We start from the raw sequence: 112,055 nt of genomic DNA, 5'->3' as shown, positions 1-112,055 counted from the left end.
CCTATCCGCTGACAGGCACCTCGAGCCCACAGCGCGAGAGCCCCTCCGGCAGGTTCAGCTGCCGGAGGGGCTCTACCTGTCGTTGGGCCGATGGCCGTGACCCTGCGCCCCTGGTAGCCCGTCCTGCGTCCGCTGAGAGCCGTTGGCCGGACGCCGACCTTTGGCAGGACTTCGAGGACAGCGCGCCGGACAGCGAGGCAGACGCCCTGATTACCCCGCCGACCGCCGAAGACATGCGCGCAACGCTGGCCGCTCTCGCTGCCCGGCATGGCCGACCCGTGACCGGTCGCATGGTGGCCGGCCGCCGAAGTTCGACAAGGCCGACTACAAAGAGCGCCACGCGGTGGAGTGCGGAATCACCTGGGCCAGCCGCTCCACCTCGCCCACCGCCTCCGCCATGAACTCGGACAGCAGCACCTCGTCCGGTACCGGCCGGCGCCGCCGGACGGCGAACCGCGCCGGGGACCCGGAGGCCGCGCCCTCCTCGTAGGCCAGCCTCGTCCACTGCTGTACCGCGGGCTGCCCGAAGTCGTTGCTCAGCCCCTGGAAGGCGCCTCCCCAGAGGAAGGTGTTCATGCCCTCCATGGTGTTCCAGAGGTAGAACGGCGCGTACTGGTTGACCGGTGAGCCGTGCACACCGCGCTCACGCAGCAGATACGTCTTGAAGCCGAGGCCCTCCCAGTCGTCCAGCAGGTGGCCGATACGGGACACGCGCGCGCGGATGACGTCCGTGTCGTAGTCGGCGGGCAGGGTGAGCTCGTACTGCATGGCATGCATCGGATGCCTCCTCAGGCGGGGTAGTCCTGCCGGCCGACATGGGCGTCCCATTCGATGGTCGTGCCGTCCTCGGCGGCCTCGACGACCGCGAGATGTGTCATGAAGGTGCGCGGTCCGGCACCGTTCCAGTGCCGTTCGCCCGGCTCGATCCACACCGTGTCGCCCGCCCGGATCGGCTCCGCGGCACCGCCCTCGCGCTGCACCAGCCCTCGCCCTCCAGTACCTGCAGGACCTGGCCGCGCGGGTGGCGGTGCCATGCGGTGTGCGCGCCGGGCGCGAAGTGGACGTTGAACATCCGCAGCCTCGACGGGGATTCGGGGGCGGCTATCTCGTCCAGCCAGACCGTGCCCGTGAAGTTCTCCGCCGGGCCCTGCTGAGTGTCGGGACGCTTCTTGATGATCTGCACGTGGATGAACTCCTTTACGGCGCAAGAAGAGACAGCAGTCCCCGGACACCCGCGTCGAAGGCGGCAGGCGAACCGGACGCGCGGGCCAGCACATAGCCGCCCTGGACGGTCGCGACAACCGTCGCCGCGATCGCCTCGCCGTCGAGCGAGGGCGCGAACTGGCCTTGCTCCTGGCCCTCTTCGACGATTCGGGCGATCCGTTCCCGGATCCAGTCGAGCGTCTCGTCGACGGGGGCGCGCAGCTCGTCGCTGGCGATGACGTCCGGATCCATCGTGAGCCGGCCGATCGGGCAGCCGCGCAGCACATCGCGCTCACGCAGCAGATACGCCTCGATGCGCTCGTACGGAGTTCCCGGCCCGCCGAGTACTCCCTCGGCGGTGGCCCGCAACTCCTCGGCCGTCCGCCGGATCGCCGCCAGGGCGAGGTCCGGCTTGCCCTTGAAATGGTGGTACATGCTGCCCTGCCCGGCGCCCGCGCGCTCCAGGATCGCCTTGGGGCTGGTCCCCACGTAGCCGCGCTCCCAGAGCAGGTCCCGGGTGGACTCGATCAGTCGCTCCGAGGTGCTCATGGCCCCACTGTACATACTAGTAGTTACAGACGTTCAAGGGGATAGGGGAGCAGCGGGGGACGGCCCGCGTACTCCCGGTGGGGTACGCGCACTGCCGCTGGCCGTACGACGACCCGGACCCCCTTCCGGCGCGAGTCTCGAGACATCACCAAGAGGTCCTGCCGAAGGCCTGACTGAAGGCCTCGCAGAGGGCCTCACAGAAGATTCCCACCGAGGAGATGACCCGAGATGAACACTCTGGCGAACTGGGACGGCGGCCCCGGCCCGTGGATCCTTTTCTTCCCGCTGATCTGGGCGGCCGTCGTGATCGGCGTCGTCACCGTCCTGCGCCGTACCGTCTGGCGCGGCCGCCGTGGACCGTGGAGCGCGGTCGGCGACCCCCGCCCCTCCGGCGACTCGCCCGTCGCGATCCTCGGCCGCCGCTTCGCCTCTGGCGAGATCGACGAGGACGAGTACTGGCGCCGACTGTCCGTCCTCGACGAGCAGTTCGGCCGCACGGGCAAGGGCGGTGCGGCGTGACCACGACCACCGCCACGCGGACGGCCGCCCGGGTCGTCGACGCCGTGAAGGTCTACGGCACCGGAGACACGGCGGTGAGGGCCCTGGACGGGGTGAACGTCGGCTTCCCGGCCGGCCGTTTCACCGCGATCATGGGGCCCTCGGGCTCCGGCAAGTCCACGCTGATGCACTGCGCGGCCGGACTCGACACGCTCAGCTCGGGAGCCGCCTACATCGGCGACATCGAGCTGGGCTCGCTGGACGACCGCCGACTGACCCTGCTGCGTCGCGATCGGATCGGCTTCGTGTTCCAGGCGTTCAACCTGGTCCCGACGCTGACCGTTGCCGAGAACATCACGCTGCCGCTGGACCTCGCCGGCGCCGGCCACGACACGGAGTGGATCGACGCGCTCGCCGACGTCGTCGGCCTGCGCGACCGGCTGCACCACCGGCCGTCCGAGCTCTCCGGCGGCCAGCAGCAACGCGTCGCCGTGGCCCGGGCGTTCGCCGGCCGGACGTTGTCTTCGCCGACGAGCCGACCGGCAACCTCGACTCCCGCTCCGGCGGGGAGGGCAGACCCGCGACGAGTACGCGCAGTCCTCGGCGGGCGGAATCGACATGATGCTCACCCTGGTCTACGCGCTGCTCGCGCTCGCGGTCCTCATCGCGTTGCTCGGCATCGCCAACACGCTGACGCCGGCGATCCACGAACGTACCCGCGAACTGGGCCTGCTGCGGGCCGTCGGACAGACCCGCTCCCAACTGCGCGCCATGGTCCGCTGGGAGTCGGTCCTGGTCGCCGCCTTCGGCACCGCGGGCGGACTCGGCTTCGGCGCCTTCCTCGGCTGGGTGCTGGTGAAGGCATCCGACGGCACGAGTGACAGCGCCTTCACCTTCGCGATGCCTCCCGTGCAGCTCATGGTGGTGGCGCTGGTGGGCCTCGCGGCCGGATCCCTGGCGGGCCTGCGCCCGGCCCGGCGCGCGGCACGACTGGACGTACTGCGGGCGATCGTCACCGAGTGGCGTATTGCGTCACGGTTGGGCGTGCTGCGGGCGTTCGTCATCGAGCGACGTACCGCGGCACGAGGTACTGCGGGCGATCGTCACCGAGTGACCTACCGCGTCACCTCCGACGTCATTGCACGCCGGTCACCGCCCGGTCAGCCGGCAACGGCCGACCGGGCGGGAGTGTGTGCCGGCCTGAGGTCGTCGGCGGTGACCTCGACCTCCGCGAACCGGTGCGCGGGCTTCTCCGCGACCGTACGGCGCAACGGGCGGGCCGGCGCGGACACCGGCGTCGGGAGCGTGAACCACACGACCTTGCCGGACTCGCCGTCCGGTCGCGCGCCCCAGCTCTCACTCACCGCGGCCACCATGGCGAGCCCGCGTCCGCAGGTGGCCAGGGGTTCCGCGTCGTCGACCACCGGGAGGCGGGGGTCGTGGTCGTGTACCGAGACCGTGAGCCGGTCGACCACCAGCTCCATCTCCACGGTGCACGTCTTGTCGGGCTGGGCATGCCGGTGGACGTTCGTCAAAAGCTCGGTCACGCCGAGCGCGGCCCGGTCTATGAGGGGATCCAGATGCCAGTAGCGCAACTGCGCCGATACGATTCTGCGGACCTGGCCGATCCGCGACGGCAGGGCTTGGAGCTCCACCGTGCAGTGCCTGCTTGGGTGACTGATCACGGCTGCGACTCCCCGACGTGAGGTCCGGAAGAACACGGAGTTCGGATCCAGCGGGACGACTGTGTCAACGGCCGTCTGCTGTCGTGTCCGGCGGGCTGTCTCGCAGCGTTATCGCCGGTAAACCCAGAGTGACGTGAGATCAGCGTGGCTCAGGGGGTCCGGTACCGCAACTCGCGGTGGCTCAGTCGCCACGCCCCGCAGCCCTGCGCACGGCCTCGATGAACCGGCGCGCCGCGGGCGGCCCGGGCTCGCCCGGAGCGGGGTCGTGATCGCCCAGGGTCAGCAGGTATCGCTTGCCGTTGATGTCCGCCAGGGCGCGGTCCTCCGGCGCGAACCAGGGCTTCGACGCCCGCACCGCCTGCACCGGCGCGCTGTCGATCTCGCTGCCGTAACTCGTGAGCAACTCCAGCCTGCCGCCGCTGATCCGGACCTGCCCGGCCCGGGTGAGCGAACGCAGTCTCTTCCCGATCCGCACGCCCGTCGCCGTGAACTCCGGCTCCGCCATGCCGCCCGCCCCCTTGTGCGCGTGGTTCCGCCGGACCGCGCTCCTGCGTGGGTGGTCCGACCGTGCCGTGATCCAACCCGTGCCGTGATCCAGCCTGCTCCGTGATCCAGTGTGCGCCCCCGTTCGGGACGTTCGTCCCGCCCGCTGAAGTCTGCCCGGGTACAACGTCGAGCACCAGTACGTACGACACCCGCGCGACGCTCACCCGGAGCACTCGCGTGAATGCGCCCCCCGGTATCCGCCACCGTGGCTCGTACGCCCGTGCCCCAGGCGTCCTTTGGGCTGCTCAAAGGTGTGTTTATGCAGGTGAGAAGTGGTGCGGAAGGTGCCTATGATCGAGGCGTCGGCCGCGCGACGCGCCGTCGGCGCGAAGCGTAAGGAGCACCGCCGTGAGCACCACCCAGCAGAGCCGGACCGGCGAGACCCTCGACGTCGACCGTAGCGACGCGGCCTACCGTGACTGGCTGAAAGAGGCCGTCCGCAAGGTCCAGGCGGACGCCAACCGCTCGGCCGACACCCACCTGCTGCGCTTCCCGCTGCCGGAGCAGTGGGGCATCGACCTCTACCTCAAGGACGAGTCGACCCACCCGACCGGCAGCCTCAAGCACCGGCTCGCCCGCTCGCTCTTTCTCTACGGTCTGTGCAACGGCTGGATCCGGCCGGGCCGCCCGGTGATCGAGGCGTCCAGTGGCTCGACGGCCGTCTCCGAGGCGTACTTCGCCAAGCTGATCGGCGTGCCGTTCATCGCCGTCATGCCGCGCACGACGAGCGCCGAGAAGTGCCGCCTCATCGAGTTCCACGGCGGGCAGTGCCACTTCGTCGACGACTCGCGCAGGATGTACGAGGAGTCCGCCCGCCTCGCGGTGGAGACCGGCGGCCACTACATGGACCAGTTCACCTACGCCGAACGGGCCACGGACTGGCGCGGCAACAACAACATCGCCGAATCGATCTTCCGCCAGCTGGAGTTGGAGCGGTTCCCGGAGCCCGCGTGGATCGTCGCCACGGCCGGCACCGGCGGCACCTCGGCGACCCTCGCGCGCTACGTCCACTACATGCAGTACGACACTCGCATCTGTGTCGCCGACCCGGAGAACTCTTGCTTCTTCGAGGGCTGGACCACCGGCGATCCGGACGTCACCTGCGACTGCGGCTCCCGCATCGAGGGCATCGGCCGCCCCCGTATGGAACCGAGCTTCGTGCCCGGTGCCGTCGACCGCATGATGAAGGTCCCCGACGCGGCCAGCGTCGCCGCCGTACGGGCTCTGGAGCGGGCCATCGGCCGCAAGGCGGGCGGCTCCACGGGGACGGGGCTGTGGAGCGCCCTGAAGATCGTCGCCGAGATGGTGGCCCAGGGGCGCCGGGGGAGCGTGGTGACGCTGCTGTGCGACCCGGGGGACCGTTACCTCGACAAGTACTACTCGGACGGGTGGCTGGCCGAGCAGGGCCTGGACATCGCGCCGTACGGGGCGGCGATCGAGTCGCTGCTGGCGACGGGCGTGTGGCCGGACTGAGCCCGCGGCTCTTCACCGCGACGGCCGCTTACTGCGGCCTCCGCCTACTGTGCCAGCCGCAGGTCCAGCGAAGTGACCGCGTCCCGGAAGGCCCGCCCGAGACCAGGCCGGGCCAGCCGCATAATGAACCGGAACGCTGCCGTCCCGTCGGCGGTGAAGGTCCACTGCACGCGCGTACCGGTGCCCGCCGACGTCAGCCGCCACTCCTCGACCAGCGCCCGTGCGCCCGGCGCGTTGATCACGTCCACGCGGTAGGCGTACACCTCGGGGCTCTTCGCCGCGAGGATCGTTTCCTCGGCGCGGATGCCGCCCCGGAGCCGGATCTCGCGTCCCACCCCGTCGTCGGTCGGCCGGGCGAGCGTCACCGCCGAGAACCACGCGGTCCAGCCAGGCACGTCCTCGGCGAGCGCCCGGAAGACCGGCTCGGGAGCAGCGGCGATCTCGCGCGCGAAGACCAGACGGATGGGCGCGGTCTCGACGAAGTCGAGCCCCACCGGGCGCAGACGGCGAGCCATTGACCAGCCCTCCTTGTCAACGGGCAGGAGACAGCGGGTGGTTGAGCGGGAAGCCACCCTAGCTGGCGTCCCGTCAGATGTCTGCACCCTCGCCGGGCTCGCCCGCCACCACCAGCCGCCGTACATGCTCCGCGATCTCCGTGCGGATCCGGGCCGGCAGCCCGGCGTCGGTCACCCAGGTGTCGACCTGCTCCAGCGCCGCGAACGAACTCAGGCCCACGGTGCCCCACTTGGTGTGGTCGGCGACCACGACGACCCGCCGCGCCGACTGCACCAGGCGTCGGTTGGTCTCGGCCTCCGCCAGGTTCGGCGTCGACAGGCCCGCCTCGACCGATATCCCGTGCACTCCGAGGAACAGCACGTCGAAATGGAGCGCCGCGATCGCCTGGTCGGCCACCGGCCCCACGAGCGAATCGGACGGGGTGCGCACCCCGCCGGTCAGTACCACCGTCGCAGCGCCCTGCCGCTGGCCCGAGGTGCGCTGCGCCACGTGGAAGACGTCCGCCACCCGCACCGAGTTGGTGACCACGGTGAGGTCCGGCACGTCCACCAGTTGGTGTGCCAGCGCGTACGTCGTCGTACCGCCCGAGAGCGCGATCGCCGAACCGGGTGCCACCAACCGGGCCGCCGCCCGCGCGATGTCCTCCTTGGCGCTCAGCTCCAGACCGGACTTGGCCTCGAAGCCCGGCTCGTGCGTGCTCGCCTCGACCACCGGGACCGCGCCGCCGTGCACCTTCTCCACGACGCCCTGCCGGGCGAGCGCGTCCAGGTCACGGCGCACCGTCATGTCCGACACGCCGAGCTTGCGGGTCAGCTCGTTGACCCGGACCCCGCCACGGCGCCGGACCTCGTCCAGGATCAGGGCGCGCCGCTGCTCCGCGAGGAGGTTCTGATTCTCACTCACGTACGCTCCGGTTCCTTTCGCCTCAGCCGTCCAACAGGCCCGCATACCTGCTCCGACGAGGACATTTTCCCCCAGTTCACGGTGCGCGGGCGTCCCATCCTCGCACGTGGTGGCGCGGGTCGTGCCACTGCCCATCCCGACGCGCGCATGTCATCAAAGTGCGTGGGCCCGTCCCGGTTGTCACACGTATCGGGAAGATTCCGTGACAGGAGGTGTACGCCACGCCCGGAGCGGACATCCTTGTGCCCGCACAGACAGCTGCCGACGGTGTGCCACGGGGGATGTGCGAACAGTGGAACGTGCGCAGGAACGTGCCTCTGCCGGCGGGGCGACCGCCTCCGCCGCACAGCCCGCAGCGGCGGGCGCCGCCGTGGAGCTCCTGGTTCACGGCGTGGGCGGCGCCACGCCCGAGAAGATGCTGAACGATCCGCGCACGGTGCGGATCGCCGGTGACGACACGGCCGCCGTGTACCGGCGCGCCGACGACGTCGACGCGGAGACCGGGCCTGGCGACCACCGGGGCGGGCCGGTGCCCGAGGCCTACGTCTGGTCCAACCTCACCTCCGGCAACGGCACGCGCGCGCTGTGGCTGTTGCTGCTGCCGTTCATGGTGGTCAACCTCGCCCATTGGATGCGCCCCGGCGCGCGGGGCCGCACGCGCACGGTGCGTCTGTACGGTCTGCTGGTCCGGCTCGCGGGGCTGACCTTGACCGTGCTGCTGGTCGCGGCCGCCTGCGAGGTCGCTCTGGACCTCGCGGCCTGGCAGTGCGCGGGCACGCACGCGTGCGCCGAGCGGCACTCCTGGCTGGGCTTCCTGGCGCCGACCGTGTCGGACGGCGGCTGGTGGAGCCGCCCCGGCCGTAGACTCGCCCTCGCCTCCGTGCTGCCCGCCGCCCTCACCGGCCTGCTGTGGTACCTCTCCCACCGCACCTGGAGCGCGTACGAGTCCCAGCAGCCCCTCTTCCACGACCCCGAACCCGAGGAGGAGACCGGCCGCACCGCACTGGGCCGACCCGGCTTCTGGTACGGGCGCCGTCTGGGGGCCCGGCTGCGTGCCGCGCACACCGCCGCCGGTCTGCTCACGGTCGCCGCGGCGGCAGGCACTCCGGCCGCTCGCTTCGACCGCGGTCCGGGCGGGCCGGCCGCCCTGGACGCGCTCGGCCGGCTCCTGGACGGCGCGCTGGTGACCGGAGCGGTCGCCGTGGTGTGGGTGGTCTGCCGGCGGGGCCGCAGCGAGCGGCGCCTCGACCGGGAGCTCGACGAGCGCCTTGTGCGCCGTCTGCCGCTGGCCGCCCTCACCCTGCTCGCCCTCGCCCTGGTGTACGCCGGCTGGGAGCGCCCGCACTGGCGGTCGCACGGGCGGCTGCCCGGTGACGCGACCTTCGGCGGCATCGCCCTGGTCCAGGGCCTCCTCGTCATCGCGCTCGCCGTGGTCGCCCATCTCCTGCACCGCGCCAGACCCGCCCCGCGTGCCGCGATGCGCGGGCTCGGCGGACCCGCCGTGGCCATGCTGGCCTGCGCCCTCGGCGGCGTGATGTCCGGCGGTGTGTCCCAGCGCGTCGCCGACTGGCTGGACGGCACCGCAGCCTCGATCGCCGGCCCGCCGGCCCTGCTGACCTGGCAGGCGTCCGCCATCCCGCCGCTGCTCGTCGTCCTGCTCGTGCTGTGCGTCGGCCTGGGGTGGAGTACCTGGCGGCTGCGCCACGCCGAAGTGGCCGCGGTCGACCGCGACTACCCGGGGGAGGCCAAGGACCCCGCACGCACCGGCCGGATCGCGAACGTCCGCGCGATGGCCGCCCTCACCGACCGAGCGCCCCTCGTCGTCGCCGTCACCGCCACCATGATGCTGCTCCTGGGCGCCGCCGCGCTGGTCGGCGCCCTGACCACCGAGAAGACACCGGCCGGCGCGGCGCACAGTGCACTCCCTTTCGTGCACGGCGCCGCCGAGACCGCGCAAGCACTCGGCTCCTGGCTGATCGGACTCGGCTTCGCACTCTTCGTCACCTGGGGTCGGCGCGCCTACAAGGACGCCTCCGCGCGGCGCACCATCGGCATCCTGTGGGACGTCGGCACCTTCTGGCCGCGCGCCGCCCACCCCTTCGCCCCGCCCTGCTACGCCGAGCGCGCCGTGCCCGACCTGACCTGGCGGATGGCCACCTGGACCCGCGACACGGGTGGCCGCCTGGTGATCTCCGGGCACTCCCAGGGCAGTGTGCTCGCGGCCGCCGCGGTCTGGCAGCTGAAGCCGTCCGAGCGCAAGCGGGTGGCGCTGCTGACCTACGGCTCCCCGCTGGAGCGCCTCTACGGCCGCTGGTTCCCGGCCCACTTCGGACCGGCCGCGCTCAGCTCACTGCACCGGCAGGTCGCCTGCTGGCGCAACCTCCACCGCCTCACCGACCCCATCGGCGGCCCGGTCCGCCTGCCCGACGGCTGCGGCCCCGAGGTGGACCGCGAGCCCCTCAAGGACCCCATGGCGTACGGCCGCACCGACCGGCACCCGCTCCCGGCCCCGATCCTCGGACACTCCGACTACCAGGCGGACCCGGTGTTCGCGGAGGAGCGGGAGCGGCTGCTGGCCCGGTTGCGGCCGGAGGTGCCGACGCCGCGCCACCCGGGTGGCGAGCCTCAGGACAGTTCGGGCAGGTCCTCGGCGTAGAGCAGGGTCAGGTCGTCCGTGCTCGGCTCCGCGACCTGGGCGACCCGGCCCGCGTGCCGTTCCACCATCGCCTCGAAGGTCTGGCGGGCGGTGCGGCCGTTGCCGAAGGCGGGGCCCTTCGGGATCGCCGTGAAGTACTTCAGCAGGGCCTCCGCCGTGCCGGGCGCCAGCCGGTACTCGTGCTCCTCGGCCTGCTGCTCCACGATCCGCAGCAGCTCCTCGGGGCCGTAGTCACTGAAGGTGATGGTCCGGGAGAAGCGGGACGCGACGCCGGGGTTGACGTAAAGGAACCGTTCCATCTCGACCGTGTAGCCCGCGACGATCACCACCACCGCGTCCCGTTGGTCCTCCATCAGTTTCACGAGCGTGTCGATGGCCTCCTTGCCGAAGTCCCGGCCGGAGTCCTCCGGGGAGAGCGCGTAGGCCTCGTCGATGAACAGCACACCACCGCGCGCCCGTTCGAAGGCCTCCTGGGTGCGGATCGCCGTGGAACCGATGTGCTCGCCGACCAGGTCGACGCGGGACACCTCGACCAGGTGGCCCTTCTCCAGCACGCCGAGGGAGGCGAGGATCTCGCCGTAGAGGCGGGCGACCGTCGTCTTGCCGGTGCCGGGGGAGCCCGTGAACACCAGGTGGCGCTTGACGGAGGCCGCCTTCAGCCCCGCCTGCTGCCGGCGTCGGCCCACCTCGATCATGTCGGTGAGGGCCCGCACCTCGCGCTTGACGCTGTCCAGGCCCACCAGCGCGTCGAGTTCACCGAGGACCGCCTTCGAGGCGCGTGCCTCCTTCTCCGGCTCCGCGGCGGGGACGAGCGGCTCCTGCTCGGTGACGCGCTGTCCCGGAATCGAGCCGAGCAGCCCCGGGGACCGGTCCGCTGTCTGCGCGACCGGCTCTCGCGCCGCTGGTGTCCGCAGGCTCGCGCTCTCGTCGCTCGTGCAGTCCTCGACCACGGGGCCCGAGCCGGACGCGGAGTCCGGGCCGCCCTCCGCGAACTCGTAACCGCCGCGTGCGCAGCGCTCCGTACGGCACTTCTTCAGCGTCGTACGGCAGCCGTCGAGGACATGGAAGCCGTAGCCGGCGCTGCCCGTGACCCGGCAGCCCAGGAAGCTGCCGCGGCCGCCGGCCGAGACGTAGAAGCCGGCTTCCGCGGGGGAGCCGACGGTGCACCGCTCGACGGTGGGGTCGGCGCCCTTGGTGACGATCACACCGGTCTGCGTGCCGTCCAGTGTGCAGTTGCTGAGGGTGCCGCCGCTGCCGTGGTCACGGAACCAGGCCCCGGTCGCGGCGTCCCGGATGCGGCAGTCGTCGAGCTGCGCGGTGGCGCCGTCACTCACCGACACGGCGGTGTTGCGGACCTGGGAGAGGTCGCTGTCGACGACGTCCACGCGCGAGCCGCGGTCGAGGACGAACAGGGCGTCCGGCACGTCGTGCACCCGGCAGGAGTCGAGGACCGCGGTGGCGCCGTCACTGACCCATACGGCCGGGTAGTCGCCGGTACTGTCGAAGATCTCGCACTGGTTGGCGTCCACGCGTGTGCCCGGGTCCCACACGGACAGTCCGTTGCGCCCGAACTGACGCACTGTCGTCCGGGTCAGCGTCAGCACGGAACGGGAGCGCAGATCGACCGCGTTCTCGGGGATGTCGTGGATACGGCAGTCGGCGAGCGTCAGTACGGCGTCGGTGTCCAGGGTGACGCCGTCGGCCGCGGTGCGGTGCACATCGCAGTCCGTGAGGTGGGCGGTGGCCCGGGCGGTGATCTGCACGCCGCTGCCCCGCACCTCGTACACCTCGCACCCCACCGCCTCCAGCGCGGAGTTGTCGCCGGTCGCGCTCAGTCCCGCGCCCGAGGTGTGGTGGACCCGGCAGCGCTCCAGCCGTGGATGGCCGCCCCCACGCACCGACACACCCGACTGGCCGGCCGCGACGACCTCACAGTCCTCGAACACCCCACCGCCGCCGTCGACCACGGCGATGCCGACGCCCGCCGGGTTGTCGACGGTGCAGCGCCGCACGGTCGGCCGGGCGCCCCCGCGCACCTCGATACCGGCCGCGGACCGCGTGACGATACGGACGTCCCTCAGCTCGGGGGTGCCGTCCTCGACCAGCAGCGCCGGCGAGGCCGCGTCCTGGCCCTCCACGTGCAGGTCCTGGACCACCGCCGAGGCGCGCACGGTCAGCGGCACTCCGTCCGGCGGCGCGATCCGCACCGAGCCGGGCGAACCCTCCGGACCGCGCAGGGTCACCGCCCGATCGACGACGAGGTTCTCTCGGTAGGTGCCCGGGGCGATGGTGAGGACGTCACCCTCGGCCGCGGCCTCCAGGGCGGCGGCGAGCGACGCGTACTCACCCGTGCGGCGCCGCCACCTCGATGTGCCGGTGTGCGTCACCTGGACCGTGCCCTGTGCCATGGCGTTGCTCTGCCCCCACCTCGTCGTACGCGGGTTGATGCCGAAGACCCGGCCGGTCCACCGTAGCGTGCGCGCGGACGGTGGGTTGACCAGAGGTGGAAGGCCGCCAGCTGGACGAAGGGCCGTCAGCTGCCGGTGCCGGTCCGGCCCCAGTCCGGGCCCGCACGGTCCCAGGCCTGGTCCCAACGGGCATACCGGCGGCGGACCATGCGCCAGACGATCAGCCGTCTGCCGCTCTCGACGAGACCCGCGGTGAGCATGGCCGCGCCGAACCCGGCGAGGACGGCGTGCGTCGTCGCCGTCGCGGAGTCCAGCGGGCGGGCCACGAGGCTGCCGTGCGCGTCCGTCCATATCGTGAAGTGGTCCCCGCTGTGCGGGGTGTTGAGGCTCGTCATGACCGGGCCGTGGTGCGCGGTGCCGTCCGGCGCCTGCCAGTCGGCGACCACGCGACGGCGGGCGTCCCGGGCGCCGGAGGCGTCGGGATCGACCTCCAGCGAGGAGCGGGCCAACTCGCGGACCACGGTGGCCGTCACCTCGTGCCGCGCCGCGCGCTGGTCACGGACCGACTGCTGAAGGGCGTCCTGGGCCACGCCGCCGACCAGGGAGCCGATCACGGGCGCGACGACCAGGATGAACAGCAGGGCCACGAGAGCCACCCAGGCCTCGACCAGGTCGGTTCCGCGGCGCAGCGGATTGTGCCGCCAACGCCAGAGTCCGCCGATTGCTCGCACCGTCCCGCACCCCCTTCCCGCTCCGTGATAACCCCGTGCGGAGCCCTTCACCCGCGCGCCCGGCCAAAGAGAGAGCGAAATCACCTCTGACCGGGACCTCTCATGAACTCCTTACGAAATCCCAACGAGCGGATCCCGGCGGAGGGTTCCCGAGCGCGCCCGAAGATCGGCCGGGCGTAGCAGACTGGTGGCGTGACAGATGAGTCGACCCGTCAACTGCTCGACCGGTTCCTCGAGGCCGTCGTGCCCATGCCGTCGCTGGTCTGTGTGTGGGCGCACGGCTCGTTGGCGGGAGGTGACTACCAGCCAGGGCGCAGCGACCTCGACCTGATCGCGGTCGTCGAACGCCGTTCTCCGCCCGCGGAGGAGGCGCGGCTCGTCGAGGCGCACGAGAACCTGGCGGCCACCCACCCCTTGGCGTCGAAGCTGCACTGCAGCTATGTCGCGGCCGACGAGTGGGACGACCTCGCCGGCATGCACCTCACTTGGGCACACGAGGAGTTGATCCACCGTCCCGTCACCCCGGTGACCCGCCGCGAACTGCACGACTTCGGGAAGGTCCTGCACGGCCCACCGCCGACGGACCTCCTGCCGCCGGTCACCGACCGGCAGCTCGCCGACTTCGTCGTCGCGGACCTGGCGCACTTCTGGCGGCCGGCCCTGGACCACCCGGAGCGATGGCTGCGCGACATCTGGGTCGACCTCGGCCTGCTCACGCTCGCGCGGGCGAGCGTGACACTGCGGACCGGCGAGCTGATCACCAAGGCGGAGGCCCTGGACGTACTGACCGGCCTGAGCGCCCCCTCGGACGTGGTGCACGACATCCGGCAACGCCGCTACGGCAGCCCCGAGCCCGCGTCCGAGCAGTGGCAGGTCCGCCGAGCCGAGCTGACGCGTGCTTTCCTCGCTTCCGCGATCGAGCGCGTGCTGACGGGCGGCAGCCCCTGACGAGGGCGGTGCGGAACCGGGCTGAGCAGCCTTGACGAAGTCCGGTGCGGTATCGCGCCCCGCAAGGGGCGCGGGGCTGTGTCGATTTGCGGCTCCGCCGCGTGGGCGCGACCAGCCCCCACCGGCCCGCGGGTTCGTCACCGCGCTTCCAGCGGAGCGCTCAGTCGAGGATCCTTACCGGGTCGCCGACCCGGATCGTGCCGCGGGACTGAGGCACGAGGTTCTGACCGAAGACCAGTTTGCCGTTGATGCGGCGGTGGCGGCCGAGGGTGTACAGGGGCTCCTTGCCACGCCCGGCGGTGGTCTGGTCGGTCGTGGTCACGACGCAGCGGCCGCACATCTTGGCGACGCGGAAGGTGACCTCTCCGATGGCGATGCGCGACCAGTCGTCCTCGGCCCACGCGGTGGCGCCCGACACCACCGCGTTCGGCCGGAAGCGGTTCATGGGCAGCGGACCCTCGGCCGCGTGCCGGCCCTGCGCGATCAGCGAGTTGAGGGCGTCGAGGGAGGCCGTCGTGGTGACCAGCAGCGGGTAGCCGTCAGCGAAGGAGACGGTCTCCCCGGGCAGCGCGAAGTCGGGGTCGACGGGGCGGCGCGTGGCGGGTTCGTCCATGTGCACGAGACGCACGTCGGCGCCGAGGTAGGCGCTGCACCAGGCGTGCGCGGCGGTGTCCGCGAGGACCCCCTCGACCTTGTCGCCGAAGATCTCCACCGTCACCGTGCCGACCGGCTCCGGGACCGGCACGGTCAGCGGGTCGAGGCCGGGCGCGGACAGCCGAACGCCGCCGGGCACGAGCTCGGCGGCGGCCAGCGCGAGGCGCGGCTGCTGGCGTTGCGTGACGACCTTTCCCCCGTCGTCGATCAGCACCCAGCGTCGGTCTCCGGCCAGCCCCCAGGGCTCCACGACGGCTTCCCGAAGCGACAGGCTCCGGAACGCCTTGACCGGATGAACGTGGATCGACTGCAGCTCCGTATTCCCCATGGGTTCCATCGTGCCAGGCGGCACGGACACCCCGCGGACGGATCAGTAGCCGCCCCGGTACTGCTGCTGGTTGTTGTACGGATCCTGGTAGGGAGCCGGGGCGGGCCGGGGAGCCGCGGGGCGCATCGCCTCGTAGCCCATGCCGGGCTGGGCCGGCCGGGGCTGCTGCTGTGCCTGCGGACCGGGGTAGCCGCGCGGCGCGGCGGCCTGCTGCGGGATGTACGCCGTGGGCGCCTGCTGCAGCGGGGAGGGCTGCTGTGCCTGCGGGTAGCCGTAGGAGGGCTGGGACGGGGCGGCCGGGAGGGCGGGCAGCGCCGACGGGAGCGCGGGCAGGTGGCTGCCCGTGTCGTACGCGGCGGGGACCCGGATCGGGGCGATCTGCGGGGTGCCCCGCTCGGCCACGAGGGAGTCGTAGATCGGGGTGTCCGGGAAGGAGGCGGAGTAGTAGCCGCCGCCATAGGTGGAGCGGGGGGAGGTCATGGCACATAAGTTAAGCCCACGATGTGCTGGTTGGGGAGACCGATAAGAGGGTTGTTTTCCGTGTCCGGAGTGACCGGGGATCCCCAATGCGAGCGAACTTGGGAAAAAGGGGCGCCGATCATAGTTCTGATCCTGTAAAGGCCGAGTTCCGGGCGGGTTACCGGCGGTTGACCTCGCGGGTTCATGTGCTGCTCATGGGACTTCGCTGTAGGTCGGAATAGGTTGACCCTGTAGGCAACCCAATGGAGTGCCGGGACGCGGCCTGGCGCGGTGACAGGTGATGGGGGCGGACATGTCAATGGCGAAAGGATCGAATGCGCCGGTGCCGACTACGACGCTGCGCGTCGAATTTGGCTGGCGTGCCGGCACCGGCGTGCCCGACGCGGACGCCTCGGCGCTGCTGCTGGTGGGCGGAAAGGTCCGTTCGGACGGGGACTTCGTCTTCTACAACCAGCCGGTTCACTCGTCCGGCGCTGTCCGGCACGAGGGCAAGCGGGACGGCGGCGGCCGAGTGACCGACACCCTGGTCGTCGACCTCGCGCGCGTGGAGCCCGCCGTCGAGACCGTGGTCCTCGCCGCCTCCGCGGACGGCGGAACATTCGGGCAGGTCCCGGACCTGTACATCGAGGTCCGGGACGTGGCGCAGGGCAGGGTCGTCGCCCGCTTCGACAGCACGGGCGCGACCGTTGAAACGGCGTTCGTGCTGGGGGAGTTCTACCGCCGCCAGGGTGCCTGGAAGTTCCGTGCCGTCGGTCAGGGCTACGACAGCGGACTGGAGGGCCTGGCGACGGACTTCGGAATCGCCGTGGACGAGCCGCAGCACACATCACCGGCACCGAACCCGGTCGCCGCGCCGCCGGTCGCCCCTCCGGTGACGGTGCGGCCACCGGTCCACCACGCCCCGCCGCCCCAGGCGCCGCCGGCCCAACCCGTCCGCCTCACCAAGGTCACGCTCACGAAGGCCGCCCCGTCGGTCTCGCTGGCCAAGCAGGGCGGCACCTCGGGTGCGATGCGCGTGAACCTCAACTGGGAGGTGCGCAAGCAGTTCTCGGGCTGGGGCAGCAAGCTCGGCCGGGCGGTCGCCCTGCACGCGGACCTCGACCTCGACCTGTGCGCCCTGTTCGAACTCGCCGACGGCCGCAAGGGGGTCGTACAGGCCCTCGGCAACGCGTTCGGAGCCCTGCACCAGCCGCCGTACATCCACCTCGACGGCGACGACCGCACCGGGGCCACGGCGAGCGGCGAGAACCTCACGATCAATCTCGACCACACGCAGGACTTCCGGCGCATCCTCGTCTTCGTGACGATCTACGAGGGCGCCCGCTCCTTCGCGGACCTGCACGCCACGGTCACCCTCACGCCCCAGTACGGGGCCCCGATCGATTTCTCCCTCGACGAGTGCACGGTTCCGTCCACGGTGTGCGCGCTCGCGCTCATCACCAACAAGGGCGGTGACCTCGTCGTCCAGCGCGAGGCCCGCTACCTGGTGCCCGAGCGCGGGGTGAGCCCGCAGCGGACCGTCGATCACACCTACGGATGGGGTATGAACTGGACTCCGGGCCGGAAGTAGGCAGCGGGGTCAGCCCTCGTCGGGAACGGCGTCCGGACGTGTGTAGGTGCGGCCCTTCCAAGCCGCACCACGCCCCCTGTAGTGCTGCACCGCGGAATCGACCGTCATCAGGAGGTACAGGAACGCGGTGAACGGCAGCAGGGGAGCGAGCCACAGCGGCTGACGGTAGTAGCGGAGCATCGGTACATACGTCCCCGCCATCACCAGCCAAGCCGCGGCGCCGAGACCGGCGGCCGGAGCGCTGCCCGTGGCGGCACCCGCGAACAGCGCCACGGACGGCACCAGGTACACCAGTGCCAGCCCGGCGACCGTTCCGGCCAGGAGGAGGGGGTTGTGGCGCAGCTGTGCGTACGCGCTGCGCGAGACCATCCGCCACAGGTCGTGCAGTCGCGGATAGGGGCGCACGCTGTCCACGGCGTCGGCCAGCCCGAGCCAGACCCGGCCGCCGGCTCTCTTGACGGCCCGCGCGAGCGCGACGTCGTCGATGACGGCGTGCCGGATGGCGTCCGGGATCCGGGCCCGCTCCGCCGCGTCGGCGCGCAGCAGGATGCAGCCGCCCGCCGCGGCCGCCGTCCGTGTCCCCTTCTTCTTGTTCTCCTTGTTCTTCTTGCTGATCCGGCGGAACGGGTACAGCTGAGCGAAGAAATAGACGAAGGCGGGCACCACGAGCCGCTCCCACGGGCTCTCCACCCGCAGCCGGGCCATCTGCGAGACGACGTCGAACTCTCCGGTGCGGGCCGCGGCCACGAGTCGGCGCAGACTGTCCGGGGCGTGGGCGATGTCGGCATCCGTCAGGAGCAGGTACTCGGGGTCACGCGCGTGTGCCAGGCCGATACCGTGGCGCACCGCCCAGAGTTTGCCGGTCCAGCCCGCGGGCGGTTCGCCCGGCGAGCCCACGGTGAGCGGCAGCCCGCCGTGCTGCTCCGCCAGCTCGCGCGCCAGCGCCCCGGTGCCGTCGGAACTGCCGTCGTCGACGAGGAAGACCTCCGCCCGGCCCGGGTAGTCCTGGGCGAGCAGTGACGGCAGGCTCGCCGACAGGACGGCGGCCTCGTCGCGGGCCGGTACGACGACACAGACGGACGGCCACGCCTGCGGATCCTCCCGCGGTGGCAGCCTGATGTCCGTGCGCCAGAAGAAGCCCTGGAAGAGCAGCAGCCACAGCCAGGCGGCGAGGGAAGCGGCGGCGGTCCACACGATGGCGCTCACCCGCGCAGTCTGCCCCACCGCACCGGTGCGCGGGGGCCCATCGTCTATCGTGGCCGGGTGAAGATCGCGCTCATGGACTCCGGAATCGGCCTGCTGGCTGCCACCGCCGCGGTACGGCGCCTTCGACCCGACGCGGATCTGGTCCTCTCCCTGGACCCCGATGGCATGCCCTGGGGACCACGCACTACACAGGACCTCACCGGGCGCGCCGTGGCCGTCGCGGACGCTGCCGCCGCCCACCGGCCGGACGCCCTCATCGTCGGTTGCAACACCGCCACCGTGCACGCCCTGGACACACTGCGCGCCCGCCTCGAACCCGGTGTGCCGGTCGTCGGAACGGTCCCCGCGATCAAGCCGGCCGCGGCCGGCGGCGGGCCCGTCGCGATCTGGGCCACGCCCGCCACCACCGGCAGCCCCTACCAGCGGGGGCTCATCCGGGACTTCGCCGACGGCGTGACCGTCACCGAGGTGCCGTGCTGGGGACTCGCCGAGGCCGTGGAACACGCGGACGAGGCGGCCATCGACGCCGCGGTCACCGCGGCCGCCGCGCTGACCCCCACGGAAGTAACGACCGTAGTCCTGGGCTGCACCCATTACGAGCTGGTCGCGGACCGCATCCGGGCCGCCGTGCAGCGCCCCGGCCACCCCCCGCTGGTCCTGCACGGCTCCGCCGGTGCCGTGGCCGCGCAGGCGCTGCGCCGCATCGGTGAGCTCCCCGCCCCCGAGGCCCCGGCGGTCGGCTCCCTGACCGTGCTGCTCAGTGGGCGCGAGGGCACGCTGCCGACGCCCGCTCTGGCGTACGCCGAAGGGCGGCTGTTGCAGGTGGTCAGCCCCGCCTCGTGACGGACGGTCACCGGCCGGACGCCTTCGGTCCGCCGCACCCCCAGGTGGCGCAGTCACCCTGCGCGACACGGTACCCGCGCAGCGAAAGCTGAGTAATCTCATAGACATGAGGGACCTCCCCCACGACGAGAACGCCCCGCGCCCGGATATCTGGACCGGGCGCGCCACCAACCGCTTCCAGTGGCTGCTGGCGCTCGGCGGGGCCGCCTGCATGGCGCTCGGCATCGAACTGGCGTTTGACTCCGCGTGGACGTCCCATTCCGTCCCGCTCCTCATGGCGGTCGTCGGCTGCATCGCGGCAGGCCTGCTCGTCCTCTTCGGCACCCTGGCCTTCGTGCACGTCGACCTGAAGCTGGACAAGGAGTCCCTCGAGGTGCGCTGCGGCCACATCGGCCTGCCGCGCCGCCGCATCCCTTTGTCGCATGTCGCCGGCGCCGACTTCGCCCCCATCGTCACCCCGCGCCACTGGGGCGGCTGGGGCTACCGCTGGCGGCCCGAGAAGGGCACCGCCGTCGTCGTGCGGCGCGGCGAGGGCGTGGTGCTGCGCCTGTGGGACGGGCACACGTTCACGATCACCGTGGACGACGCGGAAGCGGCCGTACGGGTCATCCGGGACCGGCTGCGGTCCAACGCGCACGGCCCGGTGCACTGACGGCACGCGGCTCCCGTCACGGGGTCAACCGGTCATCACGCGCGCGTACGTCCGCCACGCTCGGCGCGGGCTCGGCGGTGAGCGGCCGTGCCGTGGCCAGGCCGGCCAGCAGCCCCGCGCCCACGGACACCGCGGTGAAGCTCAGCGCGTTGCCCACCGCGGCGATGGCCGCCAGTGCCGTCAGCGCCGCGCCCGCGGTCAGTGCGACGGGTGTGGGACGCGGGGAGCGCCACAGCGCGAACAGCACCCAGCAGAAGGCGGCCGCCAGCAGGACGACGCCGACCATGCCCTGCTCGGCCGCCAGCTGCAACGGCGCCGAGTGCGGTTTTCCGTCGGGCGGTGTCGACTGGGCCGCCGTCGTGCTGAGGTCCCCGAAACGGCCCGGGCCCACGCCCAGCGCGGTGCCCCGGTGTGCCAGGTGCAGGGCGTCGTGCCACAGCTCGACCCGGTGCGACGTGAGCTGATTCTCCAGGGACGCGGCGAGCCCGTCCGGCAGCGCGCTTCCGGCGACCGCCCAGGTGAGGCCGGTCACCAGGGCCGCGGCCAGGGCCAGTCCCGCGATGCCCCGGCCGCGGTGGCGCATACGGCCCGCGGCGAGCGAGCACAGCAGTACCGCGGTGCAGGTGACGACACCGGTGGTCGAACCGAGGACGGCCGCGGTCACGGTGATCGCGGCAGCCAGCAGGCGCAGGGTGAGCCGCAGGGCCGGTGCGGGTGCCGCCCAGGCGGCGCAGCACGCGGCCCCGGCCGAGAGGGTCAGCAGGGCGGCGGTCGCCCCCAGGTGCCCCAGCGGCGCGATGATCTGCGGACCCGGGGAAAGGCGCGGAACGGCCACCGTCAGGCTCACCCCGGCCAGTGCCCCGGCGCAGGGCGCGGCCACCGGAAGCAGTGCCCCGAAGATCCGTCCCGCGGCGTAGCCGGCGGCCACGGCCAGCACCGCGAGCAGCATCCCCTCCGGGCGGCCGTCGTGCGCGGCCGCCGTGGTCAGGGACCAGGCGGCGCAGGCCCCGAGCACCACCATGCCCGCCGCGTCAGAAACGTTTCGTCTTTCGCCGTCCGCTGCCGGACCGGCCGCAGACGTCCTCCCCGTGGACTCCACCCCGTCCCCCCGAACCCGGTCGCCCCCGACCTGTGACGGACCCCGGCCGTTGCGGCCACAACCGGCCGCTCACTGAGGCTCCGCACACCGTAACGGCTGATGGACAGTTTGTGGATGAGTTGCGCCGAGTTATGCAGGAACGATGCGGCAGGAGTGCACGCGGCGGCCGCTGTCGCCCCGAGCGGCGGGGACGGGGCACGGTGCCGCACTTCGGCCCGTGTTGTCGGCGTCAAGGCCACCCGCCGTACACTCCCGGGGTGACCGTCACCGCAACCTCCGTGGGCCAGTCGGACCAGCTGGAGCCCCCGATCGCGCCCGCCGCACGCGGCCCGCGGCTCGTGCGGCTCGTCCCGGCCATCGCCGCCGTGCTCTCCGGAGTGCTGCTCTACGTCAGCTTCCCGCCGCGCACCCTGTGGTGGCTGGCCCTGCCGGCCTTCGCCGTCTTCGGCTGGGTGCTGCGCGGTCGCAGCTGGAAGGCGGGCCTGGGCCTCGGCTACCTCTTCGGCCTCGGCTTCCTGCTGCCGCTGCTGGTGTGGACCGGCGTGGAAGTCGGTCCCGGACCCTGGATCGCCCTCGTCGTGATCGAGGCGGTCTTCGTCGCGCTGGTCGGCGTGGGCGTCGCCGCGGTGTCCAGACTGCCCGCCTGGCCGGTGTGGGCCGCCGCGGTGTGGATCGCCGGCGAGGCGGCACGCGCGCGTGTGCCCTTCCGCGGCTTCCCCTGGGGCAAGATCGCATTCGGTCAGGCGGACGGCGTCTTCCTGCCGCTCGCCGCGGTCGGCGGCACGCCCGTGCTCGGCTTCGCGGTGGTCCTGTGCGGCTTCGGCCTGTACGAGGTCGTCCGACTGGCCGTCGAGACGCGGCGTACGCGTGCGGTGCGGCGGTCGGCCGCGGCCGTCGCCCTGCTGAGTGTGGCCGTACCGGTGGTGGCGGCCGTCGCCGCTCGCCCGCTGGTGAGCGTCAAGGCCGAGGACGGCACGGCGACCGTCGCCGTCATCCAGGGCAACGTCCCCCGCCTCGGGCTGGAGTTCAACGCGCAGCGGCGGGCCGTGCTCGACTACCACGCCCGAGAGACGGAGCGCCTGGCCGCCGAGGTCAAGGCGGGGAAGGTGCCCCAGCCCGACTTCGTGCTGTGGCCGGAGAACTCCTCCGACGTCGACCCCTTCGCCAACGCCGACGCGGCCGCCGTCATCGACGAGGCGGCCAGGGCGATCGGCGTGCCCATCTCGGTCGGCGGCGTCGTCGAGCGGGACGGCAAGCTCCTCAACGAGCAGATCCTGTGGGACCCGGACAAGGGCGCCGTCGACACGTACGACAAACGGCAGGTCCAGCCGTTCGGCGAGTACCTCCCGATGCGCTCGCTCCTCGGTGCGATCAACAAGGACTGGACGACGATGGTCCGCCAGGACTTCAGCCGGGGCAGCAAGCCAGGTGTGTTCGACATCGACGGCTCCAAGGTCGGCCTCGCGACCTGCTACGAGGCGGCCTTCGACTGGGCCGTGCGCGACACGGTCACCCACGGCGCGCAGATAATCTCGGTGCCGAGCAACAACGCCACCTTCGACCGCAGCGAGATGACCTACCAGCAACTCGCCATGTCCCGCGTCCGCGCCGTCGAGCACAGCCGGACCGTCACCGTCCCGGTGACCAGCGGCGTCAGCGCGATCATCATGCCGGACGGGAAGATCACCCAGAAGACCGGCATGTTCGTGGCCGACTCGCTCGTGCAGAAGGTGCCGCTGCGCTCCTCCGAGACGCCCGCCACCCGGCTGGGCATCCTGCCGGAGATCGCCCTCGTACTCGTGGCCGTCGGCGGACTCGGCTGGGCCGGCGCCGCCGGTGTGCGCGGACGGCGCGCCGACGGCGTGTAGTCGTACACCCGTCGTACGCGTTTGTGGATCACAGGGGCAACGGGGCCGACCCGTTAGGGTCGGCCCATGGCTACTCCTGACTTCATCCGCACGCTCCGGGCCTCCGCCGGCCACCAGTTGCTCTGGCTGCCCGGAGTCACCGCCATCGTCCTCGACGACGAGGGCAGAGTGCTGCTGGGCCGTCGCTCCGACACCCGCAAGTGGTCCGTCATCGGCGGCATCCCGGAGCCCGGGGAGCAGCCCGCGGCGTGCGCCGTACGGGAGGTCGAGGAGGAGACCGCGGTGCGCTGCGTCGTCGAGCGGGTCGTCCTGGTCCAGGCGCTGCAGCCGGTCACGTATGCCAACGGGGACACCTGCCAGTACATGGACATCACCTTCCGCTGCCGCGCCGTCGGCGGGGAGGCACGGGTGAACGACGACGAGTCGCTCGAGGTGGGCTGGTTCGAGGTGGACGCCCTGCCGGAGCTGAACGAGTTCGGGCTGTTGCGTATCAAGCAGGCGCTGTCGGACGGACCGACGTGGTTCGACCCCACGAGTCCGGTCTGAAGCATGGGCAGCGGCCCCACGAGTTCGCTCTGAAGTATGGGTCGTGAGCACATGGGGTGGGGTAGGTGGGCTGTTTAGAGTCGAGACATGACCGCGCCCAGTGCCCTCCCCGCTCCCCACGCCCTCTCGCTCGACCTCGGCGGCCGCACCGCCCTCGTCACCGGTGCCGCCGGTGGCATCGGCAGCGCCTGCGTACTGCGGCTGGCCGCCGCCGGGGCCAAGGTGAGAGCGGTCGACCGGGACGCCCGGGGCCTGGAGGCGCTCGCCGAGCGGGCCGCGGACCTGCCGGGCAGCGTCGAGCCGCAGGCCCTCGACCTCACCGACCTGGACACCGCCGAACTCGCCGCCGCCGGCACCGACGTCCTCGTCAACAACGCCGGGCTGCAACTGGTCCGCCCCATCGAGGAGTTCCCGCCGGACGTCTTCCACACGGTGCTCACCGTGATGCTGGAGGCACCGTTCCGGCTCATCCGCGGTGCCTTGCCCCACATGTACGGGCAGGGGTGGGGCCGCATCGTCAACGTGTCCTCGGTGCACGGGCTGCGCGCCTCGGCCTACAAGTCCGCGTACGTGGCCGCCAAACACGGCCTGGAGGGACTGTCCAAGACGGCCGCGCTCGAAGGCGCGGCGCACGGCGTCACCTCGAACTGCGTGAACCCCGCCTACGTACGCACCCCCCTGGTCGAGAAACAGCTCACCGACCAGGCGAGGGCGCACGGGATCCCCGAGGAACGCGTGCTGTCCGAGGTGCTCCTCCAGGACAGCGCGATCAAGCGGCTCATCGAACCGGAGGAGGTCGCCGAGGCCGTGGCATATCTGTGCAGCCCGCAGGCGTCGTTCGTGACCGGCACCTCGCTGGCGCTGGACGGTGGCTGGACCGCGCACTGAACGAGCCCGCGCCCCTCGGCGTGGAAGTTATCCACAGGGCTGACGCCGCGGCCGGGTGATGGGGAATCCTGTGAACATGTCCCGCGATCACGTGCAGTCAGCCGAGCGCTCCGGCAGCAACGCCGAGCCGTCGCCCCACGGCGCCGACGCGCCGTTCCTGGAGCTGCTGGCCAGGGGCGCGGCCATCGACGCCTACGAGCAGCCGGTGCTGCTCGCCCGCGCCGCCGGAGCGCCGGCCGAACGGATCGCCGCACTCGAACACGCCAAGCTGCTCGCCCTGCGGGTACGCTCGGAGCTGGAAGGACGGCGCCGGCGCGAGGCCGAGCTGTCCGCGCTCTTCGAGACCGCGCACGACCTGGCCGGCCTCAGGGATCTCGACGCGGTGCTCCAGGCGATCGTCCAGCGCGCCCGGTCGCTGCTCGGCACGGACGTCGCCTACCTCAGCCTGAACGACCCCGGCAGGGGCGACACGTACATGCGGGTCACCGAGGGCTCGGTCGCGGCCCGCTTCCAGCAGCTGCGCCTGGGCATGGGCGAAGGGCTCGGCGGGCTCGTCGCCCAGACGGCCCGCCCCTACGTCACCGACGACTACTTCCGGGACGGCCGCTTCCAGCACACCTCAACCATCGACGCGGGCGTACGGGACGAGGGCCTGGTCGCCATCCTGGGGGTGCCCCTGATGCTGGGACCGCACGTCATCGGGGTGCTCTTCGCCGCGAACCGCCGGGCCCGCGTCTTCGAGCGGGAGCAGATCGCGCTGCTCGGCTCCTTCGCCGCCCTCGCCGCAGCCGCCATCGACACCGCCAACCTGCTCACCGAGACCCGCTCCGCCCTGGCCGACCTGGAACGGGCCAACGAGATCATTCAGGACCGCAGCGGGGTCATCGAGCGTGCCTCCGACATCCACGACCGGCTCGCCGAACTCGTCCTGCGCGGCGGCGGAGTGCACGACGTGGCCGCCGCGGTCTCCCAGGTCCTTGACGGCACAGTCGAATTCACCGAGTCCGCCGACGCGTCGGCCCAGGCCCTGGAGGCGTCCCGCGCCGAAGGGCGCGCGGTACGGCACGGGGAGGACTGGGTCGCCGCCGTGACCGCCGGCGGCGAACTGCTCGGCGCGCTGGTGCTGCGCGGCCACCCGGGCCTCGACCCGGTCGACCAACGCACCCTGGAGCGTGCGGCGATGGTCACCTCGCTCCTGCTGCTGGCCAGACGCTCCGCCGCCGAGGCCGAACAGCGAGTGCGCGGCGAACTCCTCGACGACCTGCTGGACGCCCGCGACCGCGACCCGCGCCTGCTGCGCGAACGTGCGTCCCGGCTGCGCGCCGACCTCGACGCCACCCACGTCGTGCTCGCCGCCCGCCTCGACGGCATCGCGGCCGACGCCGACCAGGAGGCGGCCGCCCGCCGGCGCCTGTGGTCGGCGGCATCCCACCTCGCCGCGACCCGCCACGGGCTGGCCGCAGCCCGCGATGGCGGCACCGTCCTGCTGCTGCCCCTCGTCCCCGGTGACACCGTCACCGACCTCGCCCGACGCACCGCACGGCACCTGGGCACAGCGGTCCACGAAGCGGTCACCGTCGGCGCCTCCGCTCCGGTGGACGACCTCGCCGCGCACCCGGACGCCGTGGCCGCGGCGTACGCGGAAGGCCGACGCTGCCTCGACGCCCTCCGGCTCCTCGGCCGCACCGGGGACGGCGCAGCCGCCGACGACTTCGGGTTTCTCGGGCTGCTCCTGGCCGGAGACCGGGACATAGCCGGTTTCGTCGACCGCACCATCGGCCAGGTGGTCACCTACGACGAGCGACGCGGCACCGATCTGCTGCACACCCTCGACGCGTACTTCGCCTGCGGCATGAGCCCGGCCCGCACCAAGGACGAGCTGCACGTCCACGTGAACACGGTCGCCCAGCGCCTGGAACGCGTCGGCCGCCTGCTCGGCGACGACTGGCAGAGCCCGGCCCGGGTCCTGGAGATCCAACTCGCCCTGCGCCTGCACCGGTTGTCGGGCGGGAGACGACCCTGACCCCCGCACAGGGTGTGCGGGGGTCGGACCGGCCCGGTAAGGGGCCGGGACGTCAGACGCTGCGCGCGTCCGCCGGCCGAGCCGCCGCGGGCTCGGCCTCGGCGGAGGGCTCGACGTCCGTGAGGTCGCGCAGCCGGGTCTCCTTGGCCGCCGCCACGGCAACGACCGTCAGGACGGCCGCGGCGATCACGTACAGGGCGATCGGTGTGGAGCTGTCGTAGTCGGACAGCAGCGCGGTGGCGATGAGCGGCGCGGGCGCGCCCGCGGCGACGGAGGCGAACTGGGCGCCGATGGAGGCGCCGGAGTAGCGCATCCGCGTTGCGAACATCTCGGAGAAGAAGGCGGCCTGGGGTGCGTACATCGCTCCGTGCAGCACGAGTCCCACGGTCACGGCGAGGACGAGACTGCCGAAGCCGCCTGTGTCGATGAGTGAGAAGAAGGGGAACATCCACAGCCCGACACCGACCGCGCCCAGCAGATACACGGGGCGACGGCCCACGCGGTCCGACAGCGCGCCCCACGCCGGAATGACCGCGAAGTGCACGGCCGAAGCGATCAGCACCGCGTTGAGCGCGGTCTGCTTGGAGACGCCGGCCGAGGTGGTGGCGTAGACGAGGATGAAGGCCGTGATGACGTAGTAGCTGATGTTCTCCGCCATGCGCGCACCCATCGCCACCAGGACGTCGCGCCAGTGGTACCGCAGCACGGACACGAGCGGCAGCCGCTCCGCGTCCTCGGGACGCGCGGTCTTGCGGGCCTCGGCCTGCGCCAACGCCTCCTGGAACACGGGGGATTCATCGACGGACAGACGAATCCACAAACCGACGACCACCAGCACGCCGGACAGCAGGAACGGGATTCGCCAGCCCCAGCTGCCGAAGGCGTCGTCCGACAGCACGGCGGTCAACAAGGACAGCACGCCTGTCGCGAGGAGCTGCCCCGCGGGCGCCCCGGTCTGCGGCCACGAGGCCCAGAATCCGCGCCGCCGCGCGTCCCCGTGCTCGGACACCAGCAGCACGGCCCCGCCCCACTCACCGCCGAGCGCGAACCCCTGCACCAGGCGCAGCGTGGTCAGCAGCACCGGGGCGGCCGCCCCGACGGTCGCATGTGTCGGCAGCAGTCCGATCGCGAAGGTCGCCCCGCCCATCAGCAGCAGGCTCAGCACCAGCAGCTTCTTACGGCCGAGCCGGTCGCCGTAGTGCCCGAACACCAGCGCGCCCAGCGGTCGCGCGGCAAACCCGACGGCGTACGTCAGGAACGACAGCAGCGTGCCGACCAGCGGGTCGGAGTCCGGGAAGAACAGCTTGTTGAAGACGAGCGCGGCGGCAGAGCCGTAGAGGAAGAAGTCGTACCACTCGATGGTGGTGCCGATGAGGCTGGCGGCGACGATGCGTTTGAGGCTGGCGGGGGGTGGGGGAGCGGTCGCGGGGGAGGACATCGGCACCACTTCCAAGCGGTTGGCGGGGACGTTTACGTGTCGCCATACCGTAGGAATCCGCAGGTCAGGCGCACATGTGGCGGGGCAACATAGTTCGAGGGGCGGCTATGCGTGTGGCCACCATGCCGACGCACGGAAAGGCGGTTCAAGCCGTCACGGCCGACCAAATCCTCGCCGGAATCGCTGCCCGGGCCGAAGGTGCCCGCCCGGCGCCCGACCAACTCACCGAATTCGCGGACTCCGAACGCCAGACCAGCCGGCCCATGGACGACATCGACGCTCTCCTCGACGTCGCTCGCCACCTGCCCCGCCAGTCCGCACGAGCCCCCCACCTTGAGCGAGTCTCCGCATGAGGACCGACCTCACCCGCCAGCCCGCACACGTCCAGCTCTAGGCGCTGGATCGTCGCGAGATCTCCAGCCGAGCTGCGCGACCTCCACCTCGCCCGGATCGACGCCAGCCACGTCAACGCCGTCATCACCCGCGACGACAGCCCGACCGGCCGGCTCCGGCCTCGCGCTGAACGGTCACCGCCCGGCTCCGGGCGGACGCGTACGCCCTTCTTCTTACCTTCTGATGAGGAGGGCGTACCACTGTGCGGCCAGTGCTGCGGTCGCCGCCGGTTGGCGGGGGTGGCTTCGGCCGGTCGGCGGGGCCGTCGGAAAACGACGCTCACCGCCGCCGCGGGCGCCTTGGTCCTGCCGCACGTCCTGTATGCGATCAAGTGTGAACAGGTCGGTGCCCGGGCCGAGTTCATGACATGGGCCTTGGAACCTCGACCCGCGGCGGGTAAGGACGTCGCGTACGGGGACGTCGCGGCTGGTGTCCCAGTCGGCGGCGAGCCGGCCGCACTGGTCGGCGGTGAACTGAGCCGTCGACGTCCCCGAACTCGCGACCACCCTGTCGAAGGCCGGGGTTCGTCCTGGATGCGAATCTCCTCGGCGAGCGTGACCTGCCGTTAGTGCGCGACGATATCGGCAGGGGCGGAGTCGGGGAGGCCCTGCAGGCCCTCGAAGGACGCATCAGTGATCTGCCGCTGATTCGCCAGCCTCGTCCGATAGGCGGTGGGGTCGGCGAGGGCGGCCGCGCTCAGCTGCCGCTCCGCCTGCAAGTTGTAGAAGATGGCGACTACCGGGAGTGCGACGTGTGTCCCTGCGGTCTTGCGGTTGTTGACGTAGTGTCAATTACGTTAAAGCTGGGCCGAGTTCATGGTTCACAGGGCGACCAGGGCGATGCTGGATACAAGAGCAAACGGGGCCCCGCGCACGCTCGGAACCACCCTGCCCATGGCTCCTCAACTGGAGCTTGCAGTCGGGGCCGCAGGACGCTGATCCACCCAGGGACATCAGCCCGTGCAGTAGGAGGCTCTGCCCCCGCTGCTGTCGAAGTCGCTGATGGGGGCCCCTGGCCCATTGGTGGAACACCGCCGTGGCGAGCAGCCCTGGCCCATGGCCCACGGAGCAGAGCTCCTTTGCTCTCGCCACGGCGGTGGGTTCAGAGGTCGAGGACAAGGCGGAGGGAGCGGGACCGGGAGACACAGATGAACATGACGTCTCCGGAAGCGCGTTCCTTCTCGCTGAGCAGTGAGTCCCGGTGGTCGGGATTGCCCGCGAGGACCGCGGTCTCGCAGCTGCCGCAGGTGCCTTCCTGACAGGACGAGAGCACGGGTACCCCGGCCTCCTCGACGACCTCCAGGATGGAGCGGTCAGGCGGTACGGTCAGCGTCTTCCCGGAGAGCGACAGTTCTACCTCGAATGAGGTCGACGGGGCGTCGTCGCTACGCGCTTTGGGTACGAAGCGCTCGATGTGCAGTGCCCCGTCCGGCCAGGATGCGCACCGCTGCTCCACAGCGTTGAGCAGGGGCTCGGGGCCGCAGCAGTACACCGCCGTGTCCTGCCGCGGCGTCCCGAGCACCGCCCCCAGGTCGATGAGGCCACTCTCGTCCTGGGGGCAGATCTCCACCCGGTCGGGGTGATCCGTGGCCAGCTGCTGCGCGAAGGCCATGGAACCGCGAGTGCGGCCGCCGTACACGAGGCGCCAGTCCGCCTGCCGCCGCCTGGCGGCGGCGATCATCGGGAGGATCGGGGTGATGCCGATGCCGCCGGCGATGAAGAGATAGCGCGGCGCATCGACCAGTGCGAAGTGGTTGCGTGGGCCTCGGACCCGAACCGTGTCGCCCTCGGCCAGCTTGTCGTGCACGTGGAGGGAGCCGCCGCGCCCGGCGGCCTCGCGCAGCACCGCCACCTGCAGGACGGACGTGTCGTCGGGGTCGCCGCACAGGGAGTACTGCCGTACGAGGTCGGGGCCGAGCACGAGGTCGATATGGGCGCCGGGCTCCCAGCCGGGCAGCTGGAGGCCCGAGGGGTGCGCGAAGGTCAGCCGGAGGACGCTGTCGGCGAGGATCTCCTTGCGCATCAGGGTCAGGTCGAGCTCGACCTCGGCACGCTGGGGTGTCGTGGTGGTCATGATCGTTCTCTTTCTGGACCGGGGCCGTCAGGCGAAAGCCCTGTCGAGATGTCGGGCACCGGGCGCAGGCGTGTCGGCCGGAGCCGGTCCGGGCAGATGTCCGTCGGGGTGACCGAGCAGCCAGTTCCACAGGAGCACCGGGTCTTCGAACTCCTGCTCGGCGCCGCAATGGCAGACGGCGAGCAGCCGATCAGTGCCGAGCACCCAGTGGATGCGATACACGGTGTCGCCGGTGAGCACCGGGGGATGGAGCGGTTTCATCGGACGGCTGCCACTGGTTGTCCGGCGCCCTGCTCCGCCAGGCGGGCGAGGATCCGGCGGGCGGCGAGACCGCCGGTGTCGATGTTGATGCTGAGTTCCTGGTACCCGTCGGGCTCGGTGTCCAGGGTCTTCTGCAGCAGGTTGAGTGCGTTGACGTCTTGCATCACCACGGTGTGGTTGAAGTCCCGCATGAAGGTGGTTACTTCGTCGTCCTCCAAGGCGAAGTCCCGCGAGACGGCCCAGAAGTCGTAGACCTTGCCCTCCGAGGAGGGGGTGATCGCGTATGTGATCTCGGTGTGGAAAGCGTGGCTGGCCTCACCGCCCGGGCCCGGGCCAGGGGCGCCGACCGGAGCGATCCGGCTGTGCAGCAGATACAGGCACGGGGCGTGGTATTCGATGTCCTGCCAGCGGCTGATCCGGCCCTCTATGCCGGTGGAGCGGGCGTAGAACGGCGGGCACTCGGCGTCGTCCATGTGCCGGTTGACGCGGACCACGCCCGCTTCCTCGTCCACCTCGGTGGTGATCGGCGTTTCCGCGACCTCAGGCGTGCCGATGTACCCGCCGTGCAGATACGTCTCGTGCGAAAGGTCCATCAGGTTGTCCACCAGCAGGCCGTAGTCCCCGTCGATCGGCTCCATGCCGCTGACGGTGGTCCACGTCGGATCGACCATGTGGCGTGCCCGTGGAATCGCGGTCGGGTCGGCGAGATCGGGTTCGCCGATCCAGATCCAGACGAAGGAGTCCTGCTCGACCACCTTGTACGAGCTCACCCGCGCGGTGCGCGGAATGCGCTTCTGACCGGGGACGTAGACGCAGGTGCCTGTGGTGTCGTAGGTGAAGCCGTGATATCCGCACACGACCCGGTCGCCGTCGAGGTGGCTCTCCGACAGCGGGAAGCGGCGGTGCACACAGCGGTCCGCGAGGGCGACGACCTCGCCCGACTCCTCCGTGCGGTACAAGACGATGGGTTCGCCCAGGATGGTACGGCCGAGGAGCGCGCGCCCGACTTCACGGCCGTAGGCGGCGACGTACCACTGGTTACGTACGTAAGCGGTCATCTTCAGCGCTCCCTGGTCTCAACGGTTCGTGCAGCGGTGGGCCGGTCCCAGGCGACCTGAAGGCTGCGGCGGATGGGCAGCATCGCCAGGGGGAGGAAGTCCTGGGGCTGTTCCGGCACGGCGTGCAGCCCAGCCAGGCGTTCGTACGCCACGCGCAGCCCGATGGCGCCCTGAGTGCGGCCGAGCGGTGCGCCCAGGCAGGTGTGCCGGCCCTTGGTGAAGGAGTAGTGCTCGTCGAGGCCGTCGCGGTGAATGTCGAACCGCATGGGATCAGTGACACCCGCCGGGTCGGTGTTGGCGCTCGCCAGCGCCAGCCAGACCATCTCGCCCTCGCGGACCGTGACGCCGGCGATCTCCACATCGGTGGTGGCGACCCGGGAGGCGAACGGGGCCGAAGGGCGACGGCGAACGGTCTCCTCGAAGACTCGCGGCCACAGCGCGGGATCGGCCTGGGCTTCGGCGAGTTGTTCCGGTTCCGACGTCAGGAACAGGATCGCGTTGGCCATGGCCTGCGCGGTCGTGTCCGTCCCGGCCGCGGCGAACTCGGTGAGATGCATAGCGATGCGCTCCACCGTCAGAGCGGGATTTCCCTCCCTGTCCCTGGCGGCGGCCATCAGAGTGATGACGTCGCTGCCGGTGCCGTCGCGGCGTTCCTGCGCGAGCTGCCGCAGGCGCAGTTGCGCCGTGGTGTACCGGTCCCAGACCTCGCTGTGCTGTGGCTCCTCCATCGGCTCATGGCCGCTGGCGAGCACCCTGAAGTGGTCATCGCGCAGCTGGCGCATCAGGGGCTCGTCCTCGGCCGGGAGGTCGAGCAGAGCCATCAGCGTCTGTGTGGTCAGCTCCAGACAGTAGGTCTCCATCAGTTCCGAGGCGCCGAGATGGGCGAAGCGGTCGATGATGCGATGGGCCCGGGCTTCGATCTCGGGCGCGAGCGCCTCGATGACCGGCTTCAGAAAGCCACGCTGGGCCACCTTGCGAGCCGCCGTGTGCTTCGGCGGATCCATGCTGATCATGATCTCCGCGATCAGCTCGGGCGGAACCACGTCGGCGTATTTCTCAGGTACGGGAAGGCGGCCGCCGTTGGCCTGGCAGGACCACGTCTCCCAGTCCATGAGGACGGCGTCGATGTCGGCTCGGCGGGTGACGATCCAGGTCCCCAACGGTTCGTACCAGAATACTGGCGTCTCCTCGCGAGCCCGTCGGAAGACCGAGGCGGGGTCGCGAAGATACGTGTCGCTGTACGGGTCGAACTCCGGAGGAGGAGCGGGACGGTTCACGGTTTGAGTCATCTCTTGAATCCCGGTTGTTGAGGCGACGGGTCCGTCCATGCGGCGTCGAGCAGGACGAGTCCGGTCGTGGGGAGTGAGGGGAGTGGGCGGCCCCGGGACGACAGGGGCGGCCGAATGCGCTCAGAGCGCGGCGGCGGCAGCCAGCGTCGACAGGCGCTGGAAGCGGAGCACGTTTTCGCTCTCCTCCATGACTCCCGACGTGAGACAGGCGAAGGTCATGTCACGCTCCGGATCGACCCAGAACAGGGTGGTGCCGGCCCCGTAGTTGCCGTGGGTGCGAGGGCTCGTGGTCGGTCCGAAGAACGATGCGTGGGTGCCCGAGCCGGACAGTGCGAACCCGAGGCCGAAATTGCCGGGGGGCACGTCCCAGCCACGTGCCTCGGCGAGGCCCCGATAGAGGTCGTTGGGCAGGTCCCCGGTCTGGTTGGTGGTGGCCAGGTCGAGGATGGCCGGGGAGAGGATGCGGCTGTTGTCGATCTCGCCACGGCAGCGCAGCATCTCCGCGAAGGTGTGGATGTCCTCGACCGTGGAGACGGCGCCCACCCAGGGCATCTCGGCATCCTCGGTGATGATCTCTTCCATCACTTCGATGTCTGCCGTGGACAGCCAGCCGCCGTCGGGGAAGCTGGCCCGGATCGGCACGTAGTGCTTGCCCCACTCCTTGGGGGCGCCCAGCGCGGTGCGGGCCATGCCGAGCGGCTCGAAGATCTCACGCCGCATCAGATTCCGTACGGAGTCGGAGCCCGTGGCCCGGCGCACCATCTCGGCCATCAGCGCGTGGTTGAGCGCGGGGGAGTAGTTCAGGGTGGTGCCCGGCTCGCCGACGACGTCGAGCTGACAGATCGCGTCGATGACCTTGTCCAGGTTGCCGAGTTCCGAGTACGGCAGCGGGGTGGGGGTGGTCACCAACCCCGCGCGGTGGGTGAGGAGATGGGCGAGGTTGATGCGTCCCTTGCGTGCAGTACGGAAGCGGTCGCGGCCGAAGAACTCCGGTATGACGTCCACGACGCGGGTGGTCAGGGCGAGTTGGCCGCGGTCGATGGCCTGTAGGGCGAGGACGTTGGTGAACGCCTTCGTCATCGAGAAGATGCGGTAGATGTCCGTGGTGGTGGTGTGGCGGCCAGCCTTGCGGTCCGCGTAGCCGATGGAGGCGTGCAACCCGATTTCGCCGTGGCGGGAGACGATGATGTTCGCGCCGTCGTACAGCCCCGCTTCGACGTCGGCCTCAATGGCTTTCTGCAGCCGACGCAGTGCTGCAGCGTCCAGGGCGGTGTGGTCTTCGTTGATCACAGTGGTGCCTCTTCGTGGGATGGTCTTCTGGGGGGCGTGGGCGCCTGTTCACATGTGCAGGCCGCCGGAGGGCGACAGGGTCTGGCCGGTGTAGTAGGCGCCGTCGTCGCAGGCCAGAAACAGGAGAGTGCGGGCGAGTTCGTCCGGCGTGGCGGCACGGGCGATCGGCTGCATGGCCACGAGCTGGGCCACGATCTCCGGCGGCTGGGCGTTGAGCAGCGGAGTGTCGACGGAGCCAGGGGCGATGGCGTTGACCCTGATGTTGTGCGGCGCCAGTTCGCCTGCGGCGGCCCGGGTCATGCCGAGCACGCCCGCCTTGGATGCCGGGTAGTACAGCGGCATCGGAGCGCCGATGAGCGCGGCCACGCTGGAGATGTTGACGATCGAGCCGCCGCCGGACCTACGCATCAACGGCACGGCCGCACGCAGACAGTAGAACGGACCGGTCAAGTTGACGGCGATGACCCGGGCGAAGTCCTCGTCGGTCGTGTCGCTGAGGAAGTCGGGGTGGAAGGCCTCGCCCCGCTTCCCGGCCTCGAAGGCCTTGACGTTGGCCTCCACCAACTGGTCGTTGGCCGCCTTCGTTGGGGCGTTGATGCCGGCGGCGTTGATCAGGACGTCGAGTCGTCCGTGCTCGCGCTCCACCTCGTCGAAGGCGGCGTTGACCGCTGCGCTGTCGCTGACATCAAGAGCGATGCCCTTCGACCGGGCGACGCCCGACAGGGACTCCTTGATCTTGTCGGCGGAGAGATCCGCCCCGATGACCGTCGCGCCCTCTGCGGCGAACAGCCTTGCTGTGGCGGCTCCGATCCCTGACGCCGCCCCGGTGATGAAGGCGACTTTCCCGTCCAGCTTCATGCGTATCCTCCTGCGTTCGGCTCTGCCGACCAGCGGCGGAGCCGGTGTGGTGGGCGCAACCATGCCACTTCGTTAGATACGTGTCTAGCAACAAGACAGCAATCCAGTGGTAATTTCGGTAGCATGATCCGAACGCTGGGAAGCACCCCAATGAGCCGCTACCGCAGGGGTGTGACGCCCAGCTTCAGGGGGTCGTGGGCTGTTGGTGGGCGAGGGGAATGACGGAGCCTGTGGGGGTACGTAACTCCGAGTCGTCGCCTGCTGGCGAGTCGCTCAGGGAGGCGCAGAAGCGGCTGACGCGAGAGCGCCTCATCGAGGCTGCATTCACCGCGTTCCGTGAGCGCGGATACGCGACGGCCACGGCCGCGCACATCGCGGCGGAGGCAGGGGCGAGCCGGGCCACCTTCTACTTGTACTTTCCCAGCAAGGCTGAAGTGGTCATCGAACTGCTGGAGCGCATTGAACCCGCGGTCCTGGAGGCCTATCAGCGTCTGGATTCCCTGCCCGATCCCTCGCTCGACGCCGTGAGCGGATGGGTCGAAGATGTCGTGGCGTGGTGGGAGCGCGACAGGTTGCGCTTCGAAGCGATGGAACAGGCTCTGGCCGTGGAGCCCAAAGTCTCTGAGCGCTGGTACGAAAGCCTGCGGCGGGCTGCTGACGCGATGCCCCATCATCTGGAGACGTTCCTGGAAGGCGAAGAGCGCGACAAGGAGCGGCTGCGGCTGGTAACGCTCATGGCGCAGCTGGACAGGACCATGTACTTCACCGTGGTCCGCGGTGTTCTGCATGATCGTGAGCAGCTGGTGCGTGTCCTCGCCGAGCAGTGGTGGGCCGTTCTGGGGCACAAGCACCCGTAACGTTGCTTGGGTATGCGGCCTGACGACGTGGCAGTCAGTGGGCGTGCGCAATCTAGGTGCGCGCCTTACCTCTTTTGATGGAGTGTCAGTTCTTTTTGACGACCGGTTTGGTCCGTGCTCCTGCAGCACGCATTGCTGCCGAACTGCGCAGGTTGCCGCTCACTCTGCCTCGGCCTGCGTAGTAGTCGGCTGCGTGTGCCCGTGCGAGCGTCGGTGAAATCTGAACACTCACTGTTTATGTTGTCTTCGCGAGCCGGTCGGAGTGCTTGCCCTGTGGCCCTTTGATTCCAACGTGAGTCCCGGTACACGAAGCCGGAGAACGTCTGCCGCTACTTCAAGCCGCTCACGAGCGTGGCCCTGCCTCCACGCGATCCTGCTCGCCGAGCTGCACCGACACGGCCTACTGGAGATGGACGACTGCGCCATCGAGGCCTCGCACATCCGGGCGCTCAAAGGGGGGCTCGCACCGGACCTTCGCCGGTCTACCGGGCACGTCCCGGCAGCAAGCACCATGTGATCGTCGACCGCCACGGCACCCCGCTCGCCGTGTCGCTAACCGTCGGGAACCGGCACGACGTCACCCAGCTCATCCCACTCCATGACGCCGTGCCCCGCGTCCGCGGCCGCGGCGCGGCCGTCCCCGCCACAAGCCGAAGCGGCTGTACGTCGACCGCGGCTACGACTTCCGCAGCACCGCCGGCTCCTGCGTGCCCGCGGCATCATGGCGAAGATCGCCCGCCGCGGCGCCCCGCACGGCTCCGGACTGGGCAAGACGCGTTGGGTGGTGAAGCGGACGTTCGCCTGGCTGCACCAGTTCAAACGCCTGCGCATCCGCTACGAGATACGCGCCGACCTCCACCAGGGCCTCCTCCAACTTGCCTGCTCCATCATCTGCTCGAGACGACTACGCACCGCATTCTGAAGCGATCAGTAAGTGACTGATGGTGTCCGACCGACCTACGATCTTCGTCTTTCTACTGGTCACAGGCCCTTCGGTAGAGTGGACACACGTCCGATCGGAAGGGTCTCCAGTGCCGGAGAAGACTGCCCGAGTGTCGCGCGCCGAGCAGAAGCGTCGCACGCGCGCCGCGCTGGTCTATGCCGCGCGCGGCCTGTTTGTTGCGCAGGGTTACACGGCGACCACGGCAGACGCCATCGCGCGCGCGGCCGATGTTTCGCGGGCGACCTTCTACCTGCACTTCCGCTCCAAGGGAGAGATCGTCGTCGAGATCATGCGTGGAGTCGAGCCGGACGTGGTGGCCGCGTACGAACATCTGGCGACACTGGAGCCCACGCCTGCCGTAACGGGTGAATGGCTGCGGGAGCACGCTGCCTTGTGGCGTCGGTACCGCATGGAATTCACCTCTATGGAACAGGCGCTGGCAAACGAAGAGGCTGTGGCCGAGGAGTGGTTCGCCCTCTACGGCCGCCTCGCGGACGCGATGCCCGCAGCAGTTGGCCGGCTCACCGAACACGGGGTGGCGACGGAGCGGGCTCGGGCGCGCATCATCGCACTCATCATGGCAATCGAGCGTGCGTTCTACTTCGCTGTGGTGCGCGATCGCCCGGCGTTCTTCGACGTCATCGTGCTGGAACTCGCCGATGCCCTCGCCCATGCCCTGAGCGGGCAGTCAGGCCACTCCGACTGATCTCAGTGGATTGACGGCCGTCTAGTCAATATGCACCTCCTGTGCGATGGTGCACAGGGGCGCGGTCGACGCGTGCCGCCACGTCCGCGCCAGGGGCGCGGGGATGCTCCATGGCCTCCCGCGGGCGATCCGGCTGCTGTTGTGCAGTGGAATTCGGCACCGCCTCCCGCGCCATGCAGTTACCGCCCAGGGGCACAAGACCGGCCCTTCCAGCAGTAACCCTTCTGTGGCGTGGTACGCCGACGCCGCCTCGGGAGCCGACGGCCTCCGTGGCGGCACTTCACCCCTTGCCTGGCCGGCCGCCGCGGTTTTGCTGCGGGGCTCAGCGCCGCACCACTCGTAGTGATGCGCCTCACGTCGGAGGGGTGGTCGCTGCAGCAAAAAGGCAATCCACTTTCACTAGACAGATGTCAAGCAAATGTGCGAGCCTCCGTTGTGACGATCCCCGGTGTCAGGTGACCTGGGAAGTTGCAGGAGGAACAATGAAGTTCGCTGATCACGTCGTTTTCGTCACTGGAGCGGCGTCCGGCATGGGTCTCGCGGTGGCCCGTGCCTTCCATGCGGAAGGTGCCGTCGTCTACGGTGCCGACATCTCCGCTGAATCTCTGGGCGAAGCGTTCAAGGGCATGGAACGCGCGATCCCGCTTGCCTTCGACATCGCCGACAGCACGGCCGTGGGCGAGGCACTGGCACGGGTGGAAGCGGATCATGGCCGCCTGAACACCCTTGTCAACGCCGCCGGTGTCAACGCGCCGAACCGCGCCGCTCTCGAAGCCCTCAACGAGGAGAACTACAAGGGATTCCTCGCGGCGAAGGAGGGGCGCCGCCACAGCCCGGAGTTCATCGAGCACATCACGGACGAGGACTTCGACCGTGTGCTGAGGATCAACCTCTACGGCACCTTCTACACGATGCGGGCCGCCACGCCACTGCTCAAGAGGAACGGTGGCGGCGCCATCGTCAACTTCTCCTCGGCCGCGGCGCTGATGGGTGTGGCCATGCCGTCCTACTACCCGGCTTCCAAGGCGGCCGTCCTCGGCCTCACGCGCGAGGGTGCGGTGGAACTCGCTCCGTTCGGCATCCGTGTCAACGCGCTCGCCCCGGGCGCCATCGACACGCCCCTCTTCCGTCAGAGCGACGACGAGTTCATCGACTTCCTCGTCGGCATGCAGCCCATTCGCCGTACCGCCGCACCGGAGGAGATCGCCAGGACCGTCCTGTTCCTCGCCGGTGACGAGGGCTCCTACTACACCGGCCAGACGATCTCGCCCTCGGGCGGGCTCGTGATGCAGTGAAGGGTCTGGCGATCATGACCTCTGACACCACCACCGTCCCCGTCGCCCAAGCCGCCGGACCCGGTGTCGTCGCCCGGGACGACGTCGACCCCCGCGCGCTGGCCCGGCTCGTCGCCGAGGTCACGAGCGACATCGCCGACGGCACCTACGACGGCGCGCACATGATCCTCGCCCGGGGCGGCGACATCGTCGCGGACACCGTACTCGGCTGGCACGAGCGTGCCACCGGTCGTGAGCTCGCAAGGGACGCCGTGTTCCGTGTGCTGTCACTGACCAAGGCTTTCACCAACGCGATGGCTCTGCGTGCGATCGGCGAGGGGAAACTGGCTCTGTCCACACGCGTCGTGGACCTGATCCCGGAGTTCCTGGGAACCGATCCGTTCCACATGCTGCGCAAGGACAAGATCAACCTCATCCATCTGCTCACCCACCGCTCCGGCATGCCGCCGACGCCCAACCCAGGACTCGGGCCGGACCGCTTCGGGGCGCTCGCGGACGTCGTCCAGGCGCTGGCCACGGTAGACGTGCTGTTCGACCCCGGCACCAACCTCAACTACGCCCCCGCGATCAACCACGCGCTCATGGGCGAGATGGTGCGGCGGGCGTACGGCGCTGCGTCGTTCCGGGACCTGGCGCGAGAGCTGATCTTCGATCCGCTGGGCATGGACGAGACCTCGTTCGGTCTGCCGGCGACGCTGAAGGACCGGGCCGTGCCGCTCAAGGCGTACCTGCCCCAGGGCGGATTCCTACAGCCGAGCGACATCGAGTGTCTCAACGAGCACATCACCGAGGACGCGGAGATGCCGTGGGTGGGCTCCGTGTCCACCGCCCGTGACGTCTTCACGTTCGCCGAGATGATCCGCCGCCGTGGCCTGCACGACGGGCAGTGGGTGCTGGCCCCGGCGGTCGTCGACCAGGCCACCACCCTGCAGACCGGTGACATGCCGAACGACCTCTATGCCCAGATGGCGGTAGCCCGCGGCTGGGAGGTCCCCCAAGGCAACTTCGGTCTGGGCTTCTCCCTGTCGGGTACGGGCACCGCGCCCAGCTTCTTCGGCCCGTTCACCTCGCCGCGCACGCACGGCAACTACGGCGCTGGATCGTCGCTGTTCTGGATCGACCCGGACCGCGACCTCACCTTCGTCTTCCTGTCCGCCGGAGTCATGGAGGAGAGCGAGAACGTCGCACGTTTTCAGAAGCTCTCCACCATGGCCGTGGCTGCGGCCCTGTGAGAACCCGGAGTCGGCGATGATCGAAACAGCAATACCGCCCGCCACCGGCCGTTGCCCCGTAGCGCACGGGTTCGACGCGATGAGCGACGACTACTACCACGACCCCTCGATGCACTTCGCCGAGGTGCGCGACGAGCACCCGGTGTTCTGGTACGAGTGGCTCAACGCCTGGGTCGTCACCAAACGCCAGGACGTGCTCCGTGTGCTGGCCGACTGGAAGGAGTTCTCCTCCTCCGGCAACACCGCGACGATCGACGTCCCGCCCAAGTACCGGGACGTCGTCCCCCAGGGCCTGATGTCCCAGATGATCGTAGGCATGGACCCCGACCTGCACACGGTTCACCGCAACGCGGCTCTGCGCGGGTTCAGCAAGGACCGCATGGAGGCGCTGCGCCCGCAGATCGAGGAACGCGCGCACCGCATTTTGGACAAGATCGAAAACCAGGGCTCTGCCGACCTGATGGAGGAGTACTGCCTGGAGCTGACGACCCAGACCCTTCTCGCCCACCTGGGCCTGGGCTGGGAACACGACGCCATGATGCGCCGGCTGCGCGGTGACATGGGCCGGGTTCTGTCCTCGGCGCAGGAACAGATGCCGCCGGAGATCGTCGACGAGGTGTGGGAGCGGTTCGCCTCCTCCTTCGCCCAGCTGCAGCAGATCGTCACCGAGCGTCGTGAAAGCCCTGGTGACGACTTCATCAGCGACATGGCGACGCAGCGGACCAGCGACGGTCAGTACGTCCTGACCGTGCCCCAGGTGGCCTTGCACGTCTGCGAGTTCGCACTCGCCGGAGCCGACACCACCGCCCAGGCGATGGCGAACGCCGTGTTGTTCCTCGGCCCCAGGCGCGACTTCGTCGACGAGGCGCTCAAAGATCCCGCGCTGTGGGCGAACGTCTTCGAGGAGACCGTCCGCCGCCGTCCGTCGTCGCCCTTCGCCTCCCGCAGGGCGATGCGCGACATGGAGATCTCTGGTGTGAAGATCTCTCGGGGCGACATGATCTGGGTCTCCCTCGCGAGCGCGAACACGGACCCGGCCCACGTCGAGCGGCCCTTCGAATTCGACATCCACCGCGAGGATCCGGCCGGCCATCTGGCCTTCACCGCCGGCCGGCACACCTGCCTGGGGCAAGCGCTCGCCCGCGTGCAGGGCGCGACGGGGCTCCAGGTCCTCTTCGAACGGTTGCCTTCCCTGCGCCCTGCCGACGAGGTCCCGCTCGACTTCGCCAGGATGGCGCTGCTGCCGGTCCGCCTGTCTCTGCCCGTGGTCTGGGACCCAGCTGACGTCGAGCGTCAGAAGAAGCGGGTCAAGCGCGAGATGGAGCTCGTCCTGGTCGGGAAGGAAGCGGTGGCGGACGGTGTCGTCGCACTGCGCTTCGCCCACCCGGACGGCGAGGCCCTGCCGGAATGGGGTCCTGGCGCGCACGTCGACATCCGCGTGCCGGTCAACGGAGGCGTCGTCGTGCGGCAGTACTCACTGTCGTCGTCGCCGTCCCAGCCGGACGAATGGCGGCTGGGCGTGCTGCGGGAGGCCAACGGCCGCGGCGGATCGCAGGCAATTCACGACACGTGCGAGGTCGGTACCCGACTCCGCCTGGGCTGGCCACGCAACAACTTCCAGTTCGTGTCCTCACCGCGCTACGTCTTCGTCGCGGGCGGCATCGGCATCACCCCGATCCTCCCGATGATCGAACAGGCCGAGGCAGCGGGCGCCGACTGGGAGCTGCACTACGGCGGTCGCACCCGCGCGTCGATGGCCTTCCTCGACGAGTTGGAGAAGTACGGCGACAGAGTGAAACCGGTACCTCAGGACGAGTTCGGCCACCCGGACTTGCCGGGCATCTTCGCCACCGTCCAGGCCGAGACGCTCGTCTACGCATGCGGCCCGGAGCCACTGCTCCACGCACTTGAGGGCGCGCTGGCTCACTGGCCGGCAGGGAGCCTGCACACCGAGCGGTTCGCACCCAAGAAGGCATTGCGCGACCTACCCGACGCAGCGTTCGAGGTGGAGTTCGCCCAGACCGGCGTGCGGGCGGAAGTACCCGCGGGCCGATCCGTCCTCCAAGTTGCAGAGGCCCATGGCATCACCGTGCTGTCCTCTTGCAAGGAGGGGACGTGCGGCACCTGCGAGACACGCATTCTGTACGGAGCCGCCGACCACCGGGACTCGATCCTCACCGCGGAGGAGCAGGCAGCCAACGACACGATGATGATCTGTGTGTCACGTGCTACCGAGGGCTGCCCCCGTCTGGTCCTGGACCTCTGACACCTTCGAAGCAACACACATGACGACGTGGCGGGGCATCTCAACAGCGGATGCCCCGCCAGGTCGTGGGCAGGGTGGCGGCCTCCCGGCAGGTCTTCCGCTCGAGTGCTGGAGGTTGCGCCTGCGGACCGCCCGCCCTGCCCAGTGCCTCGCATGCTGTTCGAAGGTCGCGTCGACGGCGGCCGCCGTGGGCTGACCGGCGTCCAGCCGGGTACGGACGGCGATCGGCAGCGACGGGTCACGAGCCATCAACGCGGTGGCCAGGAGGACTTCCGCCGCCTGCCCTCCGGCCAGTCCGCCCCGTTCTTCCAGACCTTGGGCCACCGTCTCCAGGGCTTCGACGACGCGGTGCGTCTCCGCGTCGATGTCCGCTGCGGGCTGCTCGTCCGCCGGGGGACGTGGCGGGCGTCCCAGGTGCGCTACGGGACCGGCCGCGGTCCCCGGTGGCACACACGGTGCAGCCGGTCGCCGCCGTGCAGAGCGAGTACTCCATCTGGGCCCGCGACCCGGAGGACGAAGTGCTCCCCGCCTGCGAGGAACTCGGCATCGGCTTCGTACCGTGGAGCCCGCTGGGCCAGGGCTTCCTCACCGGCAAGGTGAACGCCAACCAGTCGTTCTCGTCCGAGGACATCAGGAGCAGGTTTCCCCGCTTCACGCAGGAGGCTCTCCAGGCCAACCAGCTGGTGGTGGACCTGGTGCAGGAGATCGCGACGAAGAAGGACGTCACCTCGGCCCAGGTCGCACTGGCCTGGCTGCTGGCGAAGAAGCCGTGGATCGTCCCCATCCCCGGCACGCGCAAGCTGCACCGCCTGGAGGAGAACCTTGCCGCAGCGGACCTCACGCTGACCCCCTCGGAGGTCGAGGTGCCGTGAGCGGCGGTGTGTATCCGTAGTTACGGACGGCGATTTGGCGGATGAGAGTGTTCAGCGACGGCCCGGTGCGGACGGACTGTTCGTCGGGGTGCCGCACGCCGGTGAAGCCGCCGCCGATGTTGAAGACGAACCGCCCGCCCGGGCGCAGGATGTGGGCGACGGCCGCGAACACCGCCGCAGTGTCGGTCTTCCAGATCGCCGAGTTGCACACCACGGCGTCGGCATTGCCGACGGGAACGTGATCGGCGAGCTGCTCGGCCGGTGCGGTGATCCAGCTCAGGCGATGGTCGGTCAGGGTGCCGCGGCCGACGCGCTGCATTGCGGCGGCATTGTCCACGGAGACGACCCGGGCTCGGGCGGGGATCACGTCGAGGATCGCGCGGGCGGTCGCGCCGGCACCGCCGCACAGGTCGATCACCAGCCCGAAGAACGAAGTCATTGGACGACGTACTCAGCCTCAAGGCCCAGCTCATCCTGCCCCTCCAGTTCGAAGCGCTGCAGGAGACCGCAACTCCCTGCTGAGAGCGGGCCACATGCCACGTGGCGAGGTCCCGCTGATCGAGGGCACCTCGCTCGGTCCGGTGAACAACGGCTGCTGTCGCCGAGAGGTAGAACGGCGGCACGTTGGACATGTCAAAGGAGCAGGCTGGCTGTATAGGTGACCACCGCCTTGTGAGCACAGTCCGTAATCAATGGCGGAGGCTGGCGGGAGCGTCACACGGCCCGTCTCGCAAGGCCCGGTGGTGGCCTACCAGCAAGGGGAGATCCCCGTGCTGATTCGGTGCTGACTCGAACGGTCGTTCCTGGTTAAAACCGCAGGTCGTAGCTCTGCCCGAGTAAGTGGTCGTACCGCTCGATGGTGGTGCCGATGAGGCTGGCGGCGACGATGCGCTTGAGGTTGGCGGGTGGTGGGGGAGCGGTTGCTGCGGAGGCCATGTGCGCCACTTCCTCGTGTGCGGTGGGGACGGGTACGTGTTGGCACACCGTAGGAAGGGGCAGGTCAGCGGCACATGTGGTGGGACACCATAGTTCTGCGACGGGGGGTGCGTGCGGCCCCTATGCCTCAATTCCGGAGCTCGGATCAGGCGTTCGATCGACGGTAGAACAGGCGGTGTCCGGGATGTGTCATTCGGCACGAATCTGCGACCTGCGGTCGTGACCGAATGAGCGAGAGGAGCGTGTCTTACGCGGAGTCGGCCACCCGGCATGCCCCTGGCCGCTCCGGGACCCCAGGTACCTTGACGGTCGTGCGAAGGGATGGCGATCGATGAGCGATGTGCAGGATCCGATGCCGGGTGATCAGACGCCCGATGGCCCGGCGGCCCGTGAGGTCGACCAACCGGCTCCACTGGAAGGGGAGCTGGAGCGGCTGATCGCCGTGCAGGTGCGCGAGTACCGGACGGTGGCCGGACTGACGGTGGGAGAGCTGGCGGTCCGGGCGGGGATTTCCAAGGCGATGCTGTCGAAGATCGAGAACGCCCGGATCTCGTGCAGCCTCACCACGCTCGCCCGGCTCGCCGCCGCGCTCGACGTGCCGGTGACCGCCCTCTTCCGGGGTGCCGACACGGGACGTGAGGCGGTTTTCACGCCGGACGGCGAAGGGCCGCGGATCGTGCAGCGCGGTTCCCGCGTCGGCCACGACTATCGCCTCCTCGGTGCGCTGCGCGGGCCGCACAAACGGATGGAGGCGCACCTGGTCACCCTGACCGAGCAGAGCGAGGTCTTTCCGCTCTTTCAGCACCCGGGCACCGAGCTCCTGTACATGCTCGAGGGCGCGATGGTCTACGGCCACGGCGACGCCGAGTACCGCATGCGCCCCGGTGACGCCCTGCAGCTGGACGGGGAGGGCGTGCACGGCCCGAAAGAACTCCTGAAACTCCCCATTCGCTTCCTGTCCGTAGTCGCCTACGGCGATGCGGTGGGCTGAGGACGGCAAGCACTGGGCAACGGGCAGCGGGCAACAGGGAGTTCATCCACGGCAGAGCCTTCCGTAACACGCACCGTTGACTCTCTAGAGACATTGATTCTTCTAGAGATACGCGGACTGTGCTCCGCACGTGCTGGAGGTCGAAGTCATGGACGCAGCAAGTACCGCATGGCTCCTCGCCGCCTTCATGGGGGTGAGTCTGATGGTGCCCGGTCTCGCGCTGTTCTACGGCGGGATGACCGGGGTCCGCAGCATGCTCAACGTCATCATGATGGTGCTCGGGGCCTGCGCCGTCGTGGCCGTCGTGTGGACCGTCGTCGGCTACTCCGCGGTCTTCGGTGACTCGTACGGGCACCTCGGTCTGCTGGGGGACGTCACCGAGCACGCCGGCCTGGCGGACGTGCTGCGCGAGGACAAGGACGCCGCGATCCCGCCGGCGCTGTTCGCCGCCTTTCAGGCCCTGTTCGCGGTGATCACGGTGGCGATCATCGCCGGGGCGGTGGTGGACCGGGTGCGGTTCGGGCCCTGGCTGGTGTTCTCGGGTGTGTGGGCGCTCCTGGTCTATCTGCCCGTCGCGCACTGGGTGTTCGCGCTGAGCGCGGAGGACGGTTCGACCGTCGGCGGCTGGATCCTCAACCGCCTCGGTGCGATCGACTACGCCGGCGGCACCGCCGTCCACATCAACTCCGGTGTGGCCGGACTCGCGGCCGTGGTCGCGCTCGGCGCCCGGCTCGGCTGGCCGAGCCAGCCGCGGCCCACCAGCATCCCGTTCACCGTGCTCGGCGGAGGCATGCTGTTCTTCGGCTGGTTCGGCTTCAACGGCGGCTCGGCGCTCGCGGCCGGGAACAGCGCGTCGGTCGTGGTCCTGACCACGATGAACGCGTCCTTCGCGAGCCTGCTGGCGTGGCTGCTCGTGGAGCGTGTGATGGACCGTCACGCAACCGCGCTGGGAGCGGTCTCCGGCCTGATCGCCGGCCTGGTCGCGATCACCCCGGCCTGCGGTGCGGTCAGCCCGATGGGGGCGCTGGTGGTCGGTGCGGTGGCCGGTGCGGTCTGCCCGCTGGCCATCCGGCTCAAGTACAAGCTGGGCTACGACGATGCGCTCGACGTGGTCGGGGTGCACCTGGTCGGCGGTGTGCTCGGCACTCTGATGGTGGGGCTCCTCGCGACCCCCGACGCCCCGAACGCCGCGACGGGTCTCCTCTACGGCGGCGGGCTGCGCCTCCTTGGCGTCCAGACCGTGGCGGTCCTCGCCGTTCTGGCGTACTCCTTCGCCGTCACCTGGCTGATCGTCAAAGCGATCGACAGGACGATGGGCATGCGGCTCGACGCCGAGACGGAGCGGGCGGGCGTCGACATCACTGTGCACGGCGAGGCCGCCTGGAACCTGGACGGTGCTCTTCACCGGCTGGCCGCCTCGCCGGCCGAGCGCGCTCGTGAAGTAGTGCGGTCCGCCGAGGAGTTGGCGTCGGCGGCCACGCGGCGTTCCGATGCGCGGGACGACGGAACTGAGTGACCTGGTCCGGGCGCGCGTGGAGCCGGGGCTCTCGAAGTCCGAACCCCGGCTCTTCAGCTGCTCAGGCGCCGAACCCGAGCAGCTTGCGTTCCGTCCCGATCGTGGTGTCCGCACCGTGGCCGGTGTGTACGACCGTGTCCTCGGGCAGCGCGAACAGCCGCGCCCGGATCGACTGCTTGATCAGGTCCTCGTCGCTGTACGAACGTCCCGTCGCCCCCGGGCCACCCTGGAAGAGGGTGTCACCGGTGAAGACGCACCCGAGTTCCGGCGCGAAGTAGCAGACCGCTCCCGGGGCATGGCCCGGTGTGTGCAGGGCGCGCAAGGCCGTCCCGGCCACGGTGATCTCGTATCCGTCGTATACGTTCCGGTCCCACGTGTGGGCGCTGTGGGCCAGCTGCCACAGGGGCTTGTCGTCCGGGTGCAACAGGATCGGGGCGCCCGTCCGGTCACGGAGTTCGGGGGCGACACGGACGTGGTCGTCGTGGGCGTGGGTGCACAGGATCGCTTTGACCGTGCGGCCGCCCACGACGGCCAGGATGTCCGTGACGCTGTGCGGGGCATCGATGACGACGCACTCGGCATCGTCTCCGACGACCCAGATGTTGTTGTCGACGGGGAAGGTCTGTCCGTCGAGGGTGAAGGTGCCGCTGGTGACGGCGTGGTCGATGCGGGCCTGGCCACGCGGCGCGGTCACGGGAAGACCACCACCGATCGCAGTACGTCGCCGTGGTGCATGCGTGCGAACGCGGTCTCGACGTCCTGGATGCCGATCTCCTCGGTCACGAAGGCGTCGAGGTCGAGGCGTCCCTGTTGGTAGAGGTCGACGAGCATGGGGAAGTCGCGCTCGGGCAGGCAGTCGCCGTACCAGCTCGACTTCAGGGAACCGCCGCGGCCGAACACGTCGATGAGCGGGATGTCGGGCACCTTCATGTCAGGTGTGGGGACGCCGACGAGGACGACGGTGCCGGCGAGGTCGCGGGCGTAGAACGCCTGTCGCCAGGTCTCCGGCCGGCCCACCGCGTCGATGACGACGTCCGCGCCGTGGCCCGCGGTGAGTTCACGGATCACCTCGACCGGATCGGTGGCGGAGGAGTCGACGGTGTGGGTCGCGCCCATCCGTGCGGCCGTGTCGAGCTTCTTGGGGTCGATGTCGACGGCGATGATGCGGCCGGCCCCGGCCAGCGCGGAACCGGCGACGGCGGCGACGCCGACTCCGCCGCATCCGATGACGGCGACCGACTTGCCGCGGGTGACGCCTCCGGTGTTGATGGCGGCGCCGAGTCCGGCCATCACCCCGCAGCCGAGCAGCCCGACGGCGGCGGGCCGGGCCGAGGGGTCGACCTTCGTGCACTGGCCCGCCGCGACAAGGGTCTTCTCGGCGAAGGCGCCGATGCCGAGCGCCGGGGTGAGCGCGGTGCCGTCCTCCAGTGTCATCTTCTGTGTCGCGTTGCGGGTGGCGAAGCAGTACGAAGGTTCGCCGCGGCGGCAGGCCCGGCAATCGCCGCACACCGCACGCCAGTTGAGAACCACGAAGTCGCCCGGCACCAGGCCGGTGACGTCACTGCCGACGGCCTCGACGATCCCGGCCGCCTCGTGGCCGAGCAGGAAGGGGAAGTCGTCGTTGATGCCGCCTTCGCGGTAGTGCAGGTCGGTGTGGCAGACGCCGCACGCCTGCACCTTGACCAGAGCCTCGCCCGGACCGGGGTCGGGCACGAGGATCGACTGCACGGACACCGGGCGGCCCTTGCCGAGGGCGACCACTGCCTTGACTTGCTGCATGCTGTTGCTTCCTTACGTACGGGTGCGGGGTGCGGGGTGACGGGTCAGGCGCGGAACGCGAAGCGGGGGTCCGCCCGGCCGCCCTCGACGAGATCGGCGACGAGCGAGCCGACGAGCGGCGCGAACTTCGCGCCGTGGCCGGAGCAGGGCGAGGCGATGACCACGGAGCCGATGCGGTCGATGACGAAGTCCTCGTCGGCGGTCATGGTGTAGAGACAGCTGGCCTCGGCGACGGGTTCGGGGTCCAGGCCGGGCAGCCACCGCCGTACCCAGGAGGTGACGGTCTCGCGGGACGCCGGATCGATGACGCGGTCGCGTCCGGAAGCGGTCGTCGCGGTGCCCCCGTCGTGCTGGGCGACCTTCATGGCGGGGGTGCTGCCGCCGTCCGCACCGGACGGCAGACCGAACAGCTGGATGCCCTCCTTGTAGACCATCGTCGGCCAGGCGGCCCGCGGGTCGCGGTGACGGAAGTGGAACACCTGCTGCTGGGTGACCCAGGTGCGCGGCAGGCGGGGCAACACACCGATCGAGGGCAGGAGCTCGGGCAGCCAGGGCCCCGCCGCGACCACGACGTGACCCGCCCGGATCGTACGGTCGCCGGTGTGCACCAGGACGCCGTCGGCCGGCTGCTCGATGCCGGTCACCGGGGACTGCTCGACGACCCTCGCGCCGGAGGCCGCGGCGATGTCGACCCCGGCCCGGACGGTGCGGTCGGCATCAAGGTGACCCGCGTCCGGGTGGAACAGCACGGGCCCGGCGAACTCCATACCGGCAAACCGCTCCGACGCGGCACCCGGAGTCAGCAGCTCGGCGGGAACGCCGTGCTCCTTCATCAGCGTCAGCAGAGCCTCGGGACGACGTTCCGTGCCGTGGTCGAGGCCGCCGGTCCGGGTGCGCAGCCTGGTACCCGACCGGTCCTCGAGTTCATCCCACAATTCCTGGGCCTGGCCGGTGAGTTGGATGTAGTGCGGGTCGGCGTAGGCGCGCCGGTAGATGCGCGACGTACCGTGCGAGCTGCCGTCGGTGTGGCCGATGGTGCGTGCTTCGAGGAGTGTCACCGACAGGCCCCGCACGGCCAGTTGCCAGGCCGCGGAGGAGCCGGTCAGCCCGGCTCCGACGACCACGACGTCGCAGTCCATCAGGACGCCCCCGGTATCCACGAGGTCCCGGCCAGTGGGACCCTGCCCATGGCGGCCGCCTCGATGGTGACGGCGACGAGGTCCTCCGGCTCCAGGTGCGTCAGGTGGGCCTTGCCGCACGCGCGGGCGATGGTCTGGGCCTCCATGGTGAGCACGCGCAGGTAGTTGGCGAGCCTGCGCCCGCCCTCGACCGGGTCGAGCCGCATCTGCAGCTCTGGGTCCTGTGTGGTGATCCCGGCGGGGTCCCGGCCGTCCTGGAAGTCGTCGTAGAAGCCCGCTGCCGATCCCAACTGCTCATATTCAGCAGACCACTTGGGGTCGTTGTCGCCCAGCGCGATCAGGGCGGCGGTGCCGATGGCGACGGCGTCCGCGCCCAGCGCCATGGCCTTGGCGACATCGGCGCCGGTCCGGATGCCGCCGGAGACGATGAGCTGGACCTTGCGGTGCATGCCGAGTTCCTGCAGGGCCTGGACCGCCTGCGGGATCGCGGCCAGGGTCGGGATGCCGACGTGCTCGATGAACACTTCCTGCGTGGCCGCCGTACCGCCCTGCATCCCGTCCACGACCACGACATCGGCCCCGGCGTGCACCGCCAGCTTCACGTCGTAGTACGTACGGGTCGCGCCGACCTTGACGTAGACGGGCTTCTCCCAGTCGGTGATCTCGCGGATCTCGGCGATCTTGATGGCCAGGTCGTCGGGGCCCGTCCAGTCCGGGTGGCGGCAGGCGCTGCGCTGGTCGATGCCCGGCGGCAGGGTCCGCATCCCGGCGACCCGTTCGGTGATCTTCTGGCCCAGCAGCATGCCGCCGCCGCCCGGCTTGGCGCCCTGGCCGAGCACGATCTCGATGGCGTCGGCCTTGCGGAGGTCGTCGGGGTTCATGCCGTAACGGGACGGCAGGTACTGGTAGACGAGGTGCTTGGACTGGCCGCGCTCCTCCGGGGTCATCCCGCCGTCGCCGGTGGTGGTGGACGTGCCGACCTCGCTCGCCCCGCGCCCGATCGCGTCCTTTGCGCGCCCGGACAGCGCGCCGAAGCTCATGCCCGCGATGGTGACCGGGATGTCGAGGTGCAGCGGGTACTTGGCGTTCAGGTCGCCCAGGACGATGTCGGTGCCGCAGCGCTCGCGGTAACCCTCCAGCGGGTAGCGGGACATGCTCGCCCCGAGGAAGAGCAGGTCGTCGAAGTGCGGCAGCGCCCGCTTGGCTCCCCAGCCGCGGATGTCGTAGACGCCGGTGCGGGCGGCCCGCTGGATGGCGTTGATGGTGACGCGGTCGAAGGTGGCGGACTCCCGCAGCCCGCGCTGCTCGATCGAGAGATCGTTCATCTGGTGGCTCCTCGTTCTACTCGCTCGGGTCTGCGTCAGTACGCGTCGGTGTTGTCGACGTGGAAGTGGTAGAGCCCCCGGGCCGATCCGTAGCGGGTGTACGTCGAGGTGTCGTCGTCCTCGTAACCGGCGCTCTTGAGCAACTGCGCCAGTTCCTCGTGGTGTTCGGCGTGCATCTCCTTGGCCACGCAGTCGGCGCCGAGGGAGGCCACGCTGCCGCGGACGTAGATGCGTGCTTCGTAGAGGGAGTCGCCGAGTGCTTCGCCTGCGTCGCCGCGTACGACGAGGCGTCCGGCCTGCGCCATGAAGGCGCTCATGTGGCCGATGCTGCCGCCGACGACGATGTCGACACCCTTCATCGAGATGCCGCAGCGGGCCGCCGCGTCCCCCTTGACGACGAGCAGGCCGCCGTGCGCGGTGGCCCCGGCCGACTGGGAGGCGTTGCCGTGCACCAGCACCGAGCCGCTCATCATGTTCTCCGCGACACCGACACCGACGTTGCCGTTCACGATGACGTCGGCCAGCTGGTTCATGCCGGCTGTGTAGTAGCCGGTGTGGCCCTCGATCGTCACGCGCATCGCCCGGTTCAGGCCCACGGCCACGCTGTGCCGGCCAGCCGGGTTGAGGACGCGTACCGCGTCGGCGTCGAGGTCCGCCTGGTGCAGGAGGCCGTTGACCTCGCGCAAGGTGCGCTGAGCGAGGTCGAGTTCGAGGGTGCCGGACATTGCGGGGCCGCCTTTCTGCGGGGGAAGGGTCAGCGTGTCCATGCGTAGATCCGCTCGGGCTCGGGCTCGTAGATGGAGGCGTTCTCCACGCCGGGCAGCCCGGCCAGCGCCCGGTACTCGCTCGCCATGGCCACCCAGTCCGCCGTCTCTGCGATGACGGCGGGCTTGCAGGCGATGGCGTCGCGCACGACGGCGAAGGAGTCCCGGTTGGAGACGAGGAGGGTGTAGAAGCCGTCGAAGGTGGCGCACAGCTCCTTGAGCGCGGCCTCGATGTCGAGTCCGGCGGCCAGCCGGTCGGCGACGAAGCGAGCGCCGACCTCTGTGTCGTTCTCGCTGTCGAACTCGACGCCCCGGGCGCGCAGTTCACGGCGGATGGTGGCGTGGTTGGCGAACGACCCGTTGTGGACCAGGCACTGGTCGGGCCCGACCGCGTACGGGTGGCAGCCGGCCGGGGTGACCGCCGACTCGGTGGCCATGCGGGTGTGGCCGACACCCTGCCAGCCCTGCGCCGCTTCAAGTCCGAAGTCAGAAGCGAGAGTTCGGGGATGACCGACGCCCTTGAGGACGGCGACGTCCTCACCGAAGCCGACCACCAGTGCGTCGGGTGCCGCGGTCGCGACGGCGGTGCGCAGCGCGTCGACGGTGACCGGAGCGTTTACCAACAGAGTCGCTGACGCTTCCACGACCTTCACCCGGGTGCCCGACGGCAGCAGCGCCTCGACCGCCGTGTGCAACGCGTCGGGAGCGAGCGGACTGTCGATGAGGGAGACGGTCGCGTGCCCCGGCGGCGAGAGGCGCGGGTCGCCGTACACCGCGACTCCGGCCGAGTCCGCCCCCCGGTCCTGCATCTCGCAGAGCATTCCGGTCAGGAGCGTGCCCAGTTGTGGGTACAGCGCGGGGCTGCGCAGATGCAGCCCGACGATTCCGCACATGGCGTTCCTCTTTCTCTGTCGTGACCTGTCGTGGTTCAGAAAGCGGTGAGGTAGTGGTCGATCTCCCATGAGGAGACGTGGGAGTGCCAGGCGAAGAACTCCGCCCGCTTCAGGCCACCGAAGTACGCGGCGACGCCGGGGCCGGCGGCATCCAGCGCGCCGCTGACCGTGGCATCGGCCTCCAGCGCCTCGACGGCGTGCAGCAGGGTCTGGGGGAGGGGCGCGCGGTCGGCGCCGTTGTCGCCGCCCGGGGTGCCGGGGGCGATGTGCCGCTCGATCCCGTCCAGGCCGGCGCCGAGCGCGGCGGCGATGGCGAGGTAGGGGTTGGCCGCGCCGTCGCCGCCGCGCAGCTCGATGCGGTGGGCGTCGGGGACGCGGACGTAGTGGGTGCGGTCGTTGCCGCCGTACGTCGGCACGCGCGGGGCCCAGGATGCGCCCGACGTGGTGCTCACCGCGCCCGTGCGCTTGTAGGAGTTGACCGAGGGCGCGAGTACGGCCTGCAGTGCACCGGCGTGTTCCAGCACGCCGCCGATGAACTCGTAGGCCAGGTCGGACAGTCCGAGCCCCCGGTCGTCCTGTTCGGCGGCGGGGAAGAGCGGCGTGGCACCGTCCCAGAGCGACAGATGCAGGTGCAGGCCCGATCCGGTGCGGTCGGCGAACGGCTTGGGCATGAACGTGGCGGTCATGCCGCGCTGTTCGGCGATCATCGAGATCAGGTAGCGTGCCGTGACGACCCGGTCGGCGGTGGTCATCGCGTCCGCGTAGGCGAAGTTCTGCTCGAACTGGCCGTTCGCGTCCTCGTGGTCGTTGGCGTAGTTGCCCCAGCCCAGTTCGTTCATGCCGCGCGACACGGCGGCGAGGTGGTCGAACATGCGGGTTACACCCCGTGCGTCGTAACAGGGCCGTGCGGCGTCGTCGCCCGGGTCGGCGGTGACGAGCCGGCCGCGCTCGTCCTTGCGTACGAGGAAGTACTCGACCTCGGCGCCGACGAACAGCGACAGGTCGCGCTCGGCGGCCTTCTCCAGCATCGAGCGCAGGATGACCCGGGGCGCGTACGGCCACGGCTTGCCCTCGACATGCGGGTCGCAGTGCACGATCGCCAGCCCTTCCTTGATGAAGGGGACCGGCGTGAAGGAGGAGACGTCGGGTATCGCGACGACATCGGGGTCCTTCGGCTCCTGGCCCAGGGCACCGGCGGCGTAACCGGCGAATCCCACGCCGTCCTTCTGGAGTTCCTCGACGGCCTCGACCGGTACGAGCTTGGCGCACGGCTTGCCGGTCAGGTCCACGAAGAGGGCGAGGATGAAGGTGGTGTCGCTCTTGGCGGCGAGGGTCGCCAGGTCGGTGGTCTCGGTCATGGTGTCGGGGCCTCTCGGGAGGGGGCGCTGTCAGGAACGGACGTGCGGGTGCATGGGGGGCAGCCGGCGGCTCCCGGTTCCCGTGCCGCCAGCCAAGCGGCGGCCCGGTCCCGGTATTTGGCGATGCCCTTGTAGTCGGCCATGTCCGCGGGCAGTTCGGACAGGACGGCGGCCGTGCGTGACCGCCATTCCTCGACCGCGGCCAGGGCCTCCAGCGGCAGCATGTACGTACGGATCAGGAACATGACCGCGCCGGACTCCGGCAGCCGGATCAGGTGCTGGACCTCCACTCGCAGATGCACGAGGCGGCCGAAGGTGTCGTCGTCGACGCGGCGGACCGTCTCCCGGTCCGGGCCCCATTCGGGATACCGCTCCGTCGACACGTCCAGGCGCCGGCCCACGGTCATGGTCCAGTTGGTACGCCGGTAGGTCTCGCCGGGCTGCAGCCGCTTGAGGAACTCGTGGGCGCGGGTGATGACGCCCTCCGCGCGGATCCGTGGCACGGGGCCGTGGATCTCCAGAAAACTCATCCCGACGTCGAAGGCGAAGGACCAGTCGGCGGCGAAGGTGACCACTCCCGCATCCGCCCACAGTGCGTCGGCGCGCTGGTCGAGCAGGACGATGTCCTCCTGCACCTGGCCGGCGATGTAGCGGAGCGGCTCGCACGGCAGTGTCGACTCGTCACCGAGTACGAACCGCCGGTCCACGCCGAGCAGTTGATTGCGCCACCGCCAGGAACCGCCGTCCTCGCGTACGAGGCTCATCGCGTCGGGACGGGCGAGCGCCAGCTCCCGCATCAGGTGGAGCATCGCGTCCCAGGCCGCGGTCCGCATGTGGGGCAAGATCGCGTGCCGCGACGGGTCGGCCCGCAGGATCTCCTCGCGTTCGGCGAGTTCACGGTGGTACTCCGCGTCGATGTCCACGACGGCGCGGCCCCACTGGCCGGCCGCGGTGAGCACGGCCTTCTCAGCCGGTTCGACGTTGGTGCTGTACCGGTACTGATCAGCCGGGAACGGGAACGGGAATCCCCGGACGAGGTGCGTGTGGTCGGTGGTGATCACAGCGGAAGCTCCAGACGGGGACCGGCCGCGCGCGAGACGCAGCACATGAGGGAGTCGCCGGCGGCCTTCTCCTCGTCGGTCAGGAAGAGGTCGCGGTGCAGGGGCCGACCGGATGCGACCGGGACGCGGCACTCGCCGCACACGCCCTGCCGACACAGGTGGGGAATCCGCAGCCCGTACTCTTCGAGCGCTTCGAGCAGCGAGACTCCGGCGGGGACCTGAACGGTGTGCCCCGAGGCCGTGAGCCGCACATCGAAAGGCTCCCCGGGATCCTGCTCGACTGCGCCGAACCGTTCGAGATGGATACGGGAGGCGGGCCAGCCGAGCGCGGAGGCCCGGTCGCGGACATGGTCGATGAGACCGGCGGGCCCGCAGATGTACAGGTGGGTGCCCAGGGGCTGGTCCGCCAGCTCGTCCTCGATCCGTCCGAGGAAGCGCGGTTGCTCGGGGATGAACTCGGTACGGTCGCCCGCCAGTTCCTTCAGTTCGTCGAGGTGCGCCCCGTGCCCGTCGCGGTAGCCGTAGAGCAGCCGGAAGTCCCGGCCCCACCGCACCGCGGCCCGCACATGCGCGAGCAGCGGGGTGATGCCTATGCCGCCGGCCACCAGGAGGTGGCGGCGGGCCTTGTTGACCGGTGCGAAGGCGCTGCGCGGCGGCCGGACGGACACCTCGTCACCGATGGACAGGCGGTCGTGGATCCAGACGGACCCGCCCCGGCCGTCCGCCACCCGCAGCACCGATATCTCGTACGACGTGGGCCAGATGCCCTCGCACGTGAGTGAATAGGCATTGGCACGGTCGCCGCACCCGACGACGAGATGACTGCCGGGGGTGAAGGACGGCAGCGTGCCGCCGTCGGGCGCGACGAGGCTCAGGCTCCTGACACCGGGGACGGAGTCGTCGACTGCCGCTACGCGCAAGGTCAGTTCAGTCGTGCGGTGGCTCATCGGGCGGGCACCTCCGCGTCGGCCATGAATCCGAGGTAGGAGCCGGTTCGGCGGGCGACGTGAGGGAAGACCAGGAGACCGCGTCGGCAGCCGGCGCAGGTCACGGTGTCGTCGATGGACGCGTCCGAGGGCGTGCACGTCCCACAGTGCGCGCAGTAGACCGTGGTGCCGTCGGTCCGGGTGGAGGCGATGACCATCTCGTCGTCCTCGATCCCGGCGCCCAGGGCCGCGGCCCGCAGGGCAAGGCATGCATCGGCCGGCCCGGCGATCAGGAGCCGCCAGCCGACCCGGGCGCGCGCCAACTCCGGTCCCAGGGACCGGATCGCGCTCTCTCCGTCGTCGGCGGGGATGCACCGGACCGCTTCCGCGCCGAGCGGCGCGAGCGCGGCCAGCCAGGCCTCGGTGACGGTGGAGGCTCCGGGCCCCACAGTGACCACGGTGTAGTGGCGACCGGTCGTATTGACGGCGGGGGTGGTGGGCGTGACGCACCAGGCGGGAACACTGGTGTCTTCGAGTGCGCTCATGTTGACCGGCTCCTCCGGGGTGTCAGAGAAGCTCGGCGGAACGGTGGCCCGTGTAGAAGGCCAACGCCCGGTCGGGCGTACTGAAGTAGATCTTCGAGCCCTTCGGAAAGAAGATCGCGTCCTTGGCCTTGGCCACGAGCTTCTGACCGGTCTCCTTGTTCTCCAGCAGGAACTCGCCCTCGAGCACGACCTTCATCTCGTCGTAGTCGTACTCGTAGAGGAGAGGCTCATCGGTGTGGTGCAGCTCGAAGTAGCCGCTGCACATCTCGCTGCCGTCGGGGTTCTCGTACGTATCGCCGATGAACCCGGCGGTGCCGGGGATGTTCATCGGGGGCAGTGCGGTCCACCCGTCGGAGGAGACGCGGAAGGGGGTCTGTGCGGTGGGTCCGGGTTCGGTACTCATGTGCGACATCCCGTCCTGTGAAGAAACCCTGTTCCCTCACAGGAAACGATGCGTGTGTTTCAACGCGATGTCCACATGGTTGCCGTTCGGTTGTGATGGGACCTCAAGGTGCGTGCAGGCGCGCGAACTTGGCAGACCTGCTGTCAGATGGTGCGGTCGGCGAAACCCTCGGGCAGGTCCGCGGAGCCCACCGCGACGATGCGTCGCAGGGCCGCTCATCACCGCGCGGCTGAGTTCGCCGCTCATGTGGACGGGGTGAGTGAGAGTCAGAAGGCCGACATCGAGTGGTGGTGGGCCACAGTGGCGGCGACAGAGGACCGGCTGGGCGGTGCTGTCCCGCACCCACGCCACCACGGCCAACCCGCGCTCACCGACGAGGATTTCTCCGCCCGCCGACCGCTCCAGGGACCGGGCGGAGCCGACCTTCGCCTCGAAGAACCTCCGCGTCGCCGTCCCCGCCCACGAACTGTCGATGGCCAGGACTGTGTGACCGCTTCCGCTGCTCTCAGCCGACGAGTTGCTGGCCGCCGTCGATGTCGTAGGTCGCGCCGGTGAGTGCCGTGTTGGTCATGATGTGAACGGCGAGCGCCGCGACGTCGGCCGGTACGACGACGCGGCCGATCGGCAGCGTGGCGCGGAGTTCCTCGCGACGGGCGTCGAGTCCGTCGCCGAGAAGCCTGGCCGACAACGGCGTGTCCACGAAGCCGGCAGCGATCAGGTTGACCCGGACCGGCGCGAGCTCGAGCGCGAGACCGGCGGTGAGCGCGGGCAGCGCGGCGGTGGCCGCGGGCGCGATCCCGAGGCCGGCACGGACCCGCCGGGCGCCCGTGCCGCCCAGGAGCAGCAGCGTGCCACCCGGACGTACCGTGCCGGCGGCATGGCGCGCGACCTCGAGCGCGAGCATCATGTGCTCGCTGATCGCCCGGCGCGCCTGATCGGAGTCCATGTCCAGGAGGCGCCCGTAGGACGGGTGCCCAGCCGTGACCATCACGTGGTCGATGGGCCTGGGCAGCTCCTGGAAGAACCGCTGCAGCTGCGCCGGGTCGTTGGCGTCGAAGGCGGCGGTGCTGAGCGCTTCGACCTCCGTGGCCGCGGTGCGCAGCCGTTCGGGGTCGCGTCCGGTGAGAATGACCGTGGCGCCCTCGGCGCGGGCGTACCTGGCGGTCGCCAGCCCGATGCCCGCGCTCCCGCCGATGACGACGAGGGTCTGTCCGAGCAGGGCCGGGTCGCGGGGCTCGGGAGCCGCCGATGGCTTCGCGGTCATGAATCCTCCTCTGCCGTGGCGGCACGGATGCGTCCTTGTCGGCGAGAAGCTCGACTCGGTCGTTCGCCAGGGCTTCCATGGTCTGCTCCGCGACGTCGGCCGCGCTGATCTTCGGTGCGTCCGTGAAGGAGCTGAGATCCGTCTCCACAAAACTGGCGTGGGCGCCGACCACGAGCGTCCCCTGTTCGCGCAGGGCTTCCCGCAGCGCACCCGTCAACGACCACTGGGCTGCCTTGGATGCCGCATACCCAGGGTAGTCCGGCCGCCACAGGCGCGAGACGTGGCGGTGGGTGATCGGGCAGGGGCAGCAGTTGCGTGGCGTCGTTGCGGTTGCCGCTGGTCAGCGACACCGTGAGAGGGATGACGGCCGAAACCGGTCCATCGCTGGCTACGTGCCCCAGATCTTCCGGTACGTCTCCTGGTAGCCCGGTGGCTCCCAGGTCGTGGCACCGGCGCTGTTGTCGGCCGTGGCGATGTGGACGGGGGCTGTATAACCGCTGGCTGGACGGCCGGAGAAGGCGCGGTTGAACTCGTCGACGATCTGCCAGCCCTGCTGGGACAGCGGCTCGGGCACGGTCGCTGCCTGGTACTGCCCGCTGTTGATGCGCTGGAAGGCGGAAGGGTCGCCGTCGCCGGCGCCGATGTTGAAGGGCGGGCCGGAGCCTTTCCTGCCGGCCGCGCGGAAGGCGGGGGCGGCGTCGGCGAAGTACAGGTCGTTGATGGCGACGGAGTGGGTCCATCTCCCCTGCAGTCGGGAGAGGAGGGAGGAGATCTCCTGCCGGGTGCGGCTGCTCGCGTCCGGGATCGGGATGTTCTCGGTGGCGAGCAGCTTCACGCCCGAGCAGGTGGCGAGGTCCTTCCTGATCAGGTCGGACTTGTTCCTGGCGAAGGGGATCGAGGCGTCGGTGATGAGCACGACCCCCGCGTGGCCGTCGGAGTGCGAGATGATCCACTGCGCGCTGATTCGGGCCACGTCCTTGACCGGGGTGGTGACGTTGGTGAAGAGCTCGGGCCGTCGGCTGGGGCCGGGAGCGGCGAGCGCGTGCCAGCCGACGAGCGGGATGCGCTCGACGTTGGCCCGCGAGACCTGCCGCGACGTCGAGTCGGGGTCGAAACCGCCGATGACGATGCCCGAGGGCTTGAGGGTCACGGCTTCGCTCATTGCCGCCTCGATGCCGGCGGGCGTGCCTCCGCCGTCGATCACCCGGACGTTCCATCCGATCACCCGAGCGGCTTCCCGCACCCCGTTCGCGACGCCGGCGACTCCGGGATTCGTCATGGTCTGGGCGACGTAGACGACGGTCTTGCCCGGCACCTTCCTGGGGCCGCTGGTCGGCCCGTTCCAGGGGACGTCGGTCTGCTCCGCCTGTCTCACGGCGGCCTCGGCCTTGGCGTGGACGGCAGGGCAGCCGCTCGTGCCTGCCGTGGACTCTCCCGAGCCGCCGACGGAGTCGCCTTCGCAGCCGGTGAGGAGGGTTGCCGTTGCCAGCAGGGCGCACGAGGCGAGCCGGACCTTGAAGACGCCGGGGGTGGCTTTGCGGTTGCCCTGCACGGGAGCTCCTCGCGGAGGAATGAGCGGAGGGAAGAGCGGGGGATGCGGCCGACGGGCCCGGTGGCGGTGCCCGTGGCCGGGTCATGGAGTGGGGCCCGCCGTGCCGCCTTGCTGCGCCGGGGAGGAGGGTGGCTGGGGCGGTGAGGCGGGCGCATCGCGGGCCGCGACGGCACCGGTGCGCAGCCGGCGGCGGGCGGAGTAGCCGGCCAGGCCGACGGCGATGAGCAGGGTTCCGCCGTAGAACAGCGGGACCGTCCAGAAGTCGGCGCCCATCTGGCCGATTCCGGTGAGGCCGACGGCGAGGACGGCAACGGCGACCACGGTGCCGAAGGCGTTGGGCCGACCGGGTCTGATCGCCGTGGCGCCGAGGAGGGCGCCGACGAAGGCGGGCAGCAGGTAGTCGAGGCCGACGCTCGGATTGCCGATCTGCTGCTCGGCCGCGAGCAGCACACCGGCGCAGCCGACGATCAGCCCTGACGCGGTGAACGCGTAGACGGTGTACCTGCGGGTCGGGATGCCGACGAGGTCGGCCGCACGCGGGTTCGAGCCCACGACGTACAGATACCGGCCGAGTGGTAGCCGCTCCAGCACCAGCCAGAGGACGACCGCGAGGGCGAGCACATAGAACGCGGGGACCGGCAGGCCGAGGAACCTGGAGCCGTAGAGGCCGGTGAAGGCGGCCGGGAGGCCTTGCGGGCCGGGGACGATCCGGCCGCCTTCGGTGATCCAGCCGGTCACGCCGTACAGCATGCTGCCGGTCCCGAGGGTGGCGATGAAGGAGTCGATCCGGCCGAACTCGACGACGACACCGTTGAGGACGCCCACGACCGCCCCTCCGACGATCACCGTGAGGCAGGCGAGCGGCCAGGGCCACCCGTCGTGGACGACGAGCTGTATCACCATGACGTGCGCCAGGCCGAGGCCGTAGCCGATGGAGAGGTCGAACGCACCGGTCACGATGGGGACCATGGCGGCGAGCGCGAGGACGGCGGGGATCGACTGGTTGGACAGGATCGAGTCGACGGTGTCCAGCGTGGGAAAGGTGCGTGGCAGGGCGAGGGAGAAGACCAGGAAGAGCAGGGCGGTCAGGGCGAGGAGGCCGTAAGCGCTGATGAGATGCCCACCAGGGCCGTGCGGTCGCCCCGGTCGGCCGGGCCGGCTCAGCAGGCTCGGCCGGTGCCGTGGCGGCCGAGGCGAGGACGGGGCGGTCATGGGCTCGGCGGGGTTTCGGAAGGGGATTCGGAACGGGTTTCGGAAGAAGGAGGTTCGGAAGGGGGCATGGCCGATGCCGCCCGGGTGAGTCCGGCCACCGTGAGGGCCGCACCGCTCAGCTCGGCCGTGACCACCCCGCGGACGAAGACCAGGGCGCGCGGGCACACGCTCGTGACCTCCTCGAAGTCGGTGGAGATGAGCAGGACCGCGAGGCCTGCGGCCAGCGCCTCGTCGAGCAGGCGGTAGATCGCGGCCTTGGCGCCGACGTCCACGCTCGCGGTCGGCTCCTCGAGGATCAGCAGGCGCAGGTCCACTCGCAGCCACCGGCCGATCATGACCTTCTGCTGGTTTCCGCCGGACAGGGTGGCGACGGGGGCCTCGCTGTCGCGGGGACGCACCGCGAACCGTTCGATCAGGGTGGCGGCCTCGGCACGTTCGCGGCGGGGGCTGATCGGGCGCAGCGCCGCCAGCCCTCCCGCGCGGGGATTGGCCAGGAGGTTCTCCCGTACGGTCAGCTCGGCGGCGCAGCCCTCCCGCAGTCTGTCGCCGGGTACGAAGCCGACGCCTAGGCTGACGGCGTCGGTGACCGATCGGGGGCGGTACGGACGGCCGCGCAGCAGGGCCCGCCCGTCGAGGAGAGGCCTGGACCCGGCGAGGGCCCGGCCCAGGTCCATGTGCCCGGCGCCCGAGAGGCCGACCAGACCGACGACTTCCCCGGCCCTGAGCTCCAGGCCGACCGGTCCCGCGCCGGCGGTCCGTACGCCGTCGAGGGTCAGGACGGCCGGCCCGCAGGCCGGAGCCGCGCAGGGGTGGTGGTCGGTCAGTTCCTCACCGACGATGTCGTGCACCAGGCGGACAGGGCTGTGGCCCGCCAGCGGGCCGTGGCTGACGAGGCGGCCGTCACGCAGTACGGCGAAGGCGTCGGCGACCTGGTACACCTCGTCCAGGCGGTGGGTCACGTAGAGGATGGCGTGCCCCCGGTCGCGCAGGGTGTGCAGGACGCTGAACAGCCGGGCGCAGTCCGCGGCCGGGAGGCGGGCGGTCGGCTCGTCGAGGACGATGAGCTTCGCGCGTGCCGCCAGTGCTCTGGCGATCGCGACCAGCGAACGCTCGGCCGGGTCGAGCGCGGCGACGGGCGCGTCGGGGTCCAGATGCCCGGCGACGATCCCCAGGGCGTCGGCACAGCGCTCGCGGGTCCGCCGCCAGGAGATCAGTCCGGCGCGGCGCGGATACCCGGTGCTCAGGGCGATGTTCTCGGCGACCGACATCCACTCCACGAGGCCGAGGTCCTGGTGGATGAAGGACATGTTCCGGGAAGCGGCGTGACTTCCGAGCGGGTGCCCGGCCACCGTGATCCGCCCTGAGTCCGCGTGGTGGACGCCGGCGAGCACCTTGATGAGCGTCGACTTTCCCGCGCCGTTGGGCCCGAGAAGGGCGAGCGTGCCGCCGGCGTGGACATCGAGGTCGACGCCGGCCAGCGCGATCGTCCCACCGAACCGCTTGCCGAGCCCGCGGATGCGGACCAGCGGCTGCTCCTCGAAGGGCGCAGCCGCTTCGGCAGACGTGTCGGGAGCGTCGTGCACGGACATCTCCGGGGGTCGGCCTGGCGAGTTCTTCCCGACGTTCAAGAGGGATAGTAGCTGGATGAATCACAGCATTTCAGGCGTATCCCATCTGCCGTGACTCCAACGGATCAGCGGCGCGCTACCGGAGTGTCGTGTTCCGTCGTCTCAGGCGCCGTCGAGCCCGCATTCGGCCCAGATGACCTTGCCCTGCGAGATGTAGCGCGTACCCCAGCTCTGTGACAGCTGCGCGACGAGGAACAAGCCGCGTCCGCCCTCGTCGGTGGTGGCCGCCCGACGCAGGTGCGGGGCGGTGTTGCTGCAGTCGGAGACCTCGCAGATCAGGGTGTGGTCGTACAGCAGCCGTACCTGGATGGGCCCGGTGCCGTGGCGCATGGCGTTGGTGACCAGCTCGCTCAGTATCAGTTCGGCGGCGAACGCGGCCTGGTCGAGTCCCCACTCGGCCAGTCGCCGGAGGGCGGACGCACGGACCTCGCTGACGAGGGCCGGGTCGGCGGGCAGCTCCCAGGTTGCGATCCGACCGGGGTCCAGGGCGTGGGTGCGGGCGACGAGCAGGGCGATGTCGTCGCACGGGTGGGCGGGCGCCACGGTCTCCAGGATCGCCTGACACGCCTCCTCGGGCGTGCGGTCCGGGTAGGTCAGAGCCCCGCGCAGCTTGTCGAGGACCACGTCGACGTCGCGGTGCCGGTCCTCGATGAGTCCGTCGGTGTAGAGGACCAGTTGACTGTCCTCGGGGAGGTCGATCTCGACGGCGTCGAAGGGCAGTCCGCCGAGGCCCAGCGGGGGCCCGGCCGGCAGGTCGGGAAAGGACACGGCGCCGTCGGGGCGGACCAGCGCGGGCGGCGGGTGGCCGGCCCGGGCCATGACGCACCGCTGCGAGGTCGGGTCGTAGATGGCGTACAGGCAGGTCGCGCCGATGATGTCGGTGCCCTCGCCGTCGGGGTCCTCCCGGTCCAGGCGCCCCACGAGGTCGTCGAGGTGGATGAGGACTTCGTCCGGGGGGAAGTCGAGTTCGGCGAAGCTGCGTGCGGCGGTGCGCAGCCGGCCCATGGTGGCGGCGGAGAGCATGCCGTGGCCGACGACGTCGCCGACGAGGAGGCCGACGCGGCGGCCGGAGAGGGGGATGACGTCGTACCAGTCCCCGCCCACGTCGGATTCGGCGGGCAGGTAGCGATGAGCGACCTCGACGGCGTCCTGATCGGGCAGTCCGTGCGGGAGCAGCCGGCGCTGCAGGGCCAGGACCATGCTGCGTTCGTGCGTGTAGCGCCGGGCGTTGTCGATGGACAGGGCGGCGCGGCCGGCGAGTTCCTGGGCCAGCGAACGGTCGTCGTCCCCGTAGGGGGTCGGCTCCTGGGCGCGGTAGAAGCTGGCGACGCCCAGGACGACACCGCGGGCGAGAAGGGGTACTGCGATCAGGGAGTGGACGTGGGCCAGCAGCGCTTCGGTGTGCTCGGGGTCCTGGGCGAGCCAGCCCGCGGCGGCCTTCAGGTCCGGTTCCAGCACTGCCTGGCCGTTGGTCAGGCAACGCAGTTGGGGCGTGGTCGGACCGAAGCCGACCCGCTTGTCGACCGGCGTGAAGGGAAGGTCGTCGCGGATGCCATGGACCACGATACGGAGAAGGTCGTCGACGGGGTCGGCGGACTCCTCGCCGCGCAGTACGGCCTCGGGCAGGTCGACGGTGACGAAGTCGGCCAGGCGCGGGACCGCCGTCTCGGCGAGTTCCTCGGCGGTACGGCGTACCTCCAGGGTGGTGCCCACGCGGGCGCTGGCCTCGGACAGCAGTTCCAGGCGGCGACGCGCGGCCAGGGCGTACGTCCCCACGCGCGGCTCCCCCACCAGCACGAGCCCTCTGGCCGGGGGCGACGGCTCGGGGTGATCGTCCGTCGCGCCGCCGACGCCATCGGCCGTGACACCCCTGCCGTCGGCGGCGATCCGGCCGGGTGTTGCGTCGGGAGGATGCCCGGACGGCGGGGGGACGGAGAGGCGCACGGGCGTGGGAACGGCCGAGACGACGGCAGGCCCGGCGGAGACGCCCGGCACCAAGTCGACCTGCCGCGGGACGGCGAGGGGTTCTCCCGGTGAGGGGCCCGGGAGGATGGCCTCGACGACGAAGCCTTGCACCCCGCCGGCACTCGTCATCGGACGACTCACGAGCGTGACCCGCCGGCCGTCGGGCACGGACACGTCGACGGCGGCCCGCTGCGCGCGGGAGATCAGCTCGGTGGCCTTCTCCATGAGGATCGCCCCGTCGCGGGGACGCAGCTCGAGGGCCAGTTCGTCCACCGCGACGCTGTGGTGAGGGCCGACGGCGGCTTCGGCTCGGCTGACCAGGTACGCCTGAAGCAGCCCGCGCTCACGCGCGGAACTCTGTTCCAGCAGCCGCCGCTCCACGGCCTGGGCCGCTTTGCGTATGACGGGGCTCAGCGCACGTGCCTCGGCGCTGCGCGGATAGCCGAAGCACAGGATGCCCTCGATGCCCCCGCTGAGCGGGTCGCGGACGGGAAGCGCGAGGCAGGCGTTCTGCTGGGAGCGCTCGGCGAAGTGCTCGGCACCGTAGACCCGGATGAGTTGCCGCTCCGCCAGGGCGAGACCGATGCCGTTGGTACCGGCGACCCGCTCGGCGAACACGAAGCCGGGGTCTCTCTGGAACGCCGGGAGGCTTCTGGCCAGCGACGCTTCTCCGAAACGGCGCAGCAGGACCGTCCCGCTCGCATCGGCGAGGGAGATGTTCATCATGCTGCCGGAGAACCTGGCTTGCAGCCGGTCGAGCACCGGCACGGCCGCGCGGACGATACGGACGCCCGGATCGAAGTCCTTCTGGAAGGGAAGGTCGGGCCGGTCCGGCGAGAGCCCCAGGGACCGGCAGCGCTGCCACGAGTTCAGGATGGACGTTCGCACGCCCGCCTCGACCGGCTCACCCTGCAGAAACCGCTCACGGAAACGCGCGGGCCCCGTGCCACCTGTCGCACGCCCCGTCGGTATCGCCCCGCCGCCGGACCGGACCACGCTTCGCCTCACTCGCGTCTGCGATAATGCGTGTTTTGTAAAAATCTGGCATTCATGAGGATACGGTCATTAGGGGCGCGAGTCACGGCTCGTACGGTCCCTCACGCGCGATGACCGGACGGGCCGGTCGTCACAACAGCGCGAGCATGCCGGGGCGAGCCCCGTCCTCCCAGCTCATCGCCGCCGCGAGGAACAACGGGGGCCGCCTCGACGGGCTCCCCGGCCGCTTCCCGGGCGCGTGCGGTGCGGATGCGGTCGTCGTTATTGAGCGCCGCCGCGTACCGGCGGGCTCTCGGTGACAGCCGTACGTCACTGCGCAGGCGTATGCCGACCGAGAGCCCATGGCCCCTACCGTCGCTTATCGGGCAGTTCCGAAGTCCTGGGTCCAGTAGTCGTTGGGCTGTGCGAGGCCGACGCCGATCTCCTTGAAGGCACAGTTGAGGATGTTGGCCTTGTGGCCGGGGCTGGCCATCCAGCCCGCCATGACCTGCTCGGGAGAGGCGTAACCGTAGGCGATGTTCTCGCCGTAGGTGCTCCAGTTGTAGCCGGCGCTCGTGATCCGGTCGCCCGGGGCGGATCCGTCGGATCCGGTGTGCGACATGTTCTGGTGGGTCGCCATGTCCTCGCTGTGCGCTTGTGCGGCCTTGGTCAGGGTCGCGTTCAGGGTCACGGCCGAGCAACCGACCTTGCTGCGCTCGGCGTTGACGAGTTCCACGATGCGAGCGGTGGCCCCGGACGCCGTGGCGGTGGCCTGCGGGGTGCTCGCAGACGGGGGAGTCGCGGAGGCGGAGGCGGTGACCTCGGGGGTGCTCGCAGACGTGGGGGCCGCGGAGGCGGTGGCCTTCGGGGCGCGGTGAGACACGGTGGTCCTGAGCTTGGGGGCCGTGCTCTTCGCGGTGCTGGAAGGCGAGGTGCTCTTGGGCTTCGGTGCGGCGGTCTGCGCGGCGCTCGCGGAGGTGGTCTGCGCGGCGCTCGCAGAGGTGGTCTGCGCGGCGCTCGCGGAGGCGGTCGGCGTCTGCGACGCAGCCGAAGGGAGCTCGCTCCCCTTGCTGCCGATCCAGTCGTGGTCCCAGGCGGCTTCGTTCCGCCAGTCCGCGGCCGTCGTCATCCCGGCGCTGGAGCTCTGGTTTCCTCCGCTGTCCGGCCATTCGGAACACGCCATGGCGGCGGACGGAATGCCTACGGCGCCCACGGCGGCGACGGCGATGGCTATTCGCCGGTAGTGCTGGTTCTTGCGGTGCTTCCCCATGCTTGACCTCACTCGGTAGTCGCGGAGCGCCCCTTGTGTGACTGGCTCTGCGCAGACTCCGCTCCTGAACTGCGGAGACGCCCTGCGGTCGTCATTCTTAGGAAGCCTTCAGATAGAGAGCAAAGGGCCCTCGTACTACCTCGCTTCGTAGGCTCGGACCGCCCTTGCCATGGGCGTGGGGGCGTGCTGGTCCGGTTTCTACGGCCATCGGGGAAACGCTGTTGCCTCGTCAGAAACCCTTATGGGCCCAAGAGTGGGTGAAAACGCCGAGCGTGCCGAATGCCGTAGAGCCTGGCGCGAAATGGGTAGCCGCCAAGCCGGACAAATCCCATATGTCGTCAGAGTGGCATCTACTACCCGGCACGCTTAGTGCCCGGAGCCGATGTGTCGGATGTCACGGAACCGAAGCTTCCGGTCCTGGTCGGCCTTCGGGTAGCACCCGCCGGGTCCGTGGTGGCAGGCTGCTGGACAATCCGGACACACTGTGTGGCCGAAGGGACAGGATGTCCCGGGCACGGGGATGCTGCCGGGGTCGCAGACCTCGCGAGTCAGCGTGGATCGGCGCGGCGGAGAATCGGGCGCAGGGTCTCGATGACGCCGGGGTCGTCCACCGTGGAGGGGATGGGTTCGTCGCGACCGTCGGCGATGCCGCGCATCGTCTTGCGCAGGATCTTTCCCGAGCGGGTCTTGGGCAGGGCGGCCACGACCGTGACGTCCTTGAGGGAGGCGACGGCGCCGATGCGGTCGCGTACGAGCTGGACGAGTTCGGCCTCGACCTCGCCCGGTTCGCGGCTGATGCCGGCTTTCAGGACGACGAAGCCGCGCGGTACCTGTCCCTTGAGGGCGTCGGCGACGCCGATGACGGCGCATTCCGCGACGTCGGGATGGGCGGCCAGGGTCTCTTCCATGCTGCCGGTGGACAGTCGGTGTCCGGCGACGTTGATGACGTCGTCGGTGCGGCCCATGACGAAGACGTAGCCGTCGGCGTCGACGTGGCCGCTGTCGCCGGTGAGGTAGTAGCCGTCGTAGGCGGAGAGGTAAGAGGCGACGTAGCGGTCGTCGTCGTTCCAGAGGGTGGGGAGCGCGCCGGGCGGCAGGGGGAGCTTCACGACGATCGCACCGTCGACGCCCGCGGGCACGGGGTCGCCCGATGGGTCGAGGACGCGGACGTCCCAGCCCGGCAGGGGGCGGGTGGGGGAGCCGGGCTTGACGGGGGCGGCTTCGATGCCGACCGGGTTGGCGACGATGGGCCAGCCGGTCTCGGTCTGCCACCAGTGGTCGATCACCGGGACACCCAGAAGAGCGCTTGCCCAGTGATAGGTCTCGGGGTCGAGGCGTTCGCCGGCGAGGAAGAGGTAGCGCAGGGGGGAGAGGTCGTAGTCCGCGGTGAGTGTTCCCTTCGGGTCCTCCTTGCGGATGGCCCGGAAGGCGGTGGGTGCCGTGAACATGGTCTTGACGCGGTACTCGGCGGCGACGCGCCAGAACTGGCCCGCGTCGGGCGTGCCGACCGGCTTGCCTTCGTACAGGATCGTTGTGGCGCCGACCAGCAGGGGCGCGTAGACGATGTACGAGTGTCCGACGACCCAGCCGACGTCGGAGCCGGTGAACATCGTCTCGCCCGGGCCCACGTCGTACACGGCACCCATCGACCAGTGCAGGGCCACCGCATAGCCGCCGCAGTCGCGGACGACTCCCTTGGGTTTTCCGGTCGTTCCGGACGTGTAGAGGATGTACAGGGGATCGTTGGCGGGGACGGGAACGCAGTCGGCCGGCGACGCGGTGGCGACCAGTTCGGCCCAGTCGAGATCGTCGGGCCCCAATTCGGCCCACTCCTGCGGTCGTTGCAGGATCACACTCTTTTCCGGCTTGTGGGCGGCGAGTTCGATCGCCCGCTCGAGCAGCGGCTTGTACGCGATGACACGCTTGCCCTCGATGCCGCAGGAGGCGGAGACGACCACCTTCGGGGCGGCGTCGTCGATGCGGACGGCGAGTTCGTGCGGGGCGAACCCGCCGAAGACGACCGAATGGACCGCACCGATACGCGCGCAGGCCAGCATCGCGATGGCGGCCTCGGGAACCATCGGCATGTAGATCACCACCCGGTCGCCGCGCCCGACACCGAGTCGCGCGAGCACTCCGGCGAAGGCCGCCACCTCGTCCCTCAACTGCGCGTAAGTGTAGGTGCGCCGGGTACCGGTCACGGGGGAGTCGTAGATGAGCGCGGGCTGTTCGCCGCGGCCGGCTTCGACGTGCCGGTCGACCGCGTTGAAACAGACGTTGAGCCGCCCGTCGGGAAACCAGCGATAGAAGGGTGCGCCCGAGGAGTCCAGAGCGCGTTGCGGGGCGACATCCCAGTCGATGCCCTCAGCCGCCGTCAGCCAGAAGTTCTCCGGGTCTTCGGTGCCGGCGCGGAAGACATCCTCGTACGTTCCCATGTACGGACTCCTTTGTCGCATCGAGGGGCCGGGCAGTGGCGGCGCGTGGAGAACGGTGCGGGACACGAATACCGTATGCCGGCCGACATGGTCGAGTAGGACGCCGGCGGGCAGCGGGCCGACGACCACGCAGGATGCCACCGAGGTCCGCGAATGCGACCACTTCCTCCTGGAGAGGTCGACGTGCGTGGGCAAGTGCACCCACGCGCCATGTCGGCCACCGGGTTCCGGTGGGTGAGCACGACGTCCTTGGGATTGCCGTATCGACGAATCTGACGCTGGGCGTCAGGGGACTCAGCGGTGCGCGCCGGCTCCGTGCGCGTCACGGTCACCGGCAGGGACGGCGTCCAGCAGGTGCTGGAGGCGGACAAGGTGCTGCCGTACGTCCGTGTGCCCGAGCCGACCCTGGCCCAGCAGTGGGACCTGACCGTCCACGAGGCCGCCCGCACCGTGTACGCCCACCCCACCCTCGGCCGCACCGGCGCGTACGCGCGATCCATCGCACAGCTGTTGGCCGATGCCGTCCTCGCCGACGTCGGCCCAGCGTCTCCACGCCGAGGTCGGCGACCTGTGCGGTGTGAGAAGCGCCCGGCGCCCGAGGGACATCGTCGGTGACTGGCTGGATCAGCGGCGGGTTTTCATGACCAGGCGTGGGTGAAGTCGATGTCGCGGGCCCATTCGGGGTGGTCGATGAGCGGGTTGCGGTTGCCCTGGATCTCCGCGATGGCGAAGTTGCGGTGTTGTTCGTACGGGGTGACGGGGTCTGCCTCGTGCCAGGACAGCAGCGTGCCGAGTTGGTCCGGTTGCAGTTCGGCGGTGACGTCCCCCACCAGTCCGGGGTAGCGCAGGATGAAGTACAGGGTCGCCCGGGCGACGGGCCCTTTGCCTGCCGACGGCTCGAAGCCCTGGGTCTCCCGACGTCCGCAGGAGGTCCGTACGACCTCTTGGACGTCGGTGAAGTCGAAGTACGGGATGTTGCTGCGGAAGCTGTTGCAGGTGGTCTCGCAGGCGAAGAGGTGATGCAGATCGCCGCGCATGGGTTCGTGTTTGGCGAACCAGGACTGCGGCACCACGTGCTCGCAGTTGTAGGCCAGGGCGGCTTCCAGTGCGTCCATTTCCGCGGTGAGTGCTTCCGGGCCGAGGGCGGTCTCGCGAAGGATCAGTTCCTGCCAGCGCTGGATGCGGGCGGCTTCCACGGCGGCGTCGGCGCGTATGAAGTCCTCGGGGGCGAAGACCTGGCCGGAATATATGCTGCGCAGCTGTTTGTCGGGGTGCAGGTCAACCCACGGGTACAGCATCCGAATCGGCTGGTAGGCGGGCCGACGTTCGTGGGTGTGTTCCAGCAGGTCGGTCAGCGCGCGGCCCAGCCCGGTGCCGTCGAGTCCCGCGTAGTAGGCCTGCCGTGCGGCCTGGTCGGCTTCGGCGTCGAAGTACGTGCGGTCCCGGCCGGCGTCCAGACCGGCCAGCGCGGCCTTCAGGTCCGTTTCCGCGGGCGAGATGTGCCCGTTCACCGGGGCTACGGCCGCCGGCGCGGCACTGGGGGCGCCGCCGACGCCCGTGGTGGCTGCGGGCGGGGCGGTGGAAGAGACTGTCGGGGCTGTGATGCCGACGGTGATGTGCAGCGGCACTGTCAGGTGCAAGGCCCCGTCGGTTCCGGCGGGCGCAGCCAGTTCAGGCCTTCCGTCGGGGAGGGACTGAGGCACGCCGGGCGGTGTGAGGGGCGGCGCGGCGGCTTCGAAGAGGCGGGCCCGCAGGTCGGTGGCTGGGCCGGACACCGGGGCCTGTCGCACGGCCTGCAGCACCTGGCTGATCCGTACACCCTCGTTCGCCTTCCATGCCAGCTGGTCCTCACCCATCTCGGGCCTCCACGGGCTGCCGTCCACGGAGAGGTAGTGGCCGTCGCTGTCCTTGAGCGGGACGCCGGCATGGTGGAGGGCAACCACTTCCCACTGGTCATTGAAGACAGGCGAGCCGGAGGAGCCAGGTGAGGTGTCGGTGGCGTAGTGAATGAAGTGGTCGAGCAGGTCCACCACCTGGTTCTCGCGCAACGCCAGTTGCTTGGGCTCACCGTTGGGGTGCTGGATGATGTTGACCATCTCGCCCAGGATCACTTTGCCCTGGGCCTCGCTCGTACGCAGCCAGGAAAAGTCGTCCAGCCCCTCGCCGGTGCGGCTCCGGTCGGCTACCGCGACCAGCGTGAAGTCCAGGTCGTGGTCGGTGACGAAGAACCGGCCGGGTTCCAGGTCGAAGACCATGGGCAGCATCGTCTGCCCGTCGATGCCGGCCTGGTAGTTGAACTCGATGACCCCACGCTCGGCCTCCTGGAGGCCGGCCAGCACATGGTTGTTGGTCAGCATCAGGGACGGGGATATCAGGAAACCGGTTCCGTAGTGCGCCTCGGGGGCACGGACGCAGATCCGTCCCACGGAGCGCGCGGCCAGATAGCCGGTCTCGAGGAACCTGACGTCGATCAGGTCGTTGCGTCCCATCAGCCGTTCCAGGCCCAGCACGTCGGCACCGAAGCTGTCCGGGGGCAGCCCGGGGAGGCTGCGTCCGGTGGTGGCCCGGCGAGGGGTGCCCTCCAGCGTGGTGGCCAGTGACCAGTCCGCTCCCAGGCGCGCCAGCCGTTTGGTGACCCGGTCGGGCGCGTCTGCGTGCAGCACACCCTGTTCATCGATCACTTGCCGGGTCTGCTCCCGTGCCCCGGCCCGTTCGTCGTACCGGGCCGTGGCCCGCTCCACCTGCTGCAGATAGTCCGTCTGAGGTCGATATGCCGTGCTGGTCATGGCTCATCTCCTCGCCGCACGTTCCGTCCTTCGCCCTGCCTCAGCAGCGTGCGCACGGGCGTGCCGTTGCGCTTCCGGGTAGGGGCTCGGCGAGGTCCGGCTCGCCGGTGCACCGGGGGGACCAGGCGTACCACGAACGGCTCGGGCCGAACGGCGGGCGTCGCCGCCACGGTCGGACCCCGGGGGGCGAGTTTCGGCGGCGGCGCCATCCGGAGGAACCCACCGGAGAACCCACCGGAGGAACCCATGGGAAAGGCTTCCGCTGGCTGATGCGCGAAACATCTGATGCCGCCCGCATGACCCAGTCTGTGCGAGAGCGCACCTGACCGCCACTTGGAGCGAGGTACCCATAGGCCGCCTCACCGTGGCGCTGTCCGGCCTCCGGCAGCCGGCCGGGGCGGCGGGTCCTCGGCGCCCACAGGTCACACGAGGTCATACGACGGTGACCGGCGTGTCCGGTCCTTCCGTGGACTCGGGCCGGACGGGAATGGCCTGAGTGCTGGTCGGGTCGCCGCTTTCGAGGGTTCCGGTCCCGGAGCGAGAGACCGTGCCGCCCGTACCTACTTGCCCGTGCCGCCCGTTCCTACTGCCCGTACCGCTCGTGCCGCCGCAGCCGACTCGGGCAAACGTCCGTCGAGGCGCGACAGGCATCCACCCGCACCCCTCGGTAGAGCGGGGCGGCGGCTCGGCGCGTGCTTTCAGGTGACCCCACAGCCTGTCTCCGTGGATTATCGGTTCGGCATACCTGACGATCGCAGTCGGCCGGGGCGTCTTCGCCCGCATCCTCGTCCGCCGGGAGGCAGCCGTGCACATCCTGCTCGTGGCCAGCGCGTTCAACAGCCTCACTCAGCGCGTCCATGCCGAACTGCGGGATCGCGGCCACACCGTGGCGGTGGAACTGGCCGTGCGGGGCCGGTCTTTGCCGGAGGCCGTGCGACAGCACGCGCCGCAGCTCGTCCTGGCGCCGATGCTCAAGACGGCGATCCCCCGGGAGGTGTGGTCGGCGTACACCTGCCTCATCGTCCATCCGGGTCCCGTCGGCGATCGGGGCCCCTCCTCTCTCGACTGGGCGATTCACGAGGGCGCCGACCGGTGGGGCGTGACCGTCCTGCAGGCCGACGAGGAGATGGACGCCGGCGATGTGTGGGCGTCCGTCCCTTGCCGGCTGCCGTCGGTGGCCAAGAGCGACCTGTACCGCAACGAGATCGCTGACGCCGCCCTCTCGGCCGTCCTGCTCGCCGTGGAGCGCTTCGCCACCGGCACTTACGTTCCGCTCGCGCAGGACGCGCCAGGCGCGACCGCCGCCCCGCCGCGTGTCCGTCCCTACCTGGACCAGAGCGTCCGGCGGATCGACTGGGACGAGGACTGCACGCAGAGCGTCGTCCGCAAGCTGCGGGCCGCGGACTCGCAGCCCGGTGTGCTGGACGTGCTGCTCGGCGAGGAGTGGTATCTCCACGGCGGCCACCCCGAGGACGTGTTGCGGGGACGCCCGGGCGAGCTGCTGGCCACCCGGGCCGGTGCGGTCTGCCGAGCGACGAAGGACGGCGCCGTGTGGATTCCCGAGCTGAGGCCCCGGCGCCGGCCGGGTCAGCCGCCCACGTTCAAACTGCCCGCCGTGCAGGCCCTCGGCAACCGGCTTCCGCCACTGCCGGAGCGGCCCGCGCCGTTGTCGTCCCCCGAGACGCCGAACGCGGCCTGGACGGACATCTGTTATCGGGAGGACGGCACCACCGGTTTCCTCTCCTTCTCCTTCCCCGGCGGTGCGATGAGCACCACTCAGTGCCGTCGCCTGCTGGACGCCTACCGGGAGGCCTGCGCACGGCCCACCTCCGTGCTCGTGCTGGGCGGCCAACGGGACTTCTTCTCCAACGGCATTCAGCTCAACGTCATCGAGGCCGCGGACGATCCCGGCGCCGAGTCCTGGGCGAACATCAACGCGATCGACGACCTGGTGGAGGCGGTCCTGACGACGACGGACCGGCTGGTGGTCTCCGCTGTCGCGGGCAACGCGGCAGCGGGAGGCGTGATGCTCGCCCTGGCCGCCGACGAGGTGTGGTGCCGCTCGGGCGCCGTCCTGAACCCGCACTACCGTCTGCTGGGCCTGTACGGCTCGGAGTACTGGACGTACAGCCTGCCGCGCCGGGTGGGTGTCGCCGCGGCAGAGCGGCTGATGAGTGAGGCCCTGCCGATGAGCGCCGTGAGCGCCCGTCGCCTGGGGCTCGTCGACCAGGTGATCGAGTGCGGGCCGCAGGAGTTCGCCGTGGAGGTCGGCCGACTGGCGGCGCGGCTGGCGTCGCTGCCGGGGACCGGGGCGCGGATCGCCGCGAAGAAGGCGGAGGCGGACCGTCGGCAGAGCGTGGCGCCGCCGGCCGGCTTCCGGGAGCGGGAACTGGCTCGGATGCGCCGGACGTTCCACGATCCCGACGCCTCCTATCACGCCCTGCGTCGCGCGTTCGTCCGCAAGGAGAGCCCGTCCGGCACCCCGGCCCATCTCGCGGCGGTCGCCAGGACGGGAGCGGGGGCCGGCCACTCCGGGGGTCCGGGGCCGGCCACGGCGACCGTCATCTCACCGGAACGGCCCACGATGGCGTCTCACCGGGGACGGATCGCTGGTAGCAAGAAGACTGATGGTTGATTTGCAGTTCTTTGTCCCTTACGCCGTGAGGAGGCGGTCCCATGACTGCAGCAACGCCGGATTCGGTCGACGCTGCGGACGGCGGAAGTACGCCCGCCGACGAGGCACCCACGATCCACATTCTCTGGATCAACGCGGGGCTGAGCTGCGACGGCGACTCGGTCGCCCTGACGGCGGCGATGCAGCCGAGCATCGAGGAGATCGTGCTCGGTGTGCTGCCCGGCCTGCCGAAGATCGCCGTGCACTGGCCGCTGATCGACTTCGAGTGCGGCCCGGTCGGCGGCTCGGACACGTTCATCGAGTGGTTCTTCAAGGGGGAGCGGGGCGAGATCGACCCGTTCGTACTGGTCGTCGAGGGGTCCGTCCCCAATGAGGACATCAAGCCCGAGGGCTACTGGTGCGGCTTCGGGGACAACCCGGAGACCGGCCAGCCGATCACGACCAGCGAGTGGATCGACCGGCTCGCCCCGAAGGCGCTCGCGGTCGTCGCCATCGGCACCTGCGCCACCTACGGCGGCATCCATGCCATGGCCGGCAATCCGACCGGTGCCATGGGCGTGCCCGACTACCTCGGCTGGGACTGGAAGTCGCAGGCGGGCATCCCCATCGTGTGCGTCCCCGGCTGTCCGATCCAGCCCGACAACTTCTCCGAGACACTCACCTATCTGCTCTACCAGGCGGCCGGTGCCGCCCCGATGATCCCGCTGGACGACAAGCTGCGTCCGACCTGGCTGTTCGGCGCCACCGTGCACGAGGGCTGCGACCGCGCCGGCTACTACGAACAGGGCCAGTTCGCCGAGACGTACGACTCGCCGAAGTGCCTGGTCAAGGTCGGCTGCTGGGGTCCGGTCGTCAAGTGCAACGTGCCCAAGCGCGGCTGGATGAACGGCATCGGCGGCTGCCCGAACGTCGGAGGCATCTGCATCGCCTGCACCATGCCGGGGTTCCCCGACAAGTTCATGCCCTTCATGGACGAGCCCCCCGGGGCCAGGGTGTCCGTCACCGCGAGCGGCGCCTACGGCGCGGTGATCCGCAAACTGCGGTCCGTGACGGGCCGGACCGTGGACAAGGAGCCGAAGTGGCGCCACACCGGGGAACGCATCACCACCGGGTACCGGCCACCGTGGTGAGCCCTCGCCGTACGTGAGCCCCTGACCCGCCTCACCTCCCACACTCGCGCGCAACGAAGGGCACGGCACACACAGATGGCACCGAAGACAAAGGCGGCCGGCGACGGCAGTGGCCTGGTCGAGATGGCCTGGGACCCGATCACACGGATCGTGGGCAGCCTGGGCATCCACACCAAGATCGACTTCAAGCAGAAGCGGGTCGCGGAGTGCTACAGCACCTCGTCGGTCTTCCGCGGCTACAGCGTCTTCATGCGCGGCAAGGACCCCCGCGACGCGCACTTCATCACCAGCCGTATCTGCGGCATCTGCGGCGACAACCACGCCACCTGTTCGGTCTACACCCAGAACATGGCGTACGGCGTGAAGCCCCCGCACCTCGGTGAATGGATCATCAACCTCGGCGAGTCCGCGGAGTACATGTTCGACCACAACATCTTCCAGGAGAACCTGGTCGGGGTCGACTACTGCGAGAAGATGGTCAAGGAGACCAACCCCGGTGTCCTCGAACTGGCCGAGCGCACCGAAGCACCCCACGCCGGGGACCACGGCTACCGCACGATCGCCGACATCATGCGCTCGCTCAACCCGATCGAGGGCGAGTTCTACCGCGAGGCCCTCCAGGTCAGCCGCTACACCCGGGAGATGTTCTGCCTGATGGAGGGACGCCACGTGCATCCCTCCACGCTCTACCCGGGCGGTGTCGGCACGATCGCCTCCGTGCAGCTCTTCACGGACTACCTCAGCCGCCTCATGCGGTACGTGGAGTTCATGAAGCGCGTGGTGCCCCTGCACGACGACCTTTTCGACTTCTTCTACGAAGCGCTGCCCGGATACGAGGAGGTCGGGCGCCGACGCGTCCTGCTGGGCTGCTGGGGGGCGCTCAACGACCCCGAGTACTGCGACTTCACATACGCCAACATGACGAACTGGGGCCGGCGCATGTTCGTCACGCCCGGCATCATCGTCGACGGCAAACTCGTCACCAACGACCTCACCCAGATCAACCTCGGCATCCGCATCCTGCTGGGCAGCTCCTACTACGAGGACTGGGAGGGCCAGGAGCAGTTCGTGACCCACGACCCGCTCGGCAACCCGGTGGATCCGCGCCACCCCTGGAACCAGCACACCATCCCCGCTCCGCAGAAGCGGAACTTCGACGACAAGTACAGCTGGGTGATGTCCCCGCGCTGGTTCGACGGCAAGGACCACCTCGCCCTGGACACCGGCGGCGGCCCCATCGCGCGGCTGTGGTCCACGGCGCTGTCCGGGCTCGTCGACACCGGCTATGTGAAGGCCACCGGCCAGAGCGTGGTCATCAATCTGCCGCGCACGATGACCAAGCCCGAGACCACCTTCGAGTGGAAGATCCCGCGCTGGAGCAACGCGCTTGAACGCAACCGCGCGCGGACCTATTTCCAGGCCTACACCGCGGCCGTCGCCCTGCACTTCGCGGAGAAGGGGCTGGAGGAGGTACGGGCCGGGCGCACCCAGACCTGGGAGAAGTTCGAGGTGCCGGACGAGAGCATCGGCGTCGGATTCACCGAGGCGGTGCGCGGTGTCCTCTCCCACCACATGGTGATCCGCGACGGCAAGATCGCCAACTATCACCCGTATCCGCCGACCCCCTGGAACGCCAGCACCAGGGACTCCTTCGGCACGCCGGGCCCGTACGAGGACGCCGTGCAGAACACGCCGATCTTCGAGGAGAACACCCCGGAGAACTTCAAGGGCATCGACATCATGCGGACCGTCCGCAGCTTCGACCCCTGCCTGCCCTGCGGCGTCCACATGTACGTCGGCGGCGGTAAGACCGTGCAGAAGATGCACGTGCCCACCGGGCTGAGCGGACTGGGCGGTTGAGCGCGGTGGAGGCGAGAAGCGCGGTGAACGCCGAACAGACCGGACGCCGCGTCGAGGAGGTGCTGGACCGGCTGGCGGCCACCGGCGACGGCGCCGCCGCGGCGGCGGAGGAGCTCGTCCGGTCCCTCATGGACTTCTACGGAGCCGGCTTGTCCCGCATCGTCCAGCTGCTGTCCGCGCCCCGGGACAGGCGTCCTGCGGGCGACTCCCTGACAGCACTGCTCGGTGACGAACTGGTGGCGAGCCTGCTCGTCCTGCACGACCTCCATCCCGAGGACCGGGACGCCCGTATCGCCCGGGCACTGGGCAGCGTCCGGGGCCACGACCTGGAAGTGGTGGACTTCGACGAGGCGAGCGGGACCCTGCGGCTGCGGGCCTCGGCGGGCGGGGGGTGTGGCTGCGCCGCCACCGCCGGGTCCGCCGGGCAGGCCGTCGAGGACGCGCTCGCCTGCTTCGCACCGGAGGTGAAGGCGGTCGACGTCCAGACCGCCGCACCCGCCGGGCCGGCCCTGCTCCAAATCGGAAACGGCCCTGAGACCGCCCGCATGGCGGCGGCGAAGACACCATGAGCGGATCCCGGACACACCTCGTATCCCCGACACCCCTCCGGGCTCCCGGACCGGCCCCGCGCGGCACGGCCGGCCTGCGCAGGTTCCTGACCGAGCGTCCGCCCCGGCCGGAGCGGTGCGAGCTGTGTGCGGTGGCGGTGCCCGAGGAGGACCACCGCCACCTGGTCGACACCGAGAAGCGAGCTCTCGTCTGCGCCTGTACGGCCTGCGCCCTGCTGATGGAACAGCCGGGCGCCGCCGCGGGACGCTTCCGCGCGGTCCCGGACCGCTACCTCACCGACCCGGACCACCGCCTCGACCAGAGCGCGTGGGACGCGCTGCACATCCCGGTCGGCGTCGCCTTCTTCTTCCGCAACGCGGCCCTTGAACGGCTGGTCGCCCTCTACCCGAGCCCGGCCGGAGCCACCGAGAGCGAACTCGACCCCGCGGCCTGGACGGCGGTCCTCGGCGAGAGCCGCCTCGCTGAACTGCTCGAACCCGACGTGGAGGCACTGCTGCTGCGGCGCACCGAGGGTCGCTGCGAGTGCTACCTCGTACCGATCGACATCTGTTACGAACTGGTAGGCCGTATGCGGCTGTTGTGGCAGGGCTTCGACGGCGGGGCCGAGGCGCGGGCCGCCCTCGACGCCTTCTTCGCGCAGGTCGCGCGACGCGCCAAAACGGTGAGCGAGCCGGTCAGCGAGCCGGTGAGCAAGACGGTCAGCGAGGCGGGCCGGTCGTGACGGAGTTCTCCTTCGCGTGCACCGGAGTGCGCGCCGACCGGTACGCCGCCGGACCGACCCTCGTCTTCCGGCTGCGCGTCACCGCGGCCGGCAACGCCCGCGTGCACGCCCTCGCGCTGCGCTGCCAGATCCGCATCGAGCCCGCCCGGCGCGGCTACGAGCCCGAGGAGGCCGACGGGTTGAAGGACCTCTTCGGCGAGCGCTCACGGTGGGGCAGCACCCTCCAGCCGGTGCAGCTCGCGCAGGTCTCGGTGATGGTCCCCAGCTTCACCGGCGAGACCGAGACCGACCTCGCCGTGCCCTGCACGTACGACATGGATGTCGCCGCGCCCCGATACCTGGACGCGCTGGACGACGGCGAGGTGCCACTGCTGATGCTCTTCTCCGGTACGGCGTTCACCGGGACCGGCGGATTCCGCGTCGAGCCGATTCCCTGGGACCGTGAGACGTCCTTCCGGATGCCGGTCACGGCATGGCGGGAGATGCTCGAACAGCACTTCCCCGGGTGCGGCTGGATCCGGCTGCCCCGCGACACCATGGATGCCCTCCTCGCCTACCGCTCACGGCGGGCACTGCCCTCCTGGGAGGCGACGCTGCTCGATCTCCTCGACGAACGCGGCACGGCGGACTCGCCCAGGACGGACCCGCCCCGGACGAACTCGCCCAGTACGGACTCGCCTCGTACGGACCCGTTCGCGGCGCTGACGCGAAGCACCGGAAGGACGGCCCCGTGAGCGTGACCGCGTTCACCCCGGCCACCGAGGAACGGTTCGCCCTCGCCCGGCAGGTCGCCGACGCCGTTCTCTTCGAGGGCTACGTGCTCTACCCGTACCGGGCCTCGGCGGCCAAGAACCGGCTGCGCTGGCAGTTCGGGGTACTCGTACCGCCTGCCTGGGGTGCCGAGTGCGAGGAGCACGACTTCCAGCACACGGAATGCCTGATGGAACCGAAGGCGGGCGCGACCCTGTCGGTCGAGCTGCGCTTCCTGCACGCCCGGCGACGGGTTGTGCAGCGGGCCCGCCCGGACGGTGGCTTCGACACGGTTCCCGAACTGCGGTTGGACGACCGGGTCCTGGTGCCCTGGGACGAAGGAGCCGAGGAGCACGTCGAGGTGGTGGCGGCGGTGGACGAGCTCCTGGGGGACGGCGTCACGGTTCCCTTCGCCCGCCCCGCCCGGGAGGAGACCGAGCCGGTTCTCGACGCGACGGGCCGGACAGTGGGCCGACTGGTCCGTCGTTGCGAGGAGATCAGCGGTGCCGTCCGGCTCTCGGCCCGCGAACTCGACGGGCCCTACCGGGCCATGCGGCTGACCGCCGTCGTCGAGAACACCAGCACCTGGATGCCCCCGGAGGGCCGGGCGGCCGACCGGGAGGCAGCGCTGCCGTACTCCCTGGTGGCCGCACACCTCCTCATGGGACTGAGCGTGGGGTCCTTCCTGTCCATGACGGATCCCCCCGAGTGGGCGAAGGGCGCGATCGCGTCCTGCCGCAACCTGCACACCTGGCCCGTACTCGCCGGCGAACCCGGCCGTGCGGACCTGGTGCTGTCCTCGCCGATCATCCTGGACGACCACCCCGCGATCGCCCCGGAAAGCCCGGGAGCGCTCTACGACGCCACCGAGATCGACGAGATCCTCGCGCTGCGGACCGCGGCCCTCACCGACGAGGAGAAGCGCGAGGCCCGAGGGACGGACGCGCGGGCCGCCGCGGTGATCGACCTGGCGGACTCGATGCCCCCCGAGGTTCTGGAACGCCTGCACGGGGCGGTACGGAGCCTGCGCGACGTGACCGGCCCCGGCCCGGCGAACCCGGTCGGTGCCGCGGGCCCGGGATTCCCTGACGAGTACGGCGTGCGGCAACCGGACACCCCGTGGTGGGATCCGGCGAGCGACGCCGGCTTCGATCCGGCGCAGGACCGCGTCGTCGTGGACGGCCGTTCGCTGGGCGCGGGAAGCCGGGTGCTGCTGCGCCCGGGCCTGCGGCGCACCGACGCGCAGGACCTCTTCCTGCAGGGCCGCAGCGCCAAGGTCGAGGCGGTACTGCACGACGTGGACGGCGGGGTGCACCTGGCTGTGACGGTCGAGGGCGATCCGGGCGCCGACATCCGCCGTGAGCAGGGCCGGTTCCTGTACTTCCAGCCCGACGAGGTCGCACCGCTGGAGGACGAGGCATGAGCGTGCCGGCGGAGGCGACCGCACGGATCCTCGTCGCCGGCATCGGCAACATCTTCCTCGGGGACGACGGCTTCGGCGTCGAGACCGTGCGCGCACTCACCGGGAAGCAACTGCCCGAACACGTCGAAGTCGTGGACATCGGCGTACGGGGAGTGCATCTCGCGTACCAGGTCCTCGACGGCTACGACACCCTGATCCTGGTGGACGCCACCGCGCGGGGCGAGGCGCCCGGAACCCTGTACGTGATCGAGCACGACGGCGCCGGCGGGGACGAGCCGCCCGGCGCGGCGCTCGACGGGCACCGCATGACCCCCGACACCGTGCTCGCGCTGCTGGGGACCCTGTGCGCCGGAACCGGCGGACAGCCGCCCCGGCGCACGCTGGTGCTCGGCTGCGAACCGGCCTCGGTGGAAGAGGGCATCGGTCTCAGCCCGCCGGTCTCCGCCGCCGTACCGGAGGCCGTCCGGCTGATCGAAGAGTTGCTGCGGGCCGACGAGCCGGGAGAGTCCGCGTCGCGGGCCACGGTCGGCGAAGCCGCGAAGTGAGGAGAGAGCAATGATCAAGACCCTGGTCGGCGGCGCGTTCGCCGCCGTTGTCGCCGCCGTTCTCGTGCAGTCCCTGCCCGACATCAGGCGCTACCTGCGCATGCGCAGGATGTGAGCCGACGCCCTCCCGGCCAGGTGGCCGGGAGGGCGCGCCGTGCGGAGCTGTTGCGTGAACGCCGTGCGGAGCCGTTGCGGTGACGCCGTGCCGAGCCGTTGCGGCGAACGGTGTACCGGACCGGCCGGCGACGGCGTGCCGGTACACCGCCCCAGGACGGCTCCTCTGTAATGGGGCGGTGGACGCCCTGCCCGGCGGGCCGATCGGCTCGGTGGCGGTCGGCGGAGACCGGCCCTTGCCAGGACGGAGACCGATGCACGAGATGTCCATCGCGCTGGCGGTGATCGACCAGGTCGAGCGGGCCGCGCAACAGGCCGGCGACGTCAAGGCGGTGCGATCGGTACGACTCCAGGTGGGCGAACTGGCCGGTGTCGTACCCGACTCCCTCTCCTTCTGCTTCGAACTGGCCTGCGCCGGAACCCTTCTGGAGGGTGCCGAACTGGTCACGGACGCGGTACCGGGGCGCGCCCGCTGCGCGCCGTGCGCGCACGAATGGGCCGTCGGCATGCCGCCCCGGCTCAGCTGCCCGGAGTGCGGCGGGACGAGCACCGACCTGCTGGCGGGCCGTGAACTGCAGATCGTCAGCGTGCACTGGGACGAAGGCCGGACGCACGCACCAGCCCGCGAACCGATCCCCGAGGAGCGCTGAACCATGTGCCGTGTGGTCGACCTGCAGCAGGCCGTACTCGCCAAGAACGATGCGAGCGCGCACACCCTGCGCGCCGAGATGACAGCGCGCGGGACAGCGGTCGTGAACATCCTCTCCAGCCCCGGCAGCGGCAAGACCGCGCTGCTGGAACGCGAACTGCTGCTGGCGCGGGAGCGATCGGTGCCCGTGGCGGCCCTGACAGCCGACCTCGCCACCGAGAACGACGCGGCGCGGCTGGCGCGTTCGCGCGTCCCGGTCAAACAGGTGCTCACCGACGGGCTGTGCCACCTGGAGGCCGCGATGCTCGGCGGGCACCTCGACGGTTGGCTGCCCGACGACACCCGGCTGCTGTTCGTGGAGAACGTCGGCAACCTCGTCTGCCCGGCCTCCTACGACCTCGGAGAGACGCTGCGCGTTGTCCTCGCCTCCGTGACCGAAGGCGAGGACAAGCCCCTGAAGTACCCCACCGCCTTCGGTCTCGCCCACCTCGTGGTGGTCACGAAGACCGACATCGCCGAGGCCGTCGAATTCGACGAGGCGGCCTTCCGCAGCCACGTCGAGCAGGTCAATCCCGGAGTCGAGGTGGTGCTGACCTCGGCCCGGCGGGGCCAAGGGGTCGGCACTCTGCTCGACAGGGCGCTGGCGGCAGCGGACGGCGCGCCCCTGCACGAACCCGTCATGGCCCGCCGGACGGACGCGCCCCACCACTCCCCTACGCACACCCACACCCACACCCACTCCCACGCCGGCGCCACGGCCCACACGCACCCGTGAGCGCTCCGCCGTCCGTGACCGCGGTCGCCGGTGACCCGCCGTCGCGCCGTCGCGTCACCGTCCGGGGCGTGGTCCAGGGAGTCGGCTTCCGGCCCTACCTCTACACCCTCGCCACCGCGCTCGACCTGTCAGGGCATGTGACCAACACTCCGGAGGGCGTCGTCGCCGAAGTCGAGGGAGCACCCTCGGCCGTCGCCCGCTTCTGCGAGCGGATCGCCGCCCAGGCGCCACCGCTGGCCCGCGTGGAGTCCGTCGACCACCAGGAGGTGCCCGCCACGGGTGGCACCGCGTTCACCATCCTGGCCTCCCGCACCGACGGACCGGCGCGCACCCTGGTCTCCCCGGACACGGCCACCTGCGCCGACTGCCTCCGCGAACTGGCGGACCCCGCCGACCGCCGCCACCGCCACCCGTTCATCAACTGCACGCACTGCGGACCGCGCTTCACGATCGTCACCGGTGTGCCGTACGACCGGGCGCACACCACCATGGCGGGTTTCGCGATGTGCTCCGACTGCGCCCGCGAGTACGCCGATCCGGCCGACCGCCGCTTCCACGCGCAGCCGGTCGCCTGTCCCGCCTGCGGTCCGCGGCTGCGCCTGCTCGTCCCGCAACAGGCCCTCGGCGGGCAGGCGACGAGCGTCACGGGGGCGGATCCGGTGGCCGACGCCCGCGCGCTCCTGGCGGCCGGTGCGATCCTCGCGGTCAAGGGTCTGGGCGGCTACCACCTCGCCTGCGACGCCTCGAACTCCGATGCCGTCGCCCTGTTGCGCCGCCGCAAGGCCCGGGGAGACAAGCCGTTCGCCGTCATGGCCAGGACCGCGGACGACGTCGAGCACCTCGTCCGGCTGAGTCCCGAGGAGCGAACCCTGCTCGAAGGCGGCACCAGACCCATCGTGCTGCTGCGCCGCCGTACGGACCCGGCGCAGGGGGCGGTACGGCCGGCCGTCGCTGTCGCGCCCGGCAGCCCCGACCTCGGCGTGCTGCTGCCGTACACGCCGCTGCACCATCTGCTGCTCGGCCTGCCCGGCGACCCCGACGGCCCCCGGCTGCTCGTCATGACCAGCGGCAACGTGGCCGGCGAGCCGATCGTCACCGACGACGGCGAGGCGCTGGAACGGCTGGCACACCTGGCGGACGCCTGGCTCACCCACGACCGGCCGATCCATGTGCCGTGCGACGACTCCGTCGTGCGGGTCTGCGACGGACAGCCCCTCGTGATCCGACGCGCCCGCGGCCACGCGCCGCTTCCCGTGTCGCTTCCGGTGCCCGTGCGGCCGGCCCTCGCCGTCGGCGGCGACCTGAAGAACGCGTTCTGCGTGGGGGAGGGGCGACGGGCGTGGCTGTCCGCGCACATCGGCGACATGGACGACCTGAGCACCCAGCGGGCCTTCGAGCGCGCCCGGGCGCACCTGGAGTCGATCACCGGAGTGAGGCCGGGGCTGCTGGCGGCCGACCGGCACCCCGGCTACCGCTCCGCTCAGTGGGCCGACCGTAACGCGGGCGGGCGGGCCGTCGTAGGCGTCCAGCATCACCACGCCCACGTCGCCGCCGCCATGGCCGAACACGGTCTGGACGGCAGCCGTCAGGTGATCGGCGTCGCCTTCGACGGCACCGGCCACGGAGACGACGGCGCGGTGTGGGGCGGGGAGATCCTGCTCGCGGACTACGACGGCTTCACCCGGTTCGGGCATCTCGCGTACGTCCCGCTGCCCGGTGGCGATGCCGCCGTGCGCCGGCCCTACCGCATGGCGCTCGCTCACCTGCGCGCGGCCGGTATCGACTGGTCGGACTCATTCGCCTGCGTCGCCGCCTGCCCTCCCGGCGAACGCCAGGTACTGGAACGGCAGTTGGAACGCGACTTGAACTGCGTCCCCACCTCCAGCATGGGCCGGCTCTTCGACGCCGTGTCGTCCCTTGCGGGGGTGTGCCACCGGGCCGGATACGAGGCCCAGGCGGCCGTCGAGCTGGAGGCCGCCGCACTGCACGCACCCACCGCGGACGTCACCGCCTACGCGTTCGCCCTCCGGCCCCCGGAGCGGGACGGCGGCGGCCCGGTGCGGGCCGATCCGGCACCCGTCCTCGCGCAGATCGTCGACGACCTACGGGCGGGCGTGGACGCGGGCCTCGTCGCAGCCCGCTTCCACCGGGCCGTCACCGGTCTCGTCCGCGCGATGTGTGTGCGGGCACGCGAGCGGCACGGGCTGGACACGGTGGCCCTCAGCGGCGGGGTGTTCGCCAACACCCTGCTCTCCTCGGCCTGCGCCGGGGCGCTGCGCGCGGACGGGTTCACGGTCCTGCGTCACCACCTGGTCCCGCCCAACGACGGCGGGCTGGCGCTCGGCCAGCTGGTGGTGGCCGCCCGCACCAGGGCCCGGCCGGGAGACACCGACCGATAACTGCCCCGGCAGCACCGGGCGACGCGAACGACCCACAGCGAGGAGAGGCCCATGTGCCTGGCGGTACCCGGCCGAGTGCTGGACATCGAGGAACGCGACGGCACCCGCATGGCCAACGTCGACTTCGGCGGCGTGGTCAAGGAGGTGTGCCTGGAGTACCTGCCCGACCTCCAGGTCGGCGAGTACGCCATCGTTCACGTCGGGTTCGCCCTGCAGCGGCTGGACGAGGAGTCGGCGAAGCGGACGCTCGAACTCTTCGCCACCCTCGGCATGCTGCAGGAGGAGTTCGGCGACCCCTGGGAACTGGCCGCGGAAGCGGGCGGAGCCACCCCGGCCGAGGTCGAGGACGTCATCGAGGAGGCGCGGAAGTGAAGTACATCGACGAGTTCCAGAACCCGGAGCTGGCCCGCCGGCTCCTCGACGACATCCGTTCCACGGTGACCCGGCCATGGGCCCTGATGGAGGTGTGCGGAGGACAGACGCACACCATCATCCGCCACGGCATCGACCAACTCCTCCCGGACGAGGTCGAACTGATCCACGGGCCGGGCTGTCCCGTGTGCGTCACCCCGCTGGAAGTCATCGACAAGGCACTGGAGATCGCCTCCCGCCCCGAGGTGATCTTCTGCTCCTTCGGCGACATGCTGCGGGTGCCCGGAACCGGACGGGACCTGTTCCAGGTACGCGGCGAAGGCGGCGACGTACGGGTCGTCTACTCGCCCCTCGACGCCCTGCGCATCGCACAGCAGAACCCGGACCGCGAGGTGGTGTTCTTCGGCATCGGCTTCGAGACGACGGCGCCCCCCAACGCCATGACGGTCCATCAGGCGAGAAAGCTCGGCATCCCGAACTTCAGCCTGCTGGTGTCGCACGTCCGCGTACCCCCCGCCATCGAGGCGATCATGAGGTCCCCGAGCTGCCGCGTCCAGGGCTTCCTCGCGGCCGGCCACGTCTGCAGCGTGATGGGCGTGCGGGAGTATCCGGAACTGGCCGAACGCCACCGGGTACCGATCGTCGTCACCGGATTCGAACCGCTGGACATCCTGGAAGGCGTACGCCGAACCGTCCACCAGCTGGAACGCGGCGAACACACCGTGGACAACGCCTACGCCCGTGCCGTCCGCCCGGAGGGAAACCCCGCCGCCCAGGCCATGCTGGAGGACGTCTTCGAGGTCACCGACCGCGCCTGGCGCGGCATCGGCGTCATCCCCGACAGCGGCTGGCGGCTGTCCCCGAAGTACCGGGACCACGACGCCGAGTACCGGTTCTCGGTCACCGGCATCCAGACGCTCGAACCGGAGGAGTGCCGCAGCGGCGAGGTCCTGCAGGGCCTGATCAAGCCGCACGAGTGCGAGGCCTTCGGCACCCTCTGCACCCCCCGCACCCCGCTCGGAGCCACCATGGTCTCCAGCGAGGGCGCCTGCGCCGCGTACTACCTCTACCGCCGGCTGGACATCCCCACCGCACCCCGGGAGGCGAGCCCCGTTGCCTGAGACCACCGACCTGCGCGTACCCGCACTGGACCCCGAGGCGTGGACCTGCCCGGCTCCGCTGCGCCACCGGCCCCGGGTCGTCATGGGCCACGGCGGTGGCGGGGCGCTCTCCGCCGAGCTGGTGCAGCATGTGTTCGCGCCCGCCTACGGAGGCGAGGCGCTCGCCCAGATGGGCGATGCCGCAGCTTTCACACTGGGGGGCGTACGGCTGGCGTTCTCCACCGACACCTTCGTGGTGCGACCGCTGTTCTTCCCCGGCGGCAGCATCGGCGACCTGGCCGTCAACGGCACCGTCAACGACCTCGCCATGAGCGGCGCCCGCGCCGCCTACCTCTCCTGCGGCTTCATCCTGGAGGAAGGCGTCGAACTGGACGTGGTCGACCGGGTGGCCAAGGCGCTGGGTGCCGCGGCGCGCGCCGCGGGCGTCGAGGTGGCGACCGGCGACACCAAGGTGGTGGAGGCCGGCCACGGCGACGGGATCTTCATCAACACCGCGGGCATCGGCCTCGTCCCGGCGGGCGTCGACCTGCGTCCGCAGCGGGTCGTCCCCGGCGACGTCGTGATCGTCAGCGGTGGGATCGGCGTCCACGGAGTAGCGATCATGAGCGTCCGCGAGGGCCTGGAATTCGGGGTGGAGCTGGAGAGCGACTGCGCCGCGCTCGGCGGTCTGGTCGACGCCATGCTCGCCGTCACCCCGGACCTGCACGTGCTGCGCGATCCCACGCGCGGAGGGGTGGCGGCCGCACTGAACGAGATCGCGGCGGCGTCCGGCGCCGGTGTGATCATCCAGGAGCGCGAGCTGCCCATCCCGCCGACCGTGGCCAACGCGTGCGCCATCCTGGGCCTGGACCCCATGTACGTCGCCAACGAGGGCAAGCTGGTCGCCTTCGTCCCGCGCGAACACGCCGACGCGGTCCTGGAGGCGATGCGAGCCCACCCGCTGGGTGGCGACTCCGCGATCATCGGCGAGGCCGTCGAAGATCACCCGGGCATGGTCGTGGCCCGTACCGGGCTGGGCGGCACGCGCGTGGTCGACCTTCCGATCGGGGAACAGCTGCCGCGGATCTGCTGATCCTGCGCGGAGACCTACAGCTGCCGCGGCTTCGGGGATGGCGAAGGCGTCCTCAACGTGGAGACCACCGAGCAGGCCGACCACGAGCCGGTCACCGCGACCGTCCGGGGCCGGGTCGGCGACACGGTGAAGGTGCGGCTCGGGGTGCGTGACCTCGGCCCCGGCCGGCTGATGAGCGACGAGACGCTCGGCCGCTTCGAGGTGGTCCCGCCGGAGGGCACCACGGTCACCTCCATCCCGTACACCTTGGAGGACTCGGGCGGGAAGTGGGCGTGCAAGCGGCCGGAGAAGCCCGGCGGGGCGTTCGTCTGCGACATCGGTTACGACGACTTCTCCGAGGTGCGGAACGGAGGCGGTACGACCGCCATCGACTTCCACATCCGCATCGACCGGCAGGTCCCCGGCGCGCACGGCACCATCAGGACGTACAACCCAAACGACCGCAGCCCCGGCAACGACACCGCAGTCATACCGCTCCAGGCGCCACCGGCCCTGCCCCACCGTCCCTTCCTGCGCGCCGCGACCTGGGCCGCGATCGTCGAGGGTGCGGTCGGGGTCGTGGCGCTGGTCACCGTCTACCGCCGGCGCCGCGGTCGTCCGAGGCAGGCCGGGTGAGCCGGCGGGGGGTCAGTGTCCCGCGATCGGGCCACGCGGCTCCGCCGGAGTGGCCAGGCGTGCGCGCACCCAGGCGAACAGCACCACCGAGCACACCGCCGCGAACGCGCACCAGGTCGACACGAACTCCAGCCGCCACAGCGCCCAGCAGACCGACGCGCCCACGGCGACCAGGATCCCCAGCACCAGCAGTCGTCGGTCGCCGGACAGCAGCAGAGAGCCCACGGTGGCCAGGAGGTAGCCCGTGACGAGCAGAGGGGCGTGGGGCAGGCCGAGCACGTAACCGACCGTGCGACCGCGGATCTCGGCCGTCACCGGGCCGGTGGCAACGCCGTACGCGAGCACCGCGGCGGTCGCGGCTCCGGCTGCGAGGGGGAGGACCAGCCGGCGGCGGGCGTGCGGTGGGGCGGCGCACATCACTCCCGCCGGCACCCACACCGCCAGCAGGGGCAGCGCGATGACGGCCCACGCGACGGTGGCGGGGCCGCTGCCCCCACCCGAGTCCCAGATCACCGACTCGACGATCTGGTGAGCCCCGAGCAGCAACGGCAGTGCGGCGAGCGGAAGATCCCGGCCGCTGCGCACCCGAGCCACACAGGCCACGCCGACGGCCGCGACACCGGCGCCCGCGACGAGATCGGCCGTCGCACTCCAGCACATCACGCCACCAAGGGGTTCACCGTCGGGTCCGTCCCACGCTACGGCTCTTCCCGCCGACGGTCCGCGTGACACGACAGCCGCGCCGCCGAGGCGGTGCCGGGCACGCGCCGATGTTCCGCGAAGCGGGGCCGTCGGTGGCTCGCGGCACCGAGGATGATTGGCTGGCCCCGGCCACCACACCACAACCCGGCCCGGCCGGCCCGCAGGAGGACTTCGCAACCATGAGCAGCCCCTACACGTACGAGTACAAGGTCGTCACCTTCCGGGAGTCGCTGATCGGCGACGCGCTGGACAGCGACAAGCTGGAGAAGGTCCTGAACAAGCATGCCGAGGACGGCTGGGGCCTCAAGGCCATCACCTCCGCCGACGTCAAGGGACGCATAGGCCCCGGAGCCGTCGAGGGACTGCTGCTGACCTTCGAGCGCCCGCGCCGGTAACGGTCCCGGAGCCCGTTTCGATCGAGCGGTTGCTTGCGGACCGGGCTCCGTGGCGGGGCGGACGACCCGACGTCCGGCTCATTCGAGGACTGGGCGATCACCGGTTTGACCAGGTCGTAGGAGCGGAGGAGGGGCGCGCCCGGGGAGTAGTGCATCGAGGAGGCCGAGGCGGGCGTCATGGGCAGGGCGGCGGTGAGCAGGCCCAGGCGGTACGGCAGTTGGGAGTAGTCGCCACCGGCGGGTGAGGCCCTGGCAGAGGAACTGCTGTCGGCACGGGTTGGCCTCGGTGGCGGCGAGGGGCTGCTACTGGCCGTCGAGACCCTGGGCGGTGAAGGAGCGGTAGCAGCGCATGCCGTTGCTGCCGATGGCCTCCATCATCAGGAGGTAGGTGTTGGTGCCCTGCACGCGGTAGAAGGCCTGGCCTTCGAACTGGGCGGACTTGGAGTCCCGCAGGACGACCTTGGTGGTGCGGAAGCCGCTCGGGAACTCGGCCAAGGTGGTCTCGGCCCGGTACTGGCGGCCGTCGTCGTCGGCGGAGAACAGTCGCACAGCAGGTGCACCGTGCCAACCGCGCTGGATCTCGCGGCCCAGGAGGGTGGACGGGCGGGGAAGCGGCCTGATGCCGATCGGCATCGGTCGCCCCCGCCCGCTGTCCTCCGCCCGTCTGCCGGACGCCGGAGCGGTCGCTCCCCGGTGATCAGACCGCCGGGGCAGGGTAGGTCGGGTACTCCACCCCGGAGACGTGCTGGACGACGCGGATGACCTGGCAGGAGTAGCCGAACTCGTTGTCGTACCAGAGGTAGAGGATCGCGTTGTCGCCGTCGACCTTGGTGGGGCCGGCGTCGATGATCGACGCGTGGCGGGAGCCGATGAAGTCGCTCGAGACCGCGTCGGGTGCGGTGGTGAAGTCGATCTGGCGCTTGAGCGGTGAGGTCAGCGACACGTCGCGGAGGTAGTCGAGGACCTCCTCGCGGGTGGTCTCGCGGCCGAGCCGCAGGCTGAGGATCGCGATCGAGACGTCCGGCACCGGGACGCGGATCGAGCTGCCGGTGATCGGCGCCTTCAGGTCGGGCAGCGCCTTGGCGACGGCGGAGGCGGCTCCGGTCTCGGTGATCACCATGTTGAGCGGTGCCGAGCGGCCGCGACGGTCGGCCTTGTGGTAATTGTCCAGCAGGTTCTGGTCGTTGGTGAACGAGTGGACCGTCTCCACATGGCCGCGCAGGACGCCGTACTCGTCCGCCATCGCCTTCAGCGGCGGGACGATCGCGTTGGTGGTGCAGGAGGCGCAGGACAGGATCTGCTCGTCCGGCTTGATCGTGTCGTGGTTGACGCCGTGCACGATGTTGGGGACGTCGCCCTTGCCCGGCGCGGTCAGGACGACCTTGTCGATGCCGGGGCGCAGGTGCTGCGACAGGCCCTCGCGGTCGCGCCACTTGCCCGTGTTGTCGATGAGGATGGCGTCCTTGATGCCGTACGCCGTGTAATCGACCTCCGAAGGGTCGCCCGCGTAGATCACCTTGATCTCGTTGCCGTTGGCGACGATCGTGCTGTTCGCCTCGTCGACGGTGATCGTGCCCTGGAACTGGCCGTGGATGGAGTCGCGGCGCAGCAGCGAGGCCCGCTTGACGATGTCCTGCTCGCCGCCCTGGCGGACGACGATCGCGCGCAGCCGCAGGCCGTTGCCGGAGCCGGACTTCTCGATGAGCAGGCGGGCGACGAGGCGGCCGATGCGTCCGAAGCCGTAGAGGACGACGTCGCGCCCCTCGCCGCGCTCGATCTTGTTGGCACCGGTGGCGCCGGCGACGGCCTCGGCGGTGAACTCCGCCACCGTCAGACCGCGGTCGTCGGTCCGGTACGTCGCGGCGAGCATGCCGATGTCGATCTGGGAAGGGCCGAGATCGAGCGCGGTGAGAGCCTGCAGGAACGGCAGCGTCTCGGTGACCGAGAGCTCCTCACCGGCTATCTGCCGGGCGAATCGGTGGGTCTTGAGGATGCTGACCACCGACTTGTTCACCAAGGAACGGCTGTGCAGCAGGACCGTGACGTCCCGCTCCCTGTGCAGCTTCCCGATCATCGGGATCATCGACTCCGCGATCTCCTCGCGGGTCTTCCAGTTGGTGAACGAGTCCTCGTTGACAGTCACAGGTTCATCTTTCGAGCTAGGCGGTGCTCAGATGTTAACCCCCCGCGATTTCGATCATGGAGGAGGGCCCGAGAAGGCGGGGCACGCTCACTTGGCGGCAGGCCGGACACCGCCTGCCGTCAGCCCCGTCGGGTGAGCCTGCTGACCGCGTTGGCGGCGACGACGGCCGTGACGCGGTAGCGCCGCCGGCCGACGCCCATGTCCCTGGCCCACTGCCCGGGCCGAGCACGGTCACCAGGATCCGGTCGCCGGTGCGGGAATGGTCCCGTCCGTATCGGGTACGCGAACCCAGCCGCGCCCGGGTCCCATCCGGACGGGGCAGGCCCACGACCACCGCTACCAGGGGATCTGCCATGGAGACACCTGCCCACGACGAGACCGGCAGCACCGTCCAGCGGGCGCTGGCCACGCTGGCCGAGAACACCGAGGACACGGACGCGCTGGACACGCTCGCGCACAGCGACGTGCTCGTGCCCATACCCGACGACGCTCCCGAGGAGGACGCGGACACCGTGGCGCTGCCCGTCCTGGAGCAGCGGGGCGGCGATCCCGTGGTGCCCGTGTTCACCTCGGAACCGGAGATGGCCCACCTGCTGCCGTTCATCCAGCGCTACCGCCTGGTGCCGCTGGGCGCACTCGCCGCGCAGTGGCCGTCCGACGACCTGTCGCTGACCATCGACGCCGCCGGGTCACACGCCCTGACGCTCACCTCGGAGGGGGTGCGCACCCTGCTGGCCCGGCCGTAGGGCTGAGCGACCTCTACCGCGGCGGCGGGTAGACCCGACCGCCGGATTCGCGGGGGAGCGGCCCGGCCCGGACGGCGCGGGCGGTCCTCGCGCACCCTCGTGCCCAGGTCCTGTCCGGGATGTGGTGAGCAGCGACCCCCGCGACGCGACGGTCATCAAGGATTCCGGGCGCCGTCGGCCATGCCGGTACCGGCCGCCCCGCGGCCGTGCGGGACTCGCTGACCTGAGGTACGCGCGGGAGCGGTCCAGAATGGCCGCATGCTCTGGATCTCCGGCGTGGCCGGCGGACTCGTCCTCCTCTTCGTCCTCAGCAGCATCCTGCGCACCCTCGTGGTGCCGCGGGGCCTCTACTCCGTGCTGGTCTTCCGGCTGTGGTGGCTCCTGCGGCTGCTGCTGCGCCTGGCCGCGCCCTCCGGCGGCTACCGTGCCATCGACCGCGCGCAGGCCTGGCTCGCCCCGCTCATGCTGATCGGCATGCTCGCGATCTGGCTCGGCGGGGCCCTGGTCGGCTACGGACTGCTGCTGTACGCACTGTCGCCGCTGTCCTGGGCGACCTCCTTCCGGGAGGCAGGCTCCAGCCTGTTCACCCTCGGCTTCGCCAGCGGCGCCCGGATCAGCCTGTCCGTGCTCGACTTCGTCGCGGCGGCCACCGGACCTGTCGTCATCGCCCTGCAGATCGCCTACCTGCCCACGCTGTACGCCGCCTACAACCGGCGCGAGCTGGAGGTCACCCTGCTCCAGTCGCGGGCCGGGGAGCCCGCCTGGGGCCCGGAGATCCTGGCCCGGCAGTGGCTGGTCGACACCGAGACGGCACTGCCCGAGCTGTACCGGTCCTGGAGCGGCTGGCCGCGGACATGGGCGAGAGCCACTCCACCTATCCGGTGCTGCTCGCCTTCCGCTCGCCCCGGCCGTACCGCAACTGGCTGGTCGGACTGGTCGCCGTGATGGACGCGGCGGCCATACAGCTCGCGCTCGCCCCGCGCAGCGCCCCGCCGGAGGCCCGTCTGATGCTGCGCGCCGGATTCACGGCGCTGCGGGACATCGCCCGTTCGGTCCGCATCCAGTTCGACCCCGACCCGGTTTCGGACGCCCCGATCCAGCTGACCCTCGCCGAGTTCGAAGAAGCCGTGAAGATGCTGGAGACCACCGACTTCCGGGCCGAGCGCACGACCAAGGAGGCATGGCCGCACTTCCACGGCTGGCGGGTCAACTACGAGGCCATCGCCTACGAGTTGTGCCGCCGCTGCGACGCGGTCCCGGCCCTGTGGACCGGCCCCCGCGACTTCCGGGCCACCTCTGTCTCACCGCAGCGGCCGGCCGACCGGCGACCGCCCGCGGCCGGGTAGCGCGGGGATGCTCTCCCCGGCGTTCCGGCGCACTGCCTCGTCCCCGGCACCAGGGCCGCGGTAGTGGTTCCTGTGCCCGGTGGACGGCCTGCTTGTTCGTCCGGACAGTATGCCGCTGACATGATCCACTCGGCCGCGCTATGCTCCAGCGCCCCTCCGTGCCGGAGGGGTGGCGCTGGGGAGCGTCACAGAACGGAACAGGGCGGGGGCCAGGGGTGGTTGAGGACAGCAGACCGCGCGCGGGGCGGAGAACGACGCCTGCAGGCCTGTTGGTCGTGGCGGCCGGTGCGGTCGTCGGACTGGCGGTGGAGTACCACTGGGTGGGCTGGACGTCCATTCCCGGCGGTTCCTGCGGCAGCGACTACGACCCCTGCCCGGACGGCACCACGCCGACCCTCCTGCTGGCGTTCCTGTTCACCTTCGCCGGTTTCGGCGCAGTGGGTGCCGCCGTCGCCGCGTTCACCCGGATCCGCCCCGGCAAGGCGCTGCCCGCCGTCCTCGTCTCGGCGGGCGTGCTGCTCGCGTTGTGGCCCGGCTGGCAGGCGTATCTGTGGATGCGCGGGCCGGTCCTCGACCCCGTGTGGGAGGCCGGCCGGGACCGCCCGTCGACGGTGCGCGGCCTCGGCGCGTGGAGCGTCGGCGAGGACGCCGCGACGGTGGTCCGGGTACGCAGTGACGCGCTCGTGGCGTACGACTCCCGTGCCGGGGACCGCCGTTGGTCCCTGAGGGCTCCCGTACGCGCGTCGGTGTGCGGGATGAGCGAGCGCGTCGTCGACGGCATCGGCCTGGTCGCCTTCGGACGGTACGACGAGCCGTGCGACACCGTGTGGGGCGTCGACGTGCGCAGTGGCCGCAAGGTGTGGGAGCGGAAGATCAGCGGGGTTCCCCAGTACACCTCCGGCAGTGACAGCCTGCTCACCGCCGACGCGGGCGTGGCCGTGGCGCTGGCGGACGGAGCGGTTCAGGGCTACGACCTCGCCGAGGGCACGCCGAGCTGGACCGCGAAGCTGAACCCGACGGGCGGCGACGGGGACGCCGTGGAGTGCCAGCCGCAGGTCGCCTCCGCGGCCGGCGGCAGCACCAGGGTCGTCGTCACGTGCACGAAGCTCGGCGAGTTCGACTCGGCACGGCTGGTGACCCTGGACAACACCACCGGCCGGGAGCGAAGCAGTCGCGAGCTGCCGGTGGAGAGCCCCGTCAGCACGGTGATGGTGGTCTCGGCCGACCCGTTCACCCTGCTGTTGAGGGAGGAGGACGAGCGTGGCGTCGCCGCCGTGCTGGCCTACTCCGGCTCGGGCGGCGACCCGGTGAACATCCCCCTCACGGCCGACGAGGAGGATCTGACCGTGGTCCCGACGGTCACGTCCTTCACTGCACGTCCCGCACTGCTGGCGACGGTCAGCGGTGGCACGCTCGTCGTCGCGGCCACGAAGCCCGGCGCCGACGAGCCCGAACGGGTCGCCGGCTACTCGCTGCGCGACGGACAGCGCCTGTGGCACCAGGACCTGGGCAGCACGATCACCGCCCTGGCTCCCGCGGGAGGCGGCCAGGTTGCCGTGCTCGGCGGCAACGACCGGCTGTGGACGCTTGCCGCAGCCGACGGAGAGCGCCTGGGCGAGGACGACGGGACCATGGTGCGCGACGTCGACGGCAAGATCGAGAACACCGCCCAGCTCCTGAGGGCGGACGACACCTGGGTCGTCGTCAACTCCGACGGCGACAGCCACCCGCCCGCACTCGGAGTCAAGGGATGACGGAGAAGACGGCTTGATCCAGCCCTAGTCCCCGAGCATGCGTGCCAGCACCGCACGCTGCAGCGGCAGTACCTCGGCGTGCAGATCGCGGCCCTTGCGGGTGAGGGCGACCCACACGCCCCGCCGGTCCTCCACGCAGACGGAGCGCACGACGAGGCCCTCCTTTTCCAGCCGCCCGATGAGGCGGGACAGCGCACTCTGGCTGAGGTGAACCCGTCCGACGAGGTTCTGTACCCGGCAGTGGTCGCCCTCCTCGGGCGACTCCGTGGCGAGGATGTCGAGCACCTCGAAGTCGCTCGCACCCAGGCCGTGCGGGTGCAGTACGCGGTCGATCTCGCACATCGTGCGCGCGTGCACCGACAGGATGTCCCGCCACCGTTCCTCGAGCCGGGCGGCCGCCGTCTCTACTGCCATACCCGCACGGTAACACCGATCCGGCCACTCGTTGACCGTGCAATTAGTGCGCGCGCAAGGAGCTCGACGTCCTCTCAGGCCGCCGGATCCTGAATGAGCCCCACGAGATTCCCGTCCGCGTCCTTCACCGAGGCGATCAGCCTGCCGCCGCCGACGTCCTGCACGTCCTGAAGCAGCTCGGCCCCCGCCTCCAGCAGGGCCGCGAGCCGTGCCCGGATGTCGGAGACGTGCCAGTACGGCACCGGCCCGGTCATGCCCTTGGCGTGCCCGTTCGGGTCGAGGCCCACGTCCTGGCCGGCGTCCTTGAAACCGACGTAATAAGGCTCGTCCGCGTACGGCTCGACCCCCAGCAGTGCGCTGAACAGGGACTTCGTCCGGGCGAGGTCCTTGACGGGGTAGATGATCGTCTTGAGTCCGGCGGTCATGGCGTACTCCTCCGTGAGATGCGGGCCGACGGGGCGCGTCGGTGTCGGACCGACGTTTTCCGCCGGTGGTCCCAACGCTAGGCCGGGGGAGCGCCGGGCGGCTTCTCCGATCCTGACCGGTTGCGGCTCGCGCCCTTCCAGCGTGCTGCCGTCACTCGGTGTGCCGGACCTCCGCGACGGTCAGCCGGGCAGCGCGCCGGGCCGGGACGAGGGCGCCGAGCACGGCGATCACGAGCCCGGCCGGCGCCGGACGGGCCAGGGTCAGGGCGTGCCAGACATCCGTCATGGACGACGGCAGCGTGATGCCGACCGCCGCTGCCATCCAGGGGATCGCCATGGTCAGACCGGGGAACGCCGAGGGCGCGGGCGGATCACCTGACCGGTGACCCGCCCGCGCCCTCGGATGCTCACGTCGACTCGCGCTTGACCAGCTCGGTCGGCAGGATCACCGCCGCCGGGTCCTCGCCGCCGATCTGCGCCAGCAGCACCCGCACCATCTCGTTGCTGATGCGGTCCCACGGCTGACGGATGGTGGTGAGGGCGGGGCTGGCCGCCGTCGCCGCGGGCGAGTCGTCGAAGCCGCCGACAGCGATGTCATCCGGCACCCGCCGACCGGCCCGCCGCAGCGCGGCCAGCACACCCTGCGCCATCAGGTCGGAGGCGACGAACACGGCGTCCATGTCGGGGGCCTGCGCGAGCAGCCGCTCGGCGCCCGCGTCGCCGCTGGCCCGGCTGTAGTCGCCGGAGACGACGAGTCGTTCGTCGAAGGCGACGCCCGCCTCGGCGAGCATCTCCTTGTAGCCGGCGAGACGCTCCACACCGCCCGGGGTGTCGAGCGGACCCGTGACCACGCCGATCCGGCGGCGGCCCAGCGACAGCAGATGGCGCACCATGTCCCGGGCGCCGTCCCGGTCGGCGGCGGCCACGTAACTCACCTTGGAGCCGAGTCCGATCGGCTTGCCGCACGCGACCAGCGGGACGCCCGCCTCGCACAGCTCCTCCGCCACCGGGTCCCCGGAGCGGCTGGAGACCAGCAGCACCCCGTCGACGTGACCGGCCGTGATGTACCGCGCTATGCGCCGGCGTTCTTCCTCGGTACCCGCCAGCATCAGCAGCAGCGGGATGTCGTGCGCGGCCAGCGCCTGCGTGCAACCGCGCAGCAGGATGTTGAAGTTGGGGTCCTCGAAGAACCTCTCCTGCGGCTCCGTCAGCAGGAAGCCGACCGAGTCCGAACGCCCGGTGATGAGGGAACGGGCGTGCCGGTTGACGACGTAACCCGTTTTGCGGATGGCGGCGTTGACCGCCTCCTGTGCGGTGGGGCTGACGTAGTGGCCGCCGTTGAGCACGCGCGAGACGGTGCCTCGTGAGACCCCTGCCTCGCGGGCCACGTCATGGATGGTCGGTGGCTTCCGTCGGCCCCCCGCATTGTTCATGGTCATGACTTTACGGCCCCGGACAACAGATCCAGGCTCCAGAACCGTTGAACGACCAGGAAGAGCGCGACCAGCGGGATCACCGCCAGGAAGGCGCCGGTGATCACCAGCGTGTACAGGGCAGGTGTGTTCGCCCCCTGCTCCAGCAGCGTGTACAGGCCCACCGTGATCGGGAACTTCTCGTCATCGCTGAGCATGATGTACGGCAGCAGGAAGTTGTTCCACACCGCCACGAACTGGAACAGGAACACCGTCACCATTCCGGGCACCATCATCGGCAGCGCGACGCGGGTGAAGATCCGCCACTCGCTCGCCCCGTCCATCCGCCCGGCCTCGACCACGTCGGCGGGGACCGCGGCCGCGGCGTAGATCCGCGAGAGGTAGACGCCGTACGGGGAGAGGATCTGCGGCAGCAGCACGGACAGGTAGGAGTCCGTGAGGTTCGCCTTCGCCAGCAGCAGGTACTGCGGGATGGCGAGGATCACCGGCGGCATCAGCACGCCCGCCAGCAGAATGTTGAACAGCGTCTCGCGGCCGCGGAAGCGGTAGATGGCCAGCGCGTAGCCGCTGAACGCCGAGACGGCCGTCGACACCAGGGCGCCCAGGCCGGCGTACAGCGCGGAATTGCCCATCCACTTCCAGTAGACCCCGTCGCGGTAGGCGTTGAGGTCCTTGAAGTTGTCGGCGAAGCCGCTGCCCGGCAGGAAGGTGAAGGTGGAGAACAGCTCGTGGCCGGACTTGGTGGACGCGATCACCACCCACGCCACCGGGAGCAGGCAGTAGAGCGCGCCCAGCAGCAACGTGACCGTGGGGACCAGCGCGATCCGGCGGCGCAGCGGCGGGCCCTGGGAGGTGCCCGGTGTGGTGCCCGCGGCCGGAGCGGCCTTACGGACGGCAAGAGAACTCATCGTGCTGCCTCCTGCTTGTTGCGGCGGTTCGCGGCCCGCAGGAACCCGAAGGACAGGACGAGCGTGGCGAGGGCGATCAGGGTCGCCTCGGCGGCGGCCGCGTAGATGTCACCCTTGCCGAAGGCGTCCTGGTACACCTTCATCAGCGGGCTCCAGGTGGTGGGCAGGGAGTTGGTGAGCGGTTTCAGGGTGGTCGGCTCGTTGAACACCTGGAGCGTGGCGATGATCGAGAAGAAGAAGGTCAGCACCAGCGAGGGCGCCACCATCGGGATCTTGATCTTCAGCGCGATCTGCAGCGGGGTGGCGCCGTCCAGCTTGGCGGCCTCGTACACCTCGGCCGGGATGGCCTGCAGCGCGGTGTAGATGACGATCATGTTGAAGCCGGTGCCGCCCCAGACCGCGATGTTCGACAGGGCGAGGTACAGCGGACCGCCGTCCAGCAGGTCCGGCTGCGGCAGGCCCAGCTTCTCGAGCACGAAGTAGAACGGGCTCACGTCCGGCAGGTACAGGAAGCCCCACAGCAGCGCCGCCACGACGCCGGGGATGGCGTACGGCAGGAAGATCGCGAGCCGGGTGAACGGGGCGAGCCGCACCTTGTCGGTGTCGAGCATCAGCGCGAACAGCAGGGCGAGCCCGAGCATCACCGGGACCACGATGCAGCCGTAGCCGAGCACGTGCAGCGCGCCGCCCAGCAGTTCGTTGTCGGAGAGGGCGTCGGTGTAGTTCTCCACACCGGCCCAGACCTCCTCGCGGGCACCCGAGCCCAGGCCGAGCCCGGAGACGTGCACCTTGCGGAAGCTGAGCCAGACCGCGTACCCGATGGGCAGCGCGAAGAACAGGGCGAAGAGGATCGTCGCGGGGAAGAGGAAGGCGTACGGGGCCCCCTTGACCCCGTACGACTTCCGGCGTGCCGGGCTTGTCACTGAGCGACTCCGAAGCCCTGCTTCTTGAGGTCGGCCACCGTGTCGTCCTGCATCGTGTTCAGGGCGGCGACGAAGTCCGACTTGTTCTTCGCGGCGGTGGCGAAGGCGTCCTTGAAGGACGTGTAGGCGACGTTCACGTTCGGGCCCCACGCGGAGGCCGCGGTGGTCTCGGCGATCTTGGCGGCCTCGGTGTAGAAGTCGGCCTGGTTGGAGAAGTAGTCCGGCGGCGTGAGGAAGGCGCCGCTGAGCTGGGCGGACGTGGCGGCCGGGTAGATGCCGCCCTCCTTCGCCAGCGCGTTCAGCGCCTCCTTGTCGGTGTTCAGCCACGCGGCGAACTTGGCGGCGGCCTCCTGGTGCTTGGAGTCCGTGGTGACGGCGGTGGAGGAGCCGCCCCAGCTGCCGGTGACGTTCTCGCTCGCGGACCACTGGGGGAGCGGGGCCATGGCCCACTTGCCCTTGGTGTCGGGCGCCGCCGTGGCCAGCGTGCCCGGCGCCCACACGGCGCTGACCCAGGCGATCTGCTTGCCGGTGTCGAGCGCCTTGTTCCAGGCCGGGGTGTACATCGGCTGGTTGTCGATGACGCCCTCCTTGACGAGGCCGCCCCAGAACTTGGCGACCTTCTGGGTCGCCGTGTCGTTGATGCCGACCTTCCACTTGTCGCCGGAGGTCGTCCACCACTTGGCGCCGGCCTGCTGGGCGAGGCCCGCGAAGAGACCGGAGTCATTGGCGGAGAAGGTGGTCAGATCCGTGTCGGGAGACACCTTCTTCAGCTTGCGCGCGGTCTCGGCGAACTGCTCCCAGGTCGTGGGAACCGTCAGCTTGTACTTCTTGAACAGGTCCTCGCGGTAGTAGAACATCATCGGCCCGATGTCCTGCGGGACCGCGTAGACCGCGTCCGTGCCCAGCGTGGTCTGCTGCCAGACGCCGTCGGCGAACTCCTTCTTGGCGTCGCCCACGTTCTTCGATATGTCGGCGAGCGCGTCATTGCTGACCAACGTCGGCAGCGCCTGGTACTCGGCCTGCACCAGGTCCGGCGCCTGCTTGGCCTTGTGCGCGGTGAGGATCTTGGTGACCAGCGTGTCGCCGGACGCCTGCTTCTTCACCGTGACGCTGATCTGGTCCTTCTTGCCCTGGCCCTTGTTCCACAGGTCGACGACCTTGTCCATGCCGGGCGTCCAGGTCCAGTACGTCAGCGACACCGGCCCCGATTCGGCGTCGCTGTCGTCGTCGGACGAGCCGCAAGCGGCGAGGGCGGTCGCGCCGAGGGTGACGGCGACGGCGGTTGCCACGAGGCGACGGCGCTTCGTGTTCGGCATGGATCTCTCCCCTGACCTGAGGCCCCCACCCTGATGTGGAGGCCTGCCTGCTCCTGTGAGCGTTCACACGACCTGGGTCCCCGCACGCCGCGAGGCCCTGTCATGCTCTGTGAGCGTTCACAGTAGAGAAACATCCCGGACACTTGTCAATGGTTGTTGCTGTGAGGTTATGTTGGGATCGCGCCGCCCAGCAGTGTGTGTGCACGTTCCCAAATGATCGATTAAGCGGGAGAGACCCAATGCCGGACACCACCCCCAGGGGCCTCACCAGGCTCGCCTTCGGCGGGGACTACAACCCGGAGCAGTGGCCGGAATCCGTCTGGCAGGAGGACGTCCGGCTCATGCGAGAGGCCGGCGTCACCATGGTGAGCGTCGGAATCTTCTCCTGGGCGCTCCTGGAGCCCTCACCCGGGGCGTACGATTTCGGCTGGCTCGACCGGCTCCTCGACCTGCTGCACGAGAACGGCATACGTGCCGACCTGGGCACGCCGACCGTGGTGCCGCCCGTCTGGTTCTACCGCGCGCACCCCGACGCGCTGCCCGTGGCGGTCGACGGCACGCGCTACGAGTTCGGCTCGCGCGGCGCCATCTGCCACAGCAACGCCGACTACCGCGCCGCCGCCGCCAACATCACCACCCGGCTCGCCGAGCGCTACGGCAACCACCCGGCACTGGCGATGTGGCACGTGCACAACGAGTACGGCGTCCCCGTCTCGGCCTGCTACTGCGAGTCCTGCGCCGCGCACTTCCGGCGCTGGCTGGCAACCTCGTACGGGACCGTCGACGCGGTCAACGAGGCATGGGGCACCGCCTTCTGGGGCCAGCGCTACAGCGGCTTCGACGACATCAGCCCGCCCCGCCAGGCCCCGACGGTCGGCAACCCGGGCCAGGCGCTGGACTACAAGCGCTTCGCCGACGCCACGATGCGCGAGAACTTCGTCATGGAGCGGGACATCCTGCACCGCCTGGCGCCGGGCGTGCCGGTCACCACGAACTTCATGACGGCCCTCAGCCAGTGCGACTCGGTCGACTACTGGGCCTGGGGCCGCGAGGTCGACATCGTCTCCAACGACCACTACCTGATCACCGACGGCCGCCGCACCCACGTCAACCTCGCGATGGCCGCCGACCTCACCCGCTCCGTCGCCGACGGCGCCCCCTGGCTGCTCCTCGAGCACTCCACCTCGGGCGTCAACTGGCAGGCCCGCAACCCCGCCAAGGCCCCCGGCCAGATGGCCCGCAACTCCCTCGCCCACGTGGCACGCGGCTCCGATGGCGCCATGTTCTTCCAGTGGCGGCAGTCGCGGCGCGGCGCCGAGAAGTTCCACTCGGCGATGCTGCCGCACGGCGGCACCGACACGCGCGTGTGGCGCGAGGTCGTCGAACTCGGCACCTCCCTCGACGCGTTGAGCCAGATCCGCGGCACCCGCACCCGGGCCGACGTCGCCGTCCTGTGGGACTGGCACTCCTGGTGGGCCCAGAACCTCCAGTGGCGCCCCAGCGAGGACCACGACCCGCGCGAGCGCGCCGACGCCTTCTACGAGGCCCTCTACGACCGCCACCTCACGGTCGACTTCGCCCACCCGGAAGCCGACTTGTCGGCGTATCCCCTTGTCGTCGTACCCGCGCTCTACCTGATGACGGAGGCCGCCGGCAACAACCTCAAGGAGTACGTCGAGAACGGCGGCACCCTCGTCGTGTCGTACTTCTCCGGCATCGTCGACGAGCACGACGCGGTCCACGAGGGCGCCTACCCGGGCGCGCTGCGTGACGTCCTCGGCCTGACCGTGGAGGAGTTCTCGCCCCTCCTGTCCGGCGAGTCGGTGCGCGTCACCGGCCCCGACGGCGTCGAACTCGGCGGCGACGTCTGGACGGAGTTCGTGGTGCCGCGCGGCGCCGAAACGATGCTGACGTACGCCGACGGCCTGCCCGCCGGACGCCCGGCCGTCACCAGGCACCGCCTCGGCGAGGGCACCGCCTGGTACGTCTCCACCCGCCTCGGTCGCGAGGGCCTCGACGCGCTGCTGGGCTGGGCCGCCGAGGACGCGCGCATCGCCCCGCGCGCCGAACTGCCCCACGACGTCGAGGTCGTGCGCCGCACCGGCGAGTCGGGCAGCTACCTGTTCGCGATCAACCACACCGCCACGGACGCCAAGGTGCCGCTGGAGGCGCACGGCACCGAGCTGCTCACGGGCGAACGCGCCGCCGGCCGCCTCGCGGTCCCGGCCGGAGCCGTCCGGGTCGTACGACTCGACGGCTGAGCCGACTCCCCTCCGCCCGCGCGAGCCGCGAGCCGCGGGCGGAGGGGCTCGCGCCCCCACCCCCGTTGCACCACCCCCGGGGGCGCTTCAACCCCACCACGTCGAAGGGACGACGGACGAAGATGTTCCATCCCAGACGCACCATCAGGGCCCTGCTGCTACCGCTCCTCGCCGGGCTCGCCCTCACCGCGCTGCCCGCCCAGAGCGCACAGGCGGCAAGCACCCTCACCAACGGCGGTTTCGAGACCGACGGTTCGGGCGTGGCCACGCCCAGCGGGTGGTCCGAGTACGGCGACACCGGTGCCTCGTACGTCGAGGCCGGTGGTCACAGCGGGAGTTACCGCCTCAGCCAGTACTCGTCCGCCGCCTACAAGGTGGAGACGTACCAGTACCTCTCCGGGCTCACCAACGGGAACTACACCCTGACCGCCTGGGTCCGTTCGGGCGGCGGCCAGAACTCCGCGTACATAGCCCTGAAGAACTGCGGAAGCTCCGAGCAGCGCACCGATCTGCCGGTCTCGTCCAGCAGCTGGGTCCGTATCGTCACGTCGATCAATGTGACGAACAACCAGTGCACGATCAGCATCAACAGTGACGCGAACGCGGGCAACTGGATCAATGTTGACGACCTGACCTTCGCGTCCGGCACGACCGGTCTGTCGATCAAGGGTGCCGACATCTCGTCCCTCGCCAAGAGCGAGGCCCTCGGCGGGGTCTACAAGACCAGCTCCGGCACCACCGGCGACGCGCTCGCCATCCTGAAGTCCGCCGGCATGAACTACGCGCGCCTGAAGGTCTGGGTGAACCCGGCCGACGGCTACAACAACCAGACGCGCGTGCTGGCCATGGCCAAGCGCATCAAGGCGCAGGGCATGAAGCTGCTGGTCGACTTCCACTACTCGGACACCTGGGCAGACCCGGGCAAGCAGACCAAGCCGGCCGCCTGGTCAGGGCACTCGTACAGTCAACTGAAGACCGACGTGTACAACCACACGTACGATGTGTTGAACGCGTTGAAGGCGCAGGGCACCACGGCCGACATGGTCCAGGTGGGCAATGAGATCAACGGTGGCATGCTGTGGTCCGAGGGTTCGACCGACAACTGGTCGCAGCTCGCCGGCCTGATCAACTCCGGTTACAGCGCGGCCAAGGCGGTCTCCTCCAGCACGCAGGTCGCGCTGCACCTGGCCAACGCCGGTGACGACGCCACCGTCCGCTGGTGGTTCGACAACGCGAAGACGTACGGGATCAACTACGACGTGATCGGCCTGTCGTACTACGGTTACTGGCACGGCACGCTCGCCGCGGCGCAGACCACCCTCGACGACGTCGCCTCGCGCTACGGCAAGCCCGTCTTCATCGCCGAGACGGCCTACCCGTTCCGTCTCGACAGCGACGACTCGCTCACCAACCAGATCGACACCACCGGTGAGCTGGTCTCCGGCTACCCGGCGACGGCGGCCGGCCAGCTGGCCTGGATGAACAGCGTGGCCAACATCGTGGAGGCCGTCCCGAACGGCCGTGGCCTCGGCGTCTTCTACTGGGAGGCGACCTGGACCGCGGTCACCGGCAACGGCTGGGACCCGACCGACGCCACCTCCGGCAACGGCTGGGAGAACCAGGCCCTGTTCGGCTACGACGACACGGCGCTCTCGTCGATGTCGTGGTTCAGCCACCGCTGAGTGCGTGACGAGGGGCCCGGCCGTGTGGGTGCGGCCGGGCCCCGCTGCGTGTCGTCACCGGTCCCAGGCGAACTCCTCTGCCTCGTAAGGGAGTTCGATATCGGTCAACGGGGGCCGAGTTCCGGACGGAGCGGTCCGGACTGCGCAACAGTGGGAAGACTCGGTACGAGGAGGCTCGGACGGAGGAGACGAGATGCTGAGGGCTCCGGTCGGTGACAGGCGTCTGGACATCCTGGAGTGGCTCAAGGATCCCGCCGCGCACTTTCCACCGCAGCGACACGCCGACCTCGTCGAGGACGGCGTCAGCGCCGCAACCGTCGCCGCGAAGCTCGGCGTACGTCGCTCGGTCGCCGACACCCACCTGGGCCTCCTGGCCGGCATCGGCCTGCTGCGCACCAAGCGCATACGGCGCCGCACCTACTACCGGCGCGACGAGGTGCGGATCGCGGAGGTGGCGCGCCTGTTTGAGAAAGGGTGGTAGAAGGTCGGTCACCGCCGGTCACGAGCACGAAGGACAAGCGCCCATGGACCGTCCCACGCCACTCGTCCCGATCCGTTACGTCGCCCTCGGCGGCCACGGCCCGGAGGACGTCGTCGCCGACACCCGCGGCCGTGTCCTGACCGGCGTGGAGGACGGCCGCATCCTGCGCCTAGACGGGCTGACCGGCCCCGCACCGGCCCGCGTCGAGGTGCTCGCCGAGACCGGCGGCCGGCCTCTCGGCCTCGAACTCCTGCCGGACGGCTCCCTGCTGGTCTGCGACGCGGAACGCGGACTGCTGCGCATCGACCTCGACGACGGCGCCGTACGCATCCTCGCGGACTCGGTGGCGGGGGAGCGGCTGCGGTTCTGCAGCAATGTCGTCGCCGTGCCCGACGGCGCCGTCTACTTCACCGTCTCCAGCCGCCGCTATTCCCTCCGTCAGTGGATCGGTGACCTGGTCGAACACACCGGCACGGGACGGCTGCTGCGCCTCGCCCCCGGCAGCGAGACGCCCGAAGTGCTGCTGGAGGGGCTGCAGTTCGCCAACGGACTCGCCTCCGGCGCCGACGGCACCTTCCTGGTGATCGCCGAGACCGGGGCAGGCCGGCTCACCCGCTACTGGCTCACCGGACCGAAGGCCGGCCGCGCCGAGCCCTTCGCGGAGAACCTGCCGGGCATGCCCGACAACATCTGGCGCGGCGGACCCGACGGTCCGATCTGGGTCGCGCTGGCGGGCCCGCGCGTCCCCCCGCTGGACCTCCTCCACCGCGCCGCACCGGCCGTACGCCACGCCGCGGCCGGCGTGGCCGTACGCGTCCCCTTCCGCCCGACCGGGACGGCGGGCGTCCTCGCCGTGGACGACGACGGCCGGGTGCTGCACCACCTCGCCCGCCACCACTCCGGGTTCCGCATGGTCACCAGCGTGTGCGAGTCCGGTGGTCATCTGATCCTCGGGAGTCTGTGGGAGCGGGGCGTCGCGGTGTGCGAGGCGCCCGCCCCCGAGTGAGCCGGGCGTTACCCTGTTGACCGGTCATGATCACCGCTTGTGGTGCGGTAAGGGGCCCAGGCAGGAGACGTACGACATGACAGGCCCGGAAGTCGAGAGCATCCGCAGGCCCGTGCCACGGCAGCCCGTCCGGCGCGGGCAGTTCCCCGTGGTCGCGGTGGTTGCCCTCGGCGGCGCTCTCGGTGCCACGGCCCGGTACGCGGCCTCGCTGTGGTGGCCCGCCCGGACCGGCGGCTTCCCCTGGACGACCTTCTGGGTCAACGTCACCGGCTGCGCGGTGATCGGCGTGTTCCTGGTGCTCGTCACGGAGGCGTGGACCGCTCACCGGCTGGTGCGCCCGTTCTTCGGCACCGGCGTGCTCGGCGGCTTCACCACTTTCTCGACGTATGCCGTCGACATCCAGAAGCTGCTCGACGCGGGCCACCCGGGCGCGGCGCTTGCCTATCTCGCCGCGACCCTGTTCGCGGCGCTCTTGGCGGTATGGCTCGCCGCGACGGCGACCCGCCGCGTCCTGACCTGGAGGCAGCGATGACGAGGCTGACCGGCAGCGCCCTGCGCGTGACCCTCTTCGTCGGCGAGAACGACATGTGGCACCACAAGCCCCTCTACACGGAGATCGTCCACTGCGAAGTGATCAGGTACGTCGGACGCGACGAGAAGTCCGGCAAAACGGGCGCGAAGAGTAAGAAGTCGTTGTGAACTGGGTGCTGGTCGTCATCGGAGGCATGGTGGGTGCCCCGCTGCGCTATCTGACCGACCGGGCGGTGCAGTCCCGGCACGACTCGGTCTTCCCCTGGGGCACCTTCGTGGTCAACGTCACCGGCTGTCTGATCCTGGGCCTCCTGACCGGCGCGGTGGCGGCCGGCGCCGCGGGGTCCCACCTTCAGCTGCTGCTGGGCACCGGCCTGTGCGGGGCCCTGACGACGTACTCGACCTTCTCGTACGAGACACTGCGGCTGACCGAGACCGGCGCGGGCCTCTACGCTGCCGCCAACGTCGTCACGAGCGTGGCGGCGGGCCTCGGCGCGGCATTCGCCGGGGTGTGGATTGCCCAAGCTTTGTGGTCGTAGGCGGTCGGAACGGTCGGACGACATCCGCACACGTAGTAAGACTGTCTACAGCACTGTCGACCAACTTTTCAGAACTGGATTCCATGAGTGCCATCTCCGTCGGCCAAGCCGTCGTCCTAGGAGCCGTCGAGGGAGTGACCGAGTTCCTCCCCGTCTCCTCCACCGGCCACCTGAAGATCACCGAGGGGCTGATGGGCATCCCCGTCGACGACAACGCCGTCGTCGGGTTCTCGGCCGTCATCCAGGTCGGCGCGATCGCCGCCGTGCTCGTGTACTTCTTCAAGGACATCGTGCGGATCGTCTCCGCGTGGGGCCGCGGTCTGACCAACCGGGAGGAGCGCTACCACCACGACTACAAGTTCGCCTGGTGGGTCATCTACGCCACCATTCCGATCGTCGCCGTGGGTCTGGCCGCCAAGAAGCTCATCGAGGGGCCGCTCGCCTCGCTGTGGGTGGTCGCGGGCTCGCTGATCGTCGGCAGTGGCGTGATGTGGGTGGCCGACCAGATGGGCCGCCACAAGCGCGGCGAGGACGACACCTCGTTCAAGGACGCGATGCTGGTCGGCAGCTCCCAGATCCTCGCGCTGCTCTTCCCCGGCTTCTCGCGCTCCGGCGCCACGATGTCCACCGCGCTCATCCTCGACCTGGACCGGGTGGCCGCCACCCGCCTGTCGTTCTTCCTCGGCATCCCCGCGCTCACCGGCGCCGGCCTGTACGAACTGAAGGACGCCCTGGGCACGGGCGTGGGCGCGGCCCCGCTGGCCGTCGGCACGCTCGTCTCCTTCGTGGTCGCCTACGGCTCCATCGCCTGGCTGCTGAAGTTCGTCGCCAAGCACTCCTTCAACGCCTTCGTGATCTACCGGATCGTCGTCGGCGTGGGGCTCTTCGGCCTGCTCGCCACGGGTGTCCTCGACAGCTGAGCCACGTTGGCACGGTGCGGGGTGTGAAGCAGGTTTTCAGGCTTCACGCCCCGTGAATTTCTTTTTTCACCGCCCTTGACAGCTCCCTGTCGTCACCCGGAGTATCACTCCCGTGAACCTGTCAGACAGCCAGACAGGTGGTTCGATACCGCGGCGCGTCAGCGCCATGGAAGCGGTGCTCGGCCACCTCCGCGGCGCCATCGAGCGCGGCGAGTACGCGATCGGCGACAAGCTCCCCTCCGAGGCGGAGCTCTGCCGCACCCTCGAGGTCTCCCGGCCCGTCCTGCGCGAGGCCCTGCGTGCCCTGCAGACGATGGGCCTGACGGTCTCCAGGACCGGCAAGGGCACCTTCGTGGTCGCGAACGCCGTGGAGGACCCCACCTTCGGCGACTACGCGGCCAGCGACCTGCTGGAGGTGCGCCGGCACGTGGAGATCCCGGTCGCCGGGTACGCGGCGTTGCGCCGCACCTCGGAGAACCTCGACCACCTCGCCTACCTGCTGGACCGCATGGAGCGGGAGACGGACACCACCGCGTGGGTCGCGATGGACACCCTCTTCCACCTCGCCGTGGCCGAGGCCGCCCAGAACCCGGTCTTCCGCCGGGTCATCGAGGAGATCCGCGACGCACTGGCGCGTCAGTCGGCGTTCCTCAACGAGCTGGGCGGCCGGCGTGAGCAGTCCAACCGTGAGCACCGGGCCATCGTCGAGGCGCTGATCGACGGTTCCGAACACGACGCGGTGGAGGCCATGTCCCACCACCTCGACCGCGTCGAGACCACCCTCACCGACATCGTGCGCCCCGCGCGCGCGGACATCCCCACGGAAGGCGGACCCGAGGCGTGAGCGAGCAGCACCTCAAAGACGAGACGCGCCCATCGTCCGGACACACCGACGCCGGAGACGAGGGCTACAGCAAGTCCCTCAAGTCCCGCCACGTCAACATGATCGCCATCGGCGGCGCCATCGGCACCGGCCTCTTCCTCGGCGCCGGCGGCCGTCTCGCCGACGCCGGCCCGTCCCTGTTCATCGCGTACGCCGTCTGCGGCGTCTTCGCCTTCCTCGTCGTGCGCGCGCTCGGCGAACTCGTGCTGTACCGCCCGTCCTCCGGCGCCTTCGTGTCGTACGCCCGGGAGTTCCTCGGCGAGAAGGGCGCGTACACCGCGGGCTGGATGTACTTCCTGAACTGGGCGACCACCGGTATCGCCGACATCACCGCGGTGGCCACCTACACGCACTACTGGGGCATGTTCTCCGACATCCCGCAGTGGGTGATCGCGCTGATAGCCCTGGCCGTGGTCCTCACCGTGAACCTCATTTCGGTGAAGATCTTCGGCGAACTGGAGTTCTGGTTCGCCATCGTCAAGGTCAGCGCGCTGGTGATCTTCATGTGTATCGGCATCTTCCTGCTGGTCACCCAGCACCCGGTGGACGGCGCGACCCCGGGCCCGTCCCTGATCACCGACAACGGCGGCATCTTCCCCAACGGCCTGCTGCCCATGCTGCTGATCATCCAGGGCGTCGTCTTCGCGTACGCCTCCGTCGAACTGGTCGGCGTCGCGGCCGGTGAGACCGAGAACCCCGAGAAGATCATGCCGAAGGCGATCAACTCGATCATGTGGCGGGTGGGCCTGTTCTACGTCGGCTCGGTCGTCCTGCTGTCGATGCTGCTGCCCTGGAGCGCGTACACCGGCGGCGAGAGCCCCTTCGTCACCGTGCTGTCCAACGTCGGCATCCCGGCGGCGGGCGGCGTGATGAACCTCGTCGTGCTCACCGCGGCCATGTCCTCGCTCAACTCCGGCCTGTACTCCACCGGCCGCATCCTGCGCTCCATGGCCGTCAACGGCTCCGCGCCCGAGTTCACGGCGAGGATGAGCCGCAGCCAGGTCCCCTACGGCGGCATCCTGCTCACCAGCGGCATCTGCGTCCTCGGCGTCGGCCTCAACTTCGTGGTCCCCGCCGACGCGTTCGAGATCGTCCTGAACTTCGCCGCGATCGGCATCCTCGCCACCTGGGGCATGATCATGCTCTGTCACCTGCTCTTCTGGCGGAAGACCCAGAAGGGCGAACTGACCCGCCCCGGCTACCGACTGCCGGGCTCCCCCTGGACCGAACTCGTGACGATGGCCTTCCTCGCCTCCGTCCTGGTCCTCATGTACGCCGACGGCGGCGCCGGACGCACCACCGTGCTGTGCCTGCCGCTGATCGTCGCAGCGCTGGTCGCGGGCTGGTACGCCGTCCGTGGCCGCATCGCGCGCATCTCCTCCAAGGCCGACGCGTGACCCGCGTGCCGGTCCCCACCCACCCACCAGTGATCCAGGCAGTGATGTACAGCAGTTCCCTAGCGGACGCACCCGCGGTCCGTGAACCCCTCCACGCTCCCGTCGCCCACCTCATACGCGGCGGGGTGATCGAGGGCGTCCACTACGGTTCCGTCGTCGTCCTCGGCGCCGACGGCGAGGTCCACTTCCAGCTCGGCGACATCGAGGCCGCCTTCTACCCGCGCTCGGCGCTCAAGCCCGTCCAGGCCGTCGCCATGGTGCGGGCCGGGCTCCCGCTCGACGGCGACCTGCTCTCCCTCACCGCCGCCAGCCACTCCGGTGAGGAGCACCACCTCGCCGGTACCCGGCGGATCCTCGAGCTCGCCGGCGTCACCGAGGACGACCTGCGCAACGTCCCCGACCTGCCGTTCGACCCGGTCGTCCGGGACGCCTGGGTGCGGGACGGCCGTTTGCCCTCCCGACTCGCCCAGAACTGCTCCGGCAAGCACGCGGCCATGCTGTACACCTGCAAGCTCAACGGCTGGCCCCTGGAGAACTACCTCGACCCCGACCACCCGCTCCAGACGGCCATCGCGGAGATCGTCGAGGACCTCACCGGGCAGCACGTCGCCCAGGTGACCGTCGACGGCTGCGGCGCCCCGCTGTTCGCCGTCTCCCTGCACGGCCTCGCCCGTGCCGCCGCCCGTATCACCACCGCCGCCCCCGGCACCCCGGAGGCACGCGTGGCCGACGCGATGCGCGAGCACGCCGAGATGGCCTCCGGCTCCGGCCGTGACGTGGCCGCGCTGATGCGGGCCGTGCCCGGTCTGCTCGCCAAGGACGGTTTCGAGGGCGTCCAGGTCGCCGCCCTGCCCGACGGCCGAGCCATCGCCGTGAAGATCGCCGACGGCGCGAACCGGGCGCGCGTCCCGGTCGCCGCGGCGGCCCTGGCCCGGGCCGGTGTCGGCCCGGCGGTTCTCGCCGAGTTTGCCGGCGAGCCGCTGCTCGGGGGCGGTCGGCCGGTCGGCAGCGTCCGGCCGGTGCGTGCTCTCGATCCGCTCACGCAGCCCTCGCACACCCACGTCTGAGAGAAGGCCCGCACAGCCATGACCGCCGCAGCCACCCGCAGCGAGCACGACCTGCTCGGCGACCGTGACGTCCCCGCCGAGGCGTACTGGGGCATCCACACCCTGCGCGCCACGGAGAACTTCCCCATCACCGGCACCGCGATCTCCGCCTACCCGCACCTGATCGACGCCCTCGCCGCCGTCAAGGAGGCCGCCGCCCTCGCCA

Annotated in this window: 105 protein-coding genes and 6 pseudogenes (1 of these 111 only partly in view); 58 read left to right on the top strand and 53 right to left on the bottom strand. The window is 70.5% G+C overall.

What is annotated here, in order from left to right; all coding sequences use genetic code 11:
• Positions 1 to 363: 363 nt before the first annotated feature.
• The 3 genes and pseudogenes from ABT114_RS11485 to ABT114_RS11475 form a co-directional block, all read right to left on the bottom strand.
• Positions 364 to 777: pseudogene (locus ABT114_RS11485) on the bottom strand (DUF4865 family protein); the annotation flags it as partial.
• Positions 778 to 788: 11 nt separating this feature from the next.
• Positions 789 to 1,183 (bottom strand): annotated as a pseudogene (locus tag ABT114_RS11480) ((R)-mandelonitrile lyase).
• A 14-nt stretch (positions 1,184 to 1,197) separates the two neighbouring features.
• Entirely contained in the window at positions 1,198 to 1,767 is a 570-nt protein-coding gene (locus ABT114_RS11475) for a TetR/AcrR family transcriptional regulator (RefSeq protein ID WP_351141135.1), read from the bottom strand.
• A gap of 213 nt (positions 1,768 to 1,980) precedes the next feature.
• Between ABT114_RS11475 and ABT114_RS11470 the strand changes: the two genes are divergently transcribed.
• From ABT114_RS11470 to ABT114_RS11460, 3 genes and pseudogenes are all read left to right on the top strand, one after another.
• Positions 1,981 to 2,271: an SHOCT domain-containing protein gene (locus ABT114_RS11470; protein WP_351141133.1), complete on the top strand. Its 291-nt coding sequence runs from the start codon at positions 1,981 to 1,983 to the stop codon at positions 2,269 to 2,271.
• Positions 2,268 to 2,821: pseudogene (locus ABT114_RS11465) on the top strand (ABC transporter ATP-binding protein); the annotation flags it as partial. The gene ABT114_RS11470 and the pseudogene ABT114_RS11465, both read left to right, overlap by 4 nt.
• 2 nt (positions 2,822 to 2,823) lie before the next feature.
• A pseudogene (locus ABT114_RS11460) lies at positions 2,824 to 3,270 on the top strand (ABC transporter permease); the annotation flags it as partial.
• A 140-nt stretch (positions 3,271 to 3,410) separates the two neighbouring features.
• On the opposite strand, the gene ABT114_RS11455 reads toward ABT114_RS11460, so the two are convergent.
• Together ABT114_RS11455 and ABT114_RS11450 are read right to left on the bottom strand one after the other, a co-directional pair.
• A complete protein-coding gene (locus ABT114_RS11455; protein WP_351141131.1) occupies positions 3,411 to 3,935 on the bottom strand; it encodes an ATP-binding protein in 525 nt (174 codons plus the stop codon).
• 181 nt (positions 3,936 to 4,116) lie between these two features.
• A complete protein-coding gene (locus tag ABT114_RS11450) occupies positions 4,117 to 4,440 on the bottom strand; it encodes a hypothetical protein (RefSeq protein WP_351141129.1) in 324 nt (107 codons plus the stop codon).
• Between the two features lie 389 nt (positions 4,441 to 4,829).
• Here ABT114_RS11450 and cds1 point away from each other — a divergent pair, with 389 nt between their 5' ends.
• Complete coding sequence (gene cds1 / locus ABT114_RS11445) at positions 4,830 to 5,954, top strand: L-cysteine desulfhydrase Cds1 (RefSeq protein WP_351141127.1); 1,125 nt, start codon at positions 4,830 to 4,832, stop codon at positions 5,952 to 5,954.
• 44 nt (positions 5,955 to 5,998) lie between these two features.
• On the opposite strand, the gene ABT114_RS11440 is transcribed toward cds1, so the two are convergent.
• Together ABT114_RS11440 and ABT114_RS11435 are read right to left on the bottom strand one after the other, a co-directional pair.
• Positions 5,999 to 6,469 (bottom strand): SRPBCC family protein, encoded by a 471-nt coding sequence (locus tag ABT114_RS11440; RefSeq protein WP_351141124.1) that lies wholly within the window; start codon positions 6,467 to 6,469, stop codon positions 5,999 to 6,001.
• A gap of 73 nt (positions 6,470 to 6,542) precedes the next feature.
• A complete protein-coding gene (locus ABT114_RS11435) occupies positions 6,543 to 7,373 on the bottom strand; it encodes a DeoR/GlpR family DNA-binding transcription regulator (protein ID WP_351141122.1) in 831 nt (276 codons plus the stop codon).
• Between the two features lie 292 nt (positions 7,374 to 7,665).
• Here ABT114_RS11435 and ABT114_RS11430 point away from each other — a divergent pair, with 292 nt between their 5' ends.
• Positions 7,666 to 10,029, top strand: coding sequence for a hypothetical protein (locus tag ABT114_RS11430; protein ID WP_502988304.1), 2,364 nt, complete (start codon positions 7,666 to 7,668; stop codon positions 10,027 to 10,029).
• On the opposite strand, the gene ABT114_RS11425 is transcribed toward ABT114_RS11430, so the two are convergent.
• Positions 9,999 to 12,437, bottom strand: a complete 2,439-nt coding sequence (locus tag ABT114_RS11425) for a right-handed parallel beta-helix repeat-containing protein (RefSeq protein WP_351141120.1) — start codon at positions 12,435 to 12,437, stop codon at positions 9,999 to 10,001. The genes ABT114_RS11430 and ABT114_RS11425 overlap by 31 nt on opposite strands.
• A 125-nt stretch (positions 12,438 to 12,562) precedes the next feature.
• Complete coding sequence (locus ABT114_RS11420) at positions 12,563 to 13,168, bottom strand: Rv1733c family protein (protein ID WP_351141118.1); 606 nt, start codon at positions 13,166 to 13,168, stop codon at positions 12,563 to 12,565.
• 192 nt (positions 13,169 to 13,360) lie between these two features.
• Here ABT114_RS11420 and ABT114_RS11415 point away from each other — a divergent pair, with 192 nt between their 5' ends.
• Positions 13,361 to 14,116 (top strand): nucleotidyltransferase domain-containing protein, encoded by a 756-nt coding sequence (locus tag ABT114_RS11415; protein ID WP_502988303.1) that lies wholly within the window; start codon positions 13,361 to 13,363, stop codon positions 14,114 to 14,116.
• 160 nt (positions 14,117 to 14,276) lie between these two features.
• Here ABT114_RS11415 and ABT114_RS11410 read toward each other — a convergent pair whose 3' ends face one another.
• Both ABT114_RS11410 and ABT114_RS11405 read right to left on the bottom strand, forming a co-directional pair.
• Entirely contained in the window at positions 14,277 to 15,098 is an 822-nt protein-coding gene (locus ABT114_RS11410) for an MOSC domain-containing protein (RefSeq protein WP_351141115.1), read from the bottom strand.
• Between the two features lie 42 nt (positions 15,099 to 15,140).
• Positions 15,141 to 15,578, bottom strand: a complete 438-nt coding sequence (locus ABT114_RS11405) for a DUF6643 family protein (RefSeq protein WP_351141113.1) — start codon at positions 15,576 to 15,578, stop codon at positions 15,141 to 15,143.
• Positions 15,579 to 15,876: 298 nt separating this feature from the next.
• Here ABT114_RS11405 and ABT114_RS11400 point away from each other — a divergent pair, with 298 nt between their 5' ends.
• On the top strand, positions 15,877 to 17,148 hold the full coding sequence (locus ABT114_RS11400) for a TerD family protein (protein ID WP_351141366.1): 1,272 nt from the start codon (positions 15,877 to 15,879) through the stop codon (positions 17,146 to 17,148).
• Positions 17,149 to 17,157: 9 nt separating this feature from the next.
• Here the strand turns inward: ABT114_RS11400 and ABT114_RS11395 are convergent, their stop codons facing one another.
• Positions 17,158 to 18,372, bottom strand: a complete 1,215-nt coding sequence (locus tag ABT114_RS11395; RefSeq protein ID WP_351141111.1) for a glycosyltransferase — start codon at positions 18,370 to 18,372, stop codon at positions 17,158 to 17,160.
• A 39-nt stretch (positions 18,373 to 18,411) separates the two neighbouring features.
• On the opposite strand from ABT114_RS11395, the gene ABT114_RS11390 reads away from it, so the two are divergent.
• Both ABT114_RS11390 and ABT114_RS11385 read left to right on the top strand, forming a co-directional pair.
• Entirely contained in the window at positions 18,412 to 19,197 is a 786-nt protein-coding gene (locus tag ABT114_RS11390) for a glutamate racemase (protein WP_351141109.1), read from the top strand.
• Positions 19,198 to 19,303: 106 nt separating this feature from the next.
• Positions 19,304 to 19,849 carry a hypothetical protein gene (locus ABT114_RS11385; protein ID WP_351141107.1) on the top strand — a complete coding sequence of 182 codons (546 nt, stop codon included), beginning with the start codon at positions 19,304 to 19,306 and terminating at the stop codon, positions 19,847 to 19,849.
• 16 nt (positions 19,850 to 19,865) lie between these two features.
• Here the strand turns inward: ABT114_RS11385 and ABT114_RS11380 are convergent, their stop codons facing one another.
• Positions 19,866 to 20,870 carry an O-antigen ligase family protein gene (locus tag ABT114_RS11380; RefSeq protein WP_351141106.1) on the bottom strand — a complete coding sequence of 335 codons (1,005 nt, stop codon included), beginning with the start codon at positions 20,868 to 20,870 and terminating at the stop codon, positions 19,866 to 19,868.
• A 335-nt stretch (positions 20,871 to 21,205) separates the two neighbouring features.
• On the opposite strand from ABT114_RS11380, the gene lnt reads away from it, so the two are divergent.
• The 4 genes from lnt (at position 21,206) to ABT114_RS11360 (ending at position 26,273) form a co-directional block, all read left to right on the top strand.
• Complete coding sequence (gene lnt / locus ABT114_RS11375) at positions 21,206 to 22,816, top strand: apolipoprotein N-acyltransferase (RefSeq protein WP_351141105.1); 1,611 nt, start codon at positions 21,206 to 21,208, stop codon at positions 22,814 to 22,816.
• Positions 22,817 to 22,882: 66 nt separating this feature from the next.
• Positions 22,883 to 23,362: an NUDIX hydrolase gene (locus ABT114_RS11370; protein ID WP_351141103.1), complete on the top strand. Its 480-nt coding sequence runs from the start codon at positions 22,883 to 22,885 to the stop codon at positions 23,360 to 23,362.
• An 87-nt stretch (positions 23,363 to 23,449) separates the two neighbouring features.
• Positions 23,450 to 24,250: a 3-hydroxybutyrate dehydrogenase gene (locus ABT114_RS11365; protein WP_351141101.1), complete on the top strand. Its 801-nt coding sequence runs from the start codon at positions 23,450 to 23,452 to the stop codon at positions 24,248 to 24,250.
• A gap of 76 nt (positions 24,251 to 24,326) precedes the next feature.
• Positions 24,327 to 26,273, top strand: a complete 1,947-nt coding sequence (locus ABT114_RS11360) for a helix-turn-helix domain-containing protein (RefSeq protein ID WP_351141099.1) — start codon at positions 24,327 to 24,329, stop codon at positions 26,271 to 26,273.
• A gap of 52 nt (positions 26,274 to 26,325) precedes the next feature.
• On the opposite strand, the gene ABT114_RS11355 is transcribed toward ABT114_RS11360, so the two are convergent.
• Entirely contained in the window at positions 26,326 to 27,711 is a 1,386-nt protein-coding gene (locus ABT114_RS11355; RefSeq protein WP_351141097.1) for an MFS transporter, read from the bottom strand.
• Between the two features lie 107 nt (positions 27,712 to 27,818).
• Between ABT114_RS11355 and ABT114_RS11350 the strand changes: the two genes are divergently transcribed.
• Positions 27,819 to 28,064 (top strand): hypothetical protein, encoded by a 246-nt coding sequence (locus tag ABT114_RS11350; protein WP_351141095.1) that lies wholly within the window; start codon positions 27,819 to 27,821, stop codon positions 28,062 to 28,064.
• Between the two features lie 605 nt (positions 28,065 to 28,669).
• Here ABT114_RS11350 and ABT114_RS11345 read toward each other — a convergent pair.
• From ABT114_RS11345 to ABT114_RS11315, 7 genes are all read right to left on the bottom strand, one after another.
• Entirely contained in the window at positions 28,670 to 28,822 is a 153-nt protein-coding gene (locus ABT114_RS11345; RefSeq protein ID WP_351141093.1) for a nitrate- and nitrite sensing domain-containing protein, read from the bottom strand.
• Positions 28,823 to 29,205: 383 nt separating this feature from the next.
• Positions 29,206 to 30,177, bottom strand: a complete 972-nt coding sequence (locus tag ABT114_RS11340) for a PDR/VanB family oxidoreductase (RefSeq protein WP_351141091.1) — start codon at positions 30,175 to 30,177, stop codon at positions 29,206 to 29,208.
• A gap of 27 nt (positions 30,178 to 30,204) precedes the next feature.
• Entirely contained in the window at positions 30,205 to 30,417 is a 213-nt protein-coding gene (locus ABT114_RS11335; protein WP_351141089.1) for a hypothetical protein, read from the bottom strand.
• A gap of 17 nt (positions 30,418 to 30,434) precedes the next feature.
• Positions 30,435 to 31,496, bottom strand: coding sequence for a Rieske 2Fe-2S domain-containing protein (locus ABT114_RS11330; protein WP_351141086.1), 1,062 nt, complete (start codon positions 31,494 to 31,496; stop codon positions 30,435 to 30,437).
• 2 nt (positions 31,497 to 31,498) lie between these two features.
• Positions 31,499 to 32,785, bottom strand: a complete 1,287-nt coding sequence (locus ABT114_RS11325; RefSeq protein WP_351141084.1) for a cytochrome P450 — start codon at positions 32,783 to 32,785, stop codon at positions 31,499 to 31,501.
• Positions 32,786 to 32,905: 120 nt separating this feature from the next.
• A complete protein-coding gene (locus ABT114_RS11320; protein ID WP_351141082.1) occupies positions 32,906 to 34,075 on the bottom strand; it encodes a serine hydrolase domain-containing protein in 1,170 nt (389 codons plus the stop codon).
• A 48-nt stretch (positions 34,076 to 34,123) separates the two neighbouring features.
• Entirely contained in the window at positions 34,124 to 34,933 is an 810-nt protein-coding gene (locus ABT114_RS11315; protein ID WP_351141080.1) for an SDR family NAD(P)-dependent oxidoreductase, read from the bottom strand.
• 230 nt (positions 34,934 to 35,163) lie between these two features.
• Between ABT114_RS11315 and ABT114_RS11310 the strand changes: the two genes are divergently transcribed.
• From ABT114_RS11310 to ABT114_RS11285, 6 genes and pseudogenes are all read left to right on the top strand, one after another.
• On the top strand, positions 35,164 to 35,790 hold the full coding sequence (locus ABT114_RS11310) for a TetR/AcrR family transcriptional regulator (RefSeq protein WP_351141078.1): 627 nt from the start codon (positions 35,164 to 35,166) through the stop codon (positions 35,788 to 35,790).
• A gap of 352 nt (positions 35,791 to 36,142) precedes the next feature.
• Positions 36,143 to 36,712 (top strand): annotated as a pseudogene (locus tag ABT114_RS11305) (IS5 family transposase); the annotation flags it as partial.
• Positions 36,713 to 36,821: 109 nt separating this feature from the next.
• A complete protein-coding gene (locus tag ABT114_RS11300) occupies positions 36,822 to 37,439 on the top strand; it encodes a TetR/AcrR family transcriptional regulator (RefSeq protein ID WP_351141076.1) in 618 nt (205 codons plus the stop codon).
• Between the two features lie 482 nt (positions 37,440 to 37,921).
• The gene (locus ABT114_RS11295) at positions 37,922 to 38,734 is read left to right on the top strand and encodes an SDR family NAD(P)-dependent oxidoreductase (protein WP_351141074.1); all 813 of its coding nucleotides are present in this window, start codon (positions 37,922 to 37,924) and stop codon (positions 38,732 to 38,734) included.
• A 14-nt stretch (positions 38,735 to 38,748) separates the two neighbouring features.
• Positions 38,749 to 39,966, top strand: a complete 1,218-nt coding sequence (locus ABT114_RS11290) for a serine hydrolase domain-containing protein (protein WP_351141072.1) — start codon at positions 38,749 to 38,751, stop codon at positions 39,964 to 39,966.
• Positions 39,967 to 39,982: 16 nt separating this feature from the next.
• Positions 39,983 to 42,232 (top strand): cytochrome P450, encoded by a 2,250-nt coding sequence (locus ABT114_RS11285; protein ID WP_351141070.1) that lies wholly within the window; start codon positions 39,983 to 39,985, stop codon positions 42,230 to 42,232.
• On the opposite strand, the gene ABT114_RS11280 is transcribed toward ABT114_RS11285, so the two are convergent.
• A complete protein-coding gene (locus tag ABT114_RS11280; protein ID WP_351141068.1) occupies positions 42,188 to 42,682 on the bottom strand; it encodes a phosphoenolpyruvate-utilizing N-terminal domain-containing protein in 495 nt (164 codons plus the stop codon). The genes ABT114_RS11285 and ABT114_RS11280 overlap by 45 nt on opposite strands.
• Here ABT114_RS11280 and ABT114_RS11275 point away from each other — a divergent pair.
• Positions 42,676 to 43,104 (top strand): aldo/keto reductase, encoded by a 429-nt coding sequence (locus ABT114_RS11275; RefSeq protein ID WP_351141066.1) that lies wholly within the window; start codon positions 42,676 to 42,678, stop codon positions 43,102 to 43,104. The genes ABT114_RS11280 and ABT114_RS11275 overlap by 7 nt on opposite strands.
• Here ABT114_RS11275 and ABT114_RS11270 read toward each other — a convergent pair.
• Together ABT114_RS11270 and ABT114_RS11265 are read right to left on the bottom strand one after the other, a co-directional pair.
• The gene (locus ABT114_RS11270) at positions 43,070 to 43,543 is read right to left on the bottom strand and encodes a class I SAM-dependent methyltransferase (RefSeq protein WP_351141064.1); all 474 of its coding nucleotides are present in this window, start codon (positions 43,541 to 43,543) and stop codon (positions 43,070 to 43,072) included. The two genes, ABT114_RS11275 and ABT114_RS11270, sit on opposite strands and share 35 nt — an antisense overlap.
• 368 nt (positions 43,544 to 43,911) lie before the next feature.
• Positions 43,912 to 44,040, bottom strand: a complete 129-nt coding sequence (locus ABT114_RS11265; protein WP_351141382.1) for a hypothetical protein — start codon at positions 44,038 to 44,040, stop codon at positions 43,912 to 43,914.
• Positions 44,041 to 44,371: 331 nt separating this feature from the next.
• Between ABT114_RS11265 and ABT114_RS11260 the strand changes: the two genes are divergently transcribed.
• Together ABT114_RS11260 and ABT114_RS11255 are read left to right on the top strand one after the other, a co-directional pair.
• Positions 44,372 to 45,031: a helix-turn-helix domain-containing protein gene (locus tag ABT114_RS11260; RefSeq protein ID WP_351141062.1), complete on the top strand. Its 660-nt coding sequence runs from the start codon at positions 44,372 to 44,374 to the stop codon at positions 45,029 to 45,031.
• A gap of 148 nt (positions 45,032 to 45,179) precedes the next feature.
• Entirely contained in the window at positions 45,180 to 46,547 is a 1,368-nt protein-coding gene (locus ABT114_RS11255; RefSeq protein ID WP_351141060.1) for an ammonium transporter, read from the top strand.
• Between the two features lie 61 nt (positions 46,548 to 46,608).
• On the opposite strand, the gene ABT114_RS11250 is transcribed toward ABT114_RS11255, so the two are convergent.
• The 11 genes from ABT114_RS11250 to ABT114_RS11200 are packed head-to-tail and all read right to left on the bottom strand — an operon-like array spanning position 46,609 to position 56,740.
• Positions 46,609 to 47,241 carry an MBL fold metallo-hydrolase gene (locus ABT114_RS11250; protein WP_351141058.1) on the bottom strand — a complete coding sequence of 211 codons (633 nt, stop codon included), beginning with the start codon at positions 47,239 to 47,241 and terminating at the stop codon, positions 46,609 to 46,611.
• On the bottom strand, positions 47,238 to 48,326 hold the full coding sequence (locus ABT114_RS11245; RefSeq protein WP_351141056.1) for an S-(hydroxymethyl)mycothiol dehydrogenase: 1,089 nt from the start codon (positions 48,324 to 48,326) through the stop codon (positions 47,238 to 47,240). The genes ABT114_RS11250 and ABT114_RS11245 overlap by 4 nt, the downstream gene beginning before the upstream one ends.
• Before the next feature lie 44 nt (positions 48,327 to 48,370).
• Positions 48,371 to 49,465 carry an N-methyl-L-tryptophan oxidase gene (gene solA / locus ABT114_RS11240; protein ID WP_351141054.1) on the bottom strand — a complete coding sequence of 365 codons (1,095 nt, stop codon included), beginning with the start codon at positions 49,463 to 49,465 and terminating at the stop codon, positions 48,371 to 48,373.
• On the bottom strand, positions 49,465 to 50,790 hold the full coding sequence (locus ABT114_RS11235) for an FMN-binding glutamate synthase family protein (protein WP_351141052.1): 1,326 nt from the start codon (positions 50,788 to 50,790) through the stop codon (positions 49,465 to 49,467). The genes solA and ABT114_RS11235 overlap by 1 nt, the downstream gene beginning before the upstream one ends.
• A 35-nt stretch (positions 50,791 to 50,825) precedes the next feature.
• Positions 50,826 to 51,557: a glutamate synthase gene (locus ABT114_RS11230; RefSeq protein WP_351141050.1), complete on the bottom strand. Its 732-nt coding sequence runs from the start codon at positions 51,555 to 51,557 to the stop codon at positions 50,826 to 50,828.
• On the bottom strand, positions 51,545 to 52,447 hold the full coding sequence (locus ABT114_RS11225) for a class II glutamine amidotransferase domain-containing protein (protein ID WP_351141048.1): 903 nt from the start codon (positions 52,445 to 52,447) through the stop codon (positions 51,545 to 51,547). The genes ABT114_RS11230 and ABT114_RS11225 overlap by 13 nt, the downstream gene beginning before the upstream one ends.
• Before the next feature lie 35 nt (positions 52,448 to 52,482).
• Complete coding sequence (gene glnT, locus ABT114_RS11220; protein ID WP_351141046.1) at positions 52,483 to 53,805, bottom strand: type III glutamate--ammonia ligase; 1,323 nt, start codon at positions 53,803 to 53,805, stop codon at positions 52,483 to 52,485.
• Complete coding sequence (locus ABT114_RS11215) at positions 53,802 to 54,866, bottom strand: heme-dependent oxidative N-demethylase family protein (RefSeq protein WP_351141044.1); 1,065 nt, start codon at positions 54,864 to 54,866, stop codon at positions 53,802 to 53,804. The genes glnT and ABT114_RS11215 overlap by 4 nt, the downstream gene beginning before the upstream one ends.
• On the bottom strand, positions 54,863 to 55,813 hold the full coding sequence (locus ABT114_RS11210; RefSeq protein WP_351141042.1) for a PDR/VanB family oxidoreductase: 951 nt from the start codon (positions 55,811 to 55,813) through the stop codon (positions 54,863 to 54,865). Before ABT114_RS11210 ends, ABT114_RS11215 begins: the two co-directional genes overlap by 4 nt.
• Positions 55,810 to 56,337, bottom strand: coding sequence for a dimethylamine monooxygenase subunit DmmA family protein (locus ABT114_RS11205; protein WP_351141040.1), 528 nt, complete (start codon positions 56,335 to 56,337; stop codon positions 55,810 to 55,812). Before ABT114_RS11205 ends, ABT114_RS11210 begins: the two co-directional genes overlap by 4 nt.
• A 22-nt stretch (positions 56,338 to 56,359) precedes the next feature.
• Complete coding sequence (locus ABT114_RS11200) at positions 56,360 to 56,740, bottom strand: EutQ-related cupin domain-containing protein (protein ID WP_351141038.1); 381 nt, start codon at positions 56,738 to 56,740, stop codon at positions 56,360 to 56,362.
• Positions 56,741 to 57,068: 328 nt separating this feature from the next.
• Here ABT114_RS11200 and ABT114_RS11195 point away from each other — a divergent pair, with 328 nt between their 5' ends.
• A complete protein-coding gene (locus tag ABT114_RS11195) occupies positions 57,069 to 57,230 on the top strand; it encodes a hypothetical protein (protein ID WP_351141036.1) in 162 nt (53 codons plus the stop codon).
• Positions 57,231 to 57,245: 15 nt separating this feature from the next.
• Here ABT114_RS11195 and ABT114_RS11190 read toward each other — a convergent pair whose 3' ends face one another.
• The 7 genes from ABT114_RS11190 to ABT114_RS11160 form a co-directional block, all read right to left on the bottom strand.
• Positions 57,246 to 58,004, bottom strand: a complete 759-nt coding sequence (locus ABT114_RS11190; RefSeq protein WP_351141034.1) for an SDR family oxidoreductase — start codon at positions 58,002 to 58,004, stop codon at positions 57,246 to 57,248.
• A 388-nt stretch (positions 58,005 to 58,392) separates the two neighbouring features.
• Positions 58,393 to 59,556: a substrate-binding domain-containing protein gene (locus tag ABT114_RS11185; RefSeq protein WP_351141032.1), complete on the bottom strand. Its 1,164-nt coding sequence runs from the start codon at positions 59,554 to 59,556 to the stop codon at positions 58,393 to 58,395.
• A gap of 81 nt (positions 59,557 to 59,637) precedes the next feature.
• A complete protein-coding gene (locus ABT114_RS11180; RefSeq protein ID WP_351141030.1) occupies positions 59,638 to 60,768 on the bottom strand; it encodes an ABC transporter permease in 1,131 nt (376 codons plus the stop codon).
• Positions 60,765 to 62,351, bottom strand: coding sequence for a sugar ABC transporter ATP-binding protein (locus tag ABT114_RS11175; RefSeq protein WP_351141028.1), 1,587 nt, complete (start codon positions 62,349 to 62,351; stop codon positions 60,765 to 60,767). Before ABT114_RS11175 ends, ABT114_RS11180 begins: the two co-directional genes overlap by 4 nt.
• Before the next feature lie 147 nt (positions 62,352 to 62,498).
• Positions 62,499 to 65,357, bottom strand: coding sequence for a SpoIIE family protein phosphatase (locus ABT114_RS11170; RefSeq protein WP_351141026.1), 2,859 nt, complete (start codon positions 65,355 to 65,357; stop codon positions 62,499 to 62,501).
• A 358-nt stretch (positions 65,358 to 65,715) separates the two neighbouring features.
• Positions 65,716 to 66,606, bottom strand: a complete 891-nt coding sequence (locus tag ABT114_RS11165; protein WP_351141024.1) for a CAP domain-containing protein — start codon at positions 66,604 to 66,606, stop codon at positions 65,716 to 65,718.
• 548 nt (positions 66,607 to 67,154) lie between these two features.
• A complete protein-coding gene (locus ABT114_RS11160) occupies positions 67,155 to 69,041 on the bottom strand; it encodes a propionyl-CoA synthetase (protein WP_351141022.1) in 1,887 nt (628 codons plus the stop codon).
• Positions 69,042 to 69,341: 300 nt separating this feature from the next.
• Here ABT114_RS11160 and ABT114_RS11155 point away from each other — a divergent pair, with 300 nt between their 5' ends.
• Positions 69,342 to 69,656 carry a hypothetical protein gene (locus ABT114_RS11155; RefSeq protein ID WP_351141380.1) on the top strand — a complete coding sequence of 105 codons (315 nt, stop codon included), beginning with the start codon at positions 69,342 to 69,344 and terminating at the stop codon, positions 69,654 to 69,656.
• A 23-nt stretch (positions 69,657 to 69,679) separates the two neighbouring features.
• On the opposite strand, the gene ABT114_RS11150 is transcribed toward ABT114_RS11155, so the two are convergent.
• Entirely contained in the window at positions 69,680 to 71,827 is a 2,148-nt protein-coding gene (locus tag ABT114_RS11150; RefSeq protein WP_351141020.1) for an endonuclease, read from the bottom strand.
• An 805-nt stretch (positions 71,828 to 72,632) separates the two neighbouring features.
• On the opposite strand from ABT114_RS11150, the gene ABT114_RS11145 reads away from it, so the two are divergent.
• From ABT114_RS11145 to ABT114_RS11075, 16 genes are all read left to right on the top strand, one after another.
• A complete protein-coding gene (locus tag ABT114_RS11145; protein ID WP_351141018.1) occupies positions 72,633 to 74,462 on the top strand; it encodes a hydrogenase maturation protein in 1,830 nt (609 codons plus the stop codon).
• A 41-nt stretch (positions 74,463 to 74,503) separates the two neighbouring features.
• Positions 74,504 to 75,592, top strand: a complete 1,089-nt coding sequence (locus ABT114_RS11140; RefSeq protein WP_351141016.1) for an NADH-quinone oxidoreductase subunit B family protein — start codon at positions 74,504 to 74,506, stop codon at positions 75,590 to 75,592.
• A 75-nt stretch (positions 75,593 to 75,667) separates the two neighbouring features.
• Positions 75,668 to 77,452, top strand: coding sequence for a nickel-dependent hydrogenase large subunit (locus tag ABT114_RS11135; protein WP_351141014.1), 1,785 nt, complete (start codon positions 75,668 to 75,670; stop codon positions 77,450 to 77,452).
• On the top strand, positions 77,449 to 78,021 hold the full coding sequence (locus ABT114_RS11130) for a NifU-related iron-sulfur-binding protein (RefSeq protein WP_502988302.1): 573 nt from the start codon (positions 77,449 to 77,451) through the stop codon (positions 78,019 to 78,021). The genes ABT114_RS11135 and ABT114_RS11130 overlap by 4 nt, the downstream gene beginning before the upstream one ends.
• A complete protein-coding gene (locus ABT114_RS11125) occupies positions 78,018 to 78,743 on the top strand; it encodes a DUF5947 family protein (RefSeq protein ID WP_351141011.1) in 726 nt (241 codons plus the stop codon). Before ABT114_RS11130 ends, ABT114_RS11125 begins: the two co-directional genes overlap by 4 nt.
• Positions 78,740 to 79,477, top strand: a complete 738-nt coding sequence (locus ABT114_RS11120) for a DUF6084 family protein (protein ID WP_351141009.1) — start codon at positions 78,740 to 78,742, stop codon at positions 79,475 to 79,477. Before ABT114_RS11125 ends, ABT114_RS11120 begins: the two co-directional genes overlap by 4 nt.
• Positions 79,474 to 80,916, top strand: a complete 1,443-nt coding sequence (locus ABT114_RS11115; RefSeq protein ID WP_351141007.1) for a hypothetical protein — start codon at positions 79,474 to 79,476, stop codon at positions 80,914 to 80,916. The genes ABT114_RS11120 and ABT114_RS11115 overlap by 4 nt, the downstream gene beginning before the upstream one ends.
• The gene (locus tag ABT114_RS11110; RefSeq protein WP_351141005.1) at positions 80,913 to 81,461 is read left to right on the top strand and encodes a hydrogenase maturation protease; all 549 of its coding nucleotides are present in this window, start codon (positions 80,913 to 80,915) and stop codon (positions 81,459 to 81,461) included. The genes ABT114_RS11115 and ABT114_RS11110 overlap by 4 nt, the downstream gene beginning before the upstream one ends.
• A gap of 10 nt (positions 81,462 to 81,471) precedes the next feature.
• Positions 81,472 to 81,576, top strand: coding sequence for a DUF6893 family small protein (locus tag ABT114_RS50570; protein ID WP_502988301.1), 105 nt, complete (start codon positions 81,472 to 81,474; stop codon positions 81,574 to 81,576).
• 253 nt (positions 81,577 to 81,829) lie between these two features.
• Positions 81,830 to 82,225 (top strand): hydrogenase maturation nickel metallochaperone HypA, encoded by a 396-nt coding sequence (hypA, locus tag ABT114_RS11105; protein WP_351141003.1) that lies wholly within the window; start codon positions 81,830 to 81,832, stop codon positions 82,223 to 82,225.
• A gap of 3 nt (positions 82,226 to 82,228) precedes the next feature.
• Complete coding sequence (hypB, locus tag ABT114_RS11100; RefSeq protein ID WP_351141001.1) at positions 82,229 to 82,999, top strand: hydrogenase nickel incorporation protein HypB; 771 nt, start codon at positions 82,229 to 82,231, stop codon at positions 82,997 to 82,999.
• Positions 82,996 to 85,398, top strand: coding sequence for a carbamoyltransferase HypF (gene hypF, locus ABT114_RS11095; RefSeq protein ID WP_351140999.1), 2,403 nt, complete (start codon positions 82,996 to 82,998; stop codon positions 85,396 to 85,398). The genes hypB and hypF overlap by 4 nt, the downstream gene beginning before the upstream one ends.
• Before the next feature lie 51 nt (positions 85,399 to 85,449).
• Complete coding sequence (locus tag ABT114_RS11090; RefSeq protein ID WP_351140997.1) at positions 85,450 to 85,770, top strand: HypC/HybG/HupF family hydrogenase formation chaperone; 321 nt, start codon at positions 85,450 to 85,452, stop codon at positions 85,768 to 85,770.
• Positions 85,767 to 86,891, top strand: coding sequence for a hydrogenase formation protein HypD (hypD, locus tag ABT114_RS11085; RefSeq protein WP_351140995.1), 1,125 nt, complete (start codon positions 85,767 to 85,769; stop codon positions 86,889 to 86,891). Before ABT114_RS11090 ends, hypD begins: the two co-directional genes overlap by 4 nt.
• A complete protein-coding gene (gene hypE, locus ABT114_RS11080; RefSeq protein WP_351140993.1) occupies positions 86,884 to 87,963 on the top strand; it encodes a hydrogenase expression/formation protein HypE in 1,080 nt (359 codons plus the stop codon). The genes hypD and hypE overlap by 8 nt, the downstream gene beginning before the upstream one ends.
• A gap of 57 nt (positions 87,964 to 88,020) precedes the next feature.
• Positions 88,021 to 88,578, top strand: coding sequence for a hypothetical protein (locus tag ABT114_RS11075; RefSeq protein WP_351140992.1), 558 nt, complete (start codon positions 88,021 to 88,023; stop codon positions 88,576 to 88,578).
• A gap of 12 nt (positions 88,579 to 88,590) precedes the next feature.
• Here the strand turns inward: ABT114_RS11075 and ABT114_RS11070 are convergent, their stop codons facing one another.
• Entirely contained in the window at positions 88,591 to 89,238 is a 648-nt protein-coding gene (locus tag ABT114_RS11070) for a DUF6629 family protein (protein WP_351140990.1), read from the bottom strand.
• 221 nt (positions 89,239 to 89,459) lie between these two features.
• Here ABT114_RS11070 and ABT114_RS11065 point away from each other — a divergent pair, with 221 nt between their 5' ends.
• Positions 89,460 to 89,675: a DUF4177 domain-containing protein gene (locus ABT114_RS11065; RefSeq protein ID WP_351140988.1), complete on the top strand. Its 216-nt coding sequence runs from the start codon at positions 89,460 to 89,462 to the stop codon at positions 89,673 to 89,675.
• Positions 89,676 to 89,978: 303 nt separating this feature from the next.
• On the opposite strand, the gene ABT114_RS11060 is transcribed toward ABT114_RS11065, so the two are convergent.
• Both ABT114_RS11060 and ABT114_RS11055 read right to left on the bottom strand, forming a co-directional pair.
• On the bottom strand, positions 89,979 to 90,224 hold the full coding sequence (locus ABT114_RS11060) for a non-reducing end alpha-L-arabinofuranosidase family hydrolase (RefSeq protein ID WP_351140986.1): 246 nt from the start codon (positions 90,222 to 90,224) through the stop codon (positions 89,979 to 89,981).
• Between the two features lie 148 nt (positions 90,225 to 90,372).
• Positions 90,373 to 91,818 carry a glyceraldehyde-3-phosphate dehydrogenase gene (locus ABT114_RS11055; RefSeq protein ID WP_351140984.1) on the bottom strand — a complete coding sequence of 482 codons (1,446 nt, stop codon included), beginning with the start codon at positions 91,816 to 91,818 and terminating at the stop codon, positions 90,373 to 90,375.
• A 353-nt stretch (positions 91,819 to 92,171) separates the two neighbouring features.
• Between ABT114_RS11055 and ABT114_RS11050 the strand changes: the two genes are divergently transcribed.
• The 4 genes from ABT114_RS11050 to ABT114_RS11035 all read left to right on the top strand — a co-directional run bounded on the left by ABT114_RS11050 (position 92,172) and on the right by ABT114_RS11035 (position 95,664).
• Entirely contained in the window at positions 92,172 to 92,564 is a 393-nt protein-coding gene (locus ABT114_RS11050; RefSeq protein WP_351140983.1) for an SseB family protein, read from the top strand.
• Positions 92,565 to 92,822: 258 nt separating this feature from the next.
• The gene (locus ABT114_RS11045) at positions 92,823 to 93,509 is read left to right on the top strand and encodes a hypothetical protein (RefSeq protein WP_351140981.1); all 687 of its coding nucleotides are present in this window, start codon (positions 92,823 to 92,825) and stop codon (positions 93,507 to 93,509) included.
• Positions 93,446 to 93,910 (top strand): hypothetical protein, encoded by a 465-nt coding sequence (locus ABT114_RS11040; RefSeq protein WP_351140979.1) that lies wholly within the window; start codon positions 93,446 to 93,448, stop codon positions 93,908 to 93,910. Before ABT114_RS11045 ends, ABT114_RS11040 begins: the two co-directional genes overlap by 64 nt.
• A gap of 275 nt (positions 93,911 to 94,185) precedes the next feature.
• Entirely contained in the window at positions 94,186 to 95,664 is a 1,479-nt protein-coding gene (locus ABT114_RS11035) for an outer membrane protein assembly factor BamB family protein (RefSeq protein ID WP_351140977.1), read from the top strand.
• Positions 95,665 to 95,688: 24 nt separating this feature from the next.
• On the opposite strand, the gene ABT114_RS11030 is transcribed toward ABT114_RS11035, so the two are convergent.
• The 7 genes from ABT114_RS11030 to ABT114_RS11000 all read right to left on the bottom strand — a co-directional run bounded on the left by ABT114_RS11030 (position 95,689) and on the right by ABT114_RS11000 (position 101,083).
• Complete coding sequence (locus ABT114_RS11030) at positions 95,689 to 96,078, bottom strand: MarR family winged helix-turn-helix transcriptional regulator (RefSeq protein WP_351140975.1); 390 nt, start codon at positions 96,076 to 96,078, stop codon at positions 95,689 to 95,691.
• Positions 96,079 to 96,152: 74 nt separating this feature from the next.
• Positions 96,153 to 96,503: a VOC family protein gene (locus ABT114_RS11025; protein WP_351140973.1), complete on the bottom strand. Its 351-nt coding sequence runs from the start codon at positions 96,501 to 96,503 to the stop codon at positions 96,153 to 96,155.
• Between the two features lie 151 nt (positions 96,504 to 96,654).
• Positions 96,655 to 96,840, bottom strand: a complete 186-nt coding sequence (locus tag ABT114_RS11020) for a hypothetical protein (RefSeq protein ID WP_351140971.1) — start codon at positions 96,838 to 96,840, stop codon at positions 96,655 to 96,657.
• A gap of 70 nt (positions 96,841 to 96,910) precedes the next feature.
• Positions 96,911 to 97,942, bottom strand: a complete 1,032-nt coding sequence (locus ABT114_RS11015; protein WP_351140969.1) for a LacI family DNA-binding transcriptional regulator — start codon at positions 97,940 to 97,942, stop codon at positions 96,911 to 96,913.
• Positions 97,939 to 98,844, bottom strand: coding sequence for a carbohydrate ABC transporter permease (locus ABT114_RS11010; RefSeq protein WP_351140967.1), 906 nt, complete (start codon positions 98,842 to 98,844; stop codon positions 97,939 to 97,941). The genes ABT114_RS11015 and ABT114_RS11010 overlap by 4 nt, the downstream gene beginning before the upstream one ends.
• Positions 98,841 to 99,767 carry a carbohydrate ABC transporter permease gene (locus ABT114_RS11005; protein ID WP_351140965.1) on the bottom strand — a complete coding sequence of 309 codons (927 nt, stop codon included), beginning with the start codon at positions 99,765 to 99,767 and terminating at the stop codon, positions 98,841 to 98,843. The genes ABT114_RS11010 and ABT114_RS11005 overlap by 4 nt, the downstream gene beginning before the upstream one ends.
• Positions 99,764 to 101,083 (bottom strand): ABC transporter substrate-binding protein, encoded by a 1,320-nt coding sequence (locus ABT114_RS11000; protein WP_351140963.1) that lies wholly within the window; start codon positions 101,081 to 101,083, stop codon positions 99,764 to 99,766. The genes ABT114_RS11005 and ABT114_RS11000 overlap by 4 nt, the downstream gene beginning before the upstream one ends.
• Positions 101,084 to 101,322: 239 nt before the next feature.
• Here ABT114_RS11000 and ABT114_RS10995 point away from each other — a divergent pair, with 239 nt between their 5' ends.
• From ABT114_RS10995 to aspA, 12 genes and pseudogenes are all read left to right on the top strand, one after another.
• Complete coding sequence (locus ABT114_RS10995; RefSeq protein ID WP_351140961.1) at positions 101,323 to 103,344, top strand: beta-galactosidase; 2,022 nt, start codon at positions 101,323 to 101,325, stop codon at positions 103,342 to 103,344.
• A gap of 122 nt (positions 103,345 to 103,466) precedes the next feature.
• Positions 103,467 to 105,026: a glycosyl hydrolase 53 family protein gene (locus ABT114_RS10990; protein WP_351140959.1), complete on the top strand. Its 1,560-nt coding sequence runs from the start codon at positions 103,467 to 103,469 to the stop codon at positions 105,024 to 105,026.
• Between the two features lie 193 nt (positions 105,027 to 105,219).
• Positions 105,220 to 105,507: an ArsR family transcriptional regulator gene (locus ABT114_RS10985; protein ID WP_351140957.1), complete on the top strand. Its 288-nt coding sequence runs from the start codon at positions 105,220 to 105,222 to the stop codon at positions 105,505 to 105,507.
• Positions 105,508 to 105,550: 43 nt separating this feature from the next.
• The gene (locus tag ABT114_RS10980) at positions 105,551 to 106,513 is read left to right on the top strand and encodes an SMP-30/gluconolactonase/LRE family protein (protein ID WP_351140955.1); all 963 of its coding nucleotides are present in this window, start codon (positions 105,551 to 105,553) and stop codon (positions 106,511 to 106,513) included.
• A 76-nt stretch (positions 106,514 to 106,589) separates the two neighbouring features.
• The gene (crcB, locus tag ABT114_RS10975; RefSeq protein WP_351140952.1) at positions 106,590 to 107,045 is read left to right on the top strand and encodes a fluoride efflux transporter CrcB; all 456 of its coding nucleotides are present in this window, start codon (positions 106,590 to 106,592) and stop codon (positions 107,043 to 107,045) included.
• Positions 107,042 to 107,137 (top strand): annotated as a pseudogene (locus ABT114_RS10970) (DUF190 domain-containing protein); the annotation flags it as partial. The gene crcB (ABT114_RS10975) and the pseudogene ABT114_RS10970, both read left to right, overlap by 4 nt.
• Before the next feature lie 71 nt (positions 107,138 to 107,208).
• Positions 107,209 to 107,583 (top strand): fluoride efflux transporter CrcB, encoded by a 375-nt coding sequence (crcB, locus tag ABT114_RS10965; protein ID WP_351140950.1) that lies wholly within the window; start codon positions 107,209 to 107,211, stop codon positions 107,581 to 107,583.
• Between the two features lie 83 nt (positions 107,584 to 107,666).
• Positions 107,667 to 108,503 carry an undecaprenyl-diphosphate phosphatase gene (locus tag ABT114_RS10960; RefSeq protein ID WP_351140948.1) on the top strand — a complete coding sequence of 279 codons (837 nt, stop codon included), beginning with the start codon at positions 107,667 to 107,669 and terminating at the stop codon, positions 108,501 to 108,503.
• Positions 108,504 to 108,669: 166 nt separating this feature from the next.
• Entirely contained in the window at positions 108,670 to 109,347 is a 678-nt protein-coding gene (locus tag ABT114_RS10955; protein WP_351141364.1) for a FadR/GntR family transcriptional regulator, read from the top strand.
• On the top strand, positions 109,344 to 110,783 hold the full coding sequence (locus tag ABT114_RS10950; RefSeq protein ID WP_351140946.1) for an amino acid permease: 1,440 nt from the start codon (positions 109,344 to 109,346) through the stop codon (positions 110,781 to 110,783). The genes ABT114_RS10955 and ABT114_RS10950 overlap by 4 nt, the downstream gene beginning before the upstream one ends.
• A 44-nt stretch (positions 110,784 to 110,827) precedes the next feature.
• The gene (locus ABT114_RS10945) at positions 110,828 to 111,850 is read left to right on the top strand and encodes an asparaginase (protein WP_351140944.1); all 1,023 of its coding nucleotides are present in this window, start codon (positions 110,828 to 110,830) and stop codon (positions 111,848 to 111,850) included.
• Positions 111,851 to 111,868: 18 nt separating this feature from the next.
• Positions 111,869 to 112,055: the 5' portion of an aspartate ammonia-lyase gene (gene aspA / locus ABT114_RS10940; protein ID WP_351140942.1), read on the top strand. 1,226 nt of this gene lie beyond the right edge of the window; only the first 187 of its 1,413 coding nucleotides appear in the window; its start codon is at positions 111,869 to 111,871; its stop codon lies beyond the right edge, outside the window.

The sequence above is a fragment of the Streptomyces sp. NPDC002088 genome, from assembly GCF_040296605.1.
In the GTDB taxonomy this organism is placed as follows: domain Bacteria; phylum Actinomycetota; class Actinomycetes; order Streptomycetales; family Streptomycetaceae; genus Streptomyces.
This window is presented reverse-complemented; position numbering and strand designations above follow the sequence as displayed.

What these genes read in the sequence shown, in the direction of transcription:
- ABT114_RS11475 (WP_351141135.1), bottom strand. Translation starts at nt 1,767, where the DNA reads ATGTACAGTGGGGCCATGAGCACCTCGGAGCGACTGATCGAGTCCACC.
- ABT114_RS11470 (WP_351141133.1), top strand. Translation starts at nt 1,981, where the DNA reads ATGAACACTCTGGCGAACTGGGACGGCGGCCCCGGCCCGTGGATCCTT.
- ABT114_RS11450 (WP_351141129.1), bottom strand. Translation starts at nt 4,440, where the DNA reads ATGGCGGAGCCGGAGTTCACGGCGACGGGCGTGCGGATCGGGAAGAGA.
- ABT114_RS11440 (WP_351141124.1), bottom strand. Translation starts at nt 6,469, where the DNA reads ATGGCTCGCCGTCTGCGCCCGGTGGGGCTCGACTTCGTCGAGACCGCG.
- ABT114_RS11425 (WP_351141120.1), bottom strand. Translation starts at nt 12,437, where the DNA reads ATGGCACAGGGCACGGTCCAGGTGACGCACACCGGCACATCGAGGTGG.
- ABT114_RS11410 (WP_351141115.1), bottom strand. Translation starts at nt 15,098, where the DNA reads ATGGGGAATACGGAGCTGCAGTCGATCCACGTTCATCCGGTCAAGGCG.
- ABT114_RS11405 (WP_351141113.1), bottom strand. Translation starts at nt 15,578, where the DNA reads ATGACCTCCCCCCGCTCCACCTATGGCGGCGGCTACTACTCCGCCTCC.
- ABT114_RS11400 (WP_351141366.1), top strand. Translation starts at nt 15,877, where the DNA reads ATGGCGAAAGGATCGAATGCGCCGGTGCCGACTACGACGCTGCGCGTC.
- ABT114_RS11385 (WP_351141107.1), top strand. Translation starts at nt 19,304, where the DNA reads ATGAGGGACCTCCCCCACGACGAGAACGCCCCGCGCCCGGATATCTGG.
- ABT114_RS11380 (WP_351141106.1), bottom strand. Translation starts at nt 20,870, where the DNA reads ATGGTGGTGCTCGGGGCCTGCGCCGCCTGGTCCCTGACCACGGCGGCC.
- ABT114_RS11370 (WP_351141103.1), top strand. Translation starts at nt 22,883, where the DNA reads ATGGCTACTCCTGACTTCATCCGCACGCTCCGGGCCTCCGCCGGCCAC.
- ABT114_RS11365 (WP_351141101.1), top strand. Translation starts at nt 23,450, where the DNA reads ATGACCGCGCCCAGTGCCCTCCCCGCTCCCCACGCCCTCTCGCTCGAC.
- ABT114_RS11360 (WP_351141099.1), top strand. Translation starts at nt 24,327, where the DNA reads ATGTCCCGCGATCACGTGCAGTCAGCCGAGCGCTCCGGCAGCAACGCC.
- ABT114_RS11355 (WP_351141097.1), bottom strand. Translation starts at nt 27,711, where the DNA reads ATGTCCTCCCCCGCGACCGCTCCCCCACCCCCCGCCAGCCTCAAACGC.
- ABT114_RS11350 (WP_351141095.1), top strand. Translation starts at nt 27,819, where the DNA reads ATGCGTGTGGCCACCATGCCGACGCACGGAAAGGCGGTTCAAGCCGTC.
- ABT114_RS11340 (WP_351141091.1), bottom strand. Translation starts at nt 30,177, where the DNA reads ATGACCACCACGACACCCCAGCGTGCCGAGGTCGAGCTCGACCTGACC.
- ABT114_RS11330 (WP_351141086.1), bottom strand. Translation starts at nt 31,496, where the DNA reads ATGACCGCTTACGTACGTAACCAGTGGTACGTCGCCGCCTACGGCCGT.
- ABT114_RS11325 (WP_351141084.1), bottom strand. Translation starts at nt 32,785, where the DNA reads ATGACTCAAACCGTGAACCGTCCCGCTCCTCCTCCGGAGTTCGACCCG.
- ABT114_RS11315 (WP_351141080.1), bottom strand. Translation starts at nt 34,933, where the DNA reads ATGAAGCTGGACGGGAAAGTCGCCTTCATCACCGGGGCGGCGTCAGGG.
- ABT114_RS11295 (WP_351141074.1), top strand. Translation starts at nt 37,922, where the DNA reads ATGAAGTTCGCTGATCACGTCGTTTTCGTCACTGGAGCGGCGTCCGGC.
- ABT114_RS11290 (WP_351141072.1), top strand. Translation starts at nt 38,749, where the DNA reads ATGACCTCTGACACCACCACCGTCCCCGTCGCCCAAGCCGCCGGACCC.
- ABT114_RS11285 (WP_351141070.1), top strand. Translation starts at nt 39,983, where the DNA reads ATGATCGAAACAGCAATACCGCCCGCCACCGGCCGTTGCCCCGTAGCG.
- ABT114_RS11270 (WP_351141064.1), bottom strand. Translation starts at nt 43,543, where the DNA reads ATGACTTCGTTCTTCGGGCTGGTGATCGACCTGTGCGGCGGTGCCGGC.
- ABT114_RS11265 (WP_351141382.1), bottom strand. Translation starts at nt 44,040, where the DNA reads ATGGCCTCCGCAGCAACCGCTCCCCCACCACCCGCCAACCTCAAGCGC.
- ABT114_RS11260 (WP_351141062.1), top strand. Translation starts at nt 44,372, where the DNA reads ATGAGCGATGTGCAGGATCCGATGCCGGGTGATCAGACGCCCGATGGC.
- ABT114_RS11255 (WP_351141060.1), top strand. Translation starts at nt 45,180, where the DNA reads ATGGACGCAGCAAGTACCGCATGGCTCCTCGCCGCCTTCATGGGGGTG.
- ABT114_RS11245 (WP_351141056.1), bottom strand. Translation starts at nt 48,326, where the DNA reads ATGCAGCAAGTCAAGGCAGTGGTCGCCCTCGGCAAGGGCCGCCCGGTG.
- solA (WP_351141054.1), bottom strand. Translation starts at nt 49,465, where the DNA reads ATGGACTGCGACGTCGTGGTCGTCGGAGCCGGGCTGACCGGCTCCTCC.
- ABT114_RS11235 (WP_351141052.1), bottom strand. Translation starts at nt 50,790, where the DNA reads ATGAACGATCTCTCGATCGAGCAGCGCGGGCTGCGGGAGTCCGCCACC.
- ABT114_RS11230 (WP_351141050.1), bottom strand. Translation starts at nt 51,557, where the DNA reads ATGGACACGCTGACCCTTCCCCCGCAGAAAGGCGGCCCCGCAATGTCC.
- ABT114_RS11225 (WP_351141048.1), bottom strand. Translation starts at nt 52,447, where the DNA reads ATGTGCGGAATCGTCGGGCTGCATCTGCGCAGCCCCGCGCTGTACCCA.
- glnT (WP_351141046.1), bottom strand. Translation starts at nt 53,805, where the DNA reads ATGACCGAGACCACCGACCTGGCGACCCTCGCCGCCAAGAGCGACACC.
- ABT114_RS11210 (WP_351141042.1), bottom strand. Translation starts at nt 55,813, where the DNA reads ATGAGCCACCGCACGACTGAACTGACCTTGCGCGTAGCGGCAGTCGAC.
- ABT114_RS11205 (WP_351141040.1), bottom strand. Translation starts at nt 56,337, where the DNA reads ATGAGCGCACTCGAAGACACCAGTGTTCCCGCCTGGTGCGTCACGCCC.
- ABT114_RS11200 (WP_351141038.1), bottom strand. Translation starts at nt 56,740, where the DNA reads ATGAGTACCGAACCCGGACCCACCGCACAGACCCCCTTCCGCGTCTCC.
- ABT114_RS11190 (WP_351141034.1), bottom strand. Translation starts at nt 58,004, where the DNA reads ATGACCGCGAAGCCATCGGCGGCTCCCGAGCCCCGCGACCCGGCCCTG.
- ABT114_RS11180 (WP_351141030.1), bottom strand. Translation starts at nt 60,768, where the DNA reads ATGACCGCCCCGTCCTCGCCTCGGCCGCCACGGCACCGGCCGAGCCTG.
- ABT114_RS11165 (WP_351141024.1), bottom strand. Translation starts at nt 66,606, where the DNA reads ATGGGGAAGCACCGCAAGAACCAGCACTACCGGCGAATAGCCATCGCC.
- ABT114_RS11160 (WP_351141022.1), bottom strand. Translation starts at nt 69,041, where the DNA reads ATGGGAACGTACGAGGATGTCTTCCGCGCCGGCACCGAAGACCCGGAG.
- ABT114_RS11150 (WP_351141020.1), bottom strand. Translation starts at nt 71,827, where the DNA reads ATGACCAGCACGGCATATCGACCTCAGACGGACTATCTGCAGCAGGTG.
- ABT114_RS11140 (WP_351141016.1), top strand. Translation starts at nt 74,504, where the DNA reads ATGACTGCAGCAACGCCGGATTCGGTCGACGCTGCGGACGGCGGAAGT.
- ABT114_RS11135 (WP_351141014.1), top strand. Translation starts at nt 75,668, where the DNA reads ATGGCACCGAAGACAAAGGCGGCCGGCGACGGCAGTGGCCTGGTCGAG.
- ABT114_RS11125 (WP_351141011.1), top strand. Translation starts at nt 78,018, where the DNA reads ATGAGCGGATCCCGGACACACCTCGTATCCCCGACACCCCTCCGGGCT.
- ABT114_RS11110 (WP_351141005.1), top strand. Translation starts at nt 80,913, where the DNA reads ATGAGCGTGCCGGCGGAGGCGACCGCACGGATCCTCGTCGCCGGCATC.
- ABT114_RS50570 (WP_502988301.1), top strand. Translation starts at nt 81,472, where the DNA reads ATGATCAAGACCCTGGTCGGCGGCGCGTTCGCCGCCGTTGTCGCCGCC.
- hypA (WP_351141003.1), top strand. Translation starts at nt 81,830, where the DNA reads ATGCACGAGATGTCCATCGCGCTGGCGGTGATCGACCAGGTCGAGCGG.
- hypB (WP_351141001.1), top strand. Translation starts at nt 82,229, where the DNA reads ATGTGCCGTGTGGTCGACCTGCAGCAGGCCGTACTCGCCAAGAACGAT.
- ABT114_RS11090 (WP_351140997.1), top strand. Translation starts at nt 85,450, where the DNA reads ATGTGCCTGGCGGTACCCGGCCGAGTGCTGGACATCGAGGAACGCGAC.
- ABT114_RS11070 (WP_351140990.1), bottom strand. Translation starts at nt 89,238, where the DNA reads ATGTGCTGGAGTGCGACGGCCGATCTCGTCGCGGGCGCCGGTGTCGCG.
- ABT114_RS11065 (WP_351140988.1), top strand. Translation starts at nt 89,460, where the DNA reads ATGAGCAGCCCCTACACGTACGAGTACAAGGTCGTCACCTTCCGGGAG.
- ABT114_RS11050 (WP_351140983.1), top strand. Translation starts at nt 92,172, where the DNA reads ATGGAGACACCTGCCCACGACGAGACCGGCAGCACCGTCCAGCGGGCG.
- ABT114_RS11045 (WP_351140981.1), top strand. Translation starts at nt 92,823, where the DNA reads ATGCTCTGGATCTCCGGCGTGGCCGGCGGACTCGTCCTCCTCTTCGTC.
- ABT114_RS11030 (WP_351140975.1), bottom strand. Translation starts at nt 96,078, where the DNA reads ATGGCAGTAGAGACGGCGGCCGCCCGGCTCGAGGAACGGTGGCGGGAC.
- ABT114_RS11025 (WP_351140973.1), bottom strand. Translation starts at nt 96,503, where the DNA reads ATGACCGCCGGACTCAAGACGATCATCTACCCCGTCAAGGACCTCGCC.
- ABT114_RS11020 (WP_351140971.1), bottom strand. Translation starts at nt 96,840, where the DNA reads ATGGCGATCCCCTGGATGGCAGCGGCGGTCGGCATCACGCTGCCGTCG.
- ABT114_RS11015 (WP_351140969.1), bottom strand. Translation starts at nt 97,942, where the DNA reads ATGACCATGAACAATGCGGGGGGCCGACGGAAGCCACCGACCATCCAT.
- ABT114_RS11010 (WP_351140967.1), bottom strand. Translation starts at nt 98,844, where the DNA reads ATGAGTTCTCTTGCCGTCCGTAAGGCCGCTCCGGCCGCGGGCACCACA.
- ABT114_RS11000 (WP_351140963.1), bottom strand. Translation starts at nt 101,083, where the DNA reads ATGCCGAACACGAAGCGCCGTCGCCTCGTGGCAACCGCCGTCGCCGTC.
- ABT114_RS10995 (WP_351140961.1), top strand. Translation starts at nt 101,323, where the DNA reads ATGCCGGACACCACCCCCAGGGGCCTCACCAGGCTCGCCTTCGGCGGG.
- ABT114_RS10990 (WP_351140959.1), top strand. Translation starts at nt 103,467, where the DNA reads ATGTTCCATCCCAGACGCACCATCAGGGCCCTGCTGCTACCGCTCCTC.
- ABT114_RS10985 (WP_351140957.1), top strand. Translation starts at nt 105,220, where the DNA reads ATGCTGAGGGCTCCGGTCGGTGACAGGCGTCTGGACATCCTGGAGTGG.
- ABT114_RS10980 (WP_351140955.1), top strand. Translation starts at nt 105,551, where the DNA reads ATGGACCGTCCCACGCCACTCGTCCCGATCCGTTACGTCGCCCTCGGC.
- crcB (WP_351140952.1), top strand. Translation starts at nt 106,590, where the DNA reads ATGACAGGCCCGGAAGTCGAGAGCATCCGCAGGCCCGTGCCACGGCAG.
- ABT114_RS10960 (WP_351140948.1), top strand. Translation starts at nt 107,667, where the DNA reads ATGAGTGCCATCTCCGTCGGCCAAGCCGTCGTCCTAGGAGCCGTCGAG.
- ABT114_RS10955 (WP_351141364.1), top strand. Translation starts at nt 108,670, where the DNA reads ATGGAAGCGGTGCTCGGCCACCTCCGCGGCGCCATCGAGCGCGGCGAG.
- ABT114_RS10945 (WP_351140944.1), top strand. Translation starts at nt 110,828, where the DNA reads ATGTACAGCAGTTCCCTAGCGGACGCACCCGCGGTCCGTGAACCCCTC.